Consider the following 114,444-nt stretch of genomic DNA (forward strand, 5'->3'; position numbering starts at 1 on the left):
ACGCACGATCAGATCGAAGCGATGACGATGGCCAACAAGATCGTGGTCATGCGCGACGGTCGCGTCGAACAGGTCGGCAGGCCGCTGGATCTCTACGACTTCCCGGCGAACATTTTTGTCGCCGGGTTCATCGGCAGCCCCTCGATGAACTTCCTGCAGGGGAAGGTCGCGACGAAGGACGGCCAGAAAGTCGTCGTTACGGAAGGCGGTGTGGCGCTGCCGGTGGACAACATTAACGTCGAGGACGGCCGCGCTGTCACCTACGGCATCCGACCAGAGCATATCACCATCGGTGATGGTGGTGTCCCCGTCGAAGTTTCGGTGTTCGAGCCGACCGGATCCGAAACGCTGATCTTCGGTCGCGCGGGCGGAGCGCCTATCGATGCCCTCATCCGCGAACGCATCGATGCAGTGCCGGGGAAGACTATGCCATTCCGCATTGATCCGAGAAAGGCCCACATCTTCGACCGGGAAACGGGAAAGCGGCTTTGAAAGGTATAAGCATGGATTTTGTAGGCAAGACTGTCATCGTCACGGGTGCGGGCAAGGGTATCGGCCGGGCGACCGTCGAGCTGTTGATTTCGAAAGGCGCATCTGTGGCGGCCCTCACCCGGAGCGCCGCGAACGTCGAAGAACTCAACGAGTTGGGCTGCACAGCCAGACAGGTTGATCTCTCTGACGCAGAAGCGACGCGCGAAGCCGCGAGATCTGCGCTTCCCGCGGATTTCCTCGTCAACTGCGCGGGGACGACCGAACTCCAGCCGTTTCTGGAGACCACGATCGAGGCTTTCGACCATCTATACGCCGTGAACACGCGCGCGCCGATGATCGTCGCCCAGGAATACGCCCGCTCGACAATAGAGTCCGGCCGAAAGGGAGCGATCGTCAATGTCTCGTCAGTTGCGGCATTCGTCGGCATACCAGATCATGCCGCCTACTGCGCTTCTAAGAGCGGCTTGGACGGCCTCACCCGGGTGATGGCCAAGGAGCTGGCACCGCATGGGATCCGCACGAACGGCCTGCATCCGACCGTGACATTGACGCCAATGGCAATTAAGGCCTGGAGCGATCCCCAGAAGGCTGCCGGAATGCTGGGGCGGATTCCTGTCGGCAGGTTTGCAGATCCGGTCGACATCGCAGAGGTCATTTTGTTCCTGCTCTCCGACGAAGCCGCGATGGTGAACGGCATCTCCATGCCGGTCGATGGTGGATACATGATCGCCTGAGATCTTGGATGGAGGTCGATTAGGCCGCCGACCGATCTTTGCCGGGCGGCCGGCTCCGATCGCGCGGCGATGCCGAGACCGCAAATTAGCGTTTTGGCGCTACAAGGCTTTGGGACATCCCAGGCGTCGATCATGGACGGATTGCCGTTCGTTGAGGCAAAGCGTGAAACTCCGGGAGGACGGGTATTTCACCGCTGTCCCGGAGTCCTGGGCGCTTTCACGGCCGTCCGACATAAGCCGACCCGGTGATCGTGATTTCGTGGCCAAATGTGTAGCGACACATCCCCATGAAATCAAGTGCGTTAGGCCGTGTGGAAGGCGTCGCTGCAGCCGGGCTCGTTAAGCGCGTCCGAGACCTCCCTTCCCATCAACTCTCCGCGCTCGGTGAGTTCGGAAACCAGCTTCAAGCAAATGCTCCGGTTACGTTCAATAATTCCAGTCGAGCGTTCCAGCTGCGCCCGAAGGGTGGAATCTACCTCCGCCATCAATGTGGCATCGGCGTTCCTGAGATCGTCGGCACCACCATCGTTGACCGGACCGTACGAGGCGAGATTCTTTCCCATTCCGCAAGACCTCTCGAGCGCAATGGCCAGCTTCGTCGCTTCGTGTAGGTCGGATCCAGCACCTCCAGTGGAACCGTCGTCCCAACATCCCAGGAGCAACTGCTCGGCAGCCATGCCCGCCATGGTCATAGCGATAATGTCGAGATAGTGCTGTTTCGTCCGGCGCTCCCACACACGGCGAGCGAATACAGCCTGTCCGACATGCTGCTTCGACTGGCCGAGCCGCAACGACGAGACTACGGATACTTTCGACAGTTCCATCCCGAGGACGGCGCCAACTACGGCATGGCCGATCTCGTGGATCGCGTTCAACCGAACGACATCCTTTGGCAAAACGACGACGGGCGGCACATACCGAAAAACATCGTCGACGGTCAGAGAGGTTCTGCGCCGTCTCGCGCTTCTGCGAGCATCCCGTACGATCTGCTGGATAGCGGCACCTGCCAGACCATCGGTGGCCTCGGCGAGCGCGCGGTGATCATTGGTGCTCAGCTCCTGCCTCAGATGCATCCGGAAGATTGCGGCCCTGGCGTCCGGATCAGGAAGAGGTATCCGGATATGACGATCGAGGCGGCCCGGCCTCAAAATGGCGGGATCGATGCGATCCGGATAGTTGCAGGCACCGACAACGACGACGCCCTCTCTCGCCTCTAGGCCGTCGAGCTGCTCCAGCAGTCCGTTTATCGCTTTAATGTCGTAGGACGAGTTGTCGCTATCGAGAGTGTCTCGATCGCCAAATGCATCAAGTTCGTCAATAAACAGAATCGCCGGCGCCCGCATCTTTGCCTCCGCAAAGCTTGCACGCATCGCCTTGAGGAAATCGCCGAGGTGGCCCTTCGCTTGCCACGTCGCATAGGAGGCTATGACCAAGTCCATGCCGCATGTCGCAGCAAGCGCTTGAGAGAATATCGTTTTCCCGACGCCCGGTGGGCCGGAAAGCAAAACACCCTTGTCAACATCGTCCCATGCAAGCCTAGCAGACTGCCACTCGGCGATATCGCGTGCCAGATCAAGCCCCCAGAGCTTCGCCTCACCGTAGCCCTCCATGGATTCAAGCTTCAGGGCAGCGTCGATTATCGGATTTCGCTGCGATGCACGGGGCTGAGCTTCTTCGAGGTCGCGAAGCTTCTTCAGGACACGTGATATTGGACGCCCCCTGACCACGGCTAGTTTGAGCCAGCGCCAATTACTTCGTCCAAGAGTTCCTGCCTCTTCGAGCGTTATGTCAACTTTATGCACCCACTTGACCACGCCTCGCACCAATCGGTCAGAGGGCACCTCAAGCCTCAGGACTGAGTCGAAGGCAATGGCTATCTCGTCGGGAACGTCGCGCACGTCCGCGAAAAGCACGATGGTTCTCTTGTTGGCGAAATCGTCCAAGATGGTGTCGTAAGTGTCCCGCTTCTCATCGCCCGCGTAAGCGCGATCGGGGACCCGGAAGTCGTTCGTAGGATTCAAGTGTGCCGCCGCTGCTCGAAGATAGACGCCTTTGTCCTCCCACCTCGGAATGACGATAGCCACCGCATAACGCTCCGCGCGCTCGTAGGCACGAAGGACGCGCGCGATGTTCGCATACGCGATGTACTCCGGCAGGGCGAAACCCTGACGATTTCGAGAAATGTTCATCTACTCATCCCAACCAGGATAGGTGCCGAGCGCGGCCGTACGAAGCAGCGCCGCGACTGCGACTGAAAAGTTGAACTCAGGGAAGGATTCGAATGCGGTCGTTCACGGGAACACCCGCTTTTGCGACCGCAAAAAATTAGGCCATTTCCTGCGGTGGGGCTTGAGCTAGGCCGAGCTTGAGGTACCGATGCGTAACGACATCCGACGCAAGCGAAACGATCCGGCTGCTCTCGCCGGCAAGAATGCCCAGGACTCGATTGTATTGGCCGTCGAGGATCTTCATCGCTTCCTTCTCAAACCGCTCTGGTAGTGGCAATTGGCCAAGGACATCAATGGCGCCGAGATAGCCCGGTGTCCTGCCGAAGCCGTAGCTCCCGATCATCCGCCTTGCGACGCCAGTCACCAGTTCGAGATCGCTGCCCAGCACTCCTCCGGAGCCGACCGAACGAGCTTCGAAGACGATGGCCTCCGCAGCCATTCCGCCGTATCCAACGGCTATCGAATTGAGCATGCTCGCCTCGGTCGGAATGTTGTTCTCAACCACATCGTATTCGGTCAGCCCTCCGCGATACCATGCTTCGGAATCAGATATCCTTGAGATCTTGATAGTGGCACTCGATGCATATCCCACCGCAAGTGCGATCAGCGCGTGTCCCACCTCGTGAACCGCCATCCGGAAATAGTCCGCATCCGTGTAAATGGGGATCCCGGTCGCCAGACCCTGCACATGACCATGTTCTCCATTCGGCGCGACATCCGGCGGCTCACCCTTCTGCACCTCGACCAGATCCTCGTTTCGCTCCTGTGATGGATCCATCGTCAAATCGCCCAAGGGGCATGCCTTGGCGCGGCTTGTGAGTCTATCAGCTGTTCCCAGGCACTTTCGGTTAGGCCTGCCACCTTGAGCCGCGGTGACATCGGCACTCGGATGATGTCCTTGGATGCGGTTGTCATCCTGCATGCGGCCTCCAGAACGTTTGTGCTCTCAAGGCGTCGATCCGCCCTGAGAGATCACTTGGCAAATGCGTCGCGGTGTCGAATCGGACTTTCAAAAAACGCCCCTCTTCATCGTCTTGGATGAAAAGCTTTATAGCAGATGAATCCTAGAGCGCCAGATATGACGCCTAAGGCGTCACAACTTTTTTGAATCCTTAAGATTCCTGCGTTTGCAAGGGGACCTTGATTGCTACGCCGCGTAACCCATGCAATCACCGGCAGATGATCGCTCCGCCTAACGTCCTAAGAGCCGCTCGCGAACTTCTAGGTATGAAGCAGGTTGACGCTGCGACAGCGTCGGGCCTCTCTAGGCGTACCATACAGCGGCTTGAGTCAGGCGAGCTTGACGGTACCAACGCTTCCATTGTCTTGCAGACATTTTACGAAAAGCAAGGGATCGAGTTTGTCCGGCCAATCAACAGCCAAGGATGGGGCCTAGTTGACAACACTAGGCTTCGCGCCGGGTTCAGAGAACAGCAGTCGTCAGATACCTGAACGCACCGAAACAGCCCAATCGCAATAGTTGGGACCTTCCACGGTCGGCTGCAGCAGCTTTGTCGTTAATTGGAATTCGTACGCGCTATGCGCACGTTGAATGATAACCCTCCACGGTCATCGGCATCCCTGCCTGTACCGTGCAAGAATTATCGCAGATCAATGCAATTTACGCAACCGATTTAATTCGCAAAGCATTGAATTTAATAGATTTTCATTGTCCGAAAAATCTTGCGGCGATGGTATTCTTGTGGCCAAGCTTCTTAACTGCAAAATCTCCGCTGTATCGCAAGCTCGAACGAAAGAACCGGACGATCTTTTGATCCGGGGGCTTTCTGCCCCCAGACCCCCGAGGATATTTACAGAAGGGTTATGCCACTCAGCGTCAGCACCCGATACCTCTCGTTTTTGAGGTAAAATCGGTCGATCCGTCAAATCAGTGCGCCTCGTCAATTGCAAAGAGCGCTATCCTGGCATTGCCGATGATATCGCGGAACCCCTCCATCAGGATGCGTTCTGGTGTCACGTAGAGCAGGTCGAGATTTCCCGACGAGATCGCCCGGCGAACCTCGACATATTCCTCGCGCGTCAGCGACGAGTTGAGCGCGGCCGCCCGAATACCGAGCTGCTTCATCGCCTCCACCTGGTCGCGCATCAGCGCGATCAGCGGCGAGACGACGATGCCGACACCATCGCGGCAGAGTGCGGGGATCTGGAAGCAGAGCGACTTGCCGGCGCCTGTCGGAAACAACACCAGCGCATCGCCGCCATCGACCACATGCTCGACGACCGCCTGCTGCTTGCCGCGAAAAGCCGGGTAGCCGTAGACGTGGTTGAGAATGCCAAGCGGCGTGCGCTCGGCGCCAAACAGCGCGTCACCCGCTGAAAACCGTGTATCCGCCGCGTCCATCAATGGCTCGCAGCCCCTTTGACGCGACCGGAGAGCACGCCGAAGCCATCGATGATCGCTTCCTGGTTCTCAAGCCGCAGGCCCTCGAAATGAACCTCCTGCAGCGCCCGCATCAGCTGGTCGATCACCTCTTCGTTGCCGCTTTCGGTGGCCTCGGCGATCTCTTTTTCCAGCTCGATCTTCTGCCAGCGCAGCGCCTTGGAGCGCTTGTGGAAGGCGAGCGCCTGGCGATAGCCCTCGCGCGCATCCTCCATCGCCGCCTGTTCGGTGGCGATCCATAGCCGCGCATTGCGGATCTGCTGCTCCAGCGTCTTGATCAGCCCGCCAAAACCCTGCTCTTCCAGGCGCTCGATCAGATAATCACGCGTCAGATGCGGACCGGCAACGGCAGCAGCTGCCCCGAGCATGCCCGACCACAGCCGCTGCAGCTCGCGGCTGTCGTAATCGATCGAGGCGATCTCGTCATATTCGTCCTGCATCAGCGCCGGGTGGTTGACGACGGTCAGCGCCAATACGCTCTCGCGCAGCGCCGGCGTCTCCTGATGGCCGCGCACCAGCCCGGAGCGGGCCAGCCGATCCGAAATACCGCCGCCGGAAACACGCGCACCGCGCGGGCCATCGTTGCCGCGTCCGCGACCCTGCCCACCTCCACGCTCGAAGCCGCCGCGATCAAAATTGCGCCGCTCGCCGCCGTCGCGGTTCTGGAACTGCGGCCGGAAAAAGCCGTTCAGCCGGTCGCGCATGTCCTGCTGGTAGTGCCGGCGCACATCCTCGTCGGCAATGACGGCCACCAGCTGCCTCAGTCGCGCCTCGAGCTCGGCCTTCGCCTCCGGCGTCTCGAACGAGCCTGTCTTTAATTCGCGGCCCCAGATCATCTCGGCCAGCGGCTTGGCCTGGCTCATCACCTTGTCGAACGGCGCCCGCCCCTCGTTGCGCACGAGATCGTCGGGGTCCTTGCCATCAGGCAGCAGCGCGAAACGTACGGTGCGGCCAGGCTTGATATGCGGCAGCGCCAGATCGGCCGCGCGATTGGCGGCGCGGATACCGGCGCCGTCGCCGTCGAAGCAGAGCACCGGCTGCGGCGTCATCTTCCAGAGCAGCTCCAGCTGGTTTTCGGTGAGCGCCGTGCCAAGCGGGGCGACGGCGTTCTCGACGCCCGCCTGATAGAGCGCGATCACGTCCATGTAGCCTTCGACGGCAATGATCGTGCCTTCGCCATTGGCGCCCTGTGTCGAGCGCCGCGCGCGGGCGAAATTGTAGAGCACGTTGCCCTTGTGGAAGAGCTCCGTCTCGTTGGAATTGAGATACTTGGCCGGCGCGTCCGGCGACATGGCGCGGCCACCGAAGGCAATTACTTTCTCGCGCGAAGACAGGATCGGAAACATGATGCGATCACGGAAGCGATCGTAGGACACCGGAATCTCTGGCCCGTGCACGACCAGCCCGCAAGCCTCGATCTGCTCCTTGGATGCCCCCTTGCCCGCCAGATGCTCCTTCAGCGCATTGCGGCTATCGGGCGCGAAGCCGAGACGGAAGGTTTCGATCGTCCGCCCCGTCAGCCCACGATCGCGCAGATAGGCGCGTGCGCGTGCGCCGTTCGCCGTCTGCAGCTGGTCCTGGAAGAACTGCGTCGCCATCTCCATCACGTCGAGAAGCGTGGTCCGCTCCTTCTCGCGCTTTTCCATGGCGGGATCGGCGACGGGCATCGCGACGCCAGCCATATCGGCGATCGTCTGCACCGCCTCGGGAAAGCTCAAGCCCTCGAGCTCGGTGAGGAAGCGGAAATGGTCACCGGTCACGCCACAGCCGAAGCAATGATAGCGGCCCTTGCGGTCCTCGCAGTGGAAGCTCGGCGACTTCTCGCCGTGGAACGGGCAGCATGCCCAGTAATCGGCGCGCGAGACGTTGGTCTTGCGCTTGTCCCAGCTCACACGGCGGCCGATCACGTCCGAAATCAGGACGCGGTCGCGTATCTCGTCGAGAAAGGAGTTTGAAAAGCGCATTTCTACCTCTTGGCTATCCTCCATATAAGCAAGTTCCCGGGCGCATGCCACGAACTTTGGCCGATAGCCACGCTATACACAGGTTGCTTCGATGACCGGCACCCGACAACGTGGCCACCTGAAACTTTCAACAAAGCGTGACTGTCGAAGGCACACGCCAAACGGCGAAAGCCTGTCTTCAGGACAAACGAGAACAACCGCGATGGCGGCACTGTCGCGATACACAAATAAAACAACACCTTACGGCCGAGACTCGAATCCGATTGCGAGCCGGATACCATAACTGATGTTCGCTTTAAGGCGGCGATTCCCGCCAATTATTATTTTTTTGTAATTTGAATCCGATGCCGCATCGCAATAACGTCAGTCTCAACAAAGCGATCCCCTCGCAAGGCACCATCCCTACCCCCGGCGCCGCCTTGCAAGGGTGCCTTTGCAAATACCCGCTGATGAGGACCCAGGTCCTGCGTCGTCAGCCGGAGCAAAGAGCAAGAAGGCAGGAACGCCCCCAGTTCCTGCCTTCTTTAATTTCTACCTGACGTTTCATATTTTGCATCTAGACTGCCAATCACAGGCAGATTCCACCAGCAATTGATTGACAGTCGTTGGTCGCAAGTCCAATGAAGGCGGCAACTTCGGATGGTTGCCAAGCATGCCACATAAGGTTGAAGAATTTTTAGAGAGTGACGCATTTTTCGCGTTGGTTCTGGAATTCGCGCGCGAAATGCTCGCGATCTACCGCGAAAGCCCGCGCATCGCGTCGATATTCGCCGCCCAGCAACGCTGGTTGATGGCGCAACTCGGATTCGCGCTTTATTTCGGCTACCCCGATGATCCCAAGGGTGGCCTCTATTCCGGACGTTTCATTTCATTCGCCATCGAAAAGAAGATCGCCAGCCGCAATACGGCCGCCGCCTTCATGCAGGAAATGCTCGCCTATCGCTTCCTGCGCCCTGTCGAAATCCCATCCGACAAGCGCACGCGCCTGCTGGAGCCAACCGAAACGGCGCTCGAGCATTTCCACAAATGGCTCGCCGCCCACCTGATGATCCTCGACAACCTCGATGGCGGCCATCGTCTTGAGGCGGCGATGAAGGATCCGATGGTCTTTGCCCGCATGCAGCCGCGGATCGCCAAGGGCATCATCGACAGCGACGCGGTGCGCGATCCCGGCGCGACCTATAATCTTTTCAACTGGGCGAATTCCGGCGGTCTCGTCATGGATCTGCTGATGACGCGCATAACCTCTTTCGACAAGTCGATGGAGCGCGTCGCGATCGGCAGGTTGTCGCTGAAGGAGATCCGCGACCAGTTCATGATCTCCAACACGCACCTGAAGCGACTGCTGTCGCAGGCAGCCGAGATGGGCAGCATCGGCTGGTCCGAAGCCTCGTTCAAGGGCGAGACCTGGATGTCGAAGAAGTTCGTGCGGGAATATTGGGGCTACCAGGCCGCGAAATTCGCCGTCATCGACGCGGCCGCCGCAAGCGTGCTCGGGCCCGCGGTCCCGAAGACCGCGCGCCTGGCTTGATCGATCAGTTCAAGAGTTCCTTGACGGCGCCCGACGCCTTGGAGAAATCCATCTGGCCGGCATAGCGTTCTTTCAGCACTGCCATCACCTTGCCCATGTCCTTCGGACCGGCGGCACCTGTCTCAGCGATGATCGCCGCGATGTTGGCGCGCACATCCGAATCGGAGAGCTGCTTCGGCATGAAGTCCTGCACCACCTTGATTTCGGCGCGCTCCTTGGCGGCGAGTTCCGGACGATTGTTCTCGTCGTAGATCTTCGCCGATTCGTCGCGCTGCTTGACCATTTTGGCCAGGATCTGCAGGATTTCGTCGTCGCTGGCCTCTTCTTTGCCGGCGCCGCGATTGGCGATATCGCGGTCCTTGATCGCGGCCTGGATCAGGCGAACGGTCGAAAGACGCTCGGCATTCTTGGATTTCATCGCATCCTTGAGGGCGGCGGCGAGTTGATCGCGCAACATCATAAACACTCCTGTTTGAATGCCGCTTCATAAACCAGACGAATGCGTGGGATCAAATAAATTGCGAAACGCGCGACATAAAGCGGCAGAAAACCCTTAGAATCTGCGGTACAAAGATTGACCTCAGGAAATAGCGTGGCTATTTACCGCCACCTGCACCAAAATTCGTGATCAGGCCTGAGAGCGCGCGCCTTGCCGCGCGTACACGCTTGCGAACCAAAATGGCCGGCCAACGTTGCCCAAGGACGTCTGGCGGCCGGAAACGGGATGAAGATGACCGCGACAGCACCCTGGACAACCGAAAAGCCGACCGCCCTGCTCGTTCTGGCGGATGGCACAGTGATCGAAGGCAAGGGCATCGGCGCGACCGGCAAGGTCCAGGCCGAAGTGGTCTTCAACACCGCGCTAACTGGTTACGAAGAGATCATGACCGATCCCTCCTACCTCGGCCAGATCGTCACCTTCACCTTCCCGCATATCGGCAACATCGGCACGAACGAAGAAGACATCGAAGACCTGACGCCGGCAGCACGCCACGGCGCGGTCGGCGTCATCTTCAAGGCCGACATGACCGAGCCCTCCAACTACCGCGCCGCCAAGCATCTCGATGCCTGGCTGAAGGCCCGCGGCGTCATTGGCCTCTGCGGCGTCGACACCCGCGCGCTGACTGCCTGGATCCGCGAGAACGGCGCGCCGAACGCCGTCATCGCCCACGACCCGAACGGCGTCTTCGACGTCGACACGCTGAAGGCCGAAGCCAAGGCCTGGAGCGGCCTCGAAGGCCTCGACCTCGCCAAGATCGCCTCCTCCGGCCAGTCCTCGCAGTGGTCGCAGACCCCGTGGATCTGGAACGAAGGCTACGGTGAACTGAAGGCCGAGGACGCCAAGTACCACGTCGTCTGCCTCGACTACGGCGTCAAGCGCAACATCCTGCGCCTGTTTGCCGGCCTCGACTGCAAGGTCACCGTCATGCCGGCAACGACGAGCGCCGAGGAAGTGCTCGCCATGCAGCCAGACGGCATCTTCCTGTCGAACGGCCCGGGCGACCCGGCAGCAACCGGCGAATACGCCGTTCCGGTCATCCAGTCGCTGATTAAGACGGATATCCCGCTCTTCGGCATCTGCCTCGGCCACCAGATGCTGGGCCTGGCACTCGGCGCCAAGACCGAGAAGATGCACCAGGGGCACCACGGCGCCAACCATCCGGTCAAGGACCACACGACGGGCAAGGTCGAGATCGTCTCGATGAACCATGGCTTCGCGGTCGACACGAAGTCGCTGCCCGAAGGTGTTGAGGAGACTCACGTTTCGCTGTTCGACGGCACGAACTGCGGCCTGCGTGTTTCAGGCAAGCAGATCTTCTCCGTCCAGCACCACCCGGAAGCCTCCCCCGGCCCGCAGGACAGCCACTACCTCTTCCGCCGCTTCATCAACATGGTGCGCGAGAAGAAGGGCGAAGCGGCACTGGCCGAACGCTAAGCGCAGATCCGTGGCGCGGTCGACAACGCCTGCGCCACGACCGGCACGAGTGATGCCGATAGCGGCATCTCGCCCAAAAAGTTAATGGCAATTTAACGCCCGCCACCCAAGATCAGCGCCAAGGACGACAATCGTCGTTGGCGGAGGCGTTTGATGCAGGACAAGCAGCACATTGCCAGCCTTGACGGTCTGCGCGGCATCGCTGCCGCCGCCGTCGTTTTCGCGCATCTGCACCTGATCTTTCCCGCGTTCGAAGGCCTGGAAGTCACGGGTATCGGTGACCGCTCGGTGGCGATCTTTTTCGCGCTCAGTGGCTTCCTAATGGCCTATCTCTATGGCGACCGGCCAATTAACCGCACAGCGGTCGCGGACTTCCTCGTCAGCCGTTTTTCCCGCATCTATCCTGTCTATCTGGTCGCCGTTGTCGCCATCATCGCACTTTCCAGCATTCCGGCTTTCGACTTCATCAATCCGATCCATGGGCCGAAAGAGATCGTCCGACACGTGCTCCTGTTCGGCTCCAGCGGCGTGCTCTGGTCTGTCCCTCCGGAAATCCAGTTCTACCTCCTCTTCCCGTTGATCTGGCTGTTCTTCACCGATCGAAAGCGTTACCAGACCCTCGGCCTGCTGATCGCCGGCTTCCTCGCCATAGACGCCCTGCTCGGCTTCCCCGGTCCCGGCATCTTGCTGCTGTCGAAGCTGGCATTCTTTCTTTTCGGCGCAGCCGCCGGCAGACTGCATTCGATGCTGGCCGGACAGCAGATCCGCCGCCCGGTAGGCAAGCTGATCGGTCTGCTCGCATTGGCCTTGCCCTTCTTCGTGCTCGTCTCCAGGCAGCTATTTCCGGCGCCTGAAAGTGCATGGGGGCTGGAGTCGGCCTTTGCCGCCGCACTCGTGGTGCTGCTGGTCGCACGCGAGCATCCGATATCGGCGGCGCTGTTTGCCGCCCCGCCGACGCGCTTTCTCGGAAAGGTCAGCTTTTCGCTCTATCTCTTCCACGTCCCGGTGATGTTCCTGATGGCCAATGCGCTGTCGGACATGTTCCCGCCCTACGCGGTCGTCCCGGTCGCGCTTTGCGCCGCGTTGCTGATTGCCTGGATCAGTTACGAATGCATCGAGACGCCGGCCCGCCGGGCGCTGGTATCGCTCTGGCGCCGCCGACGCACGATCGAAACGGTGGAACTGGTGGAAAAGCAGGTCGGCGCATAGAGACTACGGCTTGGGAGGCGACCGGATCGGAGGATGCCGATGCAACGTCCGCGCAAATACACCGGGGTGGATGCCTCTGCGGAAGGATCCGCTACCGCATTGCGGGTGCCCCGCTACGCAGCAGCCTCTGCCATTGCCGGACATGCCGCAAGATCGCCTCCGCGCCGACGCTTCCTTTCGTGGTGTTTCCCGCGGGCAGTTTGGTCTTCGAAGGCGATTCCCCTCAGAGCTTCGCCTCCTCCGAACATGTCGTGCGAACATTCTGCGGCACCTGCGGCTCGCCGCTGATCTATGCCACCACGACCGATCCACAGACCGTCGACGTCATGACCGTGAGCCTCGACAACCCCGAGGCCTATCCACCGCAAAACCATGTCTGGGTGTCGGAAAAGCTCGGCTGGGATGTCATTGCCGACAACCTGCCGCAGCATCCCCGAGGCTTGCCCGACAAGGATTGACGCCGGACCCGGACGTCACACCTCGCGCCGCATCAGGATATAGAACCGCGCGCAGAGCATCAGCGCGGCCGTGAACAATCCGATCAGGAAGCCGAGCCAGATGCCGATGCCGCCGAGCCCGAGCGGAAACGCCAGCGCCCAGGCCAGGAAGAAGCCGATCGGCCAATAGGCGATCAACGCCAGGATCATCGGCACGCGCGCATCCTTCAGCCCGCGCAGCAGGCCATTGGCGATGGCCTGCAAGCCATCGACCAACTGGAACAGCCCGGCAATCACGATCAGCGGTCCGGCATATTCAAGCACCTGCGGCGCCTCGGCCGAATGCGTGTCGAGAAACCAGCCCGCGAAGAAACCGGGCATGATCGCAAACAGCAACCCGCCGACCGCCGAGATCACGCAGGCGAGTACCGACACGGACACGGCCGCGCGCACCAGAGCCACGCGATCCCCCTGCCCGTGCGCGACGCCGACCCGGACGGTCGCCGCCTGCGACAGGCCGAGCGGGATCATGAAGGCGATCGATGCCCACTGCAGCGCGATGCCATGCGCGGCAAGCTCGATGGTGCCGATCCGGCCCATCAAAAGCGACGCCATCGTGAACAGGCTGACTTCGGCAAGGATGGTGACGCTGATCGGCAACCCAAGGCGCACGACCTCGAAGAAGGCTTTCCAATCCGGTCGCCAGAAGCGAACCAGGATCTCGTAGCGCCGTGTCTCTGGCCGGCTCTGAACGTAAGCCAGAATGAAGAAGAAGCCAGCCGTCTGCACCAGCACCGAGACGATCGCCGCACCGCGCAGCCCCATGGCCGGCAGGCCGAAATGGCCGAGCACCAGCGCATAGGCGAAGACGGCGTTCAGCACCAGCATGGCGATCGTGACATTGAGGATGACGGCCGCCTTGCCGATGGCGCTGACCAGCGCGCGCAGCACGTTGTAGAGCAGCCCCGGCAGCACGGCGAACTGGCCGATGACGATATAGCTATGCGCCAGCGCCGCCACCTCGGGCTTCTGCCCGGCGGCAAGCAAGATGTGCTCGGAATTGAAGAAGGCCGGCAGCATCAGCACCCAGAAGGCGAGAACCACCCACAGGCCCATGCGCAGCGACCGTCGCACGCTGACAACGTCGCCACGGCCATAGGCCTGCGCCACCATCGGAATGACGGCGATCGAGAAACCGGAGCCGAAAACCAGGATTGTGAACAGGAACTGGCCGGCCAGCACCATCGCCGCCAGATGCTCGGCGCCGAGCCTCCCGACGATCATCACGTCGGTGGTGTTGATACCGAGCTGGGCCAGCTGCGCACCGATCAGCGGCACGCCGAGCGCCAGCGTCGCGCGGATATGCGCGCTCCAGCGGTTATCGGTTGTCGGCGCCAGCTTTCGCGCGTCGATCGGCGTGTCCATGACGGTGTCCTGTGAGTTGGTGCAAATAGTCGCAAGGCGCGACAATATGACCAAGGCTCTAACGGAAATGCCGAGGAAGGGACACCGAAAATATGCAGATGATGAAATATTCATCATCACATCATCAATTCTGATCGATCACTCGGCCGCCTGACCGAGCGCCTTGCCTGTCTTGGAGACACGCACCCTGAGAAGAAACACCAACGTGGCGATCAGGATGAAGAACGCCGCCATCAGGAACGGCGCGCCCGCGAAGGTGACCGGCGCATCCGGCTTGGTGAAATAGCCGAACATCTGCGTGAAGATCAGCGGACCGATGATCGTCGTGATGCTGGAAAGGCTCGTCAGCGCCCCCTGCAGCTCGCCTTGCGCCGAGGGCGGAACCTTGCCGGCCGCGATGCTTCGCAGCGGCGGATCGGCGATGTTTTCCATCACGGTCAGCACGATGACCGCATAGACCACCCATCCCTCCCAGGCGAATGCATAACCCGTGAGGCCCACCACAGAGAAACAGAGCCCGACCACCGCTGTCTTCCATTCACCGAGAACGGGCACGATCCTCGGCAGCACCAGCGCCATGACGACGGCGGCACCGATCCCGTAAATGCCGAGCGAAAGCCCGATCTCGCCCTCGCTCCAATTGTAGCGGTAGCTGGTGACGAACGACCAGACAGCAGGATAGACCGCATGCGCCAGCCAGAACAGGAACATGACGGCGGCGATCCAGCCGATACCGGGATAGTTTCGCATCTGCTTCAACGCGCCGAGCGGATTGGCGCGCTTCCATTCGAAACGGCGCCGGTTTTTCGCATCGAGCGTCTCGGGCAGCAGGAAGCAGGCCGCGACGAAATTGAGGAACGACACCGCAGCCGCGCCATAAAACGGCACGCGCGGCCCGAACTCGCCGAGAAAGCCACCGATGACGGGGCCGACGGTAAAGCCGACGCCGAAGGCGATGCCGATGAGGCCGAAATTCTTGGCGCGGTTCTCTTCGTTGCTGATGTCGGCGATATAAGCCGAGCAGGTCGCGAAGCTGCCGCCGCTCAAGCCAGCCAGCATGCGGCCGATGAACAGCATCCAGAAACTAGTCGCCACCGCGCAGATCAGATTGTCGATGGCGAAGGTCAGAACCGAAAGCAGCAGCACCGGCCTTCTCCCGAAGCGATCGCTCAGATTGCCGAGCAACGGCGCGAACAGGAACTGCATGCCGGCATAGACAACGAGCAGCCAGCCACCATCGAGCGCCGCATCGCTGACGGAACCGCCGGTCAGCTGCTCGAGATAGACTGGTAGCACCGGCATGATGATCGCGATCCCGATCACGTCGAGAAACAGGATCATGAAGACGAGGAAAAGGCCGCGGCGGACGAACTTGGGATCAAGCATGCGAGGTCTCTACAGCTGTTTGTTTTCTGAAAAGACGATCTCATCGCCGCCCGTTCTACATACCGCAGGCAAAACAGCGAAACAATACGTGAACATTTCAATTGTTTTGATAGGCTCACGACTTCCGTTGATGGCGAACCGGAACAAAGCGCGCACCTAACTCTGTTTTTGCGGTTCCGCCTTTATGAAGTCGACGAAGGCGCGCAGCGCCGCCGGCATATGGCGGCGGCTTGCGTAATAGAGGAAAGGCCCGGAGAATTCCGTTACCCACTCCTCCAGAATGAGCTGCAGCCGCCCGGCCTCAACCTCGGGCATGACCACCTCCTCGAAGGTGCGCATGATGCCGAGGCCGGCAACCGCAGCGCCTACCTCGATCTCCAGCGCATTGGCAGACACCTGCCCCGTCGGCGTGATCATCAGCGTCTCGCCATCCCGGTCGAACTCCCACGGCGTCGCGCTCGTGCCGCTCAAGAACCGGTGGATGATGCAATCGTGGTCGATCAGGTCGCGCGGATGCTTCGGCATACCGCGACGCTTCAGATAATCGGGCGACGCGGCCGTCACATAGCGCTGCCGGCGCGGACCGATCGGCACGGCGATCATGTCGCGCTCCAGCCGCTCGTCATATCGAATGCCCGCATCATAGCCGGCGCCGAGCACGTCGATGAAACTGTCCTCGCCGATCACCTCGATCCGCACCTTCGGATAGGCCTTCAGAAAACGGTTGATGATATCGGACAGGAAGGAGCGCGCTGCGATGGTCGGCACGTTGAGCCTGAGCGTTCCGGATGGTCCCTCACGGAAGCTGTCGAGTTGCCCGAGCGCCGACGCGACCTCCCCCAACGCCGGCGCCAGCCGTTCGAGAAGCCGCTGCCCGGCCTCCGTCGGCGTCACGCTGCGCGTCGTCCGGTTGAGAAGCCGCACCCCGAGCCGCTCCTCCAGCCGTCGCAGCGAATCGCTGAGCGACGACGCAGAAACGCCCCGCTTGCGCGCCGCCGCGCGAAAGCTGCGCTCTCTGGCGATTGCCGTGAAGGCATCGAGGTCGCTGAGTGGAAGATCATCCATTGTGCATTTTCCCGCACGATCGGCTCAAATTGAGCCGAACTATCGCACAAGGATACACGAGACGAAAGCCGGTGAACGCGGCCCCGGAGCCGGGACCGCTAGCCGTCAGACCGGACCGGAGAAGGTGTCACAGGCCTGCATCTGACCGGTGTCGAAGCCCCGCTTGAACCATTTCACGCGCTGCGCCGATGTACCGTGGTTGAAGCTCTCGGGCACGACATAGCCCTGGCTACGCTTCTGCAGCGTATCGTCACCGATCTGTTGCGCGGCATTCAGCGCCTCCTCAAGGTCGCCCGCTTCGAGAATACCCTTCTGCTGGGTGAACTTGCCCCAGATGCCGGCGAAGCAATCGGCCTGCAGTTCGACGCGCACCGACATCTTGTTGGCGTCGGCCTCGCTCATGCGCTGACGCGCCTCGTTGAACTTTGGCAGGATGCCGAGCAGGTTCTGCACATGATGGCCAACTTCGTGCGAGACGACATAGGCCTCGGCGAAATCGCCGGATGCACCGAACTTGCGGCTGAGCTCGTTGAAGAATGCCGTATCGAGATAGACCTTGCGGTCCTGTGGGCAATAGAACGGCCCGGTCGCGGCAGATGCAAAACCGCAGCCCGACTGCGTCTGTCCGGAGAACAGCACCAGCTTTGGATCTTCGTATTCGCGTCCCATCGATTGGAAGATGCCCTGCCACGTATCCTCGGTCTCGGCGAGCACCGTGCGCACGAAGGCGGTCATCTCGTCGTTGGCGGGTGTCTGGCTGCCGCCAGACTGGCTCTGCTCGTAACCCGGGCCACTGGACATGCCGCCATCCATCATCTGTAGGAGGTCGATGCCCATGGCCTTGAAGATCAGATAGAGCACGACGAGAAAGATGATGGTGCCGATGCTGAGCCCGCCACCGCGCCGGCCCATGCCGCCGCCGGACGGGAAGCTGAAGCCGCCCCCTCGTCCCAATCCACCCATGGAAGGATCACCGCGACGATCCTCGATATTGTCGGACTGACGCCGGCCTTTCCATTCCATGATGATCTCCCCGCAGAGACTGCTTGCTCTCTCATCCCTTATATATCCGGGAGAGTGGGAAATTCCAGCCGATTTCAACCACGCGTATCCGCCCTTCGCGGCCACGACAGGCGCTTGACGCGCGCCTTGCTTTCGCTCCTTCTGCACGAGTGAGATATCGGAGGAGAACTGGGCATGAAGGCAGTGCGGCTGGAAGCAATCGGGAGACTCTCGTTCAGTGAGGTGGAAAAGCCAAGCCCCGGTCCGGGCGAGCTGCTTGTCCGCGTCGAGGCCTGCGGCATCTGCGGTACCGACAGGCACCTGCTTCACGGCGAATTCCCCTCCAGACCACCCGTCACGCTCGGCCACGAATTCACCGGCATAATCGAGGAGACCGGCCCCGCCGTCAGCGGTTTTCGAAAGGGCATGCGCATCACCGGCGACCCGAACATCTCCTGCGGCCAATGCGACCAGTGCCAGCGCGGCCGCGTCAATCTTTGCCGCAACCTCCAGGCAATCGGCATCAGCCGCGACGGCGGCTTCGCGGAGTATGTGATCGTCCCGCAAAAGCAGGCCTTCGCCCTGCCCGACGATCTCGATCCCGTCCACGGTGCCTTCTGCGAACCGCTCGCCTGCTGCCTGCACGGTGTCGATCTGGCCGAGATCAGGACCGGCTCATCTGTGGTCGTATTGGGCGGCGGCGTCATCGGACTGCTGGTCGTGCAACTCGCGCGCCTTGCCGGCGCCACAGACGTCGTGCTCGTCACCCGCAGCGCCGACAAGCGGCGGCTGGCCGAAAGCCTCGGCGCCACAGCAACCGCCGACCCAACTGACGGCGACGTCATCAAACACATCACCGCGCCGGATGGTCTGCTGCCGGGCGGCGCCGATGTCGTCATCGAATGCGCCGGCGTCGCCGAGACCGTCGAGCGGGCCCCTGCCCTTGCCCGTCATGGCGGCACGGTCGTGATTCTCGGCGTCATGCCGCAGGGCGCGAAAGTGTCGATCGAGCCCTTCGACCTGCTGTTTCGCGAAATCAGGCTGATCGGCTCCTTCATCAACCCCTTCACCCACAGGCGCGCCGCGGACCTCATCGCATCTGGCACGATCAAGGTCGAAGCGCTGATTTCGCGCCGTATCGGGCTTGCCGAAGCGGTGGAAGCGATCAGCAATCCGGCCCGTCCCGGCGAGATTCGCGCCCTCGTTTTACCTAGCCTCGGCTAGCCCTTTCCGATTCCTGTCGATTCCGTAAATTATGGGGTTCCGTTCACGGATACATTTGCCTATAAGCCGCTTCTAGCCTGAAAAGACCATCATATGCGCGACCCGGCCGGTGCCTCCCACCCTGGCCGGCTTTCTGCGCAGCTAGGAAACGGAAAAAAGCCCATGCCGAAGCGCCAAGACATCAAATCGATCCTCATCATCGGCGCAGGACCGATCGTCATTGGCCAGGCATGCGAGTTCGACTATTCCGGCACACAGGCCTGCAAGGCGCTGAAGGAGGAAGGCTACCGCGTCATCCTCGTCAACTCCAACCCGGCCACGATCATGACCGACCCGGGCCTTGCCGACGCAACCTATGTCGAGCCGATCACCCCTGAAGTTGTCGCCAAGATCATCGCCAAGGAGCGCCCCGACGCGCTGCTGCCGACCATGGGCGGCCAGACCGCGCTCAACACCGCGCTGTCCCTGAAGCGCATGGGCGTTCTCGACCGCTACAATGTCGAGATGATCGGCGCCAAGCCGGCCGCCATCGACATGGCCGAAGACCGCGCTCTGTTCCGCGAAGCCATGGACCGCATCGGCCTCGAAACCCCGCGCTCGATGCTCGCCAACGCCACCGACATCAAGGATGCCGACCGCAAGACGCATGAAGCCGAGCGCAACAAGCTGAAGGAAAGCCTCTCGGGTGCTGAACTCGACAAGGCGCTCGACGCGCTGGAAAACCAGTGGAACCTCGGCGAGACCGACCGCAAGCAGCGCTACATCAGCCACGCCATGGCGATTGCCGCACAGGCGATCGACGTCGTCGGCCTGCCCGCCATCATCCGCCCCTCCTTCACCATGGGCGGCACCGGCGGCGGCATTGCCTATAACCGCTCGGAGTTCTTCGAAATCATCGGCGGCGGCCTCGATGCCTCGCCGACGACGGAAGTCCTGATCGAAGAGTCGGTTCTGGGCTGGAAGGAATATGAAATGGAAGTCGTCCGCGACAAGGCGGACAACTGCATCATCATCTGCTCGATCGAAAACATCGACCCGATGGGCGTCCACACAGGCGATTCCATCACCGTCGCGCCGGCACTGACGCTGACCGACAAGGAATACCAGATGATGCGCAACGCCTCGATCGCGGTTCTGCGCGAGATCGGCGTTGAAACCGGCGGCTCGAACGTTCAGTTCGCAGTCAACCCGAAGGACGGCCGCCTCGTCGTCATCGAAATGAACCCGCGCGTCTCGCGCTCCTCGGCTCTCGCATCGAAGGCAACTGGCTTCCCGATCGCCAAGGTCGCCGCCAAGCTCGCTATCGGCTACACGCTCGACGAACTCGACAACGACATCACCGGCGGCGCGACGCCGGCCTCGTTCGAACCGTCGATCGATTACGTCGTCACCAAGATCCCGCGTTTCGCTTTCGAGAAGTTCCCGGGCGCCTCGCCGGTTCTGACCACGGCCATGAAGTCGGTCGGTGAAGTCATGGCGATCGGCCGCACCTTCGCCGAATCGCTGCAGAAGGCCCTGCGCGGCCTCGAAACCGGCCTCACCGGCCTCGACGAAATCGAAATCCCCGGTGTCGAAGAAGGCGAAGGCAGCCAGAACGCCATCCGCGCCGCCATCGGCACGCCGACGCCTGATCGCCTGCGCATGGTCGCCCAGGCACTGCGCATGGGCATGAGCCCCGAGGAAGTGCACGAAGGCTGCAAGATCGACCCGTGGTTCATCGCCCAATTCAAGGCGATCATCGACATGGAAGCCCGCGTTCGCGAACACGGCCTGCCCACCGATGCCGCCAACCTGCGCACGCTGAAGGCCATGGGCTTCTCCGACGCCCGCCTCGCTACACTGTCAGGCAAGCGCCCGAAGGAAGTTGCCGAACTGCGCAATTCGCTGAACGTCCGCCCGGTCTTCAAGCGCATCGACACCTGCGCCGCCGAATTCGCTTCGCCGACCGCCTACATGTATTCGAGCTACGAGACGCCCTTCGTCGGCGCCGCCCGCTCGGAAGCCGAAATCTCCGACCGCAAGAAGGTCGTCATCCTCGGCGGTGGCCCGAACCGTATCGGCCAGGGCATCGAGTTCGACTATTGCTGCTGCCATGCCGCGTTCGCTCTGCGCGACGCCGGCTATGAAGCGATCATGATCAACTGCAACCCGGAAACGGTCTCGACCGACTATGACACCTCCGATCGCCTCTACTTCGAGCCGCTGACGGCCGAAGACGTGATCGAAATCCTGCGCGCCGAGCAGGAAAAGGGCGAAGTCGTCGGCGTCATCGTGCAGTTCGGCGGCCAGACGCCGCTGAAGCTCGCCGAAGCGCTTGAGAAGAACGGCATCCCGATCCTCGGCACCGCGCCCGATATGATCGACCTTGCCGAAGACCGCGATCGCTTCCAGAAGCTCCTGATCAAGCTCGACCTGACGCAGCCGAACAACGGCATCGCCTACTCGGTCGAACAGGCCCGCCTGGTCGCCACCGAAATCGGCTTCCCGCTGGTGGTTCGCCCGTCCTACGTTCTGGGTGGCCGTGCCATGCAGATCATCCACAACGAGAGCATGCTGCAGACCTATCTGCTCGACACCGTTCCGGAACTCGTGCCTGAAGACATCAAGCAGCGTTATCCGAACGACAAGACCGGCCAGATCAACACGCTGCTCGGCAAGAACCCGCTGCTCTTCGACAGCTACCTGTCGAACGCCATAGAAGTCGACGTCGACTGCCTCTCGGACGGCAAGGACGCCTTCATCGCTGGCATCATGGAGCATATCGAGGAAGCCGGCATTCACTCCGGTGACAGTGCCTGCTCGCTGCCGCCACGCACGCTCTCATCCGAAATGATCGACGAGCTCGAGCGTCAGGCAAAGTCGATGGCCAAGGCTCTCAACGTCGTCGGCCTGATGAACGTCCAGTTCGCCATCAAGGACGGCACCGTCTACGTGCTGGAAGTGAACCCGCGCGCCTCGCGTACCGTTCCCTTCGTGGCCAAGACCATCGGCGCCCCGATCGCCAAGATCGCCGCCCGCGCCATGGCCGGCGAAAAGCTCGATCCGCTGTTTGCCGCCTATGGCGAAAAGCCGGATCCGCGTAACCTGAAGCACATCGCGGTCAAGGAAGCCGTCTTCCCATTCGCCCGCTTCCCCGGCGTCGACACGCTGCTCGGCCCGGAAATGCGCTCGACCGGCGAAGTCATCGGCCTCGATACCGATTTTGCGCTGGCCTTCGCCAAGTCGCAGCCCGGCGCCAGCGTCGAGTTGCCGCGTGACGGAACGGTCTTCGTATCGGTACGCGACGACGACAAGCCGCGCGTCCTTCCGGCGATCCGCATGCTGGTCGAACAGGGCTTCAAGGTTCTAGCCACCGGCGGCACCGCCCGCTTCCTCGCCGAAAACGGCATCGAGGCCGTGAAGATCAACAAGGTGCTTGAGGGCCGTCCGCACATCGAGGACGCCATCCGCAACCGTCAGGTCCAGCTGGTCATCAACACGACCGACTCGAACAAGGCGATCTCCGACTCCAAGTCGCTTCGCCGCGCGACGCTGATGCAGAAGGTGCCTTACTACACCACCATGGCCGGCGCCGAGGCAGCCGCCCAGGCAATCAAGGCGCTCAAGGCCGGCAACCTCGAGGTTCGCCCGCTGCAGAGCTACTTCGCCTAAGATATCAAGGCCGGCCGTGATCCTTCACGGCCGGCTTTTTCGCCGCGCCGCTGCCAGCGTGACGACACGCTGGAGTGTCGCAAAACGCGACAATCCACCTGAGATTTCAAACCCTTCGCGATCATGTTACGATATCCCCACACGTGAGGGGCATCGATGGGCAAGAATATCGTCATTCTGTTCGATGGCACGTCGAACGAAATCTCCGCCGACCGCACCAATATTCTGAGGCTGTTCGGCGTTCTCGACCGCAGCGACAGGCAGATCGTCTATTACGATCCCGGCGTCGGCACTTTCGGCGCCGCCAATGCATGGTCCAACGCCTACCGCAAGACGGTCGAACTCTGGGGCCTGGCAACCGGCTGGGGCCTCGATCAGAACGTCAAGGAGGCCTACCGCTTCCTCGTCGACAATTACGAGCCCGGCGAACCGGGGGACGATCAAGAGTATCGGGACCGCGACAACATCTACATCTTCGGCTTCAGCCGCGGTGCCTATACGGCGCGGGTGCTGGCAGGCTTCGTCCACTCGCTCGGGCTGATGAGCAAGTACCACGTCAATCTCATCGACTACGCCTACAACACCTACAAAGGCATCTCCGAAAGCGAGCAGCAGCAGGGCGGAGCGGATGCCGCCGATGTCGATTGGGACGCGCCCTCTGCCTTCAAGACCATGCGCCTCTACGAGCGCACGCTGAAGACCGACCGCCCGCCGATCAAGCTGCTCGGTCTCTTCGACACCGTTTCCTCGGTCATTGTTTGGGGCAAATGGCGCCCGCAGCTCCTGACGCTTCCCTTCACCGATCGCAATCCGAGCGTGGAAGTAGTCCGCCACGCGCTCGCCATCGATGAGCGGCGGACCATGTTCAATCCGCTGCCATGGCGGCCGGGACAGGACTACTGGGGCGGCCCCTTCAAGCCGCCGGCCCCGCCCCCGCAGAATGTGAAGGAAGTCTGGTTCTCCGGTGTCCACGGCGATATCGGTGGCGGCTATCCGGAAGCGGAGAGCGCCGCGATCAAGATACCGCTCGCCTGGATGATCGCCGAGACCCGAAGCACCGGCCTCACCTATAACGAGGACGCGGTCAAGGAACTCGTCCATGGCGACAACCCGACGAAGAGCTATGTCCGGCCGGCCCCAACGGCACCGCTGCACGACTCCATGAACTGGGCATGGAAGCTGCTCGAATATGTGCCGAGGCGTGTGCCGATCACCTCCTGGCGCAAGCGCGGCGACACGACGCGCATCTACCTGCCGCTGGCCGACCGTCGATTCATCCCCGACGGCGCCTCGCTGCACCAATCGGTGATCGACCGATTGTCATCGACGACAGCACCGCCCTACGCGCCGCCGAACCTGCCGCTGCGCTTCGAGATGGAGCCCTGGAGCAACGACAGCCCGCCACCGTCAGAAGATTCGGAGGTCGTTCCGATCACTCCGGCCGCTTGAAATAGGCCTCGAGCCGGTACCCATCCGGATCGATGATGAAGGCAGCATAATAGAACTGGCTGTAATCCGGCCGCACGCCCGGCGCACCATTGTCGGTTCCGCCATTGGCAAGCCCGGCCGCGTAAAAGGCATCGACGGACTCTTCCGACGGCGCCATGAAGCAGAAATGCAGCCCCGACTCCATATCAGGCGCCACAGGCCGCGCAACCTCGCCGACCCAGAGCCCCACCCGATCGGCGCCATAGCCGCTGACATTGCCGAAGTTCGTCAGCCGCTCATAGCCGAGCGGCGCCAGCGCGGCATCGTAAAACGCCTGCGACTTCTCAAGGCTCTTCACACCAATCGACACATGATCGAACATAAACGGTCTCCAGATTGCTTTGCCGGCAACGCTACAACATTCGCGCCGAAGCGCCATGGCAATTCGCAAGGCGCGCGATCGTCATGCCGCCATGCCCGCCATCAGCTCCCGCACCCGCACCATATCCGCCCGAAACAGCGCCATCTCCTCCGCCTTCAACCGCTCGTCTGGAATGCGCAGCAGATAGGACGGGTGGACGGTGACGAATAGCGTCCGTTCCTTCCCCATCCTGATGGGCTGCCCCCTGATATCGGACAGCTTGTGTTTGGTATCCGTCAGCGCCGTAAGCGCGGTGGCGCCCATGGCGACGATCAGCTTCGGCTTGATAAGTTCGATCTCCAGATTGAGCCACCAGCGGCAATGGGTGACCTCGCCCATATTCGGCCGCTGGTGGATGCGGCGCTTGCCGCGCGGCTCGTATTTGAAGTGCTTCACCGCATTGGTCACATAGACCGACTGCCGGTCGATCCCCGCCTCGCCGGCCACCTGGTCGAACACCTTGCCCGCAGGCCCGACGAACGGCCGGCCGGCGAGATCCTCCTGATCCCCCGGTTGCTCCCCGACGAACATCACCTTCGCATCTTCAGGCCCCTCGCCGAACACCGTCTGCGTCGCCTTCTCATGCAGCGGACAGCGCGTGCAGACGGCCGCCTCCTCGCGCAGCGACGCCAGCGTGCCCACCGGCGCCCTTGGTGCTGCGGGCACGCGGCGTGCGGCTTCCTGCAACCGGTCGTGAAACGGCAGCGGCTCGCTCGCCTGGCGCTTGGCCATATCAAGAACCTTGCTTTCCGCGTCGGCGATCATGCCGGGAATGAGATCGGCCTCTGGCAGGTTCTTCCAGTATTTCTTCGGCATCTCCGCCTGCATCGCCTTCACCTTCAGGCGCGCCGGATTGAAGATATTGGCATAGTACGTCCGCCACAGCTGGTCGGCCGGATCGGTGAGATCGGGCTTCTCGCACGGATCGTGGCTGACGGTCAGTTTCTCGCCATCCCAGGCAGCCGAGCCCTTGGGCGTCGCGATCACCCAGTCCATGTCGTTGAACCGCTTCTGGAAGAACGGCGCCTTGCGGGCGACGATGTGATGATCCGGCTCGAACCAGGCGAGAAACTTCCGCCGCCCGTTGAGCGAAATCCCCGAGCCCACCTCCTTGAACCGCACGAAGGCCGTCATCTTGTGGGCGTCGCGGCGCACGCTTTTGTCCATGGCCCGCGCCCGCGCCACGTCCTCGTCCGAGGCGACATCGAGCAACGACCGATCGCTTTGCAGCCGCCAAAGCAGCCGGTAGAGGAGATAGAAGCGCATCGGAGCGCTATGGCAGATCACGGCTTCCGCAAGCCCGATAAAGGCGGGCGGCACCGTCAGCGGCTTGGAGGCATCGAGCGTCGGCAGCTTCGGTAAGGTATCAGGCGCGGCAAACAGATCCGTCTCGCGATACCGCTCCCGCCACTCGATCTCCTCGGGCGCAACACCGGATGCCGCCAGCCGCCGTGCCGCGTCGCGCCACTCGGCCAATTCTCCCCGGCCCTCCAGCAACACGGTAATCATCACAGCAACGACAATTGTTCCGGCTTCGGCTCGAACATCGCCCTTAGATCCGGCCGGTCGATCAGCCGGCGCGGCGACCAGCCCTCGGCCGAGATGAACGCCTGCACCTTCTTGATGGACACGCCGAGCCGCGTCAGGTCTTCGATCCGCAGCCGCCTGAAACGGCGCGCCGAGAGGATCGATTTCACCGTCTTCGTTCCCAACCCCGGCACCCGAAGCAGCGTCTCGCGCGGCGCCCTGTTGATATCAACCGGAAAATCGTTGCGGTTGCCAAGCGCCCAGGCAAGCTTCGGATCGAGATTGAGGTCGAGCATCCCGCCCTCCTGCGAGGACGTGATCTCGTCGATGCCGAACCCATAGAAACGGTAGAGCCAGTCGGCCTGATAGAGCCGGTGCTCGCGCATCAGCGGCGGCTTGATCAGCGGCAGGTTCTTCGACGAGTCGGGAATGGGGCTGAAGGCCGAGTAGTAGACGCGCCGCAGCCCGTAGCTTCCGTAAAGCTGCGCGCTGGTCCCGAGAATGGTCGCGTCATTGGCGCCATCGGCCCCAACGATCATCTGCGTGCTCTGCCCACCAGGCACGAACCGCTTGCGCCGCTTGGTCTGCAGCGTCGGCTCGGAAGCCGCCTCGATCTTCAATCTCAAATCGCCCATCGAGCGGCGAATGCTGGCCGGCTTCTTCTCCGGCGCCAGTTGCGCGATGCCGCGATCGGTCGGCAGCTCGATATTGAGCGACAGACGATCGGCATAAAGCCCCGCCTCTTCGATCAGATGTGGCGAGGCCTCGGGAATGGATTTCAGATGAATGTAGCCTCGGAAATTATGCGTGGTGCGCAGCTCGCGCACGATCCGCACCATCTCCTCCATCGTGTGGTCGGAAGAGCGGATGATCCCTGAGGATAGGAACAGCCCCTCGATATAATTGCGCCGATAGAACTCCAGCGTCAGCCATATAACCTCCTCGGGCGTGAACCGCGCCCGCTCCACATTGCTGGACGAGCGGTTGATGCAATAGGCGCAGTCGTAGATGCAGAAGTTGGTGAGCAGGATCTTCAACAGCGAAATGCACCGCCCGTCCGGCGCATAGGCGTGGCAGATGCCCGCACCTTCAGTCGAACCAAGCCCGCCGCTCTTGCCGGAATCGCGCTTGGTGGTTCCGCTGGAGGCGCAGGAGGCGTCATATTTGGCCGCGTCCGAGAGGATGGCCAACCGCTCTTCGAGTGACTTCTTCATACCAGTGTTCACTATATGTTCCATCACTAACAGTCAAGAAAAGCCGCCATGGATCGATGTTTTTCAAGTTTGACGCGAAAAGCCATGAGGGGTTGCAAGTCGCTTCATCGAATTCTCTGGAAATCGACGGAGGCAATCTGCTATAAACGAAGCAGATAGAGTTTTTGCATGGTTCCGAAGTTCCCCTTCGGGACCTGTTTTCTTTTGTGTCTCTGCCTAGCCGACACAAAGACTGAAGGACAAGAAAATGGTTGATAAGGTACCGATGACGCAGGGTGGTTTCGTCAAGCTGCAGGAAGAGCTGCGCTGGCGTCAGCAGGAAGAACGCCCGCGAATCATCGAGGCGATTGCCGAGGCCCGCGCACACGGCGACCTCTCGGAAAACGCCGAGTACCACGCCGCCAAGGAAGCGCAGAGCCACAACGAAGGCCGCATCGGCGAGCTCGAGGATCTGACGGCGCGCGCCGAAGTCATCGACCTCTCCAAGATGTCCGGCAGCACGATCAAGTTCGGCGCCAAGGTGAAGCTCGTCGATGAGGACACCGAGGAAGAAAAGACCTACCAGATCGTCGGCGACCAGGAAGCCGACGTGAAGGCCGGCCGCATCTCCATCTCCTCCCCGATCGCCCGTGCGCTGATCGGCAAGGAAGTCGGCGATTCCATCGAGGTCAACGCGCCCGGTGGCTCCAAGGCTTACGAAGTTCTGGCCATCACCTGGGGCTGAGGACCTTGGCGGATCGCGGCCGATCGCACATCGTCGATATCGCTGACGTCGAAATCATAGCGCCGAACTTCAAGAAGCGTCTGTCAGGCGTGACATCGACGATCATCCAGCTTGTCCCGGTCCAGCGGGCGCTCGGTCAGAAGATCGCGGCGCTCGGGCCAGGCCTGCCGGCATCGATCCCGCATATCCGCTTCCGCGACCTTTTGAGACTGTGGCGCGCGCCCTCGATCCGGCCCTTCCGCGTCTGGCACGCCCGCCGCAACATCGAGATGCTCCCTGCCCTCATCATGCGCGACCTCCTGCGCATGAAGCTGAAGATCGTCTTCACCTCCGCCTCGCAGCGCAAGCACAGCGGCTGGACGAAGTTCCTCGTCTCGAAGATGGACGCGGTGATCGCGACCTCGGGCAAGACGGCGAACTATCTGGAAGTCCCTAGCACCGTCATCCTGCACGGCATCGACACCGCCCGCTTCTCGCCGCCCTCCGATAAGGCGCAGGCCAAGCGCGAATGCGGCCTTGATCCGGACAAGAAGATCGCCGGCTGCTTCGGCCGCGTCCGCCACCAGAAGGGCACCGACCTCTTCGTCGATACCATGCTGCGGCTTCTCCCCGACCATCCTCAGTGGAGCGCCATCATCGCCGGCCGCGCCACGGCCCAGCATGTCGAGTTCGAAAACGGCCTGAAGGCAAAGGTCGCCGCCGCCGGCCTCTCGGACCGCATCCTCTTCGTCGGTGAGCACACCAACATCAACGACTGGTACCGCGCGCTAGATCTGTTCGTTGCGCCGCAGCGCTGGGAAGGTTTCGGCCTGACCCCGCTCGAAGCCATGGCCTCGGGCGTGCCTGTTGTCGCAACCGATGTCGGCGCTTTTCCCGAGATCGTCACGACCGGCGACCAAGGCGCAGGCATGATGATTGCCCGCGACGATCTCGACGCGATGGCAAAGGCCGTTTCAGCACTCATGGATGATGAAAGCCGCCTGGCACGGCTCGCCGCCAATGCCCAGACGCATGTCATGGAAAACTTTCGCATCGAAGGCGAGGCCACGAAGCTGAAGGCCGTCTACGACAGCCTCGGCTGAGACAACTCAGACTTCGGTCAATCCGAGCTTCTTGATCTGGCGGATCGTCAGCATGGTGCGCACGGTGTCGACATGTTCGTTGGCGGTCAGCACCTCGATGACGAAGTCCTGGAACCGCGTTAGGTTTTCAGCCACGCAATGCAGCAGGAAGTCGCTGTCGCCCGAGACCATCCAGGCCTGCCGCACCAGCGGCCACTGCGTCGTCGCCGCGGCAAACGCCTTGAGGTTGGCTTCCGACTGATGCTTGAGACCGACCATGCAGAAGGCGACGAGATCGAAGCCCAGCTTCGGGCTGTTCAGCATCGCGTGATAGCCTTCGATGACGCCGGACTCTTCCAGCTTGCGCACACGCCGAAGACAGGGCGGCGCCGAGATGCCGACCCGGTCGGCGAGCTCGACGTTGGTCATGCGGCCATCCGCCTGCAGCTCACGCAAGATCTTGATATCGATGGCGTCCAGTTCAGCGCGAACCAAGCGAGTGCCTTTCTTTAAAATCGTGAATCCAGCTTCTATATAAAGCGGCACAATACGCAAGAATCTTTCCCTGAGATGACGGAATCTTGCACATCCACACCGAATGCCTTGTTGGTAACGCAAGGCTGCCCTTGAATAAAAGCATTGGTCGTTCATAAATAACGCATGGACGCGTGATGGCCGTATTCGCCTTATATCCAGCGCGTCCAGCCAGTTGAAAGGAAGTCTCATGTCCGCCCGCCACACCAAGGTGCTCATCATCGGTTCCGGCCCCGCCGGCTATACCGCTGCCGTCTATGCGGCGCGCGCGATGCTGAAGCCGGTCCTGATCGCAGGGATGGAGCAAGGCGGACAGCTGATGATCACCACCGACGTCGAGAACTATCCGGGCTTCGCCGATCCGATCCAGGGCCCTTGGCTGATGGACCAGATGCTGCAGCAGGCGAAGCACGTCGGCGCCGAGATCGTCAACGACATCGTCACCGAAGTCGAGATGAACCAGCGCCCCTTCGTGGCCCGCACCGATAGCGGCCAGGTCTGGACCGCCGACACGCTGATCATCGCCACCGGCGCCAAGGCCAAGTGGCTCGGCATCGAAAGCGAGCAGACCTTCCAGGGCTTCGGCGTCTCCGCTTGCGCTACCTGCGACGGCTTCTTCTATCGCAACAAGGACGTGATCGTGGTCGGCGGCGGCAACTCTGCCGTCGAGGAAGCGCTGTATCTCTCGAACATCGCCAAGACCGTGACGGTCGTTCACCGCCGCGACAGTTTCCGTTCGGAAAAGATCCTGCAGGAACGCATCTTCGCCAAGGAGAACGTCAAGATCCTCTGGAACACCGAGATCGCCGAAATCACCGGCGCGCCGGCCAAGCCGCCGATGCCGCCGTCCGTCTCTGGCGTTCGCCTGCGCGACACGCGCACCGGCGCTGTTGCCGACCACACGATCGACGGCGTCTTCGTGGCGATCGGCCATGCGCCGGCAACCGAGCTCTTCAAGGGCAAGCTGAAGCTGAAGGACAACGGCTACCTCTGGACCGCACCCGATTCGACCGCGACCTCGGTCGAGGGCGTTTACGCGGCCGGCGATGTCACCGACGATACCTTCCGCCAGGCGATCACGGCCGCCGGCATGGGCTGCATGGCAGCGCTTGAGGCCGAACGTTATCTCACGGGCCAGCTGCCCGTCGCCGTAGCTGCGGAGTAATATCGGCATGAGGGGTGGTGGAATGCCGTTGGACTGGGACAAGCTGCGTATTTTCCACGCAGCTGCCGAAGCCGGTTCGTTCACGCACGCGGCCGACAAGCTGCATCTGTCCCAATCCGCGATCAGCCGTCAGGTGAGCGCGCTGGAGCAGGACGTCGGCACCAAGCTGTTCCACCGCCACGCCCGCGGCCTCATACTCACCGAACAGGGCGAGCTGCTCTACCGCACCGCCCATGACGTGCTCTTGAAGCTCGAAACCGTGAAGATGCAGCTCACCGAGACGACGGAAACGCCGTCAGGCAAGCTGCGTGTCACGACGACCGTCGGCCTCGGCCAGGGCTGGCTCACGGACAAGATCCAGGAGTTCATGCAGCTCTATCCGGATGTTCAGATCCAGCTCATCCTCGACAACGAGGAAGTGGATGTGAACATGCGCTACGCCGATTGCGCGATTCGTCTTCGCCAGCCGCAGCAATCCGATCTCATCCAGCGCAAGCTGTTCACCGTGCACATGCACGTCTACGCGGCCCCCTCCTATATCAACCGATATGGCGAGCCGCAGGCGGTCGAGGATCTCGACAACCACCGAATCATCACCTTCGGTGAACCGGCGCCGAACTATCTGCTCGACGTGAACTGGCTTGAAATCGCCGGCCGCTCGTCGGACAACAAGCGCATTCCGCACCTGCAGATCAACAGCCAGACCTCGATCAAGCGCGCCTGCCTGCTCGGCATGGGCGTCGCCTGCCTGCCCGACTACATCGTCGGCCGCGACCCGGGTCTGATTCAGCTGCCGATCAACGCCGACGTGCCGTCCTTCGACACCTATTTCTGCTATCCCGACGAAATGAAGAACGCCGCCAAGCTCAAGGCTTTCCGCGACTTCATCGTCAGCAAGGCCAGAAACTGGAGCTTCTAACTGATTTTGCGACGAAATTGGCAGCCGTGCAGAGCGCGCATGCCTGACATGCACAAAAATTGGTTGCCGGCTGCACATTAAAACACCATATCAACCTCAGCTGATGCACACGGTGGCTTTTCCTCCCAGTTCCACCGCATTAGCTGTTCCCCTCTGGAGGTTTAGACCTTCATACCTATAAAGGGCCCCGAGCTTTCGGTGGCCCTCTTTTTTTGCCTTGATTTGCCCTAATTTTCCGCATCGCAGCAAAAAATGCTGCATTGCATAGCAGGCATGCGCAAAAGGGCATTGAAATCTGCCCGCCAAAGCATCATATCGCACTCAGTTGATGCACATGGCGGTTCTCTCCCAGTGCCGCTGCATTAGCTGTTCCCCTCTGGAGGTTGAATAACCTTCACACCTTAAAGGGCCCCGTTCATTCGGTGGCCCTCTTTTTTTGCTTAAAATTTAACCACGGAAAAAATCGCACGCGTCGTTCGCGCATGTCTTGAACATCGAAAACCGTCGATCCATATATCGGTAAGAAACGATTTATGGATCGGCAAACGACGATGGACAACGACGAAATCCTGAAAGCGATATCCCATCCCAAGCGGATGGAAATCTTGAACTGGCTGAAGAACCCCGAAGAGCATTTCTCTTCGCAGGAGCACCCACTCGAAATGGGCGTCTGCGCCAGCCAGTTCGAACGCTGCGGCCTCTCGCAATCGACCGTATCCGCCCATCTGGGCACGCTCAGCCGTGCCAATCTCGTGACCACGCGCCGCGTCGGTCAGTGGATATTCTACAAGCGCAACGAAGAAACAATCGCTGCCTTCCTCAAGCAACTGGCACAGGATCTCTAAACATGCCCCTCGCCCTCCTCGTCCTGGCGCTCAGCGCTTTTGCGATCGGCACGACCGAATTCGTCATCATGGGCCTGCTGCCCGAAGTCGCCACCGACCTTGCGGTGACGATCCCGCAGGCCGGCTGGCTCGTTACCGGTTATGCGCTCGCGGTCGCCGTCGGCGCCCCTGTCATGGCGGTCTCCACCGCGCACCTGAAACGCCGCACGGCGCTGATCGCGCTCATGGCCTTCTTCATCGCCGGCAATCTGCTCTGCGCGTTGGCGCCGAGCTATTGGGTGCTGATGATCGCCCGCGTTGTCACCGCGCTCTGCCATGGCGCCTTCTTCGGCATCGGCTCCGTCGTCGCCGCCAGCCTTGTGGCGCCGGATCGCCGCGCTCGCGCCGTAGCGCTGATGTTCACCGGCCTGACGCTTGCCAACGTGCTCGGCGTGCCGCTCGGCACCGCCATCGGCCAGGCATTCGGCTGGCGCTCGACCTTCGCGGTCGTCACCGTCCTCGGCATCATCACCATCGCCGGCCTGATCGCCGTCCTCCCCAGGGACAAACAGGAAGAACAGGGCAACATCTTCCGCGAGATCGCCGCCCTGAAGAACGGCCACCTCTGGCTGGCGCTGTCGACCACCGTCTTCTTCGCCGCCTCGATGTTCGCGCTCTTCACCTACATCGCGCCGCTGCTGCGTGACGTCACCGGCCTGTCGCCACAGGGCGTCACCTGGACGCTGTTCCTGATCGGCCTAGGCCTCACGGTCGGCAACCTGCTCGGCGGCAAACTCGCCGACTGGAAGCTTGGGCCGACGCTCGCCGGCGTCTTTGCGATGATCGCCGTGACCTCGGTCGCCTTCGGCTTCACCAGTCCCTATTTCATCGCCGCCGAAATCACCCTCTTTATATGGGCCGTGGCGACCTTCGCCGCCGTCCCCGCGCTGCAGGTCGGCGTCGTGCACTTCGGCAAAGATGCGCCCAATCTGGTCTCGACGATCAATATCGGCGCCTTCAACACCGGCAACGCGCTCGGCGCCTGGGCTGGCGGCATGGCCATCGAGCTCGGCTTCGACATGACCCGTGTACCGCTCGTCGCCGCCTTCATGGCCCTGATCGGCCTTGTCGTCACGGCACTTACCTATCTCTCCGCCAAGGGCAAGGCAGCCATGCCCGCCCCGGCTGAATGATCCTTCCAACGCCCCCAAACCACTAGCACCACCGAAAGGACTTCCCATGAGCAAGCTCTTCGAACCGACGCAGGTCGGCGACATCACCGTCAAGAACCGCATCGTCATGGCCCCGCTGACCCGCAACCGCTCGCCGGGTGCCGTGCCGAACGACCTCAACGTCGAGTATTACACGCAGCGCGCCTCCGCCGGCCTGATCGTCACCGAAGCGACCGCGATCACCCACCAGGGCCAGGGCTATGCCGACGTCCCCGGCCTCTACAGCAAGGAAGCCCTGGATGGCTGGAAGCGCGTGACCGACGCCGTGCACGCCCATGGCGGCAAGATCGTCGTCCAGATGTGGCATGTCGGCCGTATCTCGCACACGACGCTGCAGCCGAACGGCGGCAAGCCGGTCTCCTCCAGCAACAAGACCGCCAAGTCGAAGACTTATCTCGTGAACGCCGACGGCACCGGCAGCTTCGCCGAGACATCCGAGCCGCGCGCGCTTGAAACCGCCGAGATCGCAGGCATCGTCGAGGATTACCGCAAGGCTGCCCGCGCCGCGATCGACGCCGGCTTTGATGGCGTCGAGATTCACGCCGCCAACGGCTACCTGATCGACCAATTCCTGCGCGCCGACATCAACGACCGCACCGACCAGTATGGCGGTTCGATCGAAAACCGCGCCCGCTTCCTGTTCGAAGTGGTCGATGCGATCACCAAGGAAATCGGCCCGCGCGTCACCGGCATCCGCATCTCGCCGGTCACCCCCGCCAACGACGCATCCGACGCCGCGCCGCAGCCGCTCTTCGACTACGTCGTCGAGGGTCTGGCAAAGTACGACCTCGCCTTCATCCACGTCATCGAGGGCGCCACCGGCGGTGACCGCAACTTCCAGCAGGGCGACAAGCCCTTCGACTACACCGGCCTGCGCGCCGCCTATGAAAAAGCCGGCGGCAAGGCAAGCTGGATGGTCAACAACGGCTATGATCGCCAGCTCGCCATCGACACCGCCGAAAGCGGCAAGGCCGACCTGATCGCCTTCGGCAAGCCCTTCATCGCCAATCCCGATCTCGTGGAGCGCCTCAAGGCCAACGCCCCGCTCAACGAACTCGACCAGGCCACCCTCTATGGCGGCGGCCCGAAGGGCTACATCGACTACCCGGCCCGCGAAAAGGTCGCCTGATCGACACCAAGCCTCGAAATCCCGCCACCCGGCGGGATTTCTCTTTCTAGACCCACGCCATTTCCCTTTCCGGCCGCGACCGGCTAGCATCTCACACATGTTCAAGCCCTCTCTCGACCGCTGGCATCTCACCCCTGACGGCGAGCCTGTCGTCACCCACTCCAGCAACCTCCTGCCCGTCCTGTGGCGCGGCAAGCCGGCCATGCTGAAGCTGAGCGCCGACGAAGCCGAGCGATCGGGCGCCGCGGTGATGCATTGGTGGGACGGAAACGGTGCGGCGAAGGTCTATTGCCACGACGCCGATGCCATCGTGCTGGAGCGCGCCCAAGGTCGCCGCTCACTACTCACCATGGCCGCTGAAGGCGAGGATGACGAGGCAAGTCGCATCCTCTGCAACACCGTCGCCAAGCTGCATGCCCCACGCCAGACACCGAAGCCACCGCTCATTCCCCTTGCCCGATGGTTCCGTGATCTCGCACCGGCCGCCAGCAAATACGGCGGCGTCCTCACCGAGTGCCACGACATCGCCACCGCCCTGCTCGCCGAACCGCGCGACGAGACCGCCCTGCACGGCGATATCCACCACGGCAACGTCCTCGATTTCGAAGAACACGGCTGGCTGGCGATCGATCCCAAGGGCCTGGTTGGCGAGCGCGGCTTCGACTATGCCAACATCTTCGCCAACCCGGAACTCTCGACGGTCACCGATCATGATCGGCTTCGTCGCCAGCTGCCAATCATATCCGCTGCCGCCAACATCGAGCCCGCACGCCTGCTGCGCTGGATCGCCGCCTATTGCGGCCTCTCCGCCGCCTGGTTTTTCGATGACGGCATGCTGTCGGAAGCGCAGAGCCCGCTGACGGTCGCCCGCATCGCGCTCGCGGAACTAAGCCAAGGCTAGCCGCGCGGCGCAACTGCGCCCGCCGTCTCACCTTCCCTCCGCCCCTCAAGGCAGCCGAGCGACGTCAATGTCATCCTCACAGCCTCATCAACAGGCGTGCGCGGCTCGAAACCGAGTTCGGCCACCAGCCGCTCATTGCTCATCCGGATCGGCTCGCGCCAGAGATAGCGCATCTCCTTCAACTCGCGCATGAAGGTCACGAAGGGTGCCGCCAAGGGCACGACGAACCAGGGAAATCCCCGCACCTTCACCCGCCCGCCAACGGCGCGCCTGATCGCCTCGACCATCTGCTGCCCATCGCGATCCCAGAAGCCGTCCATGTGATAGACGGCGAAGGCGGGCAGCCGCTCGCGGCGCTCGACCAACTGCACCATCGTCTCCGCCACGTCAGGCAGATAGGCCCACTGATGCCCCACGCCCTTGCGCGCCGGGTTGGTCACGGTGGAAACGGGCTTGCCCGGCGTGATCATGCCCTGCGAGAACCAGCTACTCCCCGCCCCCGGCCCGAAGAAATCGCCGGCGCGCACGATGATGACGGGCGCCCCATCACGCGATCCGGCCTCCAGCCGCTTTTCCATCTCGACGCGGATGCCACCCTTCTTCGTCACCGGATGCTGCGGGCTATCCTCGCGCAGAACAGGAAAGGCATCCGGCCCGAAATTGTAGACCGTGCCGGGAAGCACGATCGTTGCGCCGACCGACTTGGCGGCCGCGATCGTGTTGTCGAGCATCGGCAGCACCAGCTTCTCCCAGTCGCGATAGCCGGGCGGATTGACGGCGTGCACGATCAGGCTCGCTCCTTCAGCGGCTGCCATCACATCGGCGGCACGCATCGCGTCACCTTGCACCCAGTTCAAACAGGGCTCGGCGGCGCGCGCCTTCTCCACATTGCGGTTGAGCGCGCGGACATGCCAGCCGCGCGAAACAAGCTTGCGGGCAACCGCGCCGCCAATACCACCGGTTGCTCCGAGTACAAGTGCGATCTGCTGTGTCATCATCGTCTCCATCTGTTGATGGTCAGATGATGCGCCCATGCAGAGATAAACGAAATTGACGAAATTCGTATCTCATCTATACGTATTTGAATGACAACAGAGCCAAGCTGGGATTTCTACCGCACCCTTCTCGCCGTGCTCCACCACGGCTCGCTATCGGCCGCCGCCCGCGAGCTCGGCCTGACGCAACCGACCATCGGCCGCCATATCGACGCGCTGGAAGAGATCGTCGGCACGCAACTCTTCGTCCGCTCGCAGAGCGGCCTGATGCCGACTGAAGCCGCCCTCGAACTCAAGCCCTATGCCGAAACGCTGGCCTCAACCTCCGCCGCCCTGCTGCGCACCGCCTCCGGCGACCGCGACCGCATCGCCGGCCCGGTCCGCATCAGCGCCAGCGAAGTGATCGGCGTCGAGGTTCTGCCCTCGATCCTGGCGCCGCTGATGGAGCAGTACCCGGAGCTCGAGATCGAGCTCTCCGCCTCCGACGCGGTCGAGGATCTGCTGAGCCGCGAAGCCGATATCGCCGTGCGCATGAGCGAACCGACACAGGACGCGCTGGTCGTGCGCCGCATCGGCGATATCCCGCTCGGCTTCCACGCCCATCGCCGCTATCTCGACCATCGCGGCACGCCAGAGACCATGGCCGATCTAGGCAACCACCGCCTGATCGGCTTCGACCGGCACACCGGCTATGTCAGGACTATGCTGAAACGCTACCCTGTCTTCGCCGACCTAACCTTCGGCTTCAAGGCCGACAGCACGCTGGCGCAGCTGGCGGCGATCCGTTCGGGATTGGGGATAGGAATGTGCCAGACAGCGCTGGCGGCGTCGGATGAGGACCTTGTCCACGTTCTGCCGCAGGCGTTTCAAATCCCGCTTGCGACCTGGGTGGTGATGCACGAGGCGATCAAGACCTCGCCGCGCTACCGCGTCACCTTCGATGCGTTGGTCGCGGGCCTGCTCGATTATACCAGGGAAGGAGCGCTCGGCCGCCGGGATTGACGGAACGCGTCAGGAAAGGCGCGATCGGTCAGGCGCGCGGCGACGTTGCTGCCTGGTGGGTCTTCCAGTTGCCATCGACCACCTCGGTCTCCGGACGGTCGCCACCTTCGGCATATTCCTCGTGCCACTTGCCCTTGTCGTCCTGCCAGCTGATCTCGGCGGAATCGCCGCCGACCTGCTGCTCGGCCGCCACGATACGGGCCGCCTCAAGCGCTTCGGAATGTGTCGGGAAGGCCTCGGAATACACGTTTCCCAACCGGTAGGCCCAGCCGCCATCGTGCTGGACGACTTCATAGACCACCTTGACCATGCACTTCACTCCTCTTTTGCTTGGTTCCACACACCGAACCGACAGGATCGAATCCTGTTCCGCGCGGTGCCATCTGGCAAAAAGACGAGAGGCGCCGCGATATGCTTCCGGCTGACCGATGAGGCAGTATTCCATTAAATGCCCAAGACTGCAAACCTGCCCCGCGCAATCGCCGGCTTGATATGTGAAATCATCGCCTTAGACTTGAGAGATGAATCAAGATCGGAGCTCGACGTTGGGGATAGTGTCACGCCTGAAAACCGAACGGTACCTGCTGATCGCGATTGCGGTCGGCGTGGCGGCCTTTCTGTCGGAACACGCGATCATGGAGATGGGCCAGGGCGCGGCTCTTATTGCGGCAGCCGCCCTCGTCGTTACCATCGTGCTCGCCTCGATGCGTGTGGCCCATCACGCCGAGATCCTCGCCATCAAGGTCGGCGATCCCTATGGCACGATGATCCTGACGCTCTCGGCCGTCGCCGTCGAGGTCATCATCCTCGCCATCATGATGTCAGGCGAAAGCTCGCCGACGCTGGTGCGCGACACGATCTATTCGGCGCTGATGCTCGATATCAACGGCATCCTCGGCCTCGCCGCTTTGCTCGGCGGCCTGAAGCATGGCGAGCAGCCCTATAACGACAACTCCGGCAAGACCTACGGCGTGATGATCCTGACGGCCATCGGCATCTCGATGATCGTCCCGGAATTCGTGCCCGACGATAAGTGGCACTACTATTCCGCCTTCACCATCGTCGCGATGATCGCGCTCTACGCGCTTTTCCTGCGCATGCAGGTTGGCCAGCACAGCTACTTCTTCAGCTACAGCTACCCACGCGCCGAGCGCAAACAGGACGCATCGGAGGACCATGGCGACGAAGGGTCGACGGCGGTCTCGATCGCCACGATCCTGGCGGGCGTCGTCATCATCGGCCTGCTCGCCGAATTCATGTCGGCCTTCATGACGACGGGCCTGAAGGACACGGGCGCGCCCATCGGCCTCACCGCCCTCGTCGTCGCAACCATATCGGCCGCGCCCGAGATCCTGACCGCGCTTCGCGCCGCGTTGAAGAACCGCATGCAGGCAACCGTCAACATCGCCATGGGCGCCTCGCTCTCGACGGTCATCCTGACCGTCCCGGTCATGGAAGCAATCGCCCTCTACACCGGCCAACCCTTCATCATGGCGATGACGCCGGTGCAGACGGTGATGGTCACGATCACCCTGATCGCCGCCGCCATCAATCTCAACGATGGCGAGACCAACGCCATCGAGGGCATGACGCACTTTATCCTATTTGCCACCTTCCTGATGCTCGCAAGCCTGGGGCTATAGCGAGGGATAGAATCCGAAATCAACGCCTTACGGCGAAAACCTGAATCGGATTGCCAACTGAGAAAAGCGATTACGCCGCGATCTTTTCATAGAGAACGGCCCGATTGCGGCCGCTGTCCTTGGCGGCATAAAGCGCCGCATCGGCCATCTTGAGCAGATCGCTCCAGGAGCGGCCCGCATCCGCGCTCGTCGCAACGCCGATGCTGACGGTGAGCGGCACACGCTGCCCGTTGCTATCCACTTCGAGCTTTCCAATCACATCGACCAGACGCTCGGCCGCCTTCATGGCTTCCAAGGCATTCGTCTTCGGCAGATAGGCCGCGAACTCCTCGCCGCCGAGACGCGCGAAGCTGCCGCTTGCATTGAGGTTGCGGCTGATCGCATCGGCGAAGCTGATGAGCACCTGGTCGCCGGTATCGTGGCCGAAGCGGTCGTTGACCTGCTTGAACAGGTCGAGATCCATCAACAGCAGCGCATCGTCCCCGCGCATCACCTTCGGCATCCGCGAGGTGAACCAGCGGCGGTTGCCGACGCCGGTCAGCATGTCTGTATCGGCCGCATGCCGCAGCGCCGCCTCGGCGCGCTCCTTCACAAGGATGATGACGAAGAGCGCGATCGCGAAATGGCAGATGATGCGGATGAAGAACGCCCAGCGCGGCGTCATCGGAGCGATTGCCGGAGTCAGCATGGCAACAACAATGAGCAAGGCCAAAAGCGACGACAGGGCGATTACGCAAGACAGCACGACCCGCACCGGCAGCCGCTCCGGCCGCCGATCATGCAGGACCGTGGCGGCCGCCGCTGCAAGCGACAGGAACGAGATGAAATTGCTGACCGCGCCGCGAGCCATGTCATCCAGATAGAACTTCGTCGCGACCGCAACGACGACCAGAAACGCCGGAATGATCAGCACGAACCAGTCGATCCGACGCCGACGGCCGCTGCTGAGCTGGCGCATGCCGACCCAGAAGACTGAATAACCGATCAGGCCGAATGCAAAAGTGCCGAAGGTCCATATTTCATGCGACAGCACCGAACGCTCGCCCAGCCCGGCCAGGGTCGAGGACATCGCCAGCGACAAGAAGCCGATCGCCAACGTTCCCAGCCCTTCGCCGCGCCTCGATTGCCAGCGCATATAGATAAAGCACAGAGCGCCGACGAGAAACGAGCATTGGTGCAGCAGGAGTACCGTTGCGAAATCGAGCTGGAAGGGTTGAAGCGTCATGATCCGAAGGCAATGAAATCTATAAAAACAGCGCACCAATAGACGGCAGTCATTAGCGATCTTTAAATGGGCGGCAGCAAAACACACCCACAATAAAAAACCCGCCGTCGCCGGCGGGTTTCGAAGTTCGAAACAAGACTGCTTACTTGCAGGCGCCGCAGAAGCGCTGGATGCGCTTGCAGGCTTCTTCGAGCAGTGCTTCCGAGGTCGCGTAGGAGATACGGAAGTTCGGGCCGAGGCCGAAGGCCGAGCCGTGAACCACGGCAACACCTTCCGATTCCAGCAGCTCGGACACGAAGTCCTCATCCGTCTCGATGACCTTGCCCGTGGGCGCCGTCTTGCCGATCAGGCCGGCGCAGGACGGGTAGACGTAGAAGGCGCCTTCCGGGTTCGGGCACGAAATGCCCTTGGCCTGGTTCAGCATCGACACGACGAGGTCGCGGCGACCTTCGAAGATCTTCTTGTTCTCGGGGATGAACGCCTGCGTGCCGTTCAGCGCTTCGACAGCGGCCCACTGTGCGATCGACGATGCGCCCGAGGTCTGCTGGCCCTGGATCATGTCCATGGCCTTGATCAGCTGGATCGGGCCGGCCGCGTAGCCGATACGCCAGCCGGTCATCGCGTAGGCCTTCGAAACGCCGTTCATGGTGAGCGTGCGGTCATAGAGCTTCGGCTCGACTTCGACGGGCGTGACGAACTTGAAGTCGCCATAGGTCAGGTGCTCGTACATGTCGTCGGTCAGGATCCAGACATGCGGGTGCTTGAGCAGCACGTCGGTCAGAGCCTTCAGCTCGTCATGCGTATAGGCGGCGCCCGACGGGTTGGAAGGCGAGTTGAAGATGAACCACTTCGTCTTCGGCGTGATCGCCTTGTCGAGATCAGCGGCCTGGAGCTTGAAGTTGTTTTCCTGCGTCGTCATGACCGTGACGGGCGTACCGCCGCACAGCGCCACCATCTCAGGATAGGACACCCAGTAAGGTGCCGGGATGACGACTTCATCGCCGGCATTCAGCGTTGCCATGAAGGCGTTGAAAAGAATCTGCTTTCCGCCGGTGCCGACGATCGTCTGCTCCCAGGAATAATCCAGGCCGTTCTCGCGCTTGAACTTCGCGGCGATCGCCTTGCGCAGCTCAGGGATACCGGAAACCGGCGTGTACTTCGTCTCGCCGCGGTTGATCGCGTCGATCGCCGCCTGCTTGATGTTGTCAGGCGTATCGAAGTCCGGCTCACCGGCGCCAAGACCGATCACGTCACGGCCTTTTGCTTTCAACTCGCGCGCTTTCTGGGAAACGGCGATGGTGGCGGAAGGCTTCACACGGGAAAGAGCATCGGCAAGAAAGGCCATGATATCGGTCCTATACGGTTGATTTTAGCAGACGGCCGGGGCCGGATTTCTGCGCTACGGTCTATGTCCAATGTAGGCAGGCTTTTCAAGGCCAAAGGGGTGATGAATCGGATGATTCTTCGTGATCATTCGCGCCATCGAGATCGTGATTCGCATAATCCGAAGCCGCCTCATCGACGCGATCCCGATTTACGCCTTGAAATCAAAAACTTCGCCAAATTGGCCATTCGCCACGAATTGGCCGCAACAAATGCCGTGGCGTGCCGCAATTCGGTCGCGAGCCCGCCGAGATCGAAGCCGCATTCTTGCATCTCCGAAATTGGTTACTGAGGGCATGCCATGTTTCTGGAAGATGAAGTCACCTTGAGGCGGCTGCGCGCCGCCCGCGTTTCCATATCCCTGCTGATCGCATTCGTGGCATTCGCCGCCTCCATCCTGATAACCTCAGGACTGGTGACGGCGGCATATGCCGCTGATGAAAGCCAGCCGAAAGCCCGCGAGCTCGCTGGCCTGATCAAGCCGAACGACGTCAACAGCGGCTCGCTGCTCTTTCCCGCCAAGGAGGCCGGCTTCTTCGTCGAGGCGCCGCGCCTGAAGACCGACGTCGAGATGGATGTCACCGGCCCCATCGCCCGCGTCAAGGTCACCCAGCGCTTCCAGAACCCGAGCAAGGGCTGGGTCGAGGGCACCTACGTCTTCCCGCTGCCTGAAAATTCCGCCGTCGACGTCCTGAAGATGCAGATCGGCGACCGCTTCATCGAAGGCCAGATCAAGCCTCGCCAGGAAGCCCGTGAGATCTACGAACAGGCCAAGGCCGAGGGCAAGAAGACCGCGCTTCTGGAACAGCAACGCCCCAACATCTTCACCAACCAGGTCGCCAATATCGGCCCCGGCGAAACCATCGTCGTGCAGGTCGAATACCAGCAGACGGTGCATCAGTCCGGCGGCGAGTTCTCGCTGCGCTTCCCGATGGTCGTGGCACCCCGCTACAATCCGGCGCCGATCGTCCAGACCGTCGATTTCAACAACGGCGCCGGCTTCGCCGTCCCGTCCGATCCGGTAGAGAACCGCGAGAAGATCGCAGCACCGGTGCTCGATCCGCGCGAAAACGCCAAGATCAACCCTGTCGCGCTGACCGTGAAGCTCAAGGCCGGTTTCCCGCTGGGCGATGTCAAATCCTCCTTCCACGATGTCGATATCAAGACCGACGGCGACCAGAACCGCGTGATCGCGCTGAAGGGCGAAGCGGTTCCCGCCGACAAGGATTTCGAACTCACCTGGAAGGCGGCCCCCGGCAAGACGCCAAGCGCCGGCCTCTTCCGCGAAGTGCGCGACGGCAAGACCTATCTGCTCGCCTTCGTCACCCCGCCCGCGACGCCGGATGCGAATGCAGCCCCCGCCAAGCGCGAGGTCGTCTTCGTCATCGACAATTCGGGATCCATGTCCGGCCCGTCGATCGAGCAGGCGAAGGAGAGCCTGGCGCTCGCCATCTCCAGGCTCAACGCCGACGATCGCTTCAACGTGATCCGCTTCGACGACACGATGACCGACTACTTCAACGGCCTCGTCGCCGCCTCCCCCGACAATCGTGAAAAGGCCATATCCTACGTCAGGAGCCTGAACGCCGATGGCGGCACCGAGATGCTGCCGGCGCTGCAGGATGCGCTGCGCAACCAGGGCTCGGTCGCGGCGGGCGCGCTGCGCCAGGTCGTCTTCCTCACCGATGGCGCGATCGGCAACGAGCAGCAGCTCTTCACCGAGATCACCCAGAACCGCGGAGACGCCCGCGTCTTCACCGTCGGCATCGGCTCGGCGCCCAACTCCTACTTCATGACCAAGGCGGCCGAGATGGGCCGTGGCACCTTCACCCAGATCGGCTCCACCGACCAGATCGCCACGCGCATGGCCGAGCTGTTCCAGAAGCTGCAGAACCCGGCGATGACCGATATCGCCGCGACCTTCGAAAACGCCAAGGCCGAGGACATCACCCCCAATCCGATGCCCGACCTCTACACCGGCGAACCCGTAGTGCTGACCGCCGAGCTGCCGGACACCAAACCATCGGGCAAGCTTCAGATCACGGGCAAGACCGGCGCCCTGCCATGGCGCGTCGAGATGGATATCGCCAATGCCGCCGACGGCCAGGGCATCTCCAAGCTCTGGGCGCGCCGCAAAATCGACGACCTCGAAGCCCGCGCCTATGAGCGGCAGGACCCGACAGCACTCGACAAGGACGTCGAGACCGTGGCGCTCGCCCATCACTTGGTCTCGCGCATGACCAGCCTCGTCGCTGTCGACGTCACCCCGTCGCGGCCACAGGATAAGCCGCTGGACTCCGCCAAGCTTCCGCTTAATCTGCCCGATGGCTGGGACTTCGAGAAAGTCTACGGCGAAACCGCCCCTGCCCCGCAGGCCCCGTCAGGCAACGGACCCGACCACGCCATGGCCGCACCGCTGCAGCAGGTGGCGGAGCTTGCGGCAACCCGCATGGCGGCCGCCCCGACACCCAAGGCCGCCAACCTGATCGCCCAGCGCTCGGCCTCTATCCAGCTTCCGCAGACCGCAACGCGCGCCGACGAGCAGATCGCCCGTGGCGTGACCATGATGGTACTGGCACTGCTGGCCGCAACCGGGCTGATGGCGTGGAAGCGCCGCAACGCCATCGCGCAAGGAACCCGCCGTGGCCATTAGATCAGGCAGAACCAGCGGAGCCGGGCCGGCCGATGACTTCGGCCCGCTTCCCACCTATCTGGAACTCGCCATGGCGACAGCGGCGGCAACCGCCTTCGACGCGCCTGATGACAAGCAGCCCTCCGCACTATTGCCCCGCTTCTCGGTGGTCGAGAAGGTGATCGCTGCAGGCATCGCCATCCTGGCGATCTACGGGATGATCCTGATCAGCGACGGCATCTACATCAAGGCGAAGGCGCAGCTGTCGCAATTCCTGCTCGCACGTGCCTTCGCGGCCGAGTTGCGCGGCGAGGATGCCAAGCCCTGGCCCTGGGCCGACTTCACTACCGAGGCGAAGGTCAGCGCCCCACGCCTCGGCAAGCAGGCGATCGTTCTATCCGGCGCCTCAGGCGAAGCCCTTGCCTTCGGCCCCGCATGGCTCACCAACACCCCGCAGCCGGGCGACGAAGGCACATCCGTCATCGCCGCCCATCGCGACACCCACTTCCGCTGGCTGAAGGACGTCAAGCCGGGCGATGAGATCGAGGTGACGCGTCGCGACGGCGAACGCCTGATCTTCAAGGCAGGCGAAGGCCGCGTCGTCTCCTGGGACAACAGCGGCATCGACCCGACGGCACATGGCCACAACCTCGTGCTGGCGACCTGCTGGCCTTTCGGCGCCACTGAACGCGGGCCGCTCCGCTACATCGTCGAGGCCGAGCTTGTGGACGCGAGAGCGACCGGCTCCGTTCAAGGCCGAAACACAATGCCGTTATCCCCCACCCCTTGAGGGTTGAAGCAAGGCGCCTGCTCCTCCAAGTCTCAGGCGGATTGACATTTGTAAGTTGGCATTAGGGGATGGGGAATGAGATCAGTTTCGACACTTCGGCTCGGTAAAGCGCCAGGGATTGGCTTGTTGCTGACGGCGATCCTTGCCCAATCCGCCCCCGTGATGGCGGCCGACACGGTCGAGACCAAGAAGGTCCAGGTTCAGGTCGAAACGATCGCCTCGGGGCTGGAGCATCCCTGGGCGGTGGCTGTCCTTCCCGATGGCGGCTATCTCGTGACCGAACGCCCCGGCCGCTTGCGGATCATCCGGGACGGCAAGCTCTCCGCGCCAATATCCGGCGTCCCCAAGGTCTACGCCAGAAGTCAGGGCGGCCTGATGGACGTGGAACTGGCACCCGATTTCGCCACCTCGCGGACCCTCTATCTCACGGCCGCGACCCCAGGTGACGGCGGCTCCGGCACCGAAGCCTTCAGCGCCACGCTTTCAGCCGACGGAACGGCGCTCGATAACGTCAAGTCGATCTTCAAGATGCGCAAGTTCACCAGCGGCGGCATCCAGTATGGCTCGCGCATCGCCATCGCCAAGGATGGCTCGCTCTTCATCAGCATCGGCGACCGTGGCGATCGCGACCGCTCGCAGGATTGGCAGGACGATGCCGGCTCGATCGTCCACATCAACGCCGATGGCAGCATCCCCAGTGACAATCCCTTCAAGGACGGTGCCAACGCGCTGCCGGAAATCTGGTCGAAGGGCCACAGGAACCCGCAGGGCATCACCTTCGACGCCGCCGACGGCAAGCTCTATACCGTCGAGCACGGCGCACGCGGCGGCGACGAGATCAACGGCATCGAGCCGGGCAAGAACTACGGCTGGCCGATCATCACCTACGGCCGCGACTATTCCGGCGCCGAAATCGGCGAAGGCACCGCCAAGAAGGGCCTGGAGCAGCCGTTCTATTACTGGGATCCCTCGATCGCCCCTGGCGCCGTCGCCATCTACCGCGGCAAGATGTTTCCCGAATGGGATGGCGACTTCCTGGTCGCGGCCCTCAAATTCCAGCTCCTGTCGCGCATGCAGCGCGATGACAGCGGCGCTTTCGTCGCCGAGGAGCGCATCTTCGACGGCGCCTATGGCCGCATGCGCGATATCGTGGTGGCGCCCGATGGCGCGCTTCTGATCGTCACCGACGAGGACGACGGCACGCTGCTGCGCGTCTCCCGGGCACCCGCCAACAACGGCTGATCTAGGCCGCCAACGTCGCCTTGCTGCGGTCGAACGAAACTGGTAACGGTCGCCCATCTCGACCACTCCCGTTTCGGCCGCAAAGCGCTAACCCCGTCTGGCCGACCTCCCAGATTGAGGCTGACATGACGCGCATACAGGCGAACCTTGTTCTATTGCTGGCTGGCGCCATCTGGGGCGGCGGCTTTGTCGCGCAGTCGACGGCGATGGAAACGATCGGCCCGCTCTGGTTCGTCGGCCTCCGCTTCGCGATCGCTACCGTCGCCGTGCTCCCCTTCGCGCTGATCGAGGCGCGCAAGAGTAAGGTCAAGACTAGCGGGCGCCACGCCATGCTCTATCTGCTGATCGGCCTCACCCTCTTCGGCGTCATGATCACCCAGCAGATCGGCCTCCAGACGACGACGGTCACCAATTCGAGCTTCCTCACCGGGCTCTACGTCGTCATCGTGCCGATCATCGCCGTGGTTTTCCTGCGCCGGGCGCCGCATTGGATCGTCTGGCCGGGCGCCTTGATGGCATTGACCGGCATCTATCTTCTGTCGGGTGGCGACATGTCGGCCCTGTCGCGCGGCGATATCCTGACCATCTTCTGCGCCGTCTTCTCCGCCGGACAGATCACCCTCGCCGGCATCATCGTCTCCGAGACCGGCCGAGCCTTGACGCTGTCGGTGGCGCAATTCGCCGTCACCGCCGTCCTGGCGCTGGCCGCGGCTTTCATCGTCGAGCCCCTCAGCCTAGCGGCGATCTGGGATGCGGCGCCGGAAATCCTCTATGTAGGCATCTTCTCATCTGGCGTAGCCTTCTCGCTCCAGATCATCGGCCAGCGCTACACCACCTCCTCGCAGGCGGCCATCTTCCTGTCGTCCGAAGCGCTGTTCGGCGCGGCGCTCGGCGCTCTGGTGCTTGGCGAGAAGATCTCCGCTCTCGGCTATGTCGGCTGCGGGCTGATGTTCGCGGCAATGCTTCTAGTTGAAATCGTCCCCGAGATAGCGCGTCGACGTCGTCAAAACGGCCTGCTTATCAGCCAAAATCCGGGCTGAAGCCGAAAATATGAAAAAAAGTTTAACGTTCGCGAGGTCGCGCGCACGTTGTAATTTTGGCAAAATCTGCTCCTAAAATATATTGCTCGCGATACAAAACGTTATTCAGCGGCGGCTGATGAGTGCTTTTTTTCGTCGGAGCACTAAACCCACCCGGAATTGGCGTGCGAGGTCGCGTTGCGTCGGAAAACTTTTGCTTGCCAAAAGTGAATAATCGCAGCAATCTCGTGGCGTTCGGGCATTTTGCGAGCATGGGAAGTCCTTAAGATTGTGCGCGCCGGAGACGCTAATACTCCGGTCGGTTGGTTCTAAATAAGCAGGCGGAAGTTCTGCGAAGAACTCTACTGATTTAGAGGGGACCTTTTTCTCACAATTCAATAATTGCCTGTTAGCGTCTCCGTGAGGAGGCAATATCAGTATGCTGCCCGTGTGGATGGCGGGCAGAGATCAAAGGACCTGACGCATGGCCGAGACTGGGACTGTAAAATTCTTCAACACCGACAAGGGCTTCGGATTCATCAAGCCTGACAAGGGCGGCGCGGACATCTTCGTTCACATTTCCGCCGTGCAGGCTTCCGGATTGGCCGGACTGACGGAAAACCAGAAGGTTAGCTTCGACACCGAACCGGATCGTCGCGGCAAGGGCCCGAAGGCCGTCAACCTGCAGATCGACGGCTGATAGAGCCTACCTTTGCAATCGAGTTGAAGCCCGGCGGGCCGCCGGGTTTTATCGTTCAGCCTGCATTCAGCCGCCAGCCGTTAACTTGCCATCATCAAGGTGCAAAACCGGCCAAGAGTTTGAACAGGACAGAACACATGAATAGCCTTGCCAAGACCCTTCTTCTGACGGCAACCGCGGCTGCCATCACATTCTCGTCGATCGGTGTCGCATCGGCTGACGACTGGCGTTATCGCCACCACCATAACAATGATGCATGGGTCGGCGGCGCTGTCGGTCTGGCAACAGGCTTGATCGTCGGTTCGGCGATCGCCAATGCACCGCGCTACGACGAACCGCGCTACATCGACCCGCCCTACGCTTATGACGATGGTCCGGTCTACGCAGCGCCTCCCCGTTATTATCGCCCGGCACCGGTGCGCTACTATCAGCCGGCTCCGGTTCGCGTCGGTGTCGAGCCGTGGACCCCGCAGTGGGAGCGCTACTGCTCTTACCGCTACCGTTCGTTCGATCCGCGCAGCGGCACCTTCATCGGCAATGACGGCCGCAGCCACTTCTGCGTCGCCAACTGATCGAACACAGATCGTTCATGTACGAAGCGCCGCTTTTCAGCGGCGCTTTTGTTTTGTGCGAGCTTTGCCCGTTCTGATCCCCTGCCCGGGTCAAAGCCCCTGCAGATAGGGATTGCCGCGCCGCTCGTCGCCGATCCGGCTGCCCGGGCCATGGCCGCAGATAAAGCCGACCTCGTCGCCCAGCGGCAGCACCTTGTCGCGGATGGAATCGAGCAACTGCTGGTGGTTTCCGCCAGGAAGATCGGTGCGGCCGATCGAACCGTTGAACAGAACGTCGCCCAGATGCGCGAACTTCTGCGCCCGGTTGAAATAGATGACATGCCCCGGCGCGTGGCCCGGCGTGTGATAGACCTCGAACACATGCTCGCCGAAAGACACCGTATCGCCATCCTTCAGCCAGCGATCCGGCTCGACATTCTGCATCTGGCCTGATGGCAGCCCGTATTTCTCCGCCTGCGTCTCGATCCGCTGAAGCAGCGGCAGGTCGTCCTCGTGCGGGCCGATGATGTCGACGCCCAACGCTTCCTTGAGCTCCTTGGCCCCGCCGGCATGGTCGAGATGGCCGTGGGTCAGCCAGATCGCCTTGATCTTCAGCCCATTCTGCTCGATCCCCTGCAGGATATTGGCGACATCCCCGCCCGGATCGATCACCACGCCTTCCTTCGTCGCTTCATCGAAAAAGATCGTGCAGTTCTGCTGAAACGCTGTCACCGGAATGATCCCGGCCTGGAGCATGCTCATGGGGTGCCTCGCTTTATGTCTTGCGCAGTTCGTCCGTCTCGATGTCGATATAGTCGCAAACGCCGGCGCGTGCAGCCTCGATTTTGCCGAGCGCTCCGTCACGCCGCAACGACAAGTGTAATCTCCTGTGATCGCCCTTGGCGGAACCTCCCCTTGTTCCGGGCGTTACCAACCCGTCTATAAAAGGAGACCCACGATGACCATGAAGCGAAATCTTTTCCTGGCAGGCGCAATGGTTCTGGCGACCGCCGGCCTCGCCCGCGCGGAAATGGCCGCAACGGCCATCAACGATCTGACCATTCACGCCGGCCCCGGCGAGCAGTATCCCGCTGTCGGCGTTGCGACGCGCGGCTCCGAAACCATCCTCGACGGCTGCGTCGCCGGCAGCCAGTGGTGCCGTGTCGATGTCAACGGCATGCGCGGCTGGGTTTACGCCCAGTATCTGCAGATGGACCAGGACGGCAACCAGGTGATCGTCCAGCAGCACCAGTCCGATCTCGATATCCCCGTTGTGACCTATGAAACCACGGCAGCGACCGGCCCCGCCGAGCCTGCTCCGGGCGACGAACTGCTCGGCCCGGTCGGCTCGGTAGAGACGATCGAACCGCCGCAGACGGTCACCACCTATATCGAGAGCAACCCTGGTCGCACTGTCGAGGTCGGCGGTGATGTCGTCGTCGGCGCGCAGGTTCCCGGCACCGTGACGTTCCAGGAGATCCCTGACTACCAGTACCGCTACGCTCGCATCAACGACCGTCCGGTACTGGTCGATCCGGGCACGCGTCGTATCGTCTACGTCTACAACTAAGACCTGAAATCATGGACAGCAAAGGCGGCCATCCGGCCGCCTTTTTCATGCGCGCTCGCCAGACGGCTGTGAACTCGCCGCAACGCTCGCGTCATGCCTGTTGATTGTTGCCGCAAATATGCCTCTTAATCCAATCACGCAGGGGAATTGCGTATCGCATGGGAGTTTTGCGCGGGGCATCTCGGTTCGACTGACAACACCGATCTTCTTTGCACGCGCGAAAGCCGAAAACCGAGAGACACTGGAACATATGTCATGATTGCTGACCTATGTTCCCGCGCTGTCGGTCAAGCGGCGCAGACTAGGAAAGGAAATGCCAAATTGGCACGACAGAGCAGCCCGAGAGCCGGCAGGCAGGAGCCCAAGCCGGAGCCTTTGACCAAGCCGCTGGAAAACACCGAAACCATCGACTTCGACATCATCGAGCTCCTGTTTTTCTCCTATCGGGACTTCGTCTCCGACCCTGATGCCATCCTGGCAAAGAGCGGCTTTGGACGTGCGCATCACCGCGTGGTGCATTTCGTTAACCGAAACCCCGGCATGACCGTTGCCGATCTCCTGGATACGTTGAAGATAACCAAACAGAGTCTCGCAAGGGTACTCAAACAGCTTATCGATTCGGGGTATATTCAACAAAAAGCGGGGCCTGAGGACCGACGTCAGCGCAAGCTCTATCCCACCGCCACAGGCAGGGATCTGGCGCTTGCACTCGCCGAGCCGCAATCGCGCCGTATTGAGAGAGCATTCGACGGAGCCTCCCCGGAGGTCAGGGCGGGCGTAAAGGCCTTCCTGAGTGGCATGCAGAACAGACAAAACTCGAAAGCGGACTGAATGGCGGCGAAGATAGTGATTTCGGACGATGCGGCACACTTGCTCGTTGTGGATGACGACACGCGTATTCGCGCGCTGCTCAACCGCTATCTGAGCGAGAACGGCTTCCGTGTGACGGTCGCGGCCGATGGCGCCGAAGCACGACGCAAGCTTGGCGGCCTGGATTTCGATCTGATCATCATGGACGTGATGATGCCAGGCGAATCCGGCATCGACGTCACCAAGGATCTGCGCATCATCAAGAACGTGCCGATCATCATGCTGACGGCGCTCGCCGAATCCGACAGCCGTATCGCCGGCCTTGAGGCCGGAGCCGACGATTACCTGCCCAAGCCCTTCGACCCGCGCGAGCTCGTTCTCCGCATCAACAACATCCTACGCCGCAACGTCTCCGGCGATGCGCCCAAGATCGAACAGGTCATGTTCGGCCCCTACACGTTCTCGCTGACCCGCCGCGAGCTCAAGAAGGCTGCCGAGATCGTGCGCCTGACGGATCGCGAGCAGGAAATCATGCTGCTCTTTGCCAAGCGCGCCGGCGACACCATTCCCCGCCACGAACTGATCGGCAACGATGTCGATGTCGGCGAGCGCACGATCGACGTGCAGATCAACCGCCTGCGCCGCAAAATCGAGGACGACCCGTCAAATCCGGTCTGGCTCCAGACGGTTCGTGGTATAGGATACCGCCTGAGCATCGATTGATGATCCGGGACCCGGAAAGGCTCTAGATGGTAACATTCGATTCCCTGCGACGCGAGGACCGCTCGCCGGTTTCCGGCTGGCGTTGGTTCACCCGCCTGCTGCGCCGCCAGCTGCCCAAGGGCCTCTACGTCCGTTCGCTGATCATCATCATCATGCCGATGGTGCTCCTGCAATCTGTCGTCGCCGCCGTCTTCATGGAGCGGCACTGGCAGATGGTCACCCAGCGCCTGTCGATGGCCGTGACCGCCGATATCGCCGCGATCATCCAGATGATCGAGACCTATCCGCAGGATACTGATTACAGCGAGGCAACCCGCATCGCCCGCGACCAGCTCGGCCTGCAGATCTCGATCGAGCCCGATGGCGAGCTCCCCCCGCCCCGCATCAAGCCGTTCTTCTCCATTCTCGACGGCATTCTGAGCGACGAAATCCGCGACCAGATCAAGCGCCCCTTCTGGATCGACACGGTCGGCGATTCCAATCTCGTCGAGGTCAGGGTGAAACTCGACGGCAAGATCCTGCGCGTGCTCGCCAAGCGCAATCAGACATACGCGTCCAACACCCATATCTTCATCGTCTGGATGGTCGGCGCATCGCTGGTGCTGATCACGATTTCCATCCTGTTCCTGAGGGGCCAGATCCGCCCGATCCAGAAACTCGCGGCCGCTGCCGAAAGCTTCGGCAAGGGCCAGAAGGCCGACAACTTCTACCCGCGCGGCGCTGATGAAGTCCGCCGCGCCGGCCTCGCCTTCATCCTCATGCGAGAGCGCATCGAGCGCCAGATGGAGCAGCGAACGGCGATGCTCACAGGCGTCAGCCACGACCTGCGTACCATCCTCACGCGCTTCAAGCTGCAGCTGGCGCTCGCCGGCGACAATCCCGACCTGCAGGGCATGAGCGACGACGTCAACGACATGCAGTCGATGCTCGAGGCCTACATGGCTTTCGCCCGCAGCGAGGTTGAGGAAGATGTCGGCGAACTCAAGCTCAGCGAACTGTTGTTGAAGCTCGAGCCGGACTTCGCCCTGCACGACAAGACGCTCACCTACTCGATCGACGGCGACGACGACATCGAGGTCAGGCCGAACGCATTCACGCGCCTCGTCACCAACCTCGCCTCCAACGCCCGCCGCTACGCCAAGACCCTCAACATCGAGGCCAAGCACGGCGCCAAATGGCTGACGATCGTGTTTGACGACGACGGCCCCGGCATTCCCGAACAGAACCGCGAGGACGTCTTCAAGCCCTTCTTCCGCCTCGACGAAGCGCGCAATCTCGATGCGTCAGGAACGGGTCTCGGTCTTGCGATTGCCCGCGACATCGCCCGCAGCCATGGCGGCAACGTCACGCTTGGCGACAGCCCGCTCGGCGGCCTGCGCGCCGTCATCCGCATCCCGGCCTGAGAACTCGATGGCGATCGATATCACCGATATGACCTGGCTCAACCCGCCACCTTCCGCCGAGCAGGGAAATGACGGCCTGCACGTGCGCTCCGGCGAGAAGACCGATTTCTGGCAGGGGACATATTACGGCTTCCACCGCGACGACGGCCATTTCCTCCATCGGCCACGCCACGGAGACTTCACCGCCGAGCTGAGCTTTTCAGCGGACTACCAGGCGCTCTACGATCAGGCCGGCATCATGCTGCGCGCCGGCGCGACGCACTGGATGAAATGCGGGATCGAATATACCGACGGCGCCCGCCACTTCAGCGTCGTCGTCACCAACGGCAATTCCGATTGGTCGGCATTTCGCATCGACCATGATTTCGCAAGGATGTCGGTGCGGGTCACGCGCAATGGCGATGCGCTGTTCATCCAGTACAGGACCGACATGATGGCGGATTGGCGCATGGCGCGCCTCGCCTGGTTCGACCCGAAATTCGCGGAATTGATGGTCGGCCCGGTCTTCTGCTCACCGCAACGCGGCGGCTTCGAAGCGACGTTTCACGACTTCAGCCTGTCGGACCCGCTCTCGCGCGACATTCACTAGAATGTCGGCAATGAAACGCCGGGCGCAAAGCCACGGCGCTCCACCAATCACATGATCTTCTTGCCGTTCGGAACCGGCTTGTCCGGCGCCGCGAGCACGATGGCGCCGGCCTCGTCCTCGAAACCGAGCGTCAGCACCTCGGAGCGGAACGGCCCGATCTGCCGTGGCGGGAAATTGACCACGCACAGCACCTGCCGCCCGACGAGGTTTTCAAGCGTATAGTGCACGGTGATCTGCGCCGAGGACTTCTTGACCCCGATCTCGGGTCCGAAGTCGATTAGCAGCTTGAAGGCCGGCTTGCGCGCCTCGGGAAACGGATTGGCCTCGATAACGGAGCCGACACGGATGTCGACCCGCTCGAAATCGCCGTAGGTAATTTCTTCGGTCATGAAAATCAGCCTTATCCAGAGCATGTCGCGCAAAAGTGTGTGCGGTTTTGCGATAACGACATGCGGCAAAACAAAGACCTAAAGCGCAATTAGCGATCTGAAAGATCGCGACGCGCTTTAACCCGCCAGCTCCTCGGCGCGCTTGCGAGCGGCCGAAAGCGCCTTGTCGAACAGCGGCTGCATCGCATCGTCAGCCATCAGCACCGAAAGCGCGGCCGCCGTCGTGCCGCCTGGCGACGTAACGTTCTGGCGAAGCTTCGATGCGTCGTCGGGGGACTGGTGCAAGAGTTCACCAGCCCCCGCGACAGTTTCCCGTGCAAGCCGCATGGCAAGGTCCGCCTGCAGGCCAAGTTTGCGGCCTGCTTCTGCCATGCACTCCACGAGATAGAACACATACGCAGGACCACTGCCCGAAAGGGCTGTAACGGCATCGATATCGGATTCGGAAGGCACCCACTCCACGGGTCCGGAGACCCTCAGCAGCGCATGCACCTGATCGCGCTGGTTCTGACCAACGCGGGCATTGGCGAAGGCGCCGGTGACGCCGCGGCCGACCATGGCCGGCGTGTTTGGCATGGCGCGAACCATCGCCGCTTCGCCAAGATGGGATTCGAGGAAACCGAGCGTCTTGCCCGCCGCGACCGAAACCACGACCGTATCGTCGCCGACGGCGCTCTTCACGGAGGGGAGCACCGCGTCCATCACCTGCGGCTTCACCGCCAGAAACAGCACACCAGCCTTCAGTTCGGCGGGCAGCGCCGTCACATGCCTGGCGCCCGCCTCATTGATCGTTGCCATCATCTGAGCCGAGGGGCCGGGATCGACGACGACGACGGAGGCACCGGGCACACCATTCTTCAGCCAGCCGGAGAGCATCGCGCCCCCCATGTTGCCGGCGCCGACAAGAACGATTGGACCCGAGGACGACAGACCGGACATGTTACGCTTCACCCACAGTTTCGAACAACACGGCTTCCATGGCGCGGTTGGCGTCCATGCCGGACCAGATCACGAACTGGAACGCCTGATAATAGGTCTCGCAGGTATCAAGCGCGCTGGCGAGCAGCACCTCCACCTGACGGTTCGTCGGCTCGGCGCCGCCGGCAAGCAGCAGCGACTGGCGGAAGATGATCACATCCTCCTGGCGCCAGACGTCGAAGTGACCCATCAGCACCTGACCGTTGATACCGGCCAGAAGCTTCGTCACTTCATTCATGCGCTGTTCGGGGATCTTGATGTCGAAGGCGCAGCCGAGATGCAGCGCCTCGAATTCCTCCATCCAGGAAAAGGAGACGTGATAATCCGTCCACTTGCCCTCGACCGTCATCGCGATTTCGTCGTCACCCGACCGCTCGAAAGCCCAGTCGTTGTGGGCGGCGACGTACTCGATCATATCGACCGGGTTCGACTGACGCTCGACTTCCAATTCCATGAGGCTCATGCAGCACCTTCTTGACCGGAGTGAATGCGTAACGACTTCGTCCAACGAGACACAAGCGAACACACGCAACTAACCCGGAAACCACCAACCCAGATGACCGTTGAACCGCTACCAGACTTACGCAGTGAACCTGCCCGGAGCTTACCAACTGCTTCGAATCATCATTTAAAATCAGTGTATAACGCACCCGGTGGTGTGCCAGCCCCCTGAGGGCCGTTTTAGGGAACGCCACTGTGGAAAGGTGTTGGGAATTGGATTCAGAAGGAGGGTATAAACGACTCTGCCCATTGGCTTTTTTGGCAGTGTCCACAGGTGGATAAACACACCCGCTTTTTTAGCCGAAGCAGCGGTGTGTCTCTCAAAGGCCACACCGCGCCCTGTCCCCAAACGGGATTTACTTGCCCTTGGCGGCAGGCTTGGATTCGAGCTTCGCCTCGAGTGCCGCGATACGCGCCAGCAGCGCATCATTTTCGTCGCGCGCCTTGATCGCCATCTCGCGCACGACCTCGAACTCTTCCCGCTTGACCACGTCCATGCTGTTCAGCCAGCGTTCGGCCTGCGCATTGAACATCGTCTCGACTTCCTTGCGCACGCCCTGGGCGGCACCTGCGGCATCTGTCATCAGCTTTGCGAACTCGTCCATGATGCGGTTTGCGCCTGTCGTCATGGCGGTTTACTCCCTTTGAAATAATGGCTTCCGGCCGCTCTCGGCCCTCAGGAATGAGGTAGGGCTTCGCCGTTAAGGATGCAAGCGCTTTGCACTGGATAAGCGGTCGCACTTATCTCGCATCACTAACAATCAACTTGACCCGCTGTTATGGCAAGGCCATCTTCCGCCCACATCAACGGATGGGATTACCTTGCAGACAGCTGCCGACCTTATGGCCATCATGCCGTTCCCCAATATCGACCCGATCGCCTTTGCAATCGGGCCCGTGGCCATTCACTGGTACGGCCTGGCCTATGTCGCCGGCATCATGATCGGCTGGTATTACGCGCGCCTCATCGCCGCGAACGACAGCCTCTGGCCCGGCAATGTCTCGCCGATCACCAAGGCGCAGCTCGACGATTTCGTCGTCTGGGTGGCGCTCGGCGTCGTCCTGGGCGGCCGCATCGGCTATATCCTGTTCTACGACATGCCCGCGATCATCGAGAGCCCGATCCGCGCCATCCAGATCTGGAACGGCGGCATGTCCTTCCATGGCGGCCTGACCGGCACGACGATCGCCATGATCATCTTCGCCAAGCGCAACAAGATCCCGCTCTGGAACCTCTTCGATATCGTCGCCGCCGTCGTTCCCGTCGGCCTGTTCTTCGGCCGCATCGCCAACTTTATCAACGGCGAGCTCTGGGGCCGGCTGACGGACGTGCCTTGGGCCGTGGTCTTCCCGACCGGCGGCCCTTTCGCACGCCATCCGAGCCAGCTTTATGAAGCGGGCCTCGAAGGCATCGTGCTGGTTCTCGCGCTCGCCGCCCTCATCTACGGCATGAAGGCGCTGAAGACCCCAGGCTTCGTCGCCGGCGTCTTCGTCTGCGGCTACGCGCTGTCGCGCATCTTCGTCGAGTTCTTCCGTGAACCTGACGCACAACTCGGCTACCTTCTCGGCACCAACTGGCTGACGATGGGCATGGTCCTGTCTTCGCCGATGATCCTGCTGGGCCTCTGGGCCATGATCCGCGCCCGTCGTCAGGCTGCCCTGCAGTCCTGATCGCGGCACCGGAGGAGGAGAACATGACCACCGCACTCGGTGAGAAGATCAAGGCTATCATTCAGGCGAACGGTCCGATCAGCGTCACCGATTACTTTTCGCTGTGCCTCGCCGATCCCGAATACGGATATTACAAGACCAAGGAACCCTTCGGCAGTTCCGGCGACTTCGTCACCGCACCCGAGGTCAGCCAGCTCTTCGGCGAGATGATCGGCGTCTTCATCGTCCACGCATGGCAGCGCCACGGCACGCCTTTAGATGTGAAGCTGGTCGAGATCGGCCCCGGACGCGGCACGATGATGTCGGACATGCTGCGCGTCATAGAGCGCCTCGCGCCGCCACTCTTCGAAACGATGACCGTCCACCTCGTCGAGACCAGCCCGCGCCTGCGCGAGGTGCAGGCGGAAACGCTCGCCGCCCATCAGGGCAGGATCAGCTGGCACGACGGCTTCGACGAAATCCCGCCGGGCCTCACCCTGATCGCCGCCAACGAACTCTTCGACGCCATCCCCATCCGCCAGTTCGTGAAGACCGCAACCGGCTTTCGCGAACGCATGGTCGGCCTCGATGTCGATGACGAACTGTCCTTCGGAACCGGCGTCGCCGGCATCGACCCGCAGCTGCTCCCCGAGCAGGCAGCGACCGTGCCGCTCGGCACCCTCTTCGAGATCGCTCCCGCCCGTGAATCCGTCATGGTTGCCATCGCCGATCGGCTGAAGGCCTTTGGCGGCACCGCGCTGGCGCTCGACTACGGCCACCTGATCACCGGCTTCGGCGATACGCTGCAGGCGGTGCGCATGCACGAGTTCGATCCGCCGCTCGCCCACCCCGGCGAAGCCGATCTCACCAGTCACGTCGATTTCCAGGCGCTCGGCGAGACTGCGGTGGCAGCCGGGCTCCACGTCAACGGCCAGCTGCATCAGGGCGACTTCCTGGTGGGCCTCGGCATCCTCGAGCGCGCCGCCGCCCTTGGCCGTGACCGCGAACCCCGCACCCAGCAGATCATCCAGGCCGCCGTCGACCGCCTGGCCGGCGAAGGCGAAGGAAAGATGGGGGAACTCTTCAAGGTGATGGCCGTTTCCCATCCCGCCATCGATCTGATGCCGTTCCGTTCCGTGGATTGACAGGGCGCGCGCGGCGGGGTCAACATCGCCGCAATCGACAGCGCTTCGTCCGGCACACCGTCTGGGCGTCGCTAAAACAAATCGTGGAATGACCGATGACACATGCGCCCTCCCCGGAACCGATCCAAAGCGCGCTGCTGAACGAAGCGACGGGCGACACAATCCAGCACGGCTATTTCACCCGCCAGGGCGGTGTCTCCGACGGCATCTATCGCGGCCTCAATGTCGGCCTCGGCTCCAACGATGAGCGCGCCAAGGTCGAGGAAAACCGCAGGCGCGTCGCCGGCTGGTTCGACCTGCCCGTCGAGCGGCTGGCAACCGTGCATCAAGTGCATTCGCCCGACGTCGTGGTGGTCGACGCCTCCTATGACGGCACCCGCCAGCCGGCCGACGCGCTTGTCACCGCAACCCCCGGCATCGCGCTTGGCGTGCTCGCCGCCGATTGCGGCCCGATCCTGTTCGCCGATCCGGAAAACAGGGTGGTCGGTGCAGCCCATGCCGGCTGGAAAGGCGCCTTCACCGGCGTGCTCGAAAACACCATCGATGCCATGATCAAGCTCGGCGCCAAGCGCGAGGCAATCGTCGCCTGCCTGGGCCCATCGATCAGCAAGGCGAGCTACGAGGTCGGTCCCGAATTCGTCGAGCGCTTCGTCAGCGAAAACGGCGATTACCAGCGCTACTTCACCCCGTCGGAAAAGCCCGGCCATTCGATGTTCGACCTGCCGTCCTTCACCATCGATCGGTTGCGTGCCGCCGGCGTCAAGGCCGAAAGCCTGGGCGTCTGCACCTACCCCGACAGCGAACGCTTCTTTTCCTACCGACGAACGACACACAGCCAGGAACCGGACTACGGCCGGCAGATTTCGGCAATTGCCATAAGGGAGATGTGACCGGTATGGGCCTACACTTCGAAACCTCCGAATTCGCCGATCGCCTCGCGCGACTGACGCAACAGATGCAGGAGGAGAAGCTCGATGCCCTCCTCCTCTTCGCCCAGGAAAGCATGTACTGGCTGACGGGTTACGACACCTTCGGCTACTGCTTCTTCCAGACGCTGATCGTCAAGGCCGACGGCACCATGGCGCTTCTCACCCGGTCGGCCGATCTGCGCCAGGCGCGGCAGACGTCGATCATCGAAAACATTCATATCTGGGTCGATCGCGTCAACGCCGACCCGACCGTCGATCTGAAGAACCTCCTGGTCGAGATGGACCTGCTCGGCGCGCGCATCGGCGTCGAATACGACACCCATGGCATGACCGGCCGCATCGCAAGGCTTCTCGACACGCAGCTGATGGCCTTCGGCCAGATTTCCGACGCCTCCTACCTCGTCAGCCGCCTGCGCCTGATCAAGAGCCCGACGGAGATCGCCTATGTCGAGCGCGCGGCTGCCCTTGCCGACGACGCGCTGGACGCTGCGCTTTCGCTGACGAAAGCAGGCGCCGACGAGGCCGCGATCCTTGCCGCCATGCAGGGCGCGGTCTTTGCCGGCGGCGGCGACTATCCCGCCAACGAATTCATCATCGGCTCCGGCGCCGACGCCCTGCTCTGCCGCTACAAGGCCGGTCGCCGCAGGCTCGACGCCAACGACCAGCTGACGCTGGAATGGGCCGGCGCCTACGCGCATTACCACGCCGCAATGATGCGCACGATCGTCATCGGCGAACCGAGCTATCGCCACCGCGAGCTCTACAATGCCTGCCTTGAGAACATCCAGGCCATCGAAACGGTGCTGAAACCGGGACATACGTTCGGCGATGTCTTCGACGTCCACTCGAAGATCATGGAAGAGCGCGGCCTCTCGCGTCACCGCCTGAACGCCTGCGGCTACTCGCTCGGCGCCCGCTTCTCACCCTCCTGGATGGAGCACCAGATGTTCCACGTCGGCAATCCGCAGCCGATTGAGCCGGGCATGTCTCTCTTCGTCCACATGATCATCATGGATTCCGACAGCGGCACGGCCATGACACTGGGTCAGACCTATCTTACGACCGCCGCCGAACCGAAGGCTCTGTCGCGCCACCCGCTCGACTTCATCAACCTCTGAGTGACCACCCTTTAGAATCGACAATTGACATTGCAGTGCCCCGACCGTCATAAAGTTGGCCGGGGCATATGCCGCGTGGCGACACGCGCACGAAAAGAAGGATGACACGAGGGATGACGCGACTTGCGACAGCGCCCACGCTCATCGCCTGCCTTGCCCTGCTTTCAGCCTGCAACACCACGGATGCCCTCACGCCCCTCGTCGACATCGGCGACACCTCGGGCAGCATCCGCTCGACGCCGGTCACCCAGGGCGAGGTCGAGCGCATGGCCGGCACGCCGCGCCGCGCCCAGGCTTTTGCCTCTTCGCCGCGCGAGGGCGGCTACCACCCCGCCTATGTCGAGCAGGACACAACATCCGGCCCCATATCCGGTCGCGGCGCTCCGCCGACGACGATGCAGGCGCAGGCCTATGCGCTCGACGGCCAGACCGAACAATCGCCAAGAGCGTCTGCCGCCATCCGCAGCCAGCCCCTCTCCGAGCCGGTCTCCGACACCGTTTCGGAACCTGTATCCAACGCCCAGGCCGAAGAGCAGGACATCGCCGACGCGGAAGCCAAGGAAAAGGCAACCGAGCCGAAGCGCACGGCGATGCTGACACCATCCGGCGCATCGACCGTCCGCTTCCTACCGATCATCGGCGCCCCCGTTCAGGCCGTGACGCCCTTGTCGCGGCAGCTCGGCGCCGAGGCGCGCTCGCACGGCCTCTCGATCAAGAGCTCCAACGACAACAGCACCGCCTTCATCCTCAAGGGTTACCTCTCGGCCTTTTCCGACAGCGGCAAGGTCACGGTGGTCTATGTTTGGGATGTGCTCGATAACAGCGGCGCCCGGCTGCACCGCATCCAGGGACAGGAGAGCGTTCCCTCGCAGGCGCAGGATCCCTGGGCCGTGGTTCCGGCCTCCGTCATGCAGCAGATTGCGTCCAAGACGATCACCGAGTTTTCCTCGTGGCGGGACGCCCGTGGCGGTTAAGCCACAAGCTTTTTGGAAATATCAAGGCGCAAGTCGCGTTTACCCTTGCATTCGGAAACAAGCTGGCTAAAAAGCGCGGCTATCAGCAGGCAACAGGCGGACCAAGATGAAGGTTTTCGCAGGCAATTCGAACCGGCACCTCGCCGAAGAGATCTGCAACTATCTTAAAGTGCCCTTGGGCAGAGCAACGGTCCGAAGATTTGCCGACCAGGAAATCTTCGTGGAAGTCCAGGAAAACGTACGCGGCGAGGATGTCTTCCTCGTGCAGTCGACGTCCTTCCCGACGAACGACCACCTGATGGAATTGCTCATCATGATCGATGCGATGCGCCGCTCGTCGGCCCGCCGCATCACCGCGGTCCTCCCATACTTCGGCTACGCACGCCAGGACCGCCGCGCTTCGGGCCGCACACCGATTTCGGCCAAGCTCGTCGCCAACCTGATCACCGAAGCCGGTGCCGATCGCGTCCTGACGCTCGATCTCCACGCCGGCCAGATTCAGGGCTTCTTCGATATCCCGACTGACAACCTTTACGCCGTGCCGATCCTGACGCGCGACATCAAGGCCAACTATGACATCTCCAACGTCATGGTTGTTTCGCCGGACGTCGGCGGTGTCGTGCGCGCCCGCGCGCTCGCCAAGCGTCTCGACTGTCTTCTGTCGATCGTGGACAAGCGCCGCGATCGCCCGGGCGAATCCGAAGTCATGAACATCATCGGCGACGTTACCGGCAAGGACTGCCTGCTGATCGACGATATCGTCGATTCCGGCGGCACGCTCTGCAACGCGGCCGACGCGCTGCTCGCCAAGGGCGCTGCAAGCGTTACCGCCTACATCACCCATGGCGTTCTGTCGGGCGGTGCGGTCACCCGCATCACCAATTCGAAGCTGCGCGAACTCGTCATCACCGACTCCATCCAGCCGACCACGGCTGTTCAGTCGGCGCACAATATCCGCGTGCTGACCACCGCAACGCTGATCGGCGAAGCCATCAACCGCACCAGCCAGGAAGAATCCGTCTCCAGCCTCTTCGACTGAGCTGAGACGGAATCGCTGTCAGCACTTCCTCCCCCGCGCCAATTCGGCTAGGATTATCAATGATATCCAGCCGACGGGAGGAAGAGGCGTGGCGACAATACTGAAATCTCCGATCAGACTGGCGATGCTGGTCATCCTTCCGGCACTCTCCGCCTGCACGGCGGACATGGGTCCCGGCTATGGACCGGGCCCTGGTTACGGACCCGGACCGGGCCCGGTTCGTCCCGCGCCACCGCCGCGCCCTCGCCCACCGCAGCCGCAAATGTGCACCATGGAATACGCGCTGGTTTGTGGAGAACGTGGCGGACGCACGCAGACCTTCGGCAATGCCTGTCAGGCCAACAACAGCGGCTTCAGGATCGTCGGTCGTGGCGAATGCCGCGCCGGGCCGCCGATGACGCCGGGACCCGGCCCTCGCCCGCCCCGTCCGCGCCCTCCCCATGAAGAACCGATGCCGCCGCAGCGGCCAGGTGGCATCTGCACGCGCGAATATCGCCCGGTTTGCGGCGAGCGAGGCAGACAGATCAGAACATTTTCGAATTCATGCGAGGCAGGCAATGCGGGCTTCCGCATCGTCGGTCAGGGCGAATGCCGGCGCTGATTATGCTGACTCTCTAACGAGCAGCACGTTTCCGGCCCACGGACGGGGCCGGAAACGACTTGGAGCTCAGTTCGCGCCCTTGATCACCTGGCCGTTGACGGTGATCGAACCATCGCGTGCGACGTTGACATCCCAGCGCTGACGACCATCCGGATCGGTCTTGCCGAAGCCCTTGACCATCATCAGGCCGAAGGAAACCTGGTTGAGGTCAGGATTGCTCTTGGCCAGTTCCTGGATGGCGGTGATCGTCTTGTCGAAGTCGCGCGCGACGATCGAGGCGTTCAACGAATAGGCCGTGGTCGACTCCGGAATGCCACGAACTTCACCCGAGATCTCGGCGTCATAGACGCTGGAGCGCGCCGAAATCTTCGGGAAGGCAACGACGAACTCGCCATTGGTCAGGAGCTTCTCGAAAGCCTTGTCGCTTTCCGCCTTGCTCTTCTTATCGTCTGTGAAATCGACCTTCATCAGTTCGTCGCCGACGGCCGCGATGTTGAGTTCCGGAAAGGCGAACTGCATGTCCACCTCTTCGGGAACGAAGGGTGCATACATCTCGGGCAGCAATGCGCTGTTGAAGCTGATCTGTTTCGCCGCCATGCCGACATCGAAGCGCATCGCATCGCTCGGGCCGCTCATGCCGATCGTGTAATCGACGCTGTCGGCGCCACCGCTGCCGGCCACGCTCGACACGTTGACCTTGTTAAGGGTCACCGTCTCGTTGAGGCTCGACATCAACGGGAACGACTTGCGCAGCAGCTCCTTTAGCTTTTCGCTCTCGGCCCGCTTCAGCTTCTTCTCATCGGCATGTTCGAGGATGAAGGCGAGGATTTCGCGGAAATCATTGACGGAAACGCCGTTCACGGCAGCCGCGAAATCCACCGTGTCGGCGCGGATTTCGACCGGCGGCACGTCCTTGCCGCTGATCTTCTCGACAAAGCCGTTCATCGTGCCGCTGCCGGCAAAATTGGTGCGCCCCTGCATCTCGCCGTCCGACGAGGTCATCTTATAGGTCGACGATCCGGTCTCGACGCTCACCTCTTCCTTCTCTGTCTTCGACGAGAAGCGGAGTGCCTTGCTGGAGAAGTCACCGGACTTCAGATAGCTGATCGCCGGGTCGAAGACGCCGTTCGAAATCAGCGAATCGATGACGTAGGTAAATTCGGTGTTCGGCTGACCGGGTGCCTTGAAGGTACCTGTGACGTCGAGCGAGTTGTTGCCCTCGATCGTCCACAGGCCGCTCTCTTCAGGCGTCGCGAAGATCGACCAGGGGTTTAGGCCCTTGATGGAGAAATTCTTCGGGTCGGCCTTTTTCAACAGCGCCGCGAAGTCATAGACGATCTCGTAGCGCGTGCCGGCCGGGTTGACAGTCACGAAGCCTTTGGCTGCATCCTTCGGCAGGAGCTTCGACAGGTTCGCCTCGATTTCCTTGGCGCCCTTCTGGTTAATATCGACCGCGTAGGACGTCGAAACCAGGCCGAGAAGAACGACACCTGTCGCCGTTAGGGTCTTGAGTTGCATGATGAATCTCTCCCGTACCATTTGAGGTCGCATGTGAAGGCTAGGCCCCCGCCCTGTCAACCCGACAGTTGCAAACGAGACGTCATGCCGCGATCTTGCGCGAGCGCATCGGCATCGGACGGCCGAGCAGATAGCCCTGCGCCTCGTCGCAACCCTCATCGAGCAGAATGCCAAGCTGCACATCCGTTTCGACGCCTTCCGCGAGCACCGGAATATTGAGGCTTTGCCCAAGCGCCACTATCGCGCGGATGATCGCCTTGGCCTGCTCGCTGGTCTCGACTTCGTTCATGAAGCTGCGGTCGAGCTTGATCTTGTCGAACGGGAAGGAGCGAAGCGTTTCCAGCGACGAATAGCCTGTGCCGAAATCGTCGATGGCGATGGAGACGCCGAGATTCTTGACCTTGCGGAGCGTCAGCAGCGCCCGGTCCTTGTCGACGATGATCGAGGACTCGGTGATCTCGAGTTCGAGACGCCATGGCTCAAGCCCGGTCTCGAACAGGACCGAATGCACGAGATGGGCGATATCCTGGTGGCCTATCTGGACAGGCGATAGGTTGACGGCGATCTTGTGTTTCTCGGCCCAGCCTGCGGCCTCCTTGCAGGCCTCGCGTAGCACCCACTCCCCGATCGGCACGATCGCGCCGCATTCCTCGGCAACCGAAATGAACTCGCCCGGCGGCACGTTACCCCGTGTCGGGTGCTGCCAGCGCAGCAGAACCTCATAGCCGGTAATGTCGCCGGTGGAGACCGACTTCTGCACCTGGAAATGCAGATGCAGCTCGTTCTTTTCGATGGCCAACCACAGATCGCTTGCCATCTTGCGACGGTCCCGGGCCGCCTCGTCCATTGCCACTTCATAGAAGCAGATGCGCTCGGAAAGAGTCGCCTTGGCGCGATACATGGCAAGGTCGGCGTTGGCGAGCAGCATCTCGCCGGTCGTGCCGTCCTGCGGATAGATGGCGACGCCGATGCTGGCGTCGGGATTGATGTCGAACCCGTCGATCTGGAATTCGGTCGTCAGGCTGACCTCCAGCCGCGCCACGAAATCATGCAGATCCGCGATATCCGAGAATTGCTTGATCGCCGCAAACTCGTCGCCGCCGAACCGGGCGACGAATTCGTCTTCACCGAGAAGCGCGCTCATGCGATCGGACAAGGTGACAAGCACCTGGTCGCCGGCGTGATGGCCGCGCTGATCGTTGATCTCCTTGAACTTGTCGAGATCGATGCCGATGACGGCGACCTTTGTCCCGGCACGCTTGGCGACCGCCAGATCCTGCAACAGGCGCTCGGAGAACTCCGAGCGGTTGGGCAATCCGGTCAACGCGTCGTGACGCGCCATGAAGGCAATCTTTTCTTCCGAAATCAGCCGCTCGGTGATGTCTTCATAGGTCGCAACCCAGCCGCTATCGGGAAGCATATTGAGGTTGAGCTGGATCGACCGGTTGTGCGCGCCCTTATGAACGATCGACCGTTCGCCGGATCTCAGCGCACGCATCAGCTTGTCGTAATGCTCGGACGCGCGTTTCTCGACCGTCTCGGGATCCGAGAAATGGATCTCGTACCCGATCGTGATGATCTCCCTGTAGGTCATGCCGGGGCGGATCGCTCCCGGCTCGAATTCGAAGATGTCGCCATAGCGGCGGTTTGCCAGCACGAGGCGTTCCTCGGCATCGAACAGGCAGATACCCTGTGAGACGTTCTCAAGCGCGAGATCGAGATTGCGCGAGACTTCCTTGATGCGGTCGCGGTCGGCCTTCTGCTCTGTCACATCCTTCGTGATCTTCGCATAACCGGCGATCTCGCCATCGGCGCCCCAGATGGGGTCGATCACGACGTGCGCCCAGAACGAGCTTCCGTCTTTGCGGAAACGCAAGCCCTCGGCTTCGAATTTGCCTTCCGTGCGCGCCTTGAGCAGCGCTTGTTGCGGCATGCCGGCGGCACGATCCTCCACCGAATAAAAACGCCCGAAGTCCTCGCCGATGATTTCGTCGGCGGTATATCCCTTGGCTCGTTCAGCGCCGGCATTCCAGTTGGCAACGCGACCCTCCTTGTCGAGCATGTAGATCGCGTAGTCGGTAACGCCCTGCACAAGCATTTCGAAACGCGCCTTGCTCTCCTTCGTCGAGCTCTCCGCCCGCATCGCGAACAGGGCCGCGGCGAAGCCCGAGGCAATCATCGATAGCGAGACGGACAGGAGGGTGACGACCATGAAGCCAGTGGACATCGTTTCACTTGGATCGATCTCCGGCCCGGGACCAGGCACGATCGTCAGCGCCGCCATGGCGGTGAAGTGCATCGCCACGATCGCGACGCAGACGGTCGCCGCAGGCACGAGCAGCTTGCGCGCATCCGCCTTGATATCGGGAAGCAGGGCAAAACCGATAGCCGAAATGACCACCGCGCAAGCCATCGAGGCAAGCACAAGCGATTGGTCCCAGGTCATGCTGCCGGGAAACTGCACCGCCGCCATGCCGAGAAAATGCATCGATGTGACGCCGACGCCGAACAGCATGCCCGCGAACGCCCGCCGCACCCTGCTCTCAGCACCAGCGGCGAAGGCCACGGCCGCAAGCGTCGCGACCACAACCAACGCGAGGGACGTCAGTGTTTCGGACGTGTCGTAGCCGACGACCACGCCGCCGTCATAGGCAAGCATCGCCACGAAATGCGTGGCCCATATGCCGAATCCTCCAGCGGCGCCGCCCATCAGAAGCCAGATCAGGCGCGCCACCTTTACGGCGTTGCGCGCCCGTTGCAGCAGCGTCAACGCGGCCAGGCTTGAGAGGAAACACAGGCATCCGGCCAAAACGACCAGCCTGATATCGTGCATGTAGGCAATACAGGAGAAAACAGTAAACATCACATATCCGGAACAATTTGCCGTTTCGCTTTCATACGCGGCCGCTTAAGAAATCAATAATTCCGGCGGCACGCGAATTCTTGACGATTGCTAATCGCAACTGTCATTAACGCTCCGTCAACGACGGCTGATCTTGGGTTTTGATTGTCGCGCTCAGCGGATTCCTAAGTTGCATCAGTCCATGCTAAAGGAATACTGCGCGGCCTAGCCTGCATCAGCGCTCCTCTTGAGCGCCGCAACTCTTGCCATTCCGCCGCAACTAGACTATAGCGCACGCGTCCGCACAGACACCCTTGGAGGCAATGCGGATGAGGATGGGGAAACCCGCCTCCAGTTCAGCGACAGGCGATGCCTGCGCCGAGCTCTCCAAATAACCTCGGAAGGAAAAGTCATGAGCCACGAAAGCTACGAGCTCAAGGCCGAGGCGCGCGAACGGGTTGGTAAGGGGTCCGCCCGTGAACTTCGCCGCAATGGTCTCATCCCGGCTGTCATCTATGGTGACAAGCAGGCCCCAATTTCGATCTCCCTCAGCACCAATGAGGTAACGAAGCGCATCCACGCTGGCGGTTTCATGACCACCATCGCTACGATCGACGTCGACGGCAAGAAGTACAAGGTTCTGCCGAAGGACTACCAGCTCGATCCGGTCCGCGACTTCACCATGCACGTCGACTTCCTGCGCGTATCCGGCAACACCGCCGTTACCGTTGCGATCCCGGTTCACTTCATCAATGAAGAGAAGTCCCAGGGCCTCAAGGTTGGCGGCGTTCTGAACATCGTTCGTCACGACGTCGAAGTTCATTGCCCGGCTGATGCCATTCCGGAATTCTTCAACGTTGACCTCAGCGGCAAGAAGATCGGCGACAGCATCCACATCTCCGAAGTCACCCTGCCGAAGGGCGTGACCACGGTTATCGACCGCGACTTCACCATCGCTACGATCGTTGCTCCGGCAGCTGGCGTATCGGAAGAAGAAGAAGAAGCTGGCGAAGCTGAAGCTTGATCCTTTGATCGCTTGAACGCTTTGTAAAGTATAAGACCCGCTTTCTCCGGAAAGCGGGTCTTTTCATTTCCGCGAAGATCGGCACTTCAACTTCGATTAAGACATTTCGTGGAAGCATGCCCCATCATTTCAGAGCAGGTTTTATTCTGAATGAAGAAGTTTTGCGGCAAGGGGCAGACACAGGAAAATGCATAATTCCGTTCAGAACAGATTTCTAGGAATTGTGTTCGCCGCACTCGTTCTGCTCGTAACCCCGCTTTTTGTTCTGTTCCTTTTCCTGTCCTCCGGGCGCGCCGAAAAGGAAATCCGCGACCACATCTCCGTTCTTCTCGTTGCCAATTCGCAAGCGCTGGCAAAGCCGCTCTGGGATCTCGACGAAGACAGCGTCGCCCAGATCAGCGCTGCAGTCGTCTCGCAGGGGAAGATCGTCAAGGTTCAGGTGCGCGACGCATCGGGCCAGCTTGACGTCACCCAGTCAACCATCCCCAGCTCCTATGACGGCCAGCTGATCGAAGTCTCGCACGCCATCACCTACACCACGCTCGACGGCCCGAAGAAGCTGGGCACGATCTCGGTGTTCTATCCTGCGCCGGACTTGTTCTCGGGCCTGAAGAACGAAGAGATCATCTTCCTGTCGATCTTCGTCTTCGCGGTGTTGATCGTCTTCTGCGCCGCTCTCATCGGCAACCGCATCGTCCTCGTTCGCCCGTTGATGCGCCTGATCGCAGCCATCGAGGCCACCGGCCAACTCGGCTCGCGCCACCATGTCGACTGGAGCTCAAACGACGAGATGGGCCGCCTCGCCCAAAGCTTCAATACCATGCAATCCAAGCTGGAAAGCGAGGAACAGGAGCTGAAGCTCGCGCATCGCCGCGCCATCGACATCTACAATCTGACGCCCGCCATGCTGTTCTCGCTTGACGAGAACGACCATATTACCGCCGTCAGCGACTACTGGCTCGCCGCCACCGGCTACGAGCGCGATGATATCATCGGCAACCGCTTCACCGATCTCGTCACCCCGGACGCCCGCAGCGCCTTCCTCGGCCGCAAGGGTGAGCTGAATGGCGGCGCGACTGTCGATGTCACCGTCAAGTTCCTCTGCGCCGACGGCCGCGTCATGGACGTGCTGATCCTGGAATCGAAGGCTGCCACCGGCGGCCAGGGCGGCCTGTCGCTGTCCGTCATGACCGATGTTACGGCATTGAAGGCCTCGGAAGCCCGCAACCACAAGCAGGCGATCACCGACCATCTCACGGGCCTTCTCAATCGTCAGGGCTTCGAAACCGTGCTCGACGGCAAGATCCGCGAGGCGGACGCCGCCAATCAGGAGCTCGCCTGCCTGTTCGTCGATCTCGATCGCTTCAAGTGGATCAACGACAACCTCGGCCACGCAGAGGGCGACAAGGCGCTGCGCGAATTCGTCGGCCGCCTGAAGAGCAAGCTCGCACCGACGGATGTGGCCGCTCGCCTCGGCGGTGACGAGTTCGCCATCCTGCTGCCATCCGGCAACGCCGCCGAGCGCGCCGACCTCATGGCCGAGATGCTCGCCTCCATTTTCAACGAACCCTTCGGCACCGACATGCATCTGAGCGCCAGCGTCGGCATCGCCATCTATCCGCGCCACGCAGACAATGCGGCCGAACTGCTGCAGAAATCCGACATGGCGATGTATGCCAAGAAGCGCGACGGCAAGAACGGGGCCCAGCACTTCGACAACGGCATGGTCGACCACGCCCGCGCCCGCGCCGAGATCGAAAGCTGCATCGAGATCGGCCTGATAGAGGACTGGTTCGCGGCGTATCTCCAGCCGATCGTCAATCTCAACGGCCGCGGCGTCGCCGGCTTCGAAGCGCTGATGCGCCTCAACCACCCGGTGAAGGGATTGATGGCTCCGGCCGAGGTCATCAACGTCGCCGAGGAGACCGGCAAGATCATCCGCGTCGGCAATGTCATCATGGAGAAGGCGATCGAGCATGTGGCAGTGCTCTCGGCGCTCCCCGGCCTTGAGAACAGCTACCTCGCCATCAATTTCTCGCCGTTGCAGTTCGAGCCGTCGCTGCCCGCGCGACTGGCCTCGCTGCTGATGCGCTACAACATCCGCCCCGAGCGGATCGTCGTCGAGATCACCGAGGCGGTGCTGATGCACAACAACCCCGAAATCCGCAAGATCGTCAGCGATATCCGCCAGTTCGGCTGCCGCATCGCGCTCGATGACTTTGGCACCGGCTACTCCTCGCTCAGCTATCTCAACCGCTTCTCCGTCGACATCATCAAGATCGACCAGTCGTTTACCCGCTCGATCAATGATGCCAACGAGGATATCCGGCAGAAGAGTCGCACGCTCGTCGAAAGCATCACCACCCTTTCGCACAAGATGGGCTGCACCGTGATCGCCGAAGGCATCGAGACCGAGCAGGAATGCCATACGCTTTGCGACATGGGTCTCGACTACGGCCAGGGCTATCTCTTCCACCGTCCACAGACCGTCGACCAGCTGATGATCCGGTTGGCGGACGCAAACGCGCTCGCCCGCGCCTCCTGAACGCTGAGAGAGAAGCCGAGATGATCAAACCACTGCTGCTTCTCGCCCTCCTGAGCCTGTCCCTCGCCGCTCCAACACGTGCCGCCAACGTCAACTTCGTGACCGAGGAATACCCGCCCTTCAGCTATCACGAAGGCGACATCCTGAAAGGCGCATCGGTCGAGCAGGTACAGTTGTTGATGCAGAAGGCCGGCATCGATATGCGTATCGAACTCATGCCTTGGACCCGCGCCTACGTCGCCGCGCAGACCACGCCGATGACCTGCCTCTTCACAACGGCTCACAGCCCCGAGCGTGATAAGCTGTTCAAATGGGTCGAACCGCTTTTGGTGGACGACAATATTCTCGTCGCGACAGCCTCCTCGGGCATTCGCGAAACCGATCTGGACGATACCCGACGTTATGTCGTCGGAACGCATCGCGGCGACTACACCGAGAAACTGCTCAAGGAAAAGGGCTTCCCCAAGGTCGATATCGCCAGCGACTTTCCCTCGACACTGCGCAAACTCATCAATGGCCGCATCGACCTCATGCCCATCTCGGAGATCTACTTCGAGAAGCTCAAGGTCAATCAACCCCTCGTGCGCGTCGCCACGCTCTCCTCCCAATCCCTGGGCATCGCCTGCGAAAAGAGCTTCCCCGAGGATATCAGGGCCAAGATGCAGCAGGCGCTCGACGCATTGATCGCTGACGGCACGCAGCGGTCGATCTTCAACAAATACGGCCTACACCCGCGTCAGTGATGCGGCTTCCCGGGTCTAGCTTCATCGATTCTGGCCGCCATCGACATGCTTGCGCTTGACTTCGGCGCCGTTTCGCGGTGGTGAACGTGCTTGGAATGTGAAACGCCCAGGAATGAACGCGCCATGCTTGTTATCGCCGGCCTCGGCAATCCCGGCAGACAATATGCCGGCAACCGCCACAACATAGGCTTCATGGCCGTGGACGCCATCCACCGCCGCCACTCGTTTTCGCCCTGGTCGAAGAAGTTCAAGGCCGAGATATCGGAAGGCGAGATCGCGGGCGAAAAGGTGCTGCTGATCAAGCCCCAGACCTACATGAACCTGTCGGGCGAATCCGTCGGCGAGGCCATGCGCTTCTACAAGCTGCAGCCACCAGACATCGTCGCCATCTACGACGAACTCGACCTCGCGCCCGCCAAGGCCCGCATCAAGGTCGGCGGCGGCCATGGCGGCCATAATGGTGTGAAGTCGCTCGACGCCCATTGCGGCAGGGACTACCGCCGCCTGCGCCTCGGCATCGGCCATCCCGGCAACAAGGATCTGGTGCACAACTACGTGCTCGGCGATTTCGCCAAGATCGACCAGCAGTGGCTGGAACCCATGCTCGACGCGCTCGCCGACAATCTCGAGATGCTGGTCAAGCGCGAGGATTCGCAGCTGATGAACAAGCTGGCGCTCGCCGTCGGTGGCAAGGAAGACGAGGACAAGCCGAAGCCCGCCAAGCCTACCAGTGCGAGCGCAGCTGCTCAGAAACCCGCAGCCAAATCGCACATCCACCAGGCCCGCAACAGCGCCCAGCCGAAAAAGCTGCCGACGACGGGACCGATGGCCGAGATGCTGAAGAAGATGTTCGGCAACAAGGAAGACTGACCATGTCCCCCTCGCCTCTCGCGATCCGCACGGCCGAAGCGGGAGACCTCGCAGCGCTTCTCGCGCTCTATAGGGACATGAACCCCGGCGACCCCGCCATCGATCCGGCGGTGGCACAAGAGCGCTTCGCCTCCATGCTGGCCTATCCCGGCATGCGCGTGCTGGTGGGCTTGGCCGACGATGCGCTGGCCGCGTCGGTGACGCTGATCATCATGCCCAACCTCACCCGCGGCGGCGCGCCCTATGCGCTGATCGAAAACGTCGCCACCTCAACGCCGCATCGCCGGCGCGGCTATGCCAGCGCCCTGATCGGGCATGCGATCGAACTCGCTTGGCAGGAGGGTTGCTACAAGGTGATGCTGCTCACCGGCCGCACCGATCCCGGCATCCATCGCTTCTACGAAAGCTGCGGCTTCGTGCAGAACAAGACAGGCTTCCAGATCAGAAGAAGCGTCTGAACCTATTCCTCAGGCTCTGTCGTAAACATCAGCGGGAACCCCGCTTCCTTGCCGAAATCCATGGCCTCCTTGGCCTTGGTCTCGGCGATATCCTTGGCGCAGACGACCACCACGGCGGTGCCGAGCTTGTGTGCGGTCATCATCACCCGGTATCCGGCCTCCTCGCTCATCCTAAAGACGATCTTCAACACCGCCGTCACGAATTCGCGCGGCGTGAAATCGTCGTTGACGAGGATCACCTTGTAGAGCTTCGGCCGATCAAGCTTCGGCTTCGACTTCACTTTCGGTTTCAGGGCGACATCGTTGTCACTCATCGGGCAGTCCATCCGTTGATGACAGGAAAGAGGGCGAGCCATGCTCAGCCCACACAATATATTGCACCGCAAGCGCCGCTTTCAAGCCAAAGCCGCTTTGATCACGCAAGATGTGCTCGAAAAGCTTGACCCGGAGGCGGCTTTTACCCCATACGCACGGCCAAGGAATTCAAGAACAGCAGGTTTCAGCCATGGGCTTCAAATGCGGTATCGTCGGTCTGCCGAATGTCGGCAAGTCGACCCTCTTCAACGCACTCACCAAGACGGCGGCGGCGCAGGCGGCGAACTATCCCTTCTGCACGATCGAGCCGAACACCGGCGAAGTCGCCGTTCCCGATCCGCGCATGCAGAAGCTGGCGGGTATCGCCGGCTCCAAGGAAATCATTCCGACGCGCATCTCCTTCGTCGACATCGCCGGCCTCGTGCGCGGCGCGTCCAAGGGTGAAGGCCTCGGCAACAAGTTCCTCGCCAACATCCGCGAAGTCGATGCCGTGGTGCACGTGCTGCGCTGCTTCGAGGATGACGACATCACTCACGTCGAGGGCCGCATCAATCCTGTCGGCGACGCCGACACGATCGAGACCGAACTGATGCTCGCCGACCTCGAAAGCCTCGAGCGCCGCGTCGAGCAGACCCGCAAGCGCGCCGCATCGAAGGACAAGGAATCGCTGGCCCAGCTTCCCGTCATGGAAGCGGTCATCAAGCTCCTCAACGAAGGCAAGCCCGCCCGTCTTCTCCTGAAGACGCTGGCGCCTGAGGAAATCGAGATCCTGAAGGGCCTCAACCTCCTCACCTCGCACCCGGTCCTCTACGTCTGCAACGTCGCCGAAGGCGATGCCGTCGACGGCAACGAGCACACCAAGGCGGTCGCCGAAATGGCCGAGAAGCAAGGCGCGGAATGCGTCATCATCTCGGCCGCGATCGAAGCCGAAGTGGCGCAGCTGCCGGAGGAAGAAGCCACCGAGTTCCTCTCGGCGCTTGGCCTCACGGAAGCCGGTCTCGACCGTCGGATCCGCGCCGGCTACCACCTGCTCGACCTGATCACCTATTTCACCGTCGGCCCCAAGGAAACCCGCGCCTGGACCATCCGCCGCGGCACCAAGGCCCCGGCGGCGGCCGGCGTCATCCACACCGATTTCGAACGCGGCTTCATCCGCGCCTTCACCATCGGCTACGACGACTACATCAACTTCAAGGGTGAAGTCGGCGCCAAGGAAGCCGGCAAGGGCCGCGACGAAGGCAAGGAATACGTCGTCCAGGACGGCGACGTCATCCACTTCCGCTTCAACACCTGATTTCGAACGATACGACTGCCGCCTGAAGCATGTCGCGCAAAAGTGTGCAGCGGTTTTGCGGAACCGACATGCGACAGAACAAAAACTTAAAGCGTGGCGAGCGAATCCGAAGGATCGCGACACGCTTTAAGCGGGCGGCAGTCTTTTCTGCAGACGCGGCGAAAGCCTGCGCACGACAGCGCGCCGAAGCGGCATCCAGCCGGTGCCGATCACAAGAACGATCACGCCCACCGCCAGCAGCGTGACGAAGATGTAGGTATCCACCTGCGCATTGCCCTGGCGAAAGATCCCGTAGAGCGCAGCCCCTAGCGATACCAGTCCCGACGTCACGAAGGCGCGTCGGTCGATGATCAGCCCCACCAGCATCAGCGCCATGACTGTGATCACCACCACAGGTGTGCGCATCGATACCGTGTCGAGCCCGCTGAGCGCCCCCGGCCCGCCGCCGGAGAGCCACAGGATGCTGTAAAGCAGCGCGGGCGCTGCGCCGAGATGCAGCCAGAAGGCAATGTCGGAATTGACGGTCCGGCGCAGCGGATCCTTGAGATCGAAGCGCATGGCAAGCGCGAACAGCCCGACCGCGCAGGCCACCGCCAGCATCGACAGCACGCCGCCATGCGTGACAGCATAGAGCGGATCGCCGCTCAGCCAGCCCAGCAGGCGCAGCACGAGCTGCAGCGCCACGACCACCGCGCCCATGATCGCGAGCGCAAAGGCGAGCGGTATCCGATAAAGCAGATAGAAGAGACCGAGCACGACGGGAAAGGCCAGCGTGTATTGCAGCCCCTCATTATTGTCTCCTATCCCGATGATCTCAGGCGAGCCCTGCAGCAACATCGCCGACACCGCCCCCGTCCAGAGCGCCAGCGCAATCGTCAGCGCCACCGCAGGCAGCGCCAGCCGCTGGCGGCGCACGAGGATTTCGGCAAGCACGATGATCGCCGGGAACACCGCATAGATGGAGCCGATGCCCCAGAGCCCGGCAAGCGCGACCACGACACCGATGGTGATCAGCACATCGTGGAACCCGCGCACGAAGCTCGGCGTCTCCGTATCAGAAAACGCGGCACCAGCCGTCGCTTCATCCCGCACGGTCGACACCGCGGCATCCGCCCTGACGCCGCGCGCCACGAGAAACGACAACAGCCGCTCGGAAGCCTGCGATGGAATGATCCCCTCTCGCTCAGCCTCGTCAAGGATCGACTTCAGTTCGGACATGCGGAATTCTCGTTGGAATCGTTGAGTGACGCCGCATGCTATTGTAATCGTGTTGAAACGCCTATGACGTGGAGACGAATTTGTCCGATCAGACACTCGCCTACGAGGACTTTCATCTCGGCCGCCGCTTCGCGCTCGGACCTGTCACGGTCTCGGCCGCAGAAATCATCGAATTCGCCAGCGAGTTCGACCCGCAGCCGATGCACACAGACGAAGCGGCCGGACGCGCCAGCATTCTCGGCGGGCTCGCCGCATCGGGTTGGCACACGTCGGCGATGCTGATGCGGATGATGATCGACAGCTATCTCCTGAATTCGCTCTCCGAAGGCGCACCCGGCATCGACATCATGGAATGGCGCCGGCCCGTCATCGCTGGCGACACGCTCTCCGGCCACTCGACCGTGCTCGAGGCGCGCGCCCTGCGCTCCCGCCCGGGCATCGGCATCGTCAAGTTCCGCCACGAACTCGAAAACCAGCGCGGCGAAACGGTCTGCGTGTCGGAGAACCCGATCATGTTCCGCATGTCCACCGCGACCGAAGCGCAAACGGGAGCAGGCGCATGAGGATGCTCGATCGCTATGCGCTCGGCGAAAAGACCGAGACGGGAAGCTACGCCTTCACGGAGGAAAACATCATCCGCTTTGCCACGCGCTATGATCCGCAGCGCTTCCATGTGGACAGGCAAGCCGCGCGCGAAAGCCTGTTTGGCGACCTCTGCGCCTCCGGCTGGCATACCTGCGCCGGCTGGATGACGACATTCGTCGCCTACTGGATCGCCGAGAGCAAGAAGCTCGCCCGCGAGGGCCACACGCCGCCCAAGCTCGGCCCGGCAGCCGGCTTCAAGGACCTGCAGTGGATCCGCCCGGTTTTCGCCGGCGAAACCGTCGATTACGCCGTTACCCTATTGTCCAGCCGCCCGATGGCCTCACGCCCAGGCCGCATCCTCAACACCATCCTCTGCGAAGGCTATGTCGCGGGCGCCCCGGTTGTCAGGTTCGAAAGCAGCGTGCTCGAATTCGAGTAAAGCGTCGACTGCCTAGCCAGCCTCAGTGGCCCGAAAACTCGACCAGCGTGCGCACGTCGACGCCCAGCGCTTCCAGCTTCGCGCGCCCGCCGAGATCCGGCAGGTCGATGACGAAGCAGGCCGACACCACCTCGGCGCCCATCTGGCGCAGCAGCTGGGTCGCGCCGACAGCCGTGCCGCCCGTCGCGATCAGATCGTCGACAAGGATCACCTTCTCGCCCGGCTTCACCGCATCGATATGCATTTCCATCTCGTCGACGCCGTATTCCAGGCTGTAGGCGATGCGCACGGTATCATGCGGCAGCTTGCCCTTCTTGCGGATCGGCACGAAGCCCGCCGAAAGCTGATGCGCCACGGCACCCCCAAGAATGAAGCCCCGCGCCTCCATGCCGGCGATCTTGTCGATCTTCATCCCCGCATAAGGCTGCACCAGCTCATCCACCGCCCGCCGAAACGCCCGGGCGTCGCCAAGCAGCGTGGTGATGTCGCGAAAGATGATGCCGGGTTTTGGGTAATCCCGGATGGAGCGGATGGCAGCTGCAAGCTCCGAGGTCGTATCAGTCATTGGGTGTCCAGTTTGAAGGCATGAAATCGGCTGCACCCTATCAATTGCGCCGGCAGGAACCAACAAAAAAGGCGCCCCGAAGAGCGCCTTTCCGATCAAGCCTTTGATACCCTCAGTGGTCCTTGCGGGCGTAAACCGACCGCTTGGTGAGGTAGATCAGCACGGTGAAGATCAACAGGAAGATCATCACCATGAAGCCGGTATGCTTGCGCTCGACCAGATGCGGCTCGGCGGCCCACATCAGGAACGAGGCGACGTCCTTGGCATACTGGTCGACCGTACCTGATGTGCCGTCGTCATAGGTCACCTGGCCATCCGACAGCGGCGGCGGCATGGCGAGGACGGAGGCGGCGTGGAAGTACGGGTTATAGTGCTGGCCCTGCGACACGGTCGTGCCTTCAGGCGGGTTTTCGTAGCCGGTCAACAGCGAGTAGATGTAATCCGGCCCGCCTTCCTGGTACTGCGTGAAGATATCGAAGATGAAGCGCGGGAAGCCGCGTTCCACTTCGCGGGCCTTGGCGATCAGCGAGAAGTCCGGCGGTGCTGCACCGTTGTTGGAGGCAGCCGCCGCTTCGGCGTTGGCAAACGGCGACGGGAAGTAGTCCGACGGCACGGCCTTGCGGCTGTACATGTCGCCCGCCGCGTTCGGGCCGTCCTGCACTTCGTAGTTGGCGGCGAACGCCTTGACCTGCGCTTCCGAGTAGCCGAGATCGCCCAGCATGCGGAACGGCACGAGGTGCATGGAGTGGCAGGCGGCGCAGACTTCGGTGTAGACCTTCAGGCCGCGCTGCAGCTGGCCTTTATCGTAGTGGCCGAAGGGACCGGCAAAGGTCCAGTCGACCTCCTTCGGCTCCTTCAGCGGATAGTGCGGGGTCGCCGCCTCGTGATGTTCGGCGGGCTTTGCCTCCTGCGCGACAGCCGCGCTCCCGAGACAGCCGACGACTGCGAGTGACAGGATGCTTGCAACAAGCTTTTTCATGATGTGTGTTCCCTCTCGCCGCCCGCTCATGCCTTGGCCGCTTCGGCAGCGACCGACTTGTTGCGCTTCTCCAGCACCGCCTCGGTGATCGAGTTCGGCACCCGGCGTGGCGTCTCGACGAGACCCAGGACCGGCATGACAACAAGGAAGAAGGCGAAGTAGAGCAGCGTGCAAATCTGCGAGATCGTGGTGTAGAGACCTTCCGCCGGCTGCGAACCGAGCCAGCCGAGGATGATCGCGTTGATCACGAACAGCCAGTAGGCCATCTTGTACCACGGGCGATAAACCGCGGAACGAACCTTCGAGGTGTCGAGCCACGGCAGGAAGAACAAGACGATGATGGCGCCGAACATGACGAGAACGCCAGCCAACTTGGAATCGATCGGTCCGATGTTGAAGGTGATCGAGCGCAGCATCGCGTAGAACGGCAGGAAGTACCATTCCGGAACGATATGCGCCGGCGTCTTCAACGGGTCGGCCGGAATGTAGTTGTCGGCGTGGCCGAGGAAGTTCGGCAGGTAGAAGACGAAGTAGGCGTAAACCAGCAGGAACACCGAAACGCCGAGCGCATCCTTGAGCGTCGCGTAGGGCGTGAACCGCACCGTATCCGTCTTGGTCTTGACCTCTACGCCGGTCGGGTTGGTCTGACCTGTGACGTGCAGCGCCCAGATGTGCAGGACGACGACGCCGGCAATGACGAAGGGCAGCAGGTAGTGCAGCGAGAAGAAGCGGTTCAGCGTCGGATTGTCGACCGCAAAGCCGCCGAGCAGAAACTGCTGCACCCATTCGCCGACCAGCGGGAATGCCGAGAAGAAGCCGGTGATGACGGTCGCGCCCCAGAAGGACATCTGACCCCAGGGCAGAACGTAGCCCATGAAGCCGGTCGCCATCATCAGGAGATAGATGAGAACGCCTAGAATCCAGAGGATTTCGCGCGGCGCCTTGTACGAGCCGTAATAGAGGCCGCGGGCGATGTGCAGGTAAACCGCGACGAAGAAGAACGATGCGCCGTTGGCGTGCATGTAGCGCAGCAGCCAACCGTGGTTGACGTCGCGCATGATCTTTTCGACGGAATTGAAGGCAACGGATGTTTCCGCCGCATAATGCATGGCGAGCACGATACCGGTCAGCATCTGCACGATCAGCATCACCGACAGCATGGCGCCGAAGGTGTAGGCATAGTTCAGGTTACGCGGAACCGGATAGGCGACGAAGCTGTCATAGACGAGACGAGGCAGCGGCAGGCGTGCATCGATCCACTTCTCAAGGCCGGTTGATGGCTCGTAGCTGGAATGGCCACTCATAAATCAGTCCCCCTCAACCGATTTTGATAACTTTGTCGGAAACGAACGAATAGGTCGGAATCGCGAGATTCTGCGGCGCCGGGCCTTTCCGTATGCGGCCGGCCGTATCGTAGACCGAGCCATGACAGGGACAGAACCACCCGTTGTATTCGCCGGCCTGGCCGAGCGGAACGCAGCCAAGATGGGTGCAGGACCCGATCATGACGATCCAGTTTTCCTTGTCCTTGCCGGCCGAACGATCGACACCCGTCGCCTGCGCATCGGCGGCGAGGTTGGCGTTGCGCGCGATCGGATCCTTGAGCTCCGCCATCGGAACGTCATCTGCAGCCTTCACTTCCTCAGGTGTACGGTTGCGGATGAAGATCGGCTTGCCGCGCCACTTGGCGGTGAGCGACATGCCGGGCTCGAGGCTCGACACGTCGACTTCGATGGAAGCGAGAGCGAGCGTCGACGCGTCGGGCCGCATCTGGTCGACAAACGGCCAGCCAACGAAGACGGCGCCGACGGCGCCTGCCATACCCGTGGTTAGATAAAGGAAATCACGGCGTGTGGGCTCGCTAGAGACCCCGCCTGTCGTTTCGTGTTCGCTCACGGCTTAACATCCTCTGCCCAAATTTCACGGAATTTTCCGTGCCATCCCTCCAAGGCGACGAATCTGTCATACAGATATTCGAACTTAGATTCCCCACCCACTAAGGCGCGTTCTATTATCGATCATCAATTATGTCCAGCCTCGGCAGGGCAAGTGCGCACAATGTCGCGGGCCTTCAGAGTTGATTCTTTAGGACAATCGCGCGGCTGCAACAGTGTTGCGTTGCAACATATCCAGCCGCGTGTTACGTGGCCGAAATATTACTCGCTCACGCCCGGTGCCATCCTATGAGACACACTTTATTCTGCGTGGGCAGTGTTCTCGTCTCGCTGCTGCTTGCCGCCATTTCCTTGCGTTATCTCACGCACACTTGGCTGCTTGCCTTCGTCTACAGCTTTCAGGTCCATTTCGCGCTCGCGGCACTCGCAGCGAGCCTCGTCCTGATCCTCATCAGGCGCCATTGGTATGCCTATCTGCTGGTCACCGTGTCGGTGCTGCTTGCCGGCCACGGCGTGCTGATGCTGAAGGAATTCGAGGCCGCCCCACCCACGACCGCGTTGCGCCCCCTGCTGCGGCTGATGTCGTTCAACATCGAGAACGATAATTTTGACAACAGCCGCCGCATCGCGGAAGCCGTGATCACCTCCGGCGCCGATGTCGTCAACATCCTCGAGGCCGAGCCCCTGTTGCCGGAGCTTCCGCGGCTCTCCGCCACGTATCCCTATCGCATTGGCTGCGGCGTCGGCACGCCGGGATGCGATACGCTGTTGCTCTCCAAACGTCCCTTCATCGAACAGGGAGTGAGAACCATTGGCGATCTCTGGCCGAACCGTCTCGTCAAGGTGTCGATCGATATTGACGGAACACCTGTTCACCTCGCTTCCGTCCACTTGGCCAAGCCTTATTTCGACGATTTCCAGGTCGATGAGCTGGAGGACCTCCACGAGGTCATCAACTCGGTCGATGGACCGCTCATCGTCGCCGGCGATTTCAACTCGGCCATCATCGATCCGCATATCCAGGATTTCGTGCGCGCCACCGGTCTGAACACTGTCTTTCCAGAGCCCGCCACATGGCCGACCCGGGCCGGCAAATTCGGCATTGCCATCGACCACGTGCTCACCCGCCCGCCGCTGCGGCTGGTCTCGGTCAAGCAGATTACGGACAATGCCGGTTCCAACCACTACGGACTGATGGCCGAGATCGCCATCGATCGCTGATAACGCAGCGCCTGCGCCTAGACCTCCTCCAGATCCGCCGCCAGGAAGCCGCCCGATTGCCGCGCCCAGAGTTCCGCGTAGAGCCCGCCATCGCGCAGCAGCGCCTCGTGCGTGCCCTCCTGGATGATCCGTCCCTTGTCGACGACAATCAGCCGATCGAGTGCTGCGATCGTCGACAGCCGGTGCGCGATGGCCAGAACCGTCTTGCCGTCCATGATCCGGTTGAGGTTCGCCTGGATCGCCTCTTCCACCTCTGAATCCAGCGCCGACGTTGCCTCGTCGAGAACCAGGATCGGAGCATCCTTGAGCATTACGCGGGCGATCGCGATCCGCTGCCGCTGCCCGCCCGAAAGCTTGACGCCGCGTTCGCCGACATGCGCATCGAAGCCCTTGCGCCCCTGCTGATCCTCCAGCCGCTGGATGAAGCCCAGCGCTTCGGCCCGCCGCGCCGCCTCGATCAATCCGTCTTCGCCGGCATCCGGGCGGCCGAAGAGGATGTTGTCACGCACCGAGCGGTGCAGCAGCGACGTGTCCTGGCTGACGACGCCGATCTGCATCCTCAGCGATTCCTGCCTGACGCCCGCGATATCCTGCCCGTCGATGAGGATACGCCCGCCTTCAAGATCGTAGAGCCGAAGCAGAAGGTTCACGAGCGTCGATTTGCCGGCCCCGGAGCGCCCGACAATGCCGACCTTCTCACCGGGCGCGATCGTCAGCGAGAAATGGTCGATCACGCCGCTGCCCTTGCCATAGTGGAAGGACACGTCGTCGAAGCGGATGCCGGGCTCGGCGATGACGAGATCCGGCGCATCCGGCTTGTCGACGAGACCGAGCGGCTTGGAGATCAGCTCCGCCGAGTTCTGGATCGTGCCGAGATTGCGCATGATGCCGTTGAACTGCGTCATCAAGCGTCCGAGCAGAAAGTTCAGCCTGAGCACCAGCGCGAGAGAGAAAGCGACGGCGCCCGAGCTGATCAGCCCCTGCAGCCACAAATGCACGCTGAGCCCGGCCATGGTCACGATCATGATGCCGGAGAGCAGCGCCATCGAAGCGCGCACGCCGGTGATGAAGCGGGTGAAGAGCAGCACCGTCGCCTGGAAAGTATCGAAGCCCTGCCGCATGTAGCGATCGGTCTCCTCGTCGCGGGCAAAGAGCTTCAGCGTCTGGATGTTGCTATAGGCATCCACCATGCGCCCGTTGAGCATCGAGGCTGATTCGGCCGTATCGCGCGAGTGGCGCCGGATGCGCGGCACGAAGTAGCGCGCGAGAACACCGAAGGCGACCAGCCAGCACAGCACGACCACCGCGAGCGACAGGTCCAGACGCGCAACAAGCACCAGCGTCGTCGCCGCGTAGATGCCGACGAACCAGACGCTCTCCATCAGCGAGGTCACGAGATCGCCGGTCGCCTGCCCCGCCGACCATACCTTGGTGACGATCCGCCCGGAGAAGTCGCTCTGGAAGAACGACAGCGATTGCCGCGACACATGCAGGTAGGATTGCCAGCGGGCGAGATTGTAGAATCCCGGCGTGATCACCTGCTGATCGACCAGTGCGATTATGAGCTGCACGATAAAGCGCACGAGGCCGATGAGGAAGAGCATGCCGAACAGCTCGAAGCCATGCGCGGCAAGCAAGCCGTGCCAGCCGACGTTAGGTTTGATGCTGGCGAGAATATCGACGACGCGCCCGACGAACCAGAACAACGCCGCCTCGATCGCGGCCGACATGCCGCCGAGAACCAGCATGGCGATGAAGGGGAGCTTGGCCTGGCCGATATAGAACCAGATGAAATCCGTCGTCGACCGCGGCGGCTGAATGTTGTCGCGCGGTTGGAAGGGATCAATCCAGGTTTCAAAGGCACGAAAGAGTCGATTTAGGAGCATATTTGCGATATAGGCTTATCCGCCGGATGGGGAAAGCAATCCGTTCGCCGGACCAGCCTAATATTTTCGTAATGATTGGTAACATCGACGGCATCGTCGTTGAATGAGACATGTCCTGCCACAATGTGGGAATAGCATGAGATTTCACGGGAGACGGCCACAATGCAAAAGAGGACACTCGTGTCGAGCATACCGTTGCCTTTGGCGGAAAGACTCGATGCGGTTATAGAGCAGCTCGGCGTACCGCACGACCAGGTCGTGGCGGAAGCCGTTGCCGCTTGGATCGATAGTGAAGAGCAGCGTCGGTTGATGGCGTTGCGTACCCTCGCCTTTGCCAGCAGCATGGCGGTCGAGGGCCATCGCGTCATCGACTGGGCGGACAGCCTGAGCGCCGACAGGCACTGAGCAGACACATCCAAGCGACTGATTATAAAATAAAAACGCCCTCCCGATATCCCAGGGAGGGCGTTTTTAGTTGCGAGTTATATCCAGCCGTCAGCCGTAGGCGCGGGCAACACGGGCACCGAGCGCGCGGGCTGGCGATTGGACGGGCTGATCGCTCGCCTCCGAAGCGACACGCATCGCGGCAGCCTGGCTTTCGCTCAGCCTGAACTGCGAGAGAAGCTCGATCAGCGCTGCCGCTTCCCGCGCCAGGCTGTGAGTAGCGGCCGTCGTCTGCTCGACCATCGCCGCATTCTTCTGGATGCCCTGATCCATGTGGTTGACGGCGACATTGATCTCGCTGAGGCCGGTCGACTGTTCGCGTGAGCTGCTGACGATGGCGGACACGTTGCCGTTAATCGCCTGAACCTCCGACACGATCACGGCAAGCTGTCGGCCGGTCTCGCCGACAAGCTCCACGCCCTGACGCACCTGATCGCCCGACTTGGTAATGAGCGCCTTGATCTCCTTGGCGGCATTGGCGGAGCGCTGGGCGAGCTCGCGCACTTCCTGCGCCACGACCGCGAAGCCCTTACCGGCCTCACCGGCGCGTGCGGCCTCGACACCGGCATTCAGCGCCAGGAGGTTGGTCTGGAAGGCGATGTCGTCGATGACGCCGATGATGTTGGAGATCCCGTTCGAGGAGGTCTCGATGGCCTCCATGGCCGCAACCGCCTGCTCTACGATCACGCCGGAGCGCTCGGCGCCGCTGCGGGTCGTCTCGACCAGTTCGCCCGCCTGCCCGGCGCGCTGAGCCGTATCCCGGACTGCCGTCGTCACCTGCTCAAGCGACGATGCCGTCTCTTCCACGGAGGCCGCCTGCTGCTCGGTGCGCTTCGACAGATCGTCGGCCGCCGCTCGGATCTCGTTGGCGCCGGCATCGATCTTGCGGGCGTTTTCGCCGACAACGCTGAGAACGCGTGCCAGACCATGAACGGATTCATTGAAGTTGCTGCGCAGCTGGTCCAGCTGGCCGGCGAAGCTCTGCTCGATACGGAAGGTCAGGTCGCCGTCGGAAAGGCTCTTCAGCCCGCGCGCCAGATTATCGACCGCGAACGACACCTCGGCCGCCTCACGCGCCTTCTGCTCCTCGCGCGCGATCCGCTCGCTTTCGCTCATCGAGCGGTTGGCTTCCGTCTCGCGCTCGAGGCGTTCGCGCTCCAGCGCGTTCTCGCGGAAGACGGCAACGGCGGCCGCCATTTCACCAATTTCATCACGACGACCAGCATAGGGAATGACGGCATGGTTGTCGCCGGCGGCTAGCGCGTTCATCGACTGCGTGATCGCCCCAATCGGCCGCGTGACACGAACGAGGCTCAGCACCGCGGCACCGATCGCCATCAGGACCGCGATCAACACGCCGACGACCGTCGCGATCGTCACGACCTGCGTGGTGTCGGCGGCAGCCTTCTTGTCGCTGCCGGCGGCGGCGCGATTGTCTGAGATCATGCCCTGAAGGATATTACCGGCGCTGTTGCCCATCGGCGTCATCTTCTTGATAACGGCCTTGGCGTCACTGTTTCGTGCGTCGACAAGCAGGCTGGCGAACTGGTCACCAAGCTTGTCATAGTCCGCCATGATGCTCTTGAGCTGTTCAAACCGCGGCCGAGGGCCGGCCGATTGCGCGGCTTCGAACGTGGCAACCGCGTTTTCGCGGGCAGCGGTGGCCGTCTTGATCTGCCCCAGCAGTGCCGTCTGCTCTTCAGCGCTGAGGGCGGCGGACAGCGCGAGGTAGAGGCGTCGTACATCCGAAATGCGTCGCTCCATCTCCGCGATCATCAGCGACTTGTCCATCCGCAGGCTGATGCTCTCGGCCTGGCTGTTGAGCTGCCATACCGACCGCATGCCGGCGGCGCCCTGGGCGACGAGGATGATGACGATAAAGGCAAAAAGAGCCGGCAGAAAAAACTTGATCTTGAGAGAGCTCATGACTGGCACCTGAAAAGTTTCAAACAACGCTTAAATCGATGAAACCCTTGTGGCAGCCTTCGCTAAATAAAAACTTACCACCGGTGCGTGCTTTTACATCGCCAGCAGCGCGCCATCACACGCGCGCCGTGCTATTCTTGACATAAGTCAAATCCCCCCGCTCCACATGCATGGCGGAGCGGGGGAGCGTGCCTTACTCGGCTGCAGCTTCTTTCTGGACGCCGTCCTCATCCGAATGATCGGCAAGGAAGCCGCCCGACTGGCGGTTCCAGAGATCGGCATAGACGCCGCCCTCACCCACCAGTTCGACATGCGAGCCGGCCTCGATGATCTTGCCCTTGTCGAGCACGACCAGCCGGTCCATCTCCGTCAGCGTCGACAGGCGGTGGGCGATGGCGATGACCGTCTTGCCCTCCATCAACGCGAACAGGTTCTCCTGGATCGCCGCCTCGACCTCGGAATCGAGAGCCGAGGTCGCTTCGTCGAGAACTAGGATCGGCGCGTCCTTGAGGAAGACGCGGGCAATCGCGATACGCTGGCGCTGGCCGCCAGACAGCTTCACGCCACGCTCGCCGACCTGCGCATCGAGCGCCTTGCGCCCCTGCATGTCGACAAGGCCCTCGACGAAGTCCCAGGCATTGGCCCGCTTGGCCGCCTCGATAATCTCCGCATCCGTCGCATCCGGACGGCCGTAGGCGATGTTGTCACGGATCGAGCGGTGCAGCAGCGACGTGTCCTGCGTAACGACGCCGATCAACTCGCGCAGGCTTTCCTGCGAGACATGCGAGATGTCCTGACCGTCGATCGTGATGCGGCCGCCTTCGAGGTCGTAGAAGCGCAGCAACAGGTTCATCAGCGTCGTCTTGCCGGCGCCGGAGCGACCGACCAGACCAACCTTCTCGCCCGCCTTGATGTCAAGCGACAGGTTTTCGATGATGCCCTTGCCCTTCCCGTAGTGGAAGCCGATCCGGTCGTAATGGATCGCGCCCTTCTTGGCCGTCAGAGACCAGGCGCCAGGCTTGTCGATGATGTCGTGCTCCTTCGTCATCATCTCCATGCCGTCATAGACCGTGCCGATATTCTCGAACAGCGCCGAGACTTCCCACATGATCCACTGCGACATGCCGTTGACGCGCATGGCAAGACCGATGGCAATTGCGATCGCGCCGACCGAGATGCCGCCGTTCAGCCAGAACCAGATCGACAGGCCCGAGATCACGAACAGCGCCACGCAGTTGTTGATATAGACGGATGCGTGGAACATCGTGACCTTGCGCATCTGCTGATGCACGGTCTGCAGGAAGCCGTCCATGCCCTCCTTGGCATAGGTCTCCTCGCGGCCCGCATGCGAGAACAGCTTCACCGTCGCGATGTTGGTGTAGCTGTCGACGACGCGGCCGGTCATCAGCGAACGCGCATCCGCCTGCATCGCCGCGATCTTGCGCAAACGCGGTACGAAGTAGGCAACGATGGCGATATAGACGCCGAGCCATGCGAGGATCGGGATCATCAGCCGCCAATCGGCCGCCGCGATGACGACGATCATCGAGATGAAGTAGCTGACGACATAGACGAAGACGTCGAGGATCTTCATCACCGTCTCGCGCACCGCAAGCGATGTCTGCATCACCTTGGTGGCCACGCGTCCGGCGAACTCGTTGGCGAAGAAGGTCATGCTGTGACGCATCAGGAAACGGTGCATCTGCCAGCGGGCGATCATCGGGTAGTTGCCGATCAAGACCTGGTGCATGATGACGGAATCCGCCACCGCCGCCAGAGGCAAGCCGATCAGGATCAGCGCGCCCATCCAGTAGAGCTTGTAGCCTTCGGTCTCGAGGAAGGTCTTCGGATCGGCATGCGTCAGCCAATCGACGATATTGCCGAGGAACTGAAACAGCGCGACTTCGCCGACCGCAATCAGCATCGTCAGCACGGCCATGGCCGCAAGCCAGGGAGCCGCGGGCTTCGTATAGTGCCAGCAGAAGGCAAACAGCCCCTTGGGAGGAACGCCGGGCTCCTCGGAGGGGAAAGGATTGAGACGCTGTTCAAACCAGCCAAACATGAAAATGCTCCGAACTTCAGCGTTCCTGCCCTCGCCAGCACAGACGCGCAACGGCTTATATGGGCAGTGGACGTTCAAGGGACGAGGCCAACATGGCCGCGCAATGGATTACGAAAGGGAGATCAGAAAGAAAAGGACGCTTTAGGAGCGTCGAGTCGCCATGATCCGCAAATTGGCGGACGGGAGGCTGACATACGGCAATGCATTCATCTTGGCGCTCCCTTGTTGGCGATTGAAGATATGCACCGATAACGCGAAATTGACGGGTTTTCCAGCCCAAACTTGCCGAAAGCCAAAGATTCGCGCCCAAAAAGCAGGCTGTTGCACCAAAACCGCACTTGCACTAGGTCAGGCCGAACGGAAGCGATCAAACGGGGCGATCATGGCGGACCTCAGAATAGCACTCTATCAGCCCGATATTCCTGGCAACACCGGCACCATCCTGCGGCTAGCCGCCTGCCTCGGCTTTGCCGTCGATATCATCGAGCCCGCCGGTTTCGACATCTCCGACCGCAACCTCAAGCGCGCCGGCATGGATTACATCGCCACCGCGGCCCTCACCCGCCATGTCAATTTCGAGCAGTTCGAAGACTGGCGCAAGACGACCGGCCGCCGCCTCGTGCTGGCCTCCACCAAGGCCTCCGGCCGCTACACCGATTTCCGCTTCCACGCCGACGACATCCTGCTCTTCGGCCGCGAAAGCGCCGGCGTGCCCGACCACGTGCATGACACCGCCGATGCCCGCATCCTGGTGCCCATGGTCGAGGGCCAGCGCTCCATCAATGTCGCGGTATCGGCGGCCATGATCACGGGCGAAGCCATGCGCCAGACCGTCTGGTCCTGACCCTGCCACGGAAATGCCGGTTCAGCGGCGCATAATGTCGCGAACGGCGTTGTGAAATCGCCGATCAGGCGTATAATTTTTAGCCGGGCAAACAAAAAATCGGACGATATGCCGATATTTCAATGATTTGCCGAAATCAGAGAGTCGCAAAACGCGCCACTGATGGCGCCAAGAGATAGAAAAAGACAAGCCCGCATGGAATCCACAATCGTCATGATCAACCTGTTCGGCGCCGTAGCACTGCTGCTGTTCGGCCTGTCGCAGGTGAAGGATGGCGTATCGCGCGCTTTCGGCGCGCGGCTTAGGACCGGGCTTGCCTCCGGCACCAAGAGCGGCCTGCGCTCCTTCGTCTCCGGTTTCGTTGCCACCATCGCGCTGCAGAGCTCCACCGCGACCGCCCTGATGGTCGCCTCCTTCGTCGAGCGCGAGCTGGTCAAACCGCGCATGGCGCAGATCGTGCTTCTGGGCGCCAATGTCGGCACCGCCGTCACCGCCTGGATCGTCGCGACCGGCATCGAGTGGCTTTCGCCGCTGGTCATCCTCGCTGGCATCGTGCTTTATCGCGGCGGCTCGACCTCCCGCCAGGGCGGCGGTCAGGCGCTGATCGGCATCGGCCTCATGCTGCTGTCGCTGCACCTCTTGAGCAGCGCCACCGAGCCGATGCGCCAGTCACCGGCGCTCTCGGCATTCATCGGCCTGCTCGACAATGCCTGGCCGGTGGCGCTCGCCTTTTCGGCCTGCATCGCCTTCATCTCGTCTTCCAGCCTCGCCGCCGTCGTCCTCATCCTGTCGCTCGCGTCGACGGGCATCCTGTCAGCCGGCCTTGTGATCGTGCTGGTCCTCGGCGCCAATCTCGGCGGCGCCATCCCGCCCGTCATCGCCTCGCTTTCCGGCCCGGCCTCGGTCAAGCGCGTCACGCTGGGTAACCTAATCGTGCGCGCCATCGGCTGCCTGATCGCGCTGCCGCTCGCCGGCTTCGGTGCCGATCTCCTTGAAACCCTGCCGCTGTCGCCAGCCAAGCTGCCGGTTGATGCCCATCTCGGCTTCAACCTCTTGCTCGCGGCCCTCGCCTGGCCCTTCTCGCGCCTGTTGTCGCGCCTGATGCTGAAGCTTGTCCCCGAGGACGAGCAAGCAGACAACGCGCCGCGCTATCTCGATCCGCAGGAGCTCTCGACGCCGGTCGTGGCGCTCGCCAGCGCCACCCGCGAAGTGCTTGGCGTCGGCGACCTGATCGAGCGCATGCTGCAACGCGCGGCCGACGCCTTCGAGCGTAACAACATGTCGAAGCTGACGGAGATCGCGAGCCTCGAAAAGCGCGTCGACAGCCTGCAGCAGGAAGTGAAGATCTACCTCTCCAAGCTCGGCCGCGGCGGCCTCAGCGAAGAGGACGGACGCCGCTCGATCGTCATCATCGACTACGCCATCAATCTCGAGCATATCGGCGATATCATCGAAAAGGGTCTGCTGCCGCAGGTCGCCAAGAAGGTGTCGCTCGGCCTGAAATTCTCAGAAGACGGCTACGAGGAGCTGAGCAAGCTCTTCCACCTGACGCTGGAGAACCTCCGCATCGCCCAGACGATCTTCGTCACCCGCGATTTCAATCTCGCCCGTCAGCTGATGGAAGTGAAGGTGGAAGTGCGCCGCATGGAGAAGCAATCCTCCGAGCGCCATCTGGAGCGCCTGCGCGACGGCCGTGCAGACAGCCTGCAGACGAGCTCGCTGCATCTCGACATGCTGCGCGACCTGAAGCGCATCAACGCCCATATCGTCTCGGTCGCGCATCCGATCCTGGATGAAAGCGGCCTCCTGATAGAAAGCCGCCTGCGCGACGCCGCCGAATAGACCTCAATCGGCCGATGGCAGACGCCGCATGGTGAACTCGATCTGGTCGCCGTCGAGCTGCCTCCAGCTCTCGACCTCGGTCCAGTAGGCGGCCTTGGGATATTCGTCGAACCACTCGCGAGCCTTTGCGCGCGCATCGAGCAGCGCCAGGCAATAGGTCTGCCGCACGAACCGATCGTTCTTGCGCGGCGTGCCCTCGGCCCGGTGCTTGGCAATCCTTCGTTTCAAGCCGTCAAATGACGGCGGTCCTGGGATCTTCGTCATACAACCTACCTCTAATGGAAAGGTAGTATCGACGCCGGAATATTGCGAGTCGAATCTGAAGCCTGCTCACCAACGCCGTTCGGCTGTTGGCGCTATGCCAAACGACCTGCTATCAGGGGCGATTGAAGCGGGCATGACTCGAATTTTGCCCGCGCGCGTACCGGAGACGACGACTATGGAACGACCCGAACTTCCGATCGGCCTGCCCGCGGATATCGAGGACAAGAAGGAGATGGCCCGCACCTGGTTCGAGGGCTTGCGCGACCAGATCTGCGCCTCTTTCGAAGCGATCGAGGATGAACTCGCAGGACCGCTTTCCGATCGTGAGCCGGGCCGTTTCGTCGCCAAGGATTGGAAGCGCGAGAACGGCGCCGGTGGCGGCGGTCGCATGTCGATGATGGAAGGCCGCGTCTTCGAGAAGGTCGGCGTCCACACCTCCACCGTCTACGGCGAATTCAGCGCCGACCTGCGCGCCCAGATGCCGGGCGCCAAGGACGATCCGCGCTTCTGGGCTTCCGGCATCTCGCTGATCGCCCACCCCGTGAACCCCAACGTCCCCGCCGTGCACATGAACACCCGCATGGTGGTGACGTCGAGCCGCTGGTTCGGCGGCGGCGCCGACCTGACGCCGGTGCTCGACCGCCGCCGCACCCAGGAAGACGACGACACCCGACTGTTTCACAAGGCCATGGAAATCGCCTGCCGCAGCCACGCCGGCGTCGCCGATTACGACGCCTACAAGAAGTGGTGCGACGAATACTTCTTCCTCAAGCACCGCAACGAAGCGCGCGGCACGGGCGGCATCTTCTACGACTGGCTGCATTCGAGCGAGGAAGCGGGCGGCTGGAGCGCCGATTTCGCCTTCACCCGCGATGTCGGCCGCGCCTTTGCGATGGTTTATCCACGGATTGTTCGCTCCAACTTCAATAAACAGTGGACAGAACAAGATCGTGAAGAACAATTGATTCGCCGTGGGCGATATGTCGAGTTCAACCTGCTATATGACAGAGGAACGATCTTTGGCTTGAAAACGGGTGGGAATGTCGAGTCCATTCTCTCATCGCTACCCCCCGCCGTTCGCTGGCCGTAACTGGGAGGAAAGATCGGTAAACTGCGTGTGAGAGGCTTTTAATAAGCGGACCGGATACCCATTTCATAGATGTACGCGTTCAACAATCGGAGGAGGATTGTCATGACGATACAGAGTGGAACACCGGCGGCGGTAGGTGTCCAACAGCCACCCCGCCCAATCGACACACCTGAGCTGCTCAACAGGCTGGCCGAAGCGCTGAAAGCCAAGAGCGGTTCCGATCTGCCCCTTTCCTGCTTTGTGGAACAGGTCAAGCTTCAACTCGCCGGCGGCCTGTCCGCCGAGGAGCTGTCGCGCCGCACCAAGGGCCAGAACAACAGCGCCCACACGGATTGCTACCGCGCTTGGGCGATGCCCGAATAATCGGGCTCACCGTCCGGGGAACGGACATATCCACGATCGCGTGAAACATGCGATCCCTACGGCCGGTGCGACAACCGGCCGGAACCTTCCCGTCCCTGGAGCATTCCCACAAAACGCACAAGCGTCATTGAGAACTCAAGTCAGGAGGAGACGATGAGACTTTTCGAATGTGGAACGCTGGTCCCCGGATGCAGCTGGCACACACGCGCAGCCGACGACGCCGAAGTCGTGCGCCGCGCCGTCGACCATATGAAATCCGCGCATGGCGAAACCATCATCCGCGAAAACATGGTCGACAACATCAAGGCCCGCATCCGCAACGAAGCGAACGCGGCCTGATCATCTGACGCGATCGCCTTATTTCACGCGATCACTAAGCCGGGCGAGCAACGTCGCCCGGTCGGAAGCGAAGTTTTCCTCCACCCACTGATGTTCCAGCGCGGCCAGCGTCTCACCGACCTGCCGGCCCGACGGAATACCTGCCGCCATCACATCCCCGCCATTCACAGGAAAGCTTGGCTTCACCCATGCGTTGGCATGGTCGAGCAGCCTGTTCAGCCGCGCCGATCGCGCCATTTCCGCCATGTCACCCTCGGCCTTCCCGCGCGCCACCGCAAGCGCCAGCTTCAGCCGTGTGATGATGCCCTCGGCACCGTTGCGATAAAGCAGGCGGTCGAAAGCCGCCATCGACATCTCATCGTTAACAGGCGCTGCATTCGCCCAGGCCTTGAACACGGCCGCTTCCGCATTGGCAAGCTTCAGCCGCGCCGCCATCGCCTCCAGCCGCTTGGCGTCGGGCGGCACGATCGCGGCCAGCCGCAGCAGCGGATCGGGCGTCCAGCTGAGCGCCTTCTCGGTCGCGATCAGCGCCGGGATCGCATCGATGCCCCACTTTTCCGTTTCCGGCAAAATCTCCGTCAGCGCGCCGACGGTGCGCATCCACAGCAGTGCCCGCCCCGGATCTTCCGCCGACAACAGCTTGCGCATCTCCGACCACACCCGTTCGGCCGACAGCGTCGAAAGCTTGGAGCGGGCAGCAGCCGCCGCCCGCAACCCATCCGCATCCGGCCGCCCAGAGCCGTAATAGGCAAAGAAGCGGAAGAAGCGCAGGATGCGCAGATAGTCTTCCTTGATCCTGGTCGCGGCATCGCCGATGAAGCGGATGTTGCGCTTCTCGATATCAATAAGCCCGCCGACGAGATCGACCACCTCGCCGCTCTCGCCCACATAGAGCGCGTTGATGGTGAGGTCGCGCCGCTCGGCATCCGTCTGCCAGTCGGTGCTGAACGCCACCGTCGCCCGACGCCCGTCGGTCTCGACATCGGCGCGTAGCGTCGTCACCTCGAACGGCTTGCGATCGATGACGAGCGTCACCGTCCCATGCTCGACGCCCGTCGGCACCGCCTTGATCCCGGCCTGCTTGGCACGCTCGATCACCACGTCAGGCGTCAGCGTCGTCGCCACATCGATATCGCTGACCGCGAGGCCCATCAGGCTGTTGCGCACGGCGCCACCCACCACGCGCCCCTCGCCGCCATCGGCATTCAGCAGCGAGAAAACGCGCTTCAGCGCCGGGTCGTTGAACCATGCTTCGTGAGCAAGGTTGGTCATGCGTAGAGCCTTTCGTAAAGCGTGCGGACAATGCCCGCGGTGATGCCCCAGATCATTCTGGTTTCATAGGGCATGCGATAGAAATGTCGGTCGAGCCCGTCGATCATACGCTTGTCGCGAATGTGATTGCCGGGCGCCATCAGGAAGGAGAGCGGCACTTCGAAGACGTCGTCGACCTCATCGGGATTGAGCTTGAGATCAAAGCCGGGCTGCACCACCGCCAGCACAGGCGTGATGCGAAATCCCGTCGAGGCCAGATAAACAGGCAGCCGCGCCACCGTCTCGACGAACGAGCCCTTCAGCCCGATCTCCTCGTCGGCCTCGCGCACGGCAGCCTGCTCCGGCGTCTCGTCCGCGCCATCGATCTTGCCGCCGGGAAAGGCGATCTGACCGGAATGCTTGCGCAGTGTCGCGGTGCGCAGCGTGAAGATCACCCGCGCCTCGTCGCCGTCATCGATGACAGGCACGAGCACGGCGGCATCGCGGAGCTTGAAGGTCTCCACCTTGGCGATGATTTCGGGGTTCAGGATATGGTCGCCATGCTCGCGCCACGACAGATCGACCGGCCCGCCCATCTGGTGCATTGCCCGGCGTCTGAATTCGGCTGCGGAATAAAGCGCGCCGTCCTTGGTCTGAATCTGGCTCATCGCGACAGCGCATCCAGCTCGGCCGCCGGCATGACGGGAAAGGTCTCGCCGTCCGAGCGCAGGCAGAACATTGCGACGCCATCGACATCAACAGTCTCGCCAAGCTCCACCAGCTGGTACATAACCGCCCGCGACACCAGTGCTTCCAGGCGACCGCGCACATGCAGATATGGCTTCAACTCATTGTTATCGCCGTGAATGACAAACCTGATGGGATGCGCCTTGCCAGCCTCGACGACATCGCCGACATTGGTGCGAAAGGTCAGCACCGCCTGCCCGTCCCTGACGGAGGCGTTCAGCTCGACAGCGAGGAACGGCGCATCGACGATCCGGATACCGACTTTTTCCACAGGAGTTACGAGGTATGTCTTGCCATCCTCATCCTTGCGCAGAACCGTGGAAAACAGCCGCACCAGCGGCGCCCGGCCGATCGGCGTCCCCATGTAGAACCACGTCCCGTCGGCGCGGATCTCCATGTCGATATCGCCACAGAACGGCGGATTCCATTTCTCGACGGGCGGAAGACCGCGTTTCGCATCGCCACCATCGCCCGCGGCGCGTGAAATCAGCGCTGCCAGATCCGCGGCATCGGTCGCTGCCTTGATCTCTTCGGTTGCCATTGTTCCGTCTCTGTTTGCACTTAACGCAGGAATGTCACGAGATAGTCATTCGAAACGAACTTGTCAGCCCGCAACATCTTCATAACTCTATCGGGTATGAGGCACACGTGTAAAAGTCCGACGATTCGCGACGAATGAGATCAGCCGCTGGAGAGATGCCTGATGGGTATGATGAAGACCGAAGCCCCCCTCGATGAAAAGGCGATCGTCGCCGCAGCAGAAAAAGCGCTTGCCGATATCGCCACAGTGAGGAGCGAGGTCGCCAAGGTGATCTTCGGCCAGGAAAGCGTCGTCGAAAACACGCTGCTCGCCGTTCTCTCGGGCGGCCACGCCCTGCTCGTCGGCGTCCCCGGCCTCGCCAAGACCAAGCTCGTCACCACGCTCGGCGAAGTGCTCGGCCTCGGCGCCAACCGCATCCAGTTCACACCCGACCTGATGCCATCCGATATCCTCGGCTCCGAAGTGATGGACCAGGACGAGACCGGCCGCCGCTCCTTCCGCTTCGTCAAGGGCCCCGTCTTTGCACAGTTGCTGATGGCCGACGAAATCAACCGCGCCTCGCCGCGCACCCAGTCGGCGCTGCTGCAGGCGATGCAGGAGTACCACATCACCGTCGCCGGCCAGCGCTACGACCTGCCGACGCCCTTCCACGTTCTCGCCACCCAGAACCCGCTGGAGCAGGAAGGCACCTATCCGCTTCCCGAGGCACAGCTCGACCGCTTCCTGCTGCAGGTCGACGTCAACTACCCCGAACTCGCCGCCGAGCGACAGATCCTTCTCGACACCACGGGTCTGGCCGAAACCAAGCCGCAGGCCGTGCTGAGCGCCGAGCGCCTGATCGAGATCCAGACGCTGATCCGCCAGATGCCCGTCAGCGACAAGGTGGTCGACGGCATCCTGGCGCTCGTCCGTTCCGCCCGCCCCGGCCAGGGCAACGCCGCAACCGACAAGAACGTCGCCTGGGGCCCCGGCCCGCGCGCCGGCCAGGCGATGATGCTGTGCGCCCGCGCCCGCGCGCTCTATGAAGGCCGCCTCGCCCCGTCCCTCGACGATGTCCACGCGCTGGCCGAACCCGTCCTGCAGCACCGCATGGCACTGACCTTCGCCGCCCGCGCCGAAGGCATGTCGGTGCGCGATGTGATCGCCGGCCTGGTCAAGCAGGCCAAGGGCTAAGCTCAGGAAGGAAGCCTCACGCGTGGCATCGATCGGACAGACCGTCACTCCGACCCCAGGCAGCGATGCCCTTGCACGTGCAAGGCAGCGCGCCAGCCTGCTGCCGGATTGCCTCGTCGAGGCCAAGCGTATCGCCAACACCGTGATCGCCGGCTGGCACGGCCGTCGCAAACGTGGGATCGGCGAGAATTTCTGGCAGTTCCGACCCTATAGCGAAGGCGAAAGTCTGGCGCGCATCGACTGGCGCCGCTCGGCCCGCGACGACCACACCTATATCCGCGACCGCGAATGGGAAGCGGCCCACACCATCTGGCTCTGGGCCGACATGTCACCGTCGATGATGTACAAGTCGACCTTCGGCAGCGTCTCCAAGGAAAGCCGCGCGCTCGTCATCATGCTGGCGCTCGCCGAAATCCTCGCCCGCTCTGGTGAACGCGTCGGCTGCCCCGGCGTGATGGAACCGATCTCCGCCCGCAATGCCGCCGAACGCCTGGCCGTCGCGCTGATGCACGCGCCGCTCACCGGCGGCCTGCCGGATACCGCCATGATCCGCGGCTCGAGCGACCTCGTGCTGATCGGCGATTTCCTCGACGACGCCGAGGCCGTGATGGCCCGCATCGGCCCGCTCGCCCGCCGTGGCCTGCGCGGCCATGTCATCGAGGTGGCCGATCCCGCCGAGGAGCTTTTTCCCTATACCGGCCGCACCGAGTTCACCGATCCCGAGACCGGCTCGAAGCTCACCTCCGGCCGTGCCGAAAACATCCGCGACGCCTATACACGCGCCTATCTCGGCCGCCGCGATGGTCTTGGCCAGAGCCTGCGCCACCTCGGCTGGACCTTCATCAGCCATCGCACCGATCACCTCGCCTCCGAGGCGCTGGTCGCCGTCCACATGCATCTGTCCGGCATGCCAGGCAGGGCAACGCATGGAGGCCAGCTGTGAACGCGCTTCCCTTCGCCTTTGCCTATCCGGCCATTCTCGGCGCCCTTGTGGCGCTTCCCGTCATCTGGTGGCTGCTGCGCCTGACCCCGCCGCGCCCGAAGACGGAAGTCTTCCCGCCGCTGCGCATCCTCGCCACCGTTTTGAAGCGCGAGGAAACGCCGGCGCAGAGCCCCTGGTGGCTGACGCTACTGCGCATGTTGCTCGCCGCAGCCGTCATCCTCGCCATCGCCGATCCCGTCTTCAACCCGCGCACCAGCTCGATCGCCTCCGGCGGCCCGCTCGTGCTCTTCGTCGATAATGGCTGGGCGACCGCGCCCGACTGGGAACGCCGCGTGCAGACAGCCGAGGCGCTGATCGACGACGCCGATAGCGCTGGCCTGCCCGTCTCCATCACCTTCACCGCCGATCCAAGCAACGATGCCGTCGCCGGCACCGCCGCCGTCGCCCGCGAAAAACTGCGCGCCGCCGAGCCGCAGCCGCTCGTCCCCGACCGCCAGCGCGCCTTCGAGGCGCTGCGTGCGGCGCTGAACGGCGTGCATCCCGGCACGCTCGCCTTCCTGACCGACGGCGCCGCCGCAAACGACAATGACGCCACCGTGCGCCAACTCTCCGACCTGCAGCCCGGCCAGCTGCGCCTGATCGCCGGCGACGCCGCGCAGACGGTGGCAATCACAGGCGCCAACAACGCCGCCGATGCCATGACCGTCACCGCGACCCGCCTAGACGGCGCCTCGGCCGCCACGCTGCCGCTGACCGCCCAGGACGCGCAGGGCCGCGCCATCGCATCCGGCTCCGTCTCCTTCCAGCCCGGCCAGTCCGTCGCCTCAGGCTCGATCACCGCCCCCTTCGAGATGCGCAACGACTTCGCGCGGCTCAGCATCGACAACCAGTCAACGGCGGGCGCAGTGCATCTTCTCGACGACGGCTTCAAGCGCCGCCGCGTCGTGCTTCTGTCCGGCGAGGCAAGCGACAGCTTCCAGCCGCTGCTGTCGCCGCTCTATTATATCCAGCGCGCCCTGCAGCCCTATGCCGACCTGATCGAGCCGAACGCGCCCGATCTCGCCACCTCCATTCCCGATCTCCTGGCGCAGAACCCCTCGGTCATCGTCATGGCCGATATCGGCCGTCTGCCGCAGGAGACCTATGATCCGCTGCAGCGCTGGATCAACAACGGCGGAACGCTCATCCGCTTCGCCGGCCCGCGCCTCGCCGCCGCGCCCGCCGATGATCCGCTGGTGCCGGTCACGCTTCGCCAGGGCGAACGCGCGCTCGGCGGCGCGCTCTCCTGGGCCGAGCCGCAGCAGCTGGCAGAGTTCCCCAATTTCGGCCCCTTCGCCGGCATGGCGCGCCCGACAGACGTCACCGTCAAGCGCCAGGTGCTGGCCGAGCCGACACCGGATCTGGCCGAACGCACATGGGCAAGCCTTGCCGACGGCACGCCGCTGGTGACAATGAAGCCGATGACATCAGGCCGCATCGTGCTCTTCCACGTCAGCGCCGAGGCCACTTGGTCCGATCTGCCGATCTCAGGCAACTTCGTCGAGATGCTGCGCCGTCTCGTGCAACTGTCGCGCTCCGGCGGCGTCACCTCGCAATCGGGCGGCGCCACCACCGCCGAAGCGCTGCCGCCCTTCCGGCTCCTGACCGCCAAGGGCGCGCTCACCACCGAGACCGGCGCGGCGCGTCCGCTGATCCCCAACGCCAAGGCCGCCCCCGTGGCCAGCTTCGAAAATCCGCCGGGCCTCTATGGTTCCGAGGAAGGGTTCACCGCCTTGAACGTCCTGCCCGCAAACGCCGAACTCAAACCCCTCGATGCCTCGGGCGTGACGCTGGTGCGCGAAGGCCTGATCGGCGGCGAGACGTGGTCGGCCAAGCCCTCGCTCTTCCTCATCGCCTTCCTGCTCCTGCTTGCCGACAGCCTGATCGTCATGTTCATGAGCGGCGCCTTCTCGCGCCTGCGCCCGGCCTCCCGCACGGCCGCGATGATCGCGGTCGCCGTCACCGCCGCCTTCCTGGTACAGCCCGGCCAGTCGCGCGCGGATGACAGCAAGCCCGGCGACGAGCAGATCTTCCAGCGGCTCGACAACACTCACCTCGCCTATGTCGTCACCGGCGAGGCCGAGGTCGATCGCATCTCCGAGCGCGGCCTCGAGGGCCTGACGGAATATCTTACCTTCCGCACCACGCTCGAACCCGCCGCCCCCGTCGGCCTCGACCTGACCAAGGACGAGCTCTCCTTCTATCCGATCATCTACTGGCCGATTTCCGCCACCGCGCCCATGCCGTCTGCCGCCTCGATCAACCGCATCGACGCCTATATGCGCGCCGGCGGCACCGTGCTCTTCGACACTCGCGACCAGTTCAGCGCGCTCGACAACAGCGGCGGCAGCAGCGCCAATGGCGAACGCCTGCAGCAGATCCTCGCCAATCTCGACATACCGCCGCTGGAGCCGGTCCCCTCCGACCATGTGCTGACCAAGTCCTTCTATCTTCTGTCGAGCTTCCCCGGCCGCTATGCCGGCAGCCCGCTCTGGATCGAGGCGCGCCAGGACAATCGCTCCAACAACGCCAAGTCTGCGGCAACCGCCGATGGCGTCTCGCCGATCCTGATCACGGGCAATGATTTCGCCGGTGCATGGGCCGTGGACGACAATGGCGTGCCGCTGCTGCCGACCGTGCCCCCTGACGAGGCGCAGCGCGAATACGCCTATCGCAGCGGCGTCAACATCATGATGTATATGCTCACAGGCAACTACAAGACCGACCAGGTCCACATCCCCGCCCTCCTCGAACGGCTGGGGCAGTGACATGACGGTTGATTTCGCGCCCTTCATTCCCTGGCCGCTGCTTGCGGCCCTGACCGTCATCGTCGTCGCCATCGCAGCACTCGCCATCTTCCGGGGCGTTCGCGGCGCCTGGATCCGCACTGTAGCAGCGCTGGCGCTTTTGGCAGCGCTCGCCAACCCGCTGCTGATGCAGGAAGACCGCGAGCAGCTCTCGACGGTCGTCCCCGTCATCGTCGACCGCAGCCAGAGCCAGCAGACGCCTGAGCGCATCAAGATGACCGACGACGCGCTGGCGGCGCTGAAGGACCGCCTCGCCCGCTTCCCGAATGTCGAGCCGCGCTATGTCGACGCCACCGAGCCGGAAGATTCCGACGCCCCCTCGACGCGCCTCTTCAACACGTTGTCTGCCGCCGTCGCCGACGTGCCGCCCGCTCGCATCGGCGGCGCCATCATGCTCACCGACGGCCAGATCCACGACGTGCCCGGCGTCAACCAGGCGCTCGGCTTCGACGCTCCAATCCACGGGCTGATCACGGGCAAGGCCAACGAATTCGACCGCCGCATCGAGGTCATCAAGGCGCCGCGCTTCGGCATCGTCAACGAGGAGCAGCAACTGGTGTTGCGCGTCTTCGACGACGGCCCGAGCCCCGGCGGCACCGCCGACGTGACGGTGAAGCTCAACGGCAACGAGATCGCCACGCTGCAGGCAACGCCCGGCCGCGATACGCCCTTCTCCTTCAAGGTCGAGCGCGGCGGCAGCAACGTGCTGGAATTTTCCGTCGCCGCCCTTCCCGGCGAAGTCACGCAAGCCAACAACCGCGCCGTCCACGTCATCGACGGCATCCGCGAGAACCTGCGCGTGCTCCTGGTCTCCGGCGAACCGCATGCCGGCGAGCGCGCCTGGCGCAACCTGTTGAAATCCGACGCCTCCGTCGATCTCGTCCACTTCACCATCCTGCGCCCGCCGGAAAAGCAGGACGGCACGCCGATCAACGAGCTGTCGCTGATCGCGTTTCCGACTCGCGAGCTGTTCGTCGACAAGATCAAGGACTTCGACCTGATCATCTTCGACCGCTACCAGCATCGCGGCGTGCTGCCGATCCTCTATTACGATTACATCGCCCAATATGTCGAAAACGGCGGCGCGCTTCTGATCGCCGCAGGCCCCGAGCATGCCGGCCCGGATTCGATCGCGCTGACGCCGCTCTCCTCGGTTCTCCCCGCCGCCCCGACCGGCCAGATGGTCGAAAAGGCCTTCTATCCGCGCCTCTCCGACGAGGGCAAGAAGCACCCTGTCACCCGTGGCCTCGATGGCTCTACCGACGAGCCGCCGCATTGGGGCCGCTGGTTCCGCTCGGTCGGCGTCGAGCCGCCACAGGGCGAGACCGTCATGGTCGGCGCAGACAACAATCCGCTCCTGGTGCTGAACCGCGCCGGCCAGGGCCGCGTCGCCATGCTCCTGTCCGATCAGGGCTGGCTTTGGGCCCGTGGCTTCGAGGGTGGCGGCCCGCACGTCTCGCTCTATCGCCGCGTCGCCCACTGGCTGATGAAGGAACCGGCGCTGGAAGAAGAAGCGCTGACCGCCCGCGCCTCCGGCCGCACGCTCGAAATCACCCGCCAGACCATCGGCGACAATCCCGGCAACGCCACCGTGCGCTATCCCTCCGGCAAGACCGAGACGCTCCCGCTCGTCCAGTCCGAGCCCGGCCTCTTCAAGGCCGAGAAGCGCATGGACGAAATCGGCCTCTTCGAGATCCGCAACGGCGAAATGAGCACGCTCGTCCATGTCGGCGCCGTCGATGCGCCGGAGTTCAAGGCGATGATCTCCACACCTGATGTGCTGAAGCCGATATCGGACAAGACCAGGGGCCTCGTCGCCCGTGTGTCGGACACCGACGGCAACGTCGAGATCCCGCCGATCCTGCCGGTGCGCGGCCAGATCCGCGTCGCCGACGACGACCGCATGCAGATCCGCCTGACCAACGAGACGGTGCTGAAGGGCATCAACACGCTGCCGCTCTTCGCGGGCTTCGCCGGCGTCGGCATCCTGCTGCTCGCCTTCGGCGCCATGTGGTGGCGCGAGGGCCGCTAGAGCGATGCCGCAACTCGAACTGACCGCCACCCCCTCCCCCGATGACCTCGCGGTCATCGGCGAGACCCTCACCGCCTTCAACCACGCCGACGTCGGCCCAGCCGATCGCCAGACGCTGGCGGTGCTCATCCGCAACGAGGAGGGATCAGTGATCGGCGGCCTCTCCGGCTACACCGCCTGGGGTTGGCTCTTCACCCAGCTGCTCTTCATCCCCGAAAACCAACGCGGCACCGGCCTCGCCGGTCGGCTTCTGACAATGGCCGAAGAGGAAGCCGCCAATCGCGGCTGCCACGGCGCCTGGATCGACACCTTCAGCCCGCACGCGCTCAAAGCCTATCTGAAACAGGGATACGAAATCTTCGGCGAACTGCCGGAATTCCCGAAGGGCCGCACGCGGACGTTTCTGCGCAAGGCGCTGACGCCTTCTGATACTGGCGCCGGATAGCGGAGCCTGTCGCTCGCCTTAGAGATGAGCGATCTTGGCCTCGACCTCGGTCAGTCGCGACTGAACTTCTTCCGCGATGCGAGATGCGTGCGATGCATCGCGCAAGGCTGTGAGCACCTCATTGTACTGCCCCACCACGTCGATCTGGGTTCGCTTGAGGTCGTTGGCGCGGTCGTCAAGCAGCCTTTCGGTCTCCTAAAGCCGAGCGGAGATCGCCTCCAACCGTCCTGAAGTCTCGCTCTGATGCCCGAGCGCAAGCTCATGCAGGCTGTTCATTTTGCGATTGAGCTTGGAGATTTCTGTCTCGACGGTGCTGAACTTGTCGATAGCGGCTTCGACCATGCCCAAGGTCCGTTTCTGACCATTGAACATGGCTTCCATCATCGCCAGCATTTTTGCCGTCTCGCTATCGCTCACGCGCGTCGATCCTTCTGCCTTATTCAATATGGCATTACGGCATGCAAAGAACAAGGAAGCGACCCCCTCAGGCGATTGACGCCTGTCGCGTCTCCGAATCGATCGCCACCGCCGCCAGCGCCGAGATCACGAGGAAGCCGGCGAAGAGGCCGATCGCAACGCCGAGCCCTTCGGAGACGACAAGCGCCATCAGCGACGGCGCGAGAAGACCGCCAAGTCGCGCGACGGCACCCGCCGTACCCATGCCGGTCGCCCGTATCGCGGTCGGGTAGAGTTCCGGCGTATAGGCATAGAGCGCACCCCATGTCCCCAGCAGCGCGAAGCTCATGATCAGCAGCGACGCACCGACCATGATATCGACGCTGGAGACGACGAACAGCAGGCAGCCCGCCGCCGATAGAAGGCAGAAGGCGATCAGCGTCGGCTTGCGGCCCCAGGCCTCGACGCCATAGGCGGCGAGCGCATAGCCGGGGATCTGCGCCAGCGCCACGAAAACCAGGAAGCCGTAACCTCTGACGAAGCCGAAGCCATCGCCCGCAAGCTTCGCCGGCATCCAGGTGAAAACGCCGTAATAGGACACAGAAACGAGGAACCAGATCGCCAGGATCATGACGGTGCGACGGCGAAGCGCGCCCGAAAACACGCCTTCGGAGGCCGCGTGCGACGGCGGCACCAGCTCGTCCTCGGCACCGAGAACAGGCTTGCCGTTCGCAGCGAGCACCCGGTTGATCGTCGTCTTCGCCTCCTCGCCACGCCCGCCGCGCAAGAGATAGAGCGGCGATTCCGGCACGAACAGGCGCAGGCCGAGCCCGAGTATGGCAGGCACCGCCGTCACCGCGAAGATGTAGCGCCAGGCATCCTGAACACCCGCGACACTGGCAGCCCACGCCGCAAGCGCGACGATCAGCGTCCCGATCGCCCAAAAACCCTCCAGCGCCACCAGCCAGCGGCCACGGCTTTTCGACGGCAGGAACTCCGCCATCATCGCATAATCCACCGGCAGCGTGCCACCGACGGCCACACCGGTGAGAAAGCGCAGGACAAGCAGGATGGTGAAACTCGGCGCGAAAACCGACAGCGCCCCGAACACTGCGTCGCAAGCAACAGTGAGCAGCAGCACATTGCGCCGCCCGACCTTGTCGGCCAGCCGGCCGAAGGCGTAGGCACCGATCAGCATACCGAGGAAGAACAGCGTTCCCGTCTGCAGCGCCTGCGGCACCGTCAACCCGAAGCTCGCGGCGATCGAGGCGGCGGTAAAGCCGACCGCCAGCACCTGCATCGCATCCGCCGTCCAGACGAGACCGAAAATGCCGAGAAGCCGCCGTTGAAACGGTCCGGTCCCCGCGCGATCCAGCGCCTCGTCGATTGAAATGCGACCCATGCCTTGTCCCCCTCAAGCATCTGAAAGATCACCAAAACCGGCGACCCCGTCATAGCTCAATAGAACAGATGGCTTATTTGCGCCAGCCGATCGTGCCCTTCAGCCGGCCATGCACGTCATCGCCCAGCGGCACGACAAGCACCCGGCCCGGATCGACCGGTCCCGGAAAGGTCAGCGCGTTATAGGCGACTTTCTCGAAGCCGAGCGGCCCGTAATAGGGCGGATCGCCAACGAGGATGACGGCCTCGGAGCCCTTGCGCTTGGCCGCTTCCACCGCGATCCGCACCAGTTCCCGGCCGATGCCGCGGTTCTTGTGTGAAGGGCGAACGGCAAGCGGGCCGAGCAGATGGCCGGGCACGTCGCCGGCCATCACGGGTGTCATGCGGACGGATGCGATCGTCTCGCCGTCATCGGCGCAGATGAAGGACAGCGACAGGTCGTGCGGCCCCTGCTCGCGGATGCGGGCGGCGGCGCGGGTGTGCCGGCCCGGGCCGAAAGCTTCTTCGTTGATGTGTTCGATAGCGGCGTCGTGCGACGCGTCCTCAGTGAGGTAGACCAGATCGTGCTTGTGCATGAAGAGACAGAAACCGGATAGACAAAATGATGGGTTCTCGAACACGCCCTTGGGCGTTCGGGAGCATCAGCGTCGTCGCAGGGTTCTGTATGCGCACATCAAATCGGGTTCCTGAAATCGTGAAAAGGCCGATAGCAGGAAAAAAATCGGTCGTCTATGGGAAAAGATTGCCGCCCCCGCCCCGGAATGAAACTCAGACGATTTCACCGAGGTGATGGCGCACCCACTTACCCTCCTCCGATGCGGTCCGCCCGAAATGCCGCTTGAAGTCGCGGCTGAACTGCGCCGGGCTCGCATAGCCGACCGAGACCGCGATCTCCGCGATCGTGCTGCTGTGGCGGGCGATCATCAGCCGCGCCTCGTGAAGCCGCATCGCCTTCACATATTGCATCGGGCTGCTTCCCGTCAGTTCCTTGAAGCGGACATGGTAGGAGGGAATGCTCATCCCGACCTGCCTGGCCAGATCGGCGATCGAGATCTCGGCGCCGTAATTCTCGCGCAACCAGCCCAGGCTCTGCACCACTTTGCCGGACGAACCCTGCCGCTGCAGGGCGGCAATCATCGCCCCACCCTGCGGTCCCACCAGCACCCGATAATGCAACTCCCGCAAAAGACTATCCCCGAGAACGGTTGCTTCCGCGGGTCTTTGAAGCGCCGTCAGAAGACGCAGCAGCACGTCCTCGATGTCGGGTGACATCCTGCTGGACACCAGACCGCGCGGCTTCTCCTCCGCCAATCCGCCATGCGTCTCGAGCTGCATGGCAATCTCGGCCGCCATCTGCATGTCGAAATCGACATAGACGGCAAGCAGCGGCCGCTCGGGGCTGGCGATCGATCGCATCCGGAAGGGCACGGGAACAGACACCGCCAGATAGTGATCCTCGTCGTAGAGATAGACCTCCCTTTCGAGCATGCCCTGCTTGCTTCCCTGAAGCACGAAAACGGCACCTGGCTTGTAGAGCACGGGGATGTCGTGAAGCACCGCCTCCGTCCGCAGCAGGCGCACCGAAGACAAATCAGTCAGGTTATACCCCTGCGCGGGAGCAAGCGCCCCGGCAAGCTCCACCAGCCTGCGGCGCATCGCGCCATCGCGCTCCATATTGATAGGATTTGGCAACATACTCAGACAATCCGCAATCGAAACAGCCTGTCCCCAAGAGTATTTATCAATCCACTCAATATCAAGGAGACTTGTTGATCATGTCACGCAAGACCATATTCATCACCGGTGCCAATTCCGGCTTCGGCCTCGCCATTGCTTCTCGCGCCGTGAAAATGGGCCACAAGGTCATCGGCACCGTCCGCTCGGAGGCCTCGCGCCAAACTCTTGCCAAGGCTCTCCCCGGCGTCATCACCACGCTTTGCGACGTCACCGATTTCGACCGCATCCCCGATGTCGTGAAAAAGGCCGAAGACGATCACGGCCCAGTCGACGTCCTCATCAACAACGCCGGCTACGGCCATGAAGGCGTGCTTGAGGAGTCTCCGATCGAGGAGATGCGCCGCCAGTTCGACGTCAACGTCTTCGGCGCCGTCGCGGTCGCCAAGGCCTTCCTTCCGCGCTTTCGCGAGCGCCGGCAGGGCTTCATCGTCAATGTCACCTCGATGGGCGGCATGATTACCATGCCCGGCATCGCCTACTACTGCGGCAGCAAGTTCGCGCTGCAGGGCATATCGGCGGTGATGCGCGCCGAGATGGCACCCTTCGGCGTCCATGTCACCGCCCTGTGCCCCGGCTCGTTCAGAACCGATTGGGCCGGACGCTCCATGGTGAGGACGGAGAGGTCCATCGCCGACTACGACGCCATCTTCGACCCGATCCGCACCGCGCGACAGGAAAAAAGCGGCAAGCAACTGGGCGACCCCGACAAGCTCGCCGCAGCCGTCCTCACTTTGATCGAGGCCGACGCACCGCCGCCGCAACTCCTGCTTGGCAGCGATGCCCTGAAGCTTGTCTCCGAGCGCGTTCGTGAGCTGCAGCAGGAGATCGAGGAGTGGAAAGCCCTGACCATCTCGACGGATGGCTGATCGCGTCGTGAACCCGCCAACCGCGACCAGCCCGCGCTATGTTGCGCTCGACCAAGGGCCGAGGGCGGGCGCTATCATCCCCTCGGCCAGCGCTCGACCGTCTGGCCGCCGAACAGCCGGCTCGTTGGCATCTGGAAGATGAAATAGGGGTTGAGCAGCGGCAGCGTGCTTGCCTGCTCCAGCCTCTCCAGCATCGCCTCGTCGAGATCAACATCCAGCGAAGCGATGTTCTGTTGCAGCTGCTCCACCCGGCTGGCGCCGATCAACACAGACGAGACGCCGGCGCGCCGCGCCACCCAGGCGAGCGCCACTTCCGCCGCCGACCGGCCGATCTCGGCCGCGACGGAGGTCACCACATCGACCACATCGAAATTGCGCTCGGTAAACAGCATGCCGCCGAAAGGATTGTCGCCATTCAGCCGGCCGTTGCTGCCGCTTTCCGATGTCTCCGAGGTCTTGTCGGGCAAGGCTGTGGCGCGCCCGGCCTCGGCCAGCATCTCGCGACCGTATTTGCCGGTCAAAAGACCCGCCGCAAGCGGGCTCCAGGGCACCATGCCAAGCCCGAACTCGGCGCCGGCAGGCATGAGGTCGAGCTCGACGCCGCGATCGATCAGCGAATAGGCATATTGCAGGCCGATCGGCTTCGGCAGCCCATGCGCTTCGGCAAGCGTCGCGATCCGCGCCACATACCAGGCGGGCGTGTTGGAAAAGCCATAATGCAGGATCTTGCCGGCGCGCACGGCATCGGAAAGCGTCTGCAACACTTCATCGGCGGGCGTCGTCTGGTCCCACACATGCATCCAGTACATGTCGATATAGTCGGTGCGCAGCCGCTTGAGCGATCCCTCGATGCCGAGGCGGATGTTCTTCGCCCCGTTGCCGCCCCAGAGCGGCGTGCCCGCGCCGCGCGGAAATCCCGATTTGGTCGCCACCACCAGCCGGTCGCGCTGCCCGCTGTCGGAGAGAAACGCGCCGAGCATCTCCTCGCTCTTCCCCGCCGAATAGATGTCGGCCGTATCGATGAAATTGCCGCCGGCATCGACATAGGCGTCAAACAGCGCCCGCGAGGTCTGCTCGTTGGCGCCCCATCGCCCGGCGCCGAAGGTCATGGTGCCAAGCGCCAGCGGGCTGACGATCAGTCCCGAGCGGCCGAGGGTGCGATAGCTGGTAAGGTCCATATCCGTGCTCCTTGTTCACACCCGTCCATTTAGGCCGGCACAAGCCACAGGATTAGCGGTTGCCCGTCGCATGAACTTGTGAGCAGAATGCAGCAATGGAACGCGGAACGCTCAACGATCTCCTCGCCTTTGCCGCCGTCGCCCGCGAGCGTAGTTTTACGCGCGCAGCCGCCGTCCTCGGCATGTCGCCCTCGGCGCTCAGCCACGCGATGCGCGGTCTGGAGGAGAGATTGGGCGTCCGGTTGCTTGCGCGCACCACCCGCAGCGTCGCGCCCACCGAGGCCGGCGAGCGGCTTCTGCAATCGCTCAACCCGGCGCTCTCGGATATCGAGGGCGGCCTTGAGGCGCTGGCCGAATGGCGCGACAACCCCTCCGGCACCGTTCGCATCACCACCTTTGCCTATGCCGCCAGGATGGTGCTCGTGCCGAAGCTCCCCGCCTTCCTGCTCGCCCATCCCGATATCAACGTCGAGGTGATCATCCAGGACGGGCTGACCGACATCGTCGCCTCAGGCTTCGACGCCGGCATCCGCCTCGGCGAAACGGTGGACAAGGACATGATCGCGGTGCGGGTCGGGCCTGAACTGCGCACCGTCGTCGTCGGCACGCCCTCCTATTTCGCCCGCATCCCACAGCCGGAAACGCCTTATGATCTCGAGCGCCACGCCTGCATTGGCTACCGCCTGACGACCTCGGGCGGCCTGCTTCCCTGGGAGTTCGAAAAGGATGGCAAGGAGATCAAGATCCGCACCAGCGGCCCGCTTATCGTCAATGATGGCGAGCTTCCGGCAGCCGCCGTGCGCGCCGGCGTCGGGCTCGGCTATATGATGGAGCACGACGTGGCCGACGAGATCGCTTCCGGAGCGCTGGTGCAGGTGCTTAACGACTGGTGCCCGCCCTTCCCCGGCTTCCACCTCTACCACCCGAGCCGCCGTCAATCGCCGCCGGCGCTGCGCGCGCTGATCGCCGCCTTGAGCGTCAAGTAGCAATCGCACTGCCGGGCGCAATCAGCGCGTGACGCACTGTTCAATTTTTGCCCCACTGCAAAATCCGCCCAAGCGCGATATCTAACGGGCAACGAAAGATCGAAGGAGTAGACACCATGGGTATGCTGGTCGACGGCGTCTGGCAGGACGTCTGGTACGATACGAAGGAGACCAAGGGTCACTTCAAGCGCGCCGCCTCGCAGTTCCGCAACTGGATCACGCCGGATGGCAGCGCCGGTCCATCGGGCAAGGAAGGCTTCAAGGCCGAGGCCGGGCGCTATCATCTCTACGTGTCGCTTGCTTGTCCCTGGGCGCACCGCACGCTGATCTTCCGCAAGCTGAAGCGGCTGGAAGACCTGATCTCGGTCTCCGTTGTCGATCCACTGATGCTGGAAAAGGGCTGGGAATTCAAGGTCGGCGACGGCGCCACCGGCGATCCGCTCTTCGGCGCCAAGGCGCTCTCCGACATCTACGTGAAGGCTGATCCGCACTATTCCGGCCGCGTCACCGTGCCTGTCCTGTGGGACAAGAAGACCAACACCATCGTCAGCAACGAATCCGCCGAGATCATCCGCATGTTCAACAGCGCCTTCGACGCGCTGACCGGCTCGACCACCGATTTCTACCCGCAGGACCTCCGCGGCGAGATCGACGATCTGAACGCGCTTATCTACGACACCGTCAACAACGGCGTCTACAAGGCCGGCTTCGCGACTGCCCAGGACGCCTATTCGGAAAGCGTGCTCAAGCTCTTCGAAACGCTCGACATGCTGGAAGACCGCCTCGGCAAGGGCCGCTATCTCGTTGGCGACCGGTTGACCGAGGCCGATTGGCGGCTCTTCACCACGCTGGTGCGCTTCGACCCAGTCTATGTCGGCCACTTCAAGTGCAACATCCGCCGCATCGCCGATTACCCGAACCTCTCGGCCTATCTGCGCGATCTCTACCAGACACCAGGGATCAAGGAGACGGTCGACTTCCGTCACATCAAGGACCACTATTACCGCAGCCACAAGACGATCAACCCGACCGGTATCGTCCCCGTCGGCCCGGAATTGGATCTCGACCGCCCGCACGGCCGCGGCGAACGCGCCGCCGCTTAACGAAACCGCCCGACCTACCAAACCTGGTCGGGCGCATGCTCTCCGGCGATCTCGGCAAGACGACGGTGCGTCGACGCCGTCGTCCCCTCGGGCAGCGCGTCGAGCGCGAAGAAACCGCATTCGACGATCTCGCGGTCCGGCGCCCTCGGCGCCGTCTGCTCGACATTGGCGCGGTAGAACACGACATGGTCGCGCCGCGTGGCCGAGGTATTGAGATAGACCTGAACGAGCTCCGGGCGTCCTACAATCACGAGATTGCCCTCCTCGCGCAGTTCCTTGACGAGCGCGTCCTCGGCCGTCTCGTTGCGCTCGATACCGCCGCCCGGCATATGCCAGCCGGGCACGTAGCTGTGCCGCACCAGAAACACCCGGCCGCTGTCATCGAAGCAGGCGGCGCGCACGCCCATGGTCATGCCGCGCGCGAAGGCGAAGTAGATATGCACCACGCGCATCATCAGGCGCGATTGCCAGTGGCGGATTTCTTTCACGCGTCTTCCAATTCCATCAATCCGTTCAAGCAGATGTGCGAGGAGATGTGTTTGAAATACGGCTGCCGTGAGCTATGTGTGCACCCATGTTCAAGCTCGCGCACATTTCAGACGTCCATCTCGGGCCGCTGCCCCACATCTCTTTCCGTGAACTCTTTTCCAAGCGTATCACCGGCTTTGTGAACTGGCATCGCAATCGGCGCAAGCACCTTTTCGGCGGTACGCTGGATCTCCTGCTCGACGATATCCGCGAAAAGCAGCCGGATCACATGGCGATTACGGGCGATCTCGTCAATCTCGCGAGCGGGCTTGAAATCCGCGCCGCCGCCGGCTGGCTGCGCGAACTCGGCGATCCCAAGGACTACTCCGTCGTCCCCGGCAATCACGACGCCTATGTGCCCGGCGCCTACGAGAAGTCGATGCGCGCCTGGTACGATAATGTCCGCGGCGATCTCGCGCCTGCCGAATGGCAGGAAAACAAGCATATCTTCCCCTATCTGCGCATTCGCGGAAAAGTCGCGATCGTCGGCTGCTCGACGGCGGTGGCAACGCCCCCCTTCGCGGCCAGCGGCTTCTTTGGTGAACGGCAGGCCCGCGAGACGGTGAACATGCTGCGCGCCGCCGGCGAAGCCGGGCTGTTTCGTGTCGTCATGATCCACCATCCGCCGATCCGTGGCGCCACATCCTTCCACAAGCGCATGATCGGCATCCGCCGTTTCGCCGCCGTCATCTCCACCGGCGGCGCCGAACTCGTTTTGCATGGACACACGCACCTGAACACGGTGCACTGGCTGCGCGGCCAGACCGGACCGGTTCCTGTCGTCGGCATCGCCTCGGGCTCGCAAGGCCCCGGTGGTTCGAAGCCGCCCGCCGCCTACAATCTCTTCAGCATCGACGGCTCCCCCGGCGCCTGGAGCCTCAAGGGCGAACGCTTCAGCCTCAGCCCCTCGGGCGACGACATCAACTCGGAAAGCGTCGATATCTTCAGGCTTTAGCGCCATTTCCGGAATCAGTTTCGCGGCAAGTTGAATCACTGCGCGAACTCAGGCGAAAAACCATCAGATCGGGGCCGATCGCCTCTTGGTATTTCCCGATCTAGGCGTACACTCCTTATATTAGCGATCTGATGTCAGGAGACGTCGCATGCCATCCACGACCCGTACGCTCCGCGGCCTGGCGCTCGCCGGCCTTCTCGCCTTCACCTTCTCTGCCCCCGCCTTCGCCGCCGGCGAGGAGACCGACGAAACCAAGCCGCCGCCGAAGACCGAAACCACCACCAAGTGCGCCGACGGCAAGGTCTGGGACAAGAAGAAGAAGGAATGCGTCACGCCGAACAAGCAGACCTTCAACGACGACGATCTCTACAAGGCCGCCCGCGAATTCGCCTATGCTGGTCAGTACGACAATGCCATCACCGTGCTCAACCTCGCCCGCAACCAGAACGACCCGCGCATCCTGAACTATCTGGGCTACGCCAACCGCAAGGCCGGTCGGATGGAGCTTGGCATGTCCTATTATCGCAAGGCGCTGCAGGCCGACGGGAACTATATTCTCGCACGGTCATATATGGGCCAAGCTTTGATGGAACAGGGTGATGAGCAGGGCGCGCGCGTGCAGCTGGTCGAGATCCGCGACCGCGGCGGCGAGAACACTTGGGCCTACCGCTCGCTCCTCCAGTCGCTCCACGGCTACAGGACCTATTGAGCCCGAGGATCACCCGAAAAAAGCTTTGGGAACCCGTGAGATAAGTGGCCTTTTGCTTGCGAAGCAGCGGCGATTTGTTTCATAAAGGACACAGAGACGATATAATTCGCAAATGCGCCAGGTAACGGCTCCGTAAAGGCTCTCGATACCCGGCATTCACCTTGGGAAAACCATGCGTCAACCTGTGACGACCATCGACATCAGACGCGATCTAGTGGGTCTTCTGCCCCGGTTGCGGCGGTTCGCGATGACGCTCGCGGGTGATGCGGCGGGCGCCGACGAGCTTGTCCAGGCCGGCTGTCAGCGCGCGATTGCCAAGAGCAATCAATGGCAGGGCGAAGGCCGGCTCGACAGCTGGGTCTACACGCTGATGCGCCAGCAATGGAGCGAGGACCACCGCAAGCGCAAGCCGCATGCGGTCAACAAGACCAATGTCACCGATATCCGCACGGCCACGCGCGACCGCGCCGCCATCATCGATTCCGATGCGATCCACCGGATGATCGCGGAGATGCCCGAGGGCATCGCCAGCGCCTTCCTGCTGGTGTCGATCGAAGGCCATGGCTACCAGCAGGCCGGCGACATCATGGGCGTCGCCCCTACCCTCATCATGTCGCAGCTGGCGCAGGCGAAACTGCACTTCGCCAGCCTCGCCGACGACCATTCCCACAGGTTCTGATTTGCTCGACTTCAAGAAACTGCCGCTCGATGCCCAGCTGACCGCCCTTCTCGATGGCGAGACGACGCCCGAGCAGAAGCATGAGCTGGAACAGCGCCTGGCAACCGACGACGGCGCGCGGCGGATCTACGACAAGCTGCGCAACGGCGCCGATTTCGGCAAGCGCCGGCTCGACGACATCCTGAAGGAACCGGTACCATTGGCGCTGGTGCGCTCGATCAAGAGCGTGCAACCGCCCAAGGCCCCCGTCGCGCCCCGCCAGTCGCGCCAGCCGTTCAAGTTCGCGCCCTCGGGTCCGCAGGCGCTGGTGGCCGCGATCGTGCTTCTCATCGCCGGCTGCGGCATCGGCTATATCGTCGGCGCCGGTCACATCGCGTCGCAGACCGCGCAGGCCATCGATGCCGCGCAGACCAGCGAAGCGACAGAATGGCTGGGCGACATGCTCGCCAACCAGAGGTTGCTCGCCCGCCAGCCTCGCCACATCTTCGAAGTCCCGGCCACGCAGCCAGAAGAAATCTCCACCTGGCTCACCACCTCCGTCGGCGTCGCCTTCCGCGTCCCGGATCTCGTCTCCGAGGGCTGGACCTTCCAGGGCGCTCGCGTGACGCTCGCCGGCGGCCGCCCGGTCGGCCAGCTCGTCTACACCAGCTCCGACGGCGACCTCGCCACCATCGCCTTCCGCAAGGACAACCAGCCTGAAGACGCCGAGGATTTCAAGGAAACGATCCGCGACGAGATCGGCCTGGTCACCTGGCACAACGCCGGCACCTCCTACATGCTGATCGGCCCCTCCTCCGAGGCATCGCTCAGCCAACTCGCCATGCAGATCGCCACCGCGATTTGAACCGCCAGATTTAAAGCGCGCATAAAAAAGCGGGCGCCGCATGCGACGCCCGCTTCATGATTCCGTGGTCTACAATCAAGCCTTGCCGGCCCTCACATCAAGCACCCGGTTTGCCGCCGAGACGATCGCTTCCAGCGACGCACCGACG

107 protein-coding genes and 2 pseudogenes (2 of these 109 running past the window's edge) are annotated in these 114,444 nt (G+C 62.4%); 65 read left to right on the forward strand and 44 right to left on the reverse strand.

What is annotated here, in order from left to right; translation table 11 throughout:
• Together J5286_RS15135 and J5286_RS15140 are read left to right on the forward strand one after the other, a co-directional pair.
• Positions 1-492, forward strand: the end of a protein-coding gene (locus tag J5286_RS15135; RefSeq protein ID WP_209191135.1) for an ABC transporter ATP-binding protein. The gene continues 570 nt to the left of window position 1, outside the view; the window shows 492 of its 1,062 coding nt (coding positions 571-1,062); the start codon falls outside the window, past its left edge; its stop codon occupies positions 490-492.
• A gap of 11 nt (positions 493-503) precedes the next feature.
• Positions 504-1,226, forward strand: coding sequence for an SDR family oxidoreductase (locus J5286_RS15140; RefSeq protein WP_209191136.1), 723 nt, complete (start codon positions 504-506; stop codon positions 1,224-1,226).
• A gap of 302 nt (positions 1,227-1,528) precedes the next feature.
• Here J5286_RS15140 and J5286_RS15145 read toward each other — a convergent pair whose 3' ends face one another.
• Positions 1,529-3,415 carry an AAA family ATPase gene (locus J5286_RS15145; RefSeq protein WP_209191137.1) on the reverse strand — a complete coding sequence of 629 codons (1,887 nt, stop codon included), beginning with the start codon at positions 3,413-3,415 and terminating at the stop codon, positions 1,529-1,531.
• A 136-nt stretch (positions 3,416-3,551) separates the two neighbouring features.
• On the reverse strand, positions 3,552-4,376 hold the full coding sequence (locus J5286_RS15150) for a M41 family metallopeptidase (protein WP_209191138.1): 825 nt from the start codon (positions 4,374-4,376) through the stop codon (positions 3,552-3,554).
• A gap of 257 nt (positions 4,377-4,633) precedes the next feature.
• Here J5286_RS15150 and J5286_RS31730 point away from each other — a divergent pair, with 257 nt between their 5' ends.
• On the forward strand, positions 4,634-4,906 hold the full coding sequence (locus J5286_RS31730; RefSeq protein ID WP_449090021.1) for a helix-turn-helix transcriptional regulator: 273 nt from the start codon (positions 4,634-4,636) through the stop codon (positions 4,904-4,906).
• A gap of 439 nt (positions 4,907-5,345) precedes the next feature.
• Here the strand turns inward: J5286_RS31730 and J5286_RS15160 are convergent.
• Positions 5,346-5,816, reverse strand: a pseudogene (locus J5286_RS15160) (DEAD/DEAH box helicase); the annotation flags it as partial.
• A complete protein-coding gene (gene dnaG / locus J5286_RS15165; protein WP_209191141.1) occupies positions 5,816-7,819 on the reverse strand; it encodes a DNA primase in 2,004 nt (667 codons plus the stop codon). The gene dnaG and the pseudogene J5286_RS15160, both read right to left, overlap by 1 nt.
• A 652-nt stretch (positions 7,820-8,471) precedes the next feature.
• Here dnaG and J5286_RS15170 point away from each other — a divergent pair.
• A complete protein-coding gene (locus J5286_RS15170; RefSeq protein ID WP_209191142.1) occupies positions 8,472-9,350 on the forward strand; it encodes a hypothetical protein in 879 nt (292 codons plus the stop codon).
• Between the two features lie 4 nt (positions 9,351-9,354).
• On the opposite strand, the gene J5286_RS15175 is transcribed toward J5286_RS15170, so the two are convergent.
• Entirely contained in the window at positions 9,355-9,807 is a 453-nt protein-coding gene (locus tag J5286_RS15175) for a GatB/YqeY domain-containing protein (protein WP_209191143.1), read from the reverse strand.
• Between the two features lie 273 nt (positions 9,808-10,080).
• Between J5286_RS15175 and carA the strand changes: the two genes are divergently transcribed.
• The 3 genes from carA to J5286_RS15190 all read left to right on the forward strand — a co-directional run bounded on the left by carA (position 10,081) and on the right by J5286_RS15190 (position 12,953).
• Positions 10,081-11,286, forward strand: a complete 1,206-nt coding sequence (carA, locus tag J5286_RS15180; RefSeq protein ID WP_209191144.1) for a glutamine-hydrolyzing carbamoyl-phosphate synthase small subunit — start codon at positions 10,081-10,083, stop codon at positions 11,284-11,286.
• Between the two features lie 153 nt (positions 11,287-11,439).
• Entirely contained in the window at positions 11,440-12,495 is a 1,056-nt protein-coding gene (locus J5286_RS15185) for an acyltransferase family protein (protein ID WP_209191145.1), read from the forward strand.
• Positions 12,396-12,953: a GFA family protein gene (locus tag J5286_RS15190; protein WP_209191146.1), complete on the forward strand. Its 558-nt coding sequence runs from the start codon at positions 12,396-12,398 to the stop codon at positions 12,951-12,953. The genes J5286_RS15185 and J5286_RS15190 overlap by 100 nt, the downstream gene beginning before the upstream one ends.
• Positions 12,954-12,968: 15 nt before the next feature.
• Here the strand turns inward: J5286_RS15190 and J5286_RS15195 are convergent, their stop codons facing one another.
• From J5286_RS15195 to ypfJ, 4 genes are all read right to left on the reverse strand, one after another.
• Positions 12,969-14,357: an MATE family efflux transporter gene (locus J5286_RS15195; protein ID WP_209191147.1), complete on the reverse strand. Its 1,389-nt coding sequence runs from the start codon at positions 14,355-14,357 to the stop codon at positions 12,969-12,971.
• Between the two features lie 138 nt (positions 14,358-14,495).
• On the reverse strand, positions 14,496-15,743 hold the full coding sequence (locus J5286_RS15200) for a TCR/Tet family MFS transporter (protein ID WP_113236388.1): 1,248 nt from the start codon (positions 15,741-15,743) through the stop codon (positions 14,496-14,498).
• Between the two features lie 156 nt (positions 15,744-15,899).
• Positions 15,900-16,808, reverse strand: coding sequence for a LysR family transcriptional regulator (locus tag J5286_RS15205; RefSeq protein ID WP_209191148.1), 909 nt, complete (start codon positions 16,806-16,808; stop codon positions 15,900-15,902).
• Positions 16,809-16,913: 105 nt separating this feature from the next.
• A complete protein-coding gene (ypfJ, locus tag J5286_RS15210; protein ID WP_209191149.1) occupies positions 16,914-17,831 on the reverse strand; it encodes a KPN_02809 family neutral zinc metallopeptidase in 918 nt (305 codons plus the stop codon).
• Between the two features lie 174 nt (positions 17,832-18,005).
• Here ypfJ and J5286_RS15215 point away from each other — a divergent pair, with 174 nt between their 5' ends.
• From J5286_RS15215 to J5286_RS15225, 3 genes are all read left to right on the forward strand, one after another.
• Positions 18,006-19,034, forward strand: a complete 1,029-nt coding sequence (locus tag J5286_RS15215) for a zinc-dependent alcohol dehydrogenase family protein (RefSeq protein WP_209191150.1) — start codon at positions 18,006-18,008, stop codon at positions 19,032-19,034.
• A gap of 162 nt (positions 19,035-19,196) precedes the next feature.
• Positions 19,197-22,685 (forward strand): carbamoyl-phosphate synthase large subunit, encoded by a 3,489-nt coding sequence (gene carB, locus J5286_RS15220; RefSeq protein ID WP_209215359.1) that lies wholly within the window; start codon positions 19,197-19,199, stop codon positions 22,683-22,685.
• A gap of 156 nt (positions 22,686-22,841) precedes the next feature.
• Positions 22,842-24,134, forward strand: coding sequence for a T6SS phospholipase effector Tle1-like catalytic domain-containing protein (locus tag J5286_RS15225; RefSeq protein WP_209191151.1), 1,293 nt, complete (start codon positions 22,842-22,844; stop codon positions 24,132-24,134).
• On the opposite strand, the gene J5286_RS15230 is transcribed toward J5286_RS15225, so the two are convergent.
• From J5286_RS15230 to J5286_RS15240, 3 genes are all read right to left on the reverse strand, one after another.
• The gene (locus tag J5286_RS15230; protein WP_209191152.1) at positions 24,118-24,495 is read right to left on the reverse strand and encodes a VOC family protein; all 378 of its coding nucleotides are present in this window, start codon (positions 24,493-24,495) and stop codon (positions 24,118-24,120) included. The two genes, J5286_RS15225 and J5286_RS15230, sit on opposite strands and share 17 nt — an antisense overlap.
• A gap of 81 nt (positions 24,496-24,576) precedes the next feature.
• Complete coding sequence (locus J5286_RS15235; protein ID WP_209191153.1) at positions 24,577-26,043, reverse strand: UdgX family uracil-DNA binding protein; 1,467 nt, start codon at positions 26,041-26,043, stop codon at positions 24,577-24,579.
• Positions 26,043-27,275: a putative DNA modification/repair radical SAM protein gene (locus tag J5286_RS15240; protein WP_112535436.1), complete on the reverse strand. Its 1,233-nt coding sequence runs from the start codon at positions 27,273-27,275 to the stop codon at positions 26,043-26,045. The genes J5286_RS15235 and J5286_RS15240 overlap by 1 nt, the downstream gene beginning before the upstream one ends.
• A 247-nt stretch (positions 27,276-27,522) precedes the next feature.
• Between J5286_RS15240 and greA the strand changes: the two genes are divergently transcribed.
• Both greA and J5286_RS15250 read left to right on the forward strand, forming a co-directional pair.
• Positions 27,523-27,999: a transcription elongation factor GreA gene (gene greA, locus J5286_RS15245; protein ID WP_018897430.1), complete on the forward strand. Its 477-nt coding sequence runs from the start codon at positions 27,523-27,525 to the stop codon at positions 27,997-27,999.
• Between the two features lie 29 nt (positions 28,000-28,028).
• Complete coding sequence (locus J5286_RS15250) at positions 28,029-29,081, forward strand: glycosyltransferase family 4 protein (protein ID WP_209191311.1); 1,053 nt, start codon at positions 28,029-28,031, stop codon at positions 29,079-29,081.
• Between the two features lie 6 nt (positions 29,082-29,087).
• Here the strand turns inward: J5286_RS15250 and J5286_RS15255 are convergent, their stop codons facing one another.
• The gene (locus J5286_RS15255; RefSeq protein ID WP_018897428.1) at positions 29,088-29,555 is read right to left on the reverse strand and encodes an Lrp/AsnC family transcriptional regulator; all 468 of its coding nucleotides are present in this window, start codon (positions 29,553-29,555) and stop codon (positions 29,088-29,090) included.
• 229 nt (positions 29,556-29,784) lie between these two features.
• Between J5286_RS15255 and trxB the strand changes: the two genes are divergently transcribed.
• From trxB to J5286_RS15285, 6 genes are all read left to right on the forward strand, one after another.
• Positions 29,785-30,759, forward strand: a complete 975-nt coding sequence (gene trxB / locus J5286_RS15260; RefSeq protein WP_209191154.1) for a thioredoxin-disulfide reductase — start codon at positions 29,785-29,787, stop codon at positions 30,757-30,759.
• A gap of 22 nt (positions 30,760-30,781) precedes the next feature.
• A complete protein-coding gene (locus J5286_RS15265; RefSeq protein ID WP_018897426.1) occupies positions 30,782-31,678 on the forward strand; it encodes a LysR family transcriptional regulator VtlR in 897 nt (298 codons plus the stop codon).
• Positions 31,679-32,229: 551 nt separating this feature from the next.
• Positions 32,230-32,523 (forward strand): ArsR/SmtB family transcription factor, encoded by a 294-nt coding sequence (locus tag J5286_RS15270; protein ID WP_047506019.1) that lies wholly within the window; start codon positions 32,230-32,232, stop codon positions 32,521-32,523.
• A 2-nt stretch (positions 32,524-32,525) separates the two neighbouring features.
• Entirely contained in the window at positions 32,526-33,695 is a 1,170-nt protein-coding gene (locus tag J5286_RS15275) for an MFS transporter (RefSeq protein ID WP_209191155.1), read from the forward strand.
• 46 nt (positions 33,696-33,741) lie between these two features.
• A complete protein-coding gene (locus J5286_RS15280) occupies positions 33,742-34,863 on the forward strand; it encodes an alkene reductase (protein ID WP_209191156.1) in 1,122 nt (373 codons plus the stop codon).
• 97 nt (positions 34,864-34,960) lie between these two features.
• On the forward strand, positions 34,961-35,764 hold the full coding sequence (locus J5286_RS15285) for an aminoglycoside phosphotransferase family protein (protein WP_209191157.1): 804 nt from the start codon (positions 34,961-34,963) through the stop codon (positions 35,762-35,764).
• Here the strand turns inward: J5286_RS15285 and J5286_RS15290 are convergent.
• Complete coding sequence (locus J5286_RS15290; protein WP_449090020.1) at positions 35,761-36,759, reverse strand: SDR family NAD(P)-dependent oxidoreductase; 999 nt, start codon at positions 36,757-36,759, stop codon at positions 35,761-35,763. The two genes, J5286_RS15285 and J5286_RS15290, sit on opposite strands and share 4 nt — an antisense overlap.
• Positions 36,760-36,849: 90 nt before the next feature.
• Here J5286_RS15290 and J5286_RS15295 point away from each other — a divergent pair, with 90 nt between their 5' ends.
• On the forward strand, positions 36,850-37,761 hold the full coding sequence (locus J5286_RS15295) for a LysR family transcriptional regulator (protein WP_209191159.1): 912 nt from the start codon (positions 36,850-36,852) through the stop codon (positions 37,759-37,761).
• Between the two features lie 28 nt (positions 37,762-37,789).
• Here J5286_RS15295 and J5286_RS15300 read toward each other — a convergent pair whose 3' ends face one another.
• On the reverse strand, positions 37,790-38,071 hold the full coding sequence (locus tag J5286_RS15300) for a DUF2188 domain-containing protein (RefSeq protein WP_018897419.1): 282 nt from the start codon (positions 38,069-38,071) through the stop codon (positions 37,790-37,792).
• 235 nt (positions 38,072-38,306) lie between these two features.
• Here J5286_RS15300 and J5286_RS15305 point away from each other — a divergent pair, with 235 nt between their 5' ends.
• A complete protein-coding gene (locus J5286_RS15305) occupies positions 38,307-39,404 on the forward strand; it encodes a calcium:cation antiporter (RefSeq protein ID WP_209191160.1) in 1,098 nt (365 codons plus the stop codon).
• 70 nt (positions 39,405-39,474) lie between these two features.
• On the opposite strand, the gene J5286_RS15310 is transcribed toward J5286_RS15305, so the two are convergent.
• Together J5286_RS15310 and J5286_RS15315 are read right to left on the reverse strand one after the other, a co-directional pair.
• Entirely contained in the window at positions 39,475-40,629 is a 1,155-nt protein-coding gene (locus J5286_RS15310) for a GGDEF domain-containing protein (RefSeq protein WP_209191161.1), read from the reverse strand.
• A gap of 142 nt (positions 40,630-40,771) precedes the next feature.
• A complete protein-coding gene (locus tag J5286_RS15315; RefSeq protein ID WP_018897416.1) occupies positions 40,772-41,974 on the reverse strand; it encodes a pyridoxal phosphate-dependent aminotransferase in 1,203 nt (400 codons plus the stop codon).
• A 339-nt stretch (positions 41,975-42,313) separates the two neighbouring features.
• On the opposite strand from J5286_RS15315, the gene J5286_RS15320 reads away from it, so the two are divergent.
• The 6 genes from J5286_RS15320 (at position 42,314) to J5286_RS15345 (ending at position 48,967) form a co-directional block, all read left to right on the forward strand.
• Positions 42,314-44,665, forward strand: coding sequence for a marine proteobacterial sortase target protein (locus J5286_RS15320; protein ID WP_209191162.1), 2,352 nt, complete (start codon positions 42,314-42,316; stop codon positions 44,663-44,665).
• Positions 44,655-45,434 carry a class GN sortase gene (locus tag J5286_RS15325; protein WP_449090019.1) on the forward strand — a complete coding sequence of 260 codons (780 nt, stop codon included), beginning with the start codon at positions 44,655-44,657 and terminating at the stop codon, positions 45,432-45,434. Before J5286_RS15320 ends, J5286_RS15325 begins: the two co-directional genes overlap by 11 nt.
• A 162-nt stretch (positions 45,435-45,596) precedes the next feature.
• A complete protein-coding gene (locus J5286_RS15330; protein WP_245206150.1) occupies positions 45,597-46,676 on the forward strand; it encodes a PQQ-dependent sugar dehydrogenase in 1,080 nt (359 codons plus the stop codon).
• A 125-nt stretch (positions 46,677-46,801) separates the two neighbouring features.
• Entirely contained in the window at positions 46,802-47,716 is a 915-nt protein-coding gene (locus J5286_RS15335; RefSeq protein WP_209191164.1) for a DMT family transporter, read from the forward strand.
• Positions 47,717-48,179: 463 nt separating this feature from the next.
• A complete protein-coding gene (locus J5286_RS15340) occupies positions 48,180-48,395 on the forward strand; it encodes a cold-shock protein (RefSeq protein ID WP_018897410.1) in 216 nt (71 codons plus the stop codon).
• 137 nt (positions 48,396-48,532) lie between these two features.
• Entirely contained in the window at positions 48,533-48,967 is a 435-nt protein-coding gene (locus J5286_RS15345; RefSeq protein ID WP_018897409.1) for a BA14K family protein, read from the forward strand.
• A gap of 90 nt (positions 48,968-49,057) precedes the next feature.
• Here J5286_RS15345 and J5286_RS15350 read toward each other — a convergent pair whose 3' ends face one another.
• On the reverse strand, positions 49,058-49,708 hold the full coding sequence (locus J5286_RS15350) for an MBL fold metallo-hydrolase (protein WP_111562852.1): 651 nt from the start codon (positions 49,706-49,708) through the stop codon (positions 49,058-49,060).
• A 196-nt stretch (positions 49,709-49,904) separates the two neighbouring features.
• Here J5286_RS15350 and J5286_RS15355 point away from each other — a divergent pair, with 196 nt between their 5' ends.
• From J5286_RS15355 to J5286_RS15375, 5 genes are all read left to right on the forward strand, one after another.
• Positions 49,905-50,516 carry a DUF1236 domain-containing protein gene (locus J5286_RS15355; protein WP_018897407.1) on the forward strand — a complete coding sequence of 204 codons (612 nt, stop codon included), beginning with the start codon at positions 49,905-49,907 and terminating at the stop codon, positions 50,514-50,516.
• Between the two features lie 321 nt (positions 50,517-50,837).
• Positions 50,838-51,347: a MarR family winged helix-turn-helix transcriptional regulator gene (locus tag J5286_RS15360; RefSeq protein WP_047506055.1), complete on the forward strand. Its 510-nt coding sequence runs from the start codon at positions 50,838-50,840 to the stop codon at positions 51,345-51,347.
• Positions 51,348-52,049: a response regulator gene (locus J5286_RS15365; protein WP_018897404.1), complete on the forward strand. Its 702-nt coding sequence runs from the start codon at positions 51,348-51,350 to the stop codon at positions 52,047-52,049.
• Between the two features lie 26 nt (positions 52,050-52,075).
• A complete protein-coding gene (locus tag J5286_RS15370; RefSeq protein WP_209191165.1) occupies positions 52,076-53,452 on the forward strand; it encodes an ATP-binding protein in 1,377 nt (458 codons plus the stop codon).
• 7 nt (positions 53,453-53,459) lie between these two features.
• Entirely contained in the window at positions 53,460-54,041 is a 582-nt protein-coding gene (locus J5286_RS15375) for a DUF1349 domain-containing protein (RefSeq protein ID WP_209191166.1), read from the forward strand.
• A gap of 47 nt (positions 54,042-54,088) precedes the next feature.
• On the opposite strand, the gene J5286_RS15380 is transcribed toward J5286_RS15375, so the two are convergent.
• The 4 genes from J5286_RS15380 to J5286_RS15395 form a co-directional block, all read right to left on the reverse strand.
• Entirely contained in the window at positions 54,089-54,430 is a 342-nt protein-coding gene (locus J5286_RS15380; RefSeq protein WP_209191167.1) for a tRNA-binding protein, read from the reverse strand.
• Between the two features lie 117 nt (positions 54,431-54,547).
• The gene (gene proC, locus J5286_RS15385; protein WP_112945552.1) at positions 54,548-55,369 is read right to left on the reverse strand and encodes a pyrroline-5-carboxylate reductase; all 822 of its coding nucleotides are present in this window, start codon (positions 55,367-55,369) and stop codon (positions 54,548-54,550) included.
• 1 nt (position 55,370) lies between these two features.
• On the reverse strand, positions 55,371-55,871 hold the full coding sequence (locus tag J5286_RS15390; protein ID WP_026282796.1) for a type III secretion system chaperone family protein: 501 nt from the start codon (positions 55,869-55,871) through the stop codon (positions 55,371-55,373).
• 394 nt (positions 55,872-56,265) lie between these two features.
• Complete coding sequence (locus J5286_RS15395; protein WP_047506065.1) at positions 56,266-56,538, reverse strand: accessory factor UbiK family protein; 273 nt, start codon at positions 56,536-56,538, stop codon at positions 56,266-56,268.
• Positions 56,539-56,731: 193 nt separating this feature from the next.
• On the opposite strand from J5286_RS15395, the gene lgt reads away from it, so the two are divergent.
• From lgt to J5286_RS31735, 7 genes and pseudogenes are all read left to right on the forward strand, one after another.
• Entirely contained in the window at positions 56,732-57,580 is an 849-nt protein-coding gene (lgt, locus tag J5286_RS15400; protein WP_209191168.1) for a prolipoprotein diacylglyceryl transferase, read from the forward strand.
• Positions 57,581-57,603: 23 nt separating this feature from the next.
• On the forward strand, positions 57,604-58,704 hold the full coding sequence (locus J5286_RS15405; protein ID WP_209191169.1) for a class I SAM-dependent methyltransferase: 1,101 nt from the start codon (positions 57,604-57,606) through the stop codon (positions 58,702-58,704).
• 95 nt (positions 58,705-58,799) lie between these two features.
• Positions 58,800-59,594, forward strand: a complete 795-nt coding sequence (gene pgeF / locus J5286_RS15410) for a peptidoglycan editing factor PgeF (RefSeq protein ID WP_112980137.1) — start codon at positions 58,800-58,802, stop codon at positions 59,592-59,594.
• A gap of 5 nt (positions 59,595-59,599) precedes the next feature.
• Positions 59,600-60,751, forward strand: a complete 1,152-nt coding sequence (locus J5286_RS15415; RefSeq protein ID WP_209191170.1) for a M24 family metallopeptidase — start codon at positions 59,600-59,602, stop codon at positions 60,749-60,751.
• A 113-nt stretch (positions 60,752-60,864) separates the two neighbouring features.
• Positions 60,865-61,725, forward strand: coding sequence for a hypothetical protein (locus J5286_RS15420; RefSeq protein ID WP_209191171.1), 861 nt, complete (start codon positions 60,865-60,867; stop codon positions 61,723-61,725).
• Between the two features lie 106 nt (positions 61,726-61,831).
• A complete protein-coding gene (locus J5286_RS15425) occupies positions 61,832-62,764 on the forward strand; it encodes a ribose-phosphate pyrophosphokinase (RefSeq protein WP_018897392.1) in 933 nt (310 codons plus the stop codon).
• Positions 62,765-62,930: 166 nt separating this feature from the next.
• Positions 62,931-63,362 (forward strand): annotated as a pseudogene (locus J5286_RS31735) (Kazal-type serine protease inhibitor domain-containing protein); the annotation flags it as partial.
• A gap of 69 nt (positions 63,363-63,431) precedes the next feature.
• Here J5286_RS31735 and J5286_RS15435 read toward each other — a convergent pair.
• The gene (locus J5286_RS15435) at positions 63,432-64,883 is read right to left on the reverse strand and encodes a hypothetical protein (RefSeq protein WP_209191173.1); all 1,452 of its coding nucleotides are present in this window, start codon (positions 64,881-64,883) and stop codon (positions 63,432-63,434) included.
• A gap of 82 nt (positions 64,884-64,965) precedes the next feature.
• Positions 64,966-67,746 carry a bifunctional diguanylate cyclase/phosphodiesterase gene (locus J5286_RS15440; RefSeq protein WP_209191174.1) on the reverse strand — a complete coding sequence of 927 codons (2,781 nt, stop codon included), beginning with the start codon at positions 67,744-67,746 and terminating at the stop codon, positions 64,966-64,968.
• Between the two features lie 391 nt (positions 67,747-68,137).
• On the opposite strand from J5286_RS15440, the gene J5286_RS15445 reads away from it, so the two are divergent.
• From J5286_RS15445 to J5286_RS15465, 5 genes are all read left to right on the forward strand, one after another.
• On the forward strand, positions 68,138-68,749 hold the full coding sequence (locus tag J5286_RS15445; protein WP_111562863.1) for a 50S ribosomal protein L25/general stress protein Ctc: 612 nt from the start codon (positions 68,138-68,140) through the stop codon (positions 68,747-68,749).
• Positions 68,750-68,936: 187 nt separating this feature from the next.
• On the forward strand, positions 68,937-71,294 hold the full coding sequence (locus J5286_RS15450; protein ID WP_209191175.1) for an EAL domain-containing protein: 2,358 nt from the start codon (positions 68,937-68,939) through the stop codon (positions 71,292-71,294).
• Positions 71,295-71,317: 23 nt separating this feature from the next.
• The gene (locus J5286_RS15455; RefSeq protein WP_209191313.1) at positions 71,318-72,037 is read left to right on the forward strand and encodes a substrate-binding periplasmic protein; all 720 of its coding nucleotides are present in this window, start codon (positions 71,318-71,320) and stop codon (positions 72,035-72,037) included.
• Between the two features lie 123 nt (positions 72,038-72,160).
• Positions 72,161-72,907: an aminoacyl-tRNA hydrolase gene (gene pth, locus J5286_RS15460; protein WP_209191176.1), complete on the forward strand. Its 747-nt coding sequence runs from the start codon at positions 72,161-72,163 to the stop codon at positions 72,905-72,907.
• 2 nt (positions 72,908-72,909) lie between these two features.
• Positions 72,910-73,365 carry a GNAT family N-acetyltransferase gene (locus J5286_RS15465; RefSeq protein WP_209191177.1) on the forward strand — a complete coding sequence of 152 codons (456 nt, stop codon included), beginning with the start codon at positions 72,910-72,912 and terminating at the stop codon, positions 73,363-73,365.
• A gap of 2 nt (positions 73,366-73,367) precedes the next feature.
• Here the strand turns inward: J5286_RS15465 and clpS are convergent, their stop codons facing one another.
• A complete protein-coding gene (gene clpS, locus J5286_RS15470) occupies positions 73,368-73,679 on the reverse strand; it encodes an ATP-dependent Clp protease adapter ClpS (RefSeq protein ID WP_018897383.1) in 312 nt (103 codons plus the stop codon).
• Positions 73,680-73,870: 191 nt separating this feature from the next.
• On the opposite strand from clpS, the gene ychF reads away from it, so the two are divergent.
• On the forward strand, positions 73,871-74,974 hold the full coding sequence (gene ychF / locus J5286_RS15475; protein WP_209215360.1) for a redox-regulated ATPase YchF: 1,104 nt from the start codon (positions 73,871-73,873) through the stop codon (positions 74,972-74,974).
• Positions 74,975-75,100: 126 nt separating this feature from the next.
• On the opposite strand, the gene J5286_RS15480 is transcribed toward ychF, so the two are convergent.
• On the reverse strand, positions 75,101-76,192 hold the full coding sequence (locus tag J5286_RS15480; RefSeq protein WP_209191178.1) for a hypothetical protein: 1,092 nt from the start codon (positions 76,190-76,192) through the stop codon (positions 75,101-75,103).
• 80 nt (positions 76,193-76,272) lie between these two features.
• Between J5286_RS15480 and J5286_RS15485 the strand changes: the two genes are divergently transcribed.
• Entirely contained in the window at positions 76,273-76,755 is a 483-nt protein-coding gene (locus J5286_RS15485; protein ID WP_209191179.1) for a MaoC family dehydratase, read from the forward strand.
• Positions 76,752-77,216: a MaoC/PaaZ C-terminal domain-containing protein gene (locus tag J5286_RS15490; RefSeq protein ID WP_209191180.1), complete on the forward strand. Its 465-nt coding sequence runs from the start codon at positions 76,752-76,754 to the stop codon at positions 77,214-77,216. The genes J5286_RS15485 and J5286_RS15490 overlap by 4 nt, the downstream gene beginning before the upstream one ends.
• 22 nt (positions 77,217-77,238) lie before the next feature.
• Here the strand turns inward: J5286_RS15490 and J5286_RS15495 are convergent, their stop codons facing one another.
• From J5286_RS15495 to petA, 4 genes are all read right to left on the reverse strand, one after another.
• Positions 77,239-77,781 (reverse strand): adenine phosphoribosyltransferase, encoded by a 543-nt coding sequence (locus J5286_RS15495; protein ID WP_209191181.1) that lies wholly within the window; start codon positions 77,779-77,781, stop codon positions 77,239-77,241.
• Between the two features lie 112 nt (positions 77,782-77,893).
• Positions 77,894-78,760, reverse strand: a complete 867-nt coding sequence (locus J5286_RS15500) for a cytochrome c1 (RefSeq protein WP_209191182.1) — start codon at positions 78,758-78,760, stop codon at positions 77,894-77,896.
• Positions 78,761-78,786: 26 nt separating this feature from the next.
• The gene (locus J5286_RS15505; protein ID WP_047506107.1) at positions 78,787-80,064 is read right to left on the reverse strand and encodes a cytochrome b; all 1,278 of its coding nucleotides are present in this window, start codon (positions 80,062-80,064) and stop codon (positions 78,787-78,789) included.
• Positions 80,065-80,077: 13 nt separating this feature from the next.
• Entirely contained in the window at positions 80,078-80,656 is a 579-nt protein-coding gene (gene petA / locus J5286_RS15510) for a ubiquinol-cytochrome c reductase iron-sulfur subunit (protein ID WP_209191183.1), read from the reverse strand.
• 287 nt (positions 80,657-80,943) lie between these two features.
• On the opposite strand from petA, the gene J5286_RS15515 reads away from it, so the two are divergent.
• Positions 80,944-81,876 carry an endonuclease/exonuclease/phosphatase family protein gene (locus J5286_RS15515; protein ID WP_209191184.1) on the forward strand — a complete coding sequence of 311 codons (933 nt, stop codon included), beginning with the start codon at positions 80,944-80,946 and terminating at the stop codon, positions 81,874-81,876.
• 17 nt (positions 81,877-81,893) lie between these two features.
• On the opposite strand, the gene J5286_RS15520 is transcribed toward J5286_RS15515, so the two are convergent.
• A complete protein-coding gene (locus J5286_RS15520; RefSeq protein ID WP_209191185.1) occupies positions 81,894-83,762 on the reverse strand; it encodes an ABC transporter ATP-binding protein in 1,869 nt (622 codons plus the stop codon).
• A gap of 162 nt (positions 83,763-83,924) precedes the next feature.
• Between J5286_RS15520 and J5286_RS15525 the strand changes: the two genes are divergently transcribed.
• Positions 83,925-84,167, forward strand: coding sequence for a hypothetical protein (locus tag J5286_RS15525; RefSeq protein WP_209191186.1), 243 nt, complete (start codon positions 83,925-83,927; stop codon positions 84,165-84,167).
• Positions 84,168-84,257: 90 nt separating this feature from the next.
• Here J5286_RS15525 and J5286_RS15530 read toward each other — a convergent pair whose 3' ends face one another.
• Together J5286_RS15530 and J5286_RS15535 are read right to left on the reverse strand one after the other, a co-directional pair.
• The gene (locus J5286_RS15530) at positions 84,258-86,132 is read right to left on the reverse strand and encodes a methyl-accepting chemotaxis protein (protein ID WP_209191187.1); all 1,875 of its coding nucleotides are present in this window, start codon (positions 86,130-86,132) and stop codon (positions 84,258-84,260) included.
• 193 nt (positions 86,133-86,325) lie between these two features.
• On the reverse strand, positions 86,326-88,194 hold the full coding sequence (locus J5286_RS15535; protein ID WP_209191188.1) for an ABC transporter ATP-binding protein: 1,869 nt from the start codon (positions 88,192-88,194) through the stop codon (positions 86,326-86,328).
• A 382-nt stretch (positions 88,195-88,576) separates the two neighbouring features.
• Here J5286_RS15535 and J5286_RS15540 point away from each other — a divergent pair, with 382 nt between their 5' ends.
• Positions 88,577-89,038, forward strand: a complete 462-nt coding sequence (locus tag J5286_RS15540) for a tRNA (cytidine(34)-2'-O)-methyltransferase (RefSeq protein WP_209191189.1) — start codon at positions 88,577-88,579, stop codon at positions 89,036-89,038.
• 195 nt (positions 89,039-89,233) lie between these two features.
• Positions 89,234-90,880 carry a Na/Pi cotransporter family protein gene (locus tag J5286_RS15545; RefSeq protein WP_047506123.1) on the forward strand — a complete coding sequence of 549 codons (1,647 nt, stop codon included), beginning with the start codon at positions 89,234-89,236 and terminating at the stop codon, positions 90,878-90,880.
• A 3-nt stretch (positions 90,881-90,883) separates the two neighbouring features.
• Here J5286_RS15545 and J5286_RS15550 read toward each other — a convergent pair whose 3' ends face one another.
• The gene (locus J5286_RS15550; protein WP_018897365.1) at positions 90,884-91,144 is read right to left on the reverse strand and encodes a hypothetical protein; all 261 of its coding nucleotides are present in this window, start codon (positions 91,142-91,144) and stop codon (positions 90,884-90,886) included.
• Positions 91,145-91,319: 175 nt separating this feature from the next.
• On the opposite strand from J5286_RS15550, the gene hemF reads away from it, so the two are divergent.
• From hemF to J5286_RS15565, 3 genes are all read left to right on the forward strand, one after another.
• Positions 91,320-92,234: an oxygen-dependent coproporphyrinogen oxidase gene (gene hemF, locus J5286_RS15555; RefSeq protein ID WP_209191190.1), complete on the forward strand. Its 915-nt coding sequence runs from the start codon at positions 91,320-91,322 to the stop codon at positions 92,232-92,234.
• Positions 92,235-92,336: 102 nt separating this feature from the next.
• Positions 92,337-92,597: a hypothetical protein gene (locus J5286_RS15560; protein ID WP_209191191.1), complete on the forward strand. Its 261-nt coding sequence runs from the start codon at positions 92,337-92,339 to the stop codon at positions 92,595-92,597.
• A 153-nt stretch (positions 92,598-92,750) separates the two neighbouring features.
• Positions 92,751-92,936 (forward strand): DUF1059 domain-containing protein, encoded by a 186-nt coding sequence (locus J5286_RS15565; RefSeq protein WP_047506129.1) that lies wholly within the window; start codon positions 92,751-92,753, stop codon positions 92,934-92,936.
• A gap of 18 nt (positions 92,937-92,954) precedes the next feature.
• Here the strand turns inward: J5286_RS15565 and J5286_RS15570 are convergent, their stop codons facing one another.
• From J5286_RS15570 to J5286_RS15580, 3 genes are read right to left on the reverse strand one after another with little or no spacing between them, the layout of a single operon-like run.
• Positions 92,955-94,208 carry a CCA tRNA nucleotidyltransferase gene (locus J5286_RS15570; RefSeq protein ID WP_209191192.1) on the reverse strand — a complete coding sequence of 418 codons (1,254 nt, stop codon included), beginning with the start codon at positions 94,206-94,208 and terminating at the stop codon, positions 92,955-92,957.
• Positions 94,205-94,855 (reverse strand): CoA pyrophosphatase, encoded by a 651-nt coding sequence (locus J5286_RS15575; protein WP_209191193.1) that lies wholly within the window; start codon positions 94,853-94,855, stop codon positions 94,205-94,207. The genes J5286_RS15570 and J5286_RS15575 overlap by 4 nt, the downstream gene beginning before the upstream one ends.
• A complete protein-coding gene (locus J5286_RS15580; protein WP_209191194.1) occupies positions 94,852-95,475 on the reverse strand; it encodes a DUF1285 domain-containing protein in 624 nt (207 codons plus the stop codon). Before J5286_RS15580 ends, J5286_RS15575 begins: the two co-directional genes overlap by 4 nt.
• Before the next feature lie 162 nt (positions 95,476-95,637).
• On the opposite strand from J5286_RS15580, the gene J5286_RS15585 reads away from it, so the two are divergent.
• From J5286_RS15585 to J5286_RS15605, 5 genes are read left to right on the forward strand one after another with little or no spacing between them, the layout of a single operon-like run.
• Entirely contained in the window at positions 95,638-96,648 is a 1,011-nt protein-coding gene (locus J5286_RS15585; RefSeq protein ID WP_113010278.1) for an AAA family ATPase, read from the forward strand.
• Between the two features lie 22 nt (positions 96,649-96,670).
• Positions 96,671-97,591, forward strand: coding sequence for a DUF58 domain-containing protein (locus tag J5286_RS15590; RefSeq protein ID WP_209191195.1), 921 nt, complete (start codon positions 96,671-96,673; stop codon positions 97,589-97,591).
• Positions 97,588-100,398: a DUF4159 domain-containing protein gene (locus J5286_RS15595; RefSeq protein ID WP_209191196.1), complete on the forward strand. Its 2,811-nt coding sequence runs from the start codon at positions 97,588-97,590 to the stop codon at positions 100,396-100,398. Before J5286_RS15590 ends, J5286_RS15595 begins: the two co-directional genes overlap by 4 nt.
• Before the next feature lies 1 nt (position 100,399).
• Positions 100,400-102,469, forward strand: coding sequence for a hypothetical protein (locus J5286_RS15600; protein ID WP_209191197.1), 2,070 nt, complete (start codon positions 100,400-100,402; stop codon positions 102,467-102,469).
• A 4-nt stretch (positions 102,470-102,473) separates the two neighbouring features.
• Entirely contained in the window at positions 102,474-102,914 is a 441-nt protein-coding gene (locus tag J5286_RS15605) for a GNAT family N-acetyltransferase (protein WP_209191198.1), read from the forward strand.
• 195 nt (positions 102,915-103,109) lie between these two features.
• Here J5286_RS15605 and J5286_RS15610 read toward each other — a convergent pair whose 3' ends face one another.
• From J5286_RS15610 to J5286_RS15625, 4 genes are all read right to left on the reverse strand, one after another.
• The gene (locus J5286_RS15610) at positions 103,110-103,331 is read right to left on the reverse strand and encodes a hypothetical protein (protein ID WP_209191199.1); all 222 of its coding nucleotides are present in this window, start codon (positions 103,329-103,331) and stop codon (positions 103,110-103,112) included.
• A gap of 67 nt (positions 103,332-103,398) precedes the next feature.
• Positions 103,399-104,712 (reverse strand): MFS transporter, encoded by a 1,314-nt coding sequence (locus tag J5286_RS15615; protein ID WP_209191200.1) that lies wholly within the window; start codon positions 104,710-104,712, stop codon positions 103,399-103,401.
• Positions 104,713-104,785: 73 nt separating this feature from the next.
• On the reverse strand, positions 104,786-105,286 hold the full coding sequence (locus J5286_RS15620; protein WP_209191201.1) for a GNAT family N-acetyltransferase: 501 nt from the start codon (positions 105,284-105,286) through the stop codon (positions 104,786-104,788).
• Positions 105,287-105,479: 193 nt separating this feature from the next.
• Positions 105,480-106,406: an AraC family transcriptional regulator gene (locus J5286_RS15625; protein WP_209191202.1), complete on the reverse strand. Its 927-nt coding sequence runs from the start codon at positions 106,404-106,406 to the stop codon at positions 105,480-105,482.
• An 80-nt stretch (positions 106,407-106,486) separates the two neighbouring features.
• On the opposite strand from J5286_RS15625, the gene J5286_RS15630 reads away from it, so the two are divergent.
• A complete protein-coding gene (locus J5286_RS15630) occupies positions 106,487-107,314 on the forward strand; it encodes an oxidoreductase (protein WP_209191203.1) in 828 nt (275 codons plus the stop codon).
• 74 nt (positions 107,315-107,388) lie between these two features.
• Here the strand turns inward: J5286_RS15630 and J5286_RS15635 are convergent, their stop codons facing one another.
• A complete protein-coding gene (locus J5286_RS15635) occupies positions 107,389-108,492 on the reverse strand; it encodes an aldo/keto reductase (protein ID WP_209191204.1) in 1,104 nt (367 codons plus the stop codon).
• A 95-nt stretch (positions 108,493-108,587) separates the two neighbouring features.
• Here J5286_RS15635 and J5286_RS15640 point away from each other — a divergent pair, with 95 nt between their 5' ends.
• On the forward strand, positions 108,588-109,478 hold the full coding sequence (locus tag J5286_RS15640; protein ID WP_209191205.1) for a LysR family transcriptional regulator: 891 nt from the start codon (positions 108,588-108,590) through the stop codon (positions 109,476-109,478).
• A 116-nt stretch (positions 109,479-109,594) separates the two neighbouring features.
• Complete coding sequence (locus tag J5286_RS15645; RefSeq protein WP_209191206.1) at positions 109,595-110,581, forward strand: glutathione S-transferase family protein; 987 nt, start codon at positions 109,595-109,597, stop codon at positions 110,579-110,581.
• Between the two features lie 14 nt (positions 110,582-110,595).
• Here J5286_RS15645 and J5286_RS15650 read toward each other — a convergent pair whose 3' ends face one another.
• Complete coding sequence (locus J5286_RS15650; RefSeq protein WP_209191314.1) at positions 110,596-111,033, reverse strand: NUDIX domain-containing protein; 438 nt, start codon at positions 111,031-111,033, stop codon at positions 110,596-110,598.
• A gap of 122 nt (positions 111,034-111,155) precedes the next feature.
• On the opposite strand from J5286_RS15650, the gene J5286_RS15655 reads away from it, so the two are divergent.
• The 4 genes from J5286_RS15655 to J5286_RS15670 all read left to right on the forward strand — a co-directional run bounded on the left by J5286_RS15655 (position 111,156) and on the right by J5286_RS15670 (position 114,296).
• Positions 111,156-112,064 carry a metallophosphoesterase family protein gene (locus J5286_RS15655; protein WP_209191207.1) on the forward strand — a complete coding sequence of 303 codons (909 nt, stop codon included), beginning with the start codon at positions 111,156-111,158 and terminating at the stop codon, positions 112,062-112,064.
• Positions 112,065-112,212: 148 nt separating this feature from the next.
• Positions 112,213-112,773, forward strand: a complete 561-nt coding sequence (locus J5286_RS15660; RefSeq protein WP_113237304.1) for a tetratricopeptide repeat protein — start codon at positions 112,213-112,215, stop codon at positions 112,771-112,773.
• Positions 112,774-112,945: 172 nt separating this feature from the next.
• Positions 112,946-113,452: an RNA polymerase sigma factor gene (locus J5286_RS15665; protein ID WP_018897343.1), complete on the forward strand. Its 507-nt coding sequence runs from the start codon at positions 112,946-112,948 to the stop codon at positions 113,450-113,452.
• 1 nt (position 113,453) lies between these two features.
• Positions 113,454-114,296 carry an anti-sigma factor family protein gene (locus J5286_RS15670; protein WP_209191208.1) on the forward strand — a complete coding sequence of 281 codons (843 nt, stop codon included), beginning with the start codon at positions 113,454-113,456 and terminating at the stop codon, positions 114,294-114,296.
• 75 nt (positions 114,297-114,371) lie between these two features.
• Here the strand turns inward: J5286_RS15670 and leuA are convergent, their stop codons facing one another.
• Positions 114,372-114,444, reverse strand: partial view of a 2-isopropylmalate synthase gene (gene leuA, locus J5286_RS15675; protein ID WP_209191209.1) — the 3' portion only. 1,637 nt of this gene lie beyond the right edge of the window; 73 of the gene's 1,710 nt are visible here — the last part of the coding sequence; its start codon lies beyond the right edge, outside the window; its stop codon occupies positions 114,372-114,374.

The sequence above is a fragment of the Rhizobium sp. 16-488-2b genome (genome assembly GCF_017741815.1).
In the GTDB taxonomy this organism is placed as follows: Bacteria; Pseudomonadota; Alphaproteobacteria; order Rhizobiales; family Rhizobiaceae; genus Rhizobium.

Bases quoted from the DNA above. Each gene is read 5' to 3' on its own strand.
- J5286_RS15225 (WP_209191151.1), top strand. From the start codon at position 22,842: ATGGGCAAGAATATCGTCATTCTGTTCGATGGCACGTCGAACGAAATC.
- J5286_RS15150 (WP_209191138.1), bottom strand. From the start codon at position 4,376: ATGCAGGATGACAACCGCATCCAAGGACATCATCCGAGTGCCGATGTC.
- J5286_RS15625 (WP_209191202.1), bottom strand. From the start codon at position 106,406: ATGTTGCCAAATCCTATCAATATGGAGCGCGATGGCGCGATGCGCCGC.
- J5286_RS15505 (WP_047506107.1), bottom strand. From the start codon at position 80,064: ATGAGTGGCCATTCCAGCTACGAGCCATCAACCGGCCTTGAGAAGTGG.
- J5286_RS31730 (WP_449090021.1), top strand. From the start codon at position 4,634: ATGATCGCTCCGCCTAACGTCCTAAGAGCCGCTCGCGAACTTCTAGGT.
- J5286_RS15340 (WP_018897410.1), top strand. From the start codon at position 48,180: ATGGCCGAGACTGGGACTGTAAAATTCTTCAACACCGACAAGGGCTTC.
- J5286_RS15280 (WP_209191156.1), top strand. From the start codon at position 33,742: ATGAGCAAGCTCTTCGAACCGACGCAGGTCGGCGACATCACCGTCAAG.
- J5286_RS15575 (WP_209191193.1), bottom strand. From the start codon at position 94,855: ATGAGCCAGATTCAGACCAAGGACGGCGCGCTTTATTCCGCAGCCGAA.
- J5286_RS15440 (WP_209191174.1), bottom strand. From the start codon at position 67,746: ATGTTTACTGTTTTCTCCTGTATTGCCTACATGCACGATATCAGGCTG.
- J5286_RS15270 (WP_047506019.1), top strand. From the start codon at position 32,230: ATGGACAACGACGAAATCCTGAAAGCGATATCCCATCCCAAGCGGATG.
- J5286_RS15605 (WP_209191198.1), top strand. From the start codon at position 102,474: ATGCCGCAACTCGAACTGACCGCCACCCCCTCCCCCGATGACCTCGCG.
- carA (WP_209191144.1), top strand. From the start codon at position 10,081: ATGACCGCGACAGCACCCTGGACAACCGAAAAGCCGACCGCCCTGCTC.
- J5286_RS15265 (WP_018897426.1), top strand. From the start codon at position 30,782: ATGCCGTTGGACTGGGACAAGCTGCGTATTTTCCACGCAGCTGCCGAA.
- J5286_RS15540 (WP_209191189.1), top strand. From the start codon at position 88,577: ATGGCGGACCTCAGAATAGCACTCTATCAGCCCGATATTCCTGGCAAC.
- J5286_RS15295 (WP_209191159.1), top strand. From the start codon at position 36,850: ATGACAACAGAGCCAAGCTGGGATTTCTACCGCACCCTTCTCGCCGTG.
- J5286_RS15425 (WP_018897392.1), top strand. From the start codon at position 61,832: ATGAAGGTTTTCGCAGGCAATTCGAACCGGCACCTCGCCGAAGAGATC.
- J5286_RS15370 (WP_209191165.1), top strand. From the start codon at position 52,076: ATGGTAACATTCGATTCCCTGCGACGCGAGGACCGCTCGCCGGTTTCC.
- J5286_RS15490 (WP_209191180.1), top strand. From the start codon at position 76,752: ATGAGGATGCTCGATCGCTATGCGCTCGGCGAAAAGACCGAGACGGGA.
- J5286_RS15405 (WP_209191169.1), top strand. From the start codon at position 57,604: ATGACCACCGCACTCGGTGAGAAGATCAAGGCTATCATTCAGGCGAAC.
- J5286_RS15365 (WP_018897404.1), top strand. From the start codon at position 51,348: ATGGCGGCGAAGATAGTGATTTCGGACGATGCGGCACACTTGCTCGTT.
- J5286_RS15480 (WP_209191178.1), bottom strand. From the start codon at position 76,192: ATGTCCGAACTGAAGTCGATCCTTGACGAGGCTGAGCGAGAGGGGATC.
- J5286_RS15655 (WP_209191207.1), top strand. From the start codon at position 111,156: ATGTTCAAGCTCGCGCACATTTCAGACGTCCATCTCGGGCCGCTGCCC.
- J5286_RS15285 (WP_209191157.1), top strand. From the start codon at position 34,961: ATGTTCAAGCCCTCTCTCGACCGCTGGCATCTCACCCCTGACGGCGAG.
- J5286_RS15140 (WP_209191136.1), top strand. From the start codon at position 504: ATGGATTTTGTAGGCAAGACTGTCATCGTCACGGGTGCGGGCAAGGGT.
- trxB (WP_209191154.1), top strand. From the start codon at position 29,785: ATGTCCGCCCGCCACACCAAGGTGCTCATCATCGGTTCCGGCCCCGCC.
- J5286_RS15170 (WP_209191142.1), top strand. From the start codon at position 8,472: ATGCCACATAAGGTTGAAGAATTTTTAGAGAGTGACGCATTTTTCGCG.
- J5286_RS15645 (WP_209191206.1), top strand. From the start codon at position 109,595: ATGGGTATGCTGGTCGACGGCGTCTGGCAGGACGTCTGGTACGATACG.
- J5286_RS15195 (WP_209191147.1), bottom strand. From the start codon at position 14,357: ATGGACACGCCGATCGACGCGCGAAAGCTGGCGCCGACAACCGATAAC.
- pgeF (WP_112980137.1), top strand. From the start codon at position 58,800: ATGACACATGCGCCCTCCCCGGAACCGATCCAAAGCGCGCTGCTGAAC.
- J5286_RS15175 (WP_209191143.1), bottom strand. From the start codon at position 9,807: ATGTTGCGCGATCAACTCGCCGCCGCCCTCAAGGATGCGATGAAATCC.
- carB (WP_209215359.1), top strand. From the start codon at position 19,197: ATGCCGAAGCGCCAAGACATCAAATCGATCCTCATCATCGGCGCAGGA.
- J5286_RS15450 (WP_209191175.1), top strand. From the start codon at position 68,937: ATGCATAATTCCGTTCAGAACAGATTTCTAGGAATTGTGTTCGCCGCA.
- J5286_RS15665 (WP_018897343.1), top strand. From the start codon at position 112,946: ATGCGTCAACCTGTGACGACCATCGACATCAGACGCGATCTAGTGGGT.
- J5286_RS15345 (WP_018897409.1), top strand. From the start codon at position 48,533: ATGAATAGCCTTGCCAAGACCCTTCTTCTGACGGCAACCGCGGCTGCC.
- J5286_RS15640 (WP_209191205.1), top strand. From the start codon at position 108,588: ATGGAACGCGGAACGCTCAACGATCTCCTCGCCTTTGCCGCCGTCGCC.
- J5286_RS15290 (WP_449090020.1), bottom strand. From the start codon at position 36,759: ATGACACAGCAGATCGCACTTGTACTCGGAGCAACCGGTGGTATTGGC.
- J5286_RS15635 (WP_209191204.1), bottom strand. From the start codon at position 108,492: ATGGACCTTACCAGCTATCGCACCCTCGGCCGCTCGGGACTGATCGTC.
- J5286_RS15580 (WP_209191194.1), bottom strand. From the start codon at position 95,475: ATGGCAACCGAAGAGATCAAGGCAGCGACCGATGCCGCGGATCTGGCA.
- J5286_RS15525 (WP_209191186.1), top strand. From the start codon at position 83,925: ATGCAAAAGAGGACACTCGTGTCGAGCATACCGTTGCCTTTGGCGGAA.
- J5286_RS15445 (WP_111562863.1), top strand. From the start codon at position 68,138: ATGAGCCACGAAAGCTACGAGCTCAAGGCCGAGGCGCGCGAACGGGTT.
- clpS (WP_018897383.1), bottom strand. From the start codon at position 73,679: ATGAGTGACAACGATGTCGCCCTGAAACCGAAAGTGAAGTCGAAGCCG.
- J5286_RS15350 (WP_111562852.1), bottom strand. From the start codon at position 49,708: ATGAGCATGCTCCAGGCCGGGATCATTCCGGTGACAGCGTTTCAGCAG.
- J5286_RS15620 (WP_209191201.1), bottom strand. From the start codon at position 105,286: ATGCACAAGCACGATCTGGTCTACCTCACTGAGGACGCGTCGCACGAC.
- J5286_RS15200 (WP_113236388.1), bottom strand. From the start codon at position 15,743: ATGCTTGATCCCAAGTTCGTCCGCCGCGGCCTTTTCCTCGTCTTCATG.
- J5286_RS15375 (WP_209191166.1), top strand. From the start codon at position 53,460: ATGGCGATCGATATCACCGATATGACCTGGCTCAACCCGCCACCTTCC.
- J5286_RS15500 (WP_209191182.1), bottom strand. From the start codon at position 78,760: ATGAAAAAGCTTGTTGCAAGCATCCTGTCACTCGCAGTCGTCGGCTGT.
- J5286_RS15230 (WP_209191152.1), bottom strand. From the start codon at position 24,495: ATGTTCGATCATGTGTCGATTGGTGTGAAGAGCCTTGAGAAGTCGCAG.
- hemF (WP_209191190.1), top strand. From the start codon at position 91,320: ATGGAACGACCCGAACTTCCGATCGGCCTGCCCGCGGATATCGAGGAC.
- J5286_RS15205 (WP_209191148.1), bottom strand. From the start codon at position 16,808: ATGGATGATCTTCCACTCAGCGACCTCGATGCCTTCACGGCAATCGCC.
- J5286_RS15570 (WP_209191192.1), bottom strand. From the start codon at position 94,208: ATGACCAACCTTGCTCACGAAGCATGGTTCAACGACCCGGCGCTGAAG.
- J5286_RS15145 (WP_209191137.1), bottom strand. From the start codon at position 3,415: ATGAACATTTCTCGAAATCGTCAGGGTTTCGCCCTGCCGGAGTACATC.
- J5286_RS15630 (WP_209191203.1), top strand. From the start codon at position 106,487: ATGTCACGCAAGACCATATTCATCACCGGTGCCAATTCCGGCTTCGGC.
- ypfJ (WP_209191149.1), bottom strand. From the start codon at position 17,831: ATGGAATGGAAAGGCCGGCGTCAGTCCGACAATATCGAGGATCGTCGC.
- J5286_RS15380 (WP_209191167.1), bottom strand. From the start codon at position 54,430: ATGACCGAAGAAATTACCTACGGCGATTTCGAGCGGGTCGACATCCGT.
- pth (WP_209191176.1), top strand. From the start codon at position 72,161: ATGCTTGTTATCGCCGGCCTCGGCAATCCCGGCAGACAATATGCCGGC.
- J5286_RS15395 (WP_047506065.1), bottom strand. From the start codon at position 56,538: ATGACGACAGGCGCAAACCGCATCATGGACGAGTTCGCAAAGCTGATG.
- J5286_RS15275 (WP_209191155.1), top strand. From the start codon at position 32,526: ATGCCCCTCGCCCTCCTCGTCCTGGCGCTCAGCGCTTTTGCGATCGGC.
- J5286_RS15330 (WP_245206150.1), top strand. From the start codon at position 45,597: ATGGCGGCCGACACGGTCGAGACCAAGAAGGTCCAGGTTCAGGTCGAA.
- J5286_RS15435 (WP_209191173.1), bottom strand. From the start codon at position 64,883: ATGCAACTCAAGACCCTAACGGCGACAGGTGTCGTTCTTCTCGGCCTG.
- J5286_RS15600 (WP_209191197.1), top strand. From the start codon at position 100,400: ATGACGGTTGATTTCGCGCCCTTCATTCCCTGGCCGCTGCTTGCGGCC.
- J5286_RS15515 (WP_209191184.1), top strand. From the start codon at position 80,944: ATGAGACACACTTTATTCTGCGTGGGCAGTGTTCTCGTCTCGCTGCTG.
- J5286_RS15320 (WP_209191162.1), top strand. From the start codon at position 42,314: ATGTTTCTGGAAGATGAAGTCACCTTGAGGCGGCTGCGCGCCGCCCGC.
- J5286_RS15615 (WP_209191200.1), bottom strand. From the start codon at position 104,712: ATGGGTCGCATTTCAATCGACGAGGCGCTGGATCGCGCGGGGACCGGA.
- J5286_RS15660 (WP_113237304.1), top strand. From the start codon at position 112,213: ATGCCATCCACGACCCGTACGCTCCGCGGCCTGGCGCTCGCCGGCCTT.
- J5286_RS15215 (WP_209191150.1), top strand. From the start codon at position 18,006: ATGAAGGCAGTGCGGCTGGAAGCAATCGGGAGACTCTCGTTCAGTGAG.
- J5286_RS15390 (WP_026282796.1), bottom strand. From the start codon at position 55,871: ATGAGCCTCATGGAATTGGAAGTCGAGCGTCAGTCGAACCCGGTCGAT.
- J5286_RS15355 (WP_018897407.1), top strand. From the start codon at position 49,905: ATGACCATGAAGCGAAATCTTTTCCTGGCAGGCGCAATGGTTCTGGCG.
- J5286_RS15565 (WP_047506129.1), top strand. From the start codon at position 92,751: ATGAGACTTTTCGAATGTGGAACGCTGGTCCCCGGATGCAGCTGGCAC.
- greA (WP_018897430.1), top strand. From the start codon at position 27,523: ATGGTTGATAAGGTACCGATGACGCAGGGTGGTTTCGTCAAGCTGCAG.
- J5286_RS15335 (WP_209191164.1), top strand. From the start codon at position 46,802: ATGACGCGCATACAGGCGAACCTTGTTCTATTGCTGGCTGGCGCCATC.
- J5286_RS15650 (WP_209191314.1), bottom strand. From the start codon at position 111,033: ATGCGCGTGGTGCATATCTACTTCGCCTTCGCGCGCGGCATGACCATG.
- J5286_RS15465 (WP_209191177.1), top strand. From the start codon at position 72,910: ATGTCCCCCTCGCCTCTCGCGATCCGCACGGCCGAAGCGGGAGACCTC.
- J5286_RS15190 (WP_209191146.1), top strand. From the start codon at position 12,396: ATGCATCGAGACGCCGGCCCGCCGGGCGCTGGTATCGCTCTGGCGCCG.
- J5286_RS15185 (WP_209191145.1), top strand. From the start codon at position 11,440: ATGCAGGACAAGCAGCACATTGCCAGCCTTGACGGTCTGCGCGGCATC.
- J5286_RS15585 (WP_113010278.1), top strand. From the start codon at position 95,638: ATGGGTATGATGAAGACCGAAGCCCCCCTCGATGAAAAGGCGATCGTC.
- J5286_RS15300 (WP_018897419.1), bottom strand. From the start codon at position 38,071: ATGGTCAAGGTGGTCTATGAAGTCGTCCAGCACGATGGCGGCTGGGCC.
- J5286_RS15530 (WP_209191187.1), bottom strand. From the start codon at position 86,132: ATGAGCTCTCTCAAGATCAAGTTTTTTCTGCCGGCTCTTTTTGCCTTT.
- J5286_RS15550 (WP_018897365.1), bottom strand. From the start codon at position 91,144: ATGACGAAGATCCCAGGACCGCCGTCATTTGACGGCTTGAAACGAAGG.
- J5286_RS15315 (WP_018897416.1), bottom strand. From the start codon at position 41,974: ATGGCCTTTCTTGCCGATGCTCTTTCCCGTGTGAAGCCTTCCGCCACC.
- J5286_RS15560 (WP_209191191.1), top strand. From the start codon at position 92,337: ATGACGATACAGAGTGGAACACCGGCGGCGGTAGGTGTCCAACAGCCA.
- ychF (WP_209215360.1), top strand. From the start codon at position 73,871: ATGGGCTTCAAATGCGGTATCGTCGGTCTGCCGAATGTCGGCAAGTCG.
- J5286_RS15420 (WP_209191171.1), top strand. From the start codon at position 60,865: ATGACGCGACTTGCGACAGCGCCCACGCTCATCGCCTGCCTTGCCCTG.
- dnaG (WP_209191141.1), bottom strand. From the start codon at position 7,819: ATGCGCTTTTCAAACTCCTTTCTCGACGAGATACGCGACCGCGTCCTG.
- J5286_RS15535 (WP_209191188.1), bottom strand. From the start codon at position 88,194: ATGTTTGGCTGGTTTGAACAGCGTCTCAATCCTTTCCCCTCCGAGGAG.
- J5286_RS15310 (WP_209191161.1), bottom strand. From the start codon at position 40,629: ATGACGCTTCAACCCTTCCAGCTCGATTTCGCAACGGTACTCCTGCTG.
- J5286_RS15545 (WP_047506123.1), top strand. From the start codon at position 89,234: ATGGAATCCACAATCGTCATGATCAACCTGTTCGGCGCCGTAGCACTG.
- proC (WP_112945552.1), bottom strand. From the start codon at position 55,369: ATGTCCGGTCTGTCGTCCTCGGGTCCAATCGTTCTTGTCGGCGCCGGC.
- J5286_RS15240 (WP_112535436.1), bottom strand. From the start codon at position 27,275: ATGAAGAAGTCACTCGAAGAGCGGTTGGCCATCCTCTCGGACGCGGCC.
- J5286_RS15495 (WP_209191181.1), bottom strand. From the start codon at position 77,781: ATGACTGATACGACCTCGGAGCTTGCAGCTGCCATCCGCTCCATCCGG.
- J5286_RS15520 (WP_209191185.1), bottom strand. From the start codon at position 83,762: ATGCTCCTAAATCGACTCTTTCGTGCCTTTGAAACCTGGATTGATCCC.
- J5286_RS15415 (WP_209191170.1), top strand. From the start codon at position 59,600: ATGGGCCTACACTTCGAAACCTCCGAATTCGCCGATCGCCTCGCGCGA.
- J5286_RS15235 (WP_209191153.1), bottom strand. From the start codon at position 26,043: ATGATTACCGTGTTGCTGGAGGGCCGGGGAGAATTGGCCGAGTGGCGC.